A 115,343-nucleotide genomic window follows, 5' to 3' on the forward strand; every position below is an offset into this window, starting at 1 on the left:
TAAATACCCCACACACGCCTTTTCCTTGAATATGAACCTGTAACATCACCTGAATAGCAATTTCTTCACTCAGATGAAAAAAATGCTTCAGTACATCAACTACAAAATCCATAGGTGTATAATCATCATTGAGCAACACTACTTTGTACTTTCTAGGCACTCTGATTTCAGTACTCTGCTCCGGCTCAGCTACTTTAGGCCTTATAATTTCCTCTAGATTCTGCCCACTCATAACATACAACCTCTATATTATTTTTATAGACTCCCTACGCACTTTTGGCCAGTAAAATCAGCTAATTTTAATGAAAAAATTAGCCTTTGAAATAATCAAAAACATATTGATTAGATAGCATTCATTCACGATAGAAATCATAAATGGCCTAAATTACAACCTAACAGAAGCAATGTGACCTCGGAGAGACTGTATTTATCTCTCCCAATTTCACTCATTTCCCATAGGCTATATATTTATGCCATACGCTTTACATCTGCTTAATTACTTCTTCTCCAAAACCAGAGCTGCTCACCAAAGTTGCACCAATCATGCCACGCTCAAAATCATAAGTTACTGTTTTGGCTGCTATAGCACCTTGCATACCTTTGATAATTAAATCAGCCGCTTCAGTCCATCCCATATGACGTAACATCATTTCTGCAGAAAGGATAATCGATCCAGGATTTACCTTATTCTTGCCCGCATATTTTGGTGCAGTCCCATGAGTTGCTTCAAATACAGCAACTTTATCACTTAAATTTGCACCTGGAGCAATACCGATACCACCTACTTGGGCTGCCAAAGCATCAGAAATGTAGTCGCCATTTAAATTAAGTGTAGCAATGACGCTGTAATCTTCTGGTCTTAAAAGAATTTGTTGTAGAAATGCATCCGCAATTACATCATTAATGATGATTCGCTTGCCTGTTTTAGGATTCTTAATTTCCATCCAAGGGCCGCCTTCATATTCTTTGGCGTCAAAAAAATTACGTGCAACTTGATAACCCCAATCTTTAAATGCACCTTCGGTAAACTTCATAATATTACCCTTGTGAACCAAGGTTACTGTGTGCCGGTCATTATCAATTGCATATTGGATTGCTGCTCTGACTAAGCGCGTAGTTCCTTCTTTAGAAACCGGTTTAACCCCTATGCCACAGTGCTCAGGAAAACGGATTTTTTTAACCCCCATATCTTTCATCAAGAATTCAATCACTTTCTTGGCTTCGGGAGTATCAGCCTGCCATTCAATACCAGCATATATATCTTCAGAATTTTCCCTAAAAATAACCATATCCGTTTTCTCAGGCTCTTTAAGGGGGCTTGGAACACCAGTGAAATAACGAATTGGACGTAAGCAAGTATAAAGATCCAGCTCTTGACGAATTGCAACATTAAGTGAACGAATTCCCCCGCCGACAGGAGTCGTCAAGGGGCCTTTAATCGAAACAACATATTTTTTCAGCGCTTCTAAAGTTTCTTTAGGTAACCATTGATCAGACCCATACACTTTTGTTGCTTTTTCACCTGCATACACTTCCATCCAGGCAATTTTTCTCTTATCGCCATATGCTTTTGCAACCGCAGCATCAACAACTCGAATCATAGGAGGTGTTACATCTACACCAATGCCATCTCCTTCAATAAAAGGGATAATGGGATTATTGGGTACACGAAGTGATAGATCAGCAGTAACTGTAATAGCTTCACCATGAGAAGGCACTTTGATTTTATCGTATGTCATTGACAACTCCGTAAAATTAGAGAAAAGGCAATGATAGCATGTGATAACTTGGAATCCCAAGTACCATTTCTATTTAATTCTTCGTAGTTGGAAGCTTACTAAGCATGTTGCAACATTTTGATTTGTTCAATCAGTTGATCATATCCTGCTTCAACATTGATATACTCATTTTTTGCTAAATAAATAGATAATGATCCATCATCTGTTGCAGAAGGTTTTTGTAAAACACCATTATAACCTTGGCTTTTCAAGCGGAGAAAATCATTAATTTTGGTAACTAAATAAAAATTCCGAAAATAATTTTCAGGAACCATATGAATCGCCTGAGCATCACGTTCCAACGACTTTCCTGGTAAATAATCTTTAAGTGAATAAGATGAATTATTATGAACAGCAACTACTTTACCTTTTGGTAGTAACTGTTTAATTTTACTTGCCAACTTGTTTACTTCCTGATGTGCCCGAGGAGTGTATGGCCCAAACTGTGACAGCGTTTTTTTAATTCCTTTATCTGTAAAAATCCGGTTCGGATCAAACTCATAACGCTGATTATTTAAATGAAATACTATGTTGCGGCCACCGGAGTGTACTAAAGTAATAAGGCTCCCTCCGTCTTTCTGAATCACTGCCTGTGCTGCTTTTAAAGCTGTTTGTTCATTATGATGCACATGAACATAGGTCTTACCTTTGCCTAGTGTATGCTTAATCTCTACTTTTTCATCACCAACTATTACAATATGATTCATTGCATAGGCAAACTGACAAAAAAAAAGCGAAACTAAGAGTGCTGATTTCATAAAAATTTTCACCATAAAGTATAATTTTTGCGTTATTGTATAAGAATCAACCTATAAAAACAATGAATTGTATTGAGGATTTGCTCATCATGTAGAAAGCTCCTACTATAAGCACACTCAAACTCTTTTTTATATCATACTTAATGCCTGAAATTATACTTTTCAATAAACCTTATGGTGTCGTCAGTCAATTCTCTGGTGAGAATCATGAACACACATTAGCTGCTTTTATTAATAAACCCGATTTTTATGCAGCAGGACGATTGGATAAAAACAGTGAAGGCTTGTTATTATTAACCAATAATGGCGCTTTGCAACATCATCTAACTCATCCCAAATTCAATAAAAAGAAGTATTATTGGGTACAGGTAGAAGGAATACCTAGCGAAACCGATTTAGAACCCCTTAAAAAAGGTTTAGTTCTTAAAGATATTACCTTTTTGCCAGCAGAAGCCAAACTTATTAGTGAACCACAATTATGGCCGCGTAATCCACCAATTCGTTTCCGACAAAACATCCCGACCAGTTGGCTGGAAATTATTTTAAAAGAAGGGAAAAATCATCAGATTCGCAAAATGACTGCGGCAATTGGGTTCCCAACTTTAAGATTGGTACGCCATCAAATTGGGGACTGGAGCTTGGAGAATTTACAACCTGGTGAATATAGAGTAATCCATCACCCTTTCAAATCACCTAGAACTCAGGGGAAAAAAAGAGGAGCTGATGTAGTTTGAACTGACTCATAAATCTCGTAGATTGGCTCATTTTGACTATTCCCGGCTGCAGGCAGCTGTCTCCTGATCGCATCTCTACCTACGCCCCGTGGCTTGTCCGCGAGATCCAGTGTTTCAGCGCAGATCTCCTGGATCCCGCGGACAAGCCACGGGAAGTCGGGGTAGAGCTGAACTGGTTTTTCAACGATAAACCAAACGTTTCAGCAAAGTATCTTCACCCAGCAGGCGAATCCATGGCCAGATAAACATGCCGACTAAAGCGCTGGCTGCAGGGGTAAATAAGCTGTAATTGAATCCAAGCAGAGCAGCAATTAAAGAAATAATCGATTGATATAAAAGACAAAAGAATCCAATTAAAAAGATTTGCTGCATCATAGAAAAAAATTGAAATCGTCTTGATTTGCTGGAGGCAATCCAAGTTACCAAAAGTAAGGCAAATGAGTGTTCCCCAATTACTGTGGCAAGTAATACATCCAATAATAATCCCACAAACAGCAATGTAGTCAGTCTGAAGTTGCCTGGTAAAAAATATTCTATATAAAGCACAAGCAATAATATCCAGGGAGGACGGAATGCTGAGATTAATACAGGCATGGGTAATATAGATAAAAGAAGAGCTACAATAAAACCCAAGCACAAACGTACGCGAAGATTTCTTATCACATAGTCTCCTTGGCATTTAAACGTTCATTAATTTGCGCGTTCAACTGCTCTTGCTCAGCATCAGGCCATATGAGTAATACCAACCGGTTACGATTAAGCAGTGCAACTGGTTTCACTTTCACTTTAACAAAATCTTCACCAGGAATACTATTTACTTCTTCTACAAGACCTACGGGGTAACCTTCAGGATAGTGTCTGTCTAAACCTGAGGTTACTAATACATCGCCAGGATGAATGGATGAGGTTTTTGGTAAATTAATTAAGGATAATTGCTCTATATCGTTGGTTCCAACAAGAATTGCCCGTTCTCCAGTACGATTGTTACGTACGGGTACAGCGCTTTTGGAATCCGAGATAAGTAAAACCGTGCTGGTTATAGGGCCTATATCGACAATTTGCCCCATAACTCCTTTCGCATCCAAAACAGGTTGTCCCACATAAGCACCATCACGTTTTCCCTTATTTAAAACAACCACTTGGCGAGAATTGCTGGTATCCACAGCAAGAATTTGTGCAGCCATTGCGCTCATATTTGCTTGTGATGAGGTGAGGAGCAACTCTTTTAATTGTAGGTTTTCCTTTTGAATAACAATTAATTTTTGTAATTCTGCTTCCAACATGGTTTGCTGATAGCGCAATTGCATGTTTTCTGCAATTAAAGCTTTTTTTGCACTAACCAGTGACTGTATCCAGCCAATAACACGCACAGGATAATCTACTGCATATTGCAAAGGAGCAACCACTATGGAAAAGCCACTACGAACATTATCTAAATAACGATAATGATAATCAGAAAACATTAGAAAAACAGAAAAGACAAGAGCAAGCACAAATCCTATAGAACTGTACCCGCTCCTGCTAAATAATCTGTTATATTTATTATTCTGTTGAGAGGAAATCACCACCGCGTAAATCCATGGTTTCTAAAGCTTTACCACCACCACGTGCTACACAGGTCAGCGGATCTTCAGCAATTAATACAGGTAAGCCAGTTTCTTCCATGAGCAAAGTATCAATATTTTTCAATAAAGCACCGCCTCCAGTGAGAACCATACCACGCTCAGCAATATCAGCAGCCAGTTCAGGTGGAGCTAACTCCAACGCAGCTCTCACTGCGCCAACAATGCCTGATAAAGGTTCTTGAAGTGCTTCTAAAATTTCTGCACTCGTCAGAATGAAACTACGAGGAACACCTTCAGCAAGGTTTCTTCCGCGAACTTCGATTTCAAATAAATCACGACTAGGGAAAGCAGAACCAATTTCATGTTTAATACGTTCCGCAGTGGTTTCACCAATTAGCGTACCGTAATTGCGACGGACATAAGATACAATAGCATCATCGAACTTATCGCCGCCTATACGAACAGATTGATGGTAAACAATACCACTTAAGGAAATAATCGCGACTTCAGTAGTACCACCACCTATATCAACGACCATAGAGCCACTGGCTTCCTCTACTGGCATTCCAGATCCTAAAGCCGCTGCCATAGGTTCTTCAATAAGAAATACTTCACGAGCACCAGCACCCATTGCAGATTCGCGAATTGCACGACGTTCGACTTGCGTAGAACCACAAGGAACACAAACCAAAACACGCGGGCTTGGTCGTAAGAATTTATTTTCATGTACTTTATGTATGAAATGCTGCAGCATTTTCTCAGTAACAAAAAAGTCAGCAATCACTCCATCTTTCATTGGTCTGATGGCATTGATATTGCCTGGAGTTCGTCCCAACATCCGCTTCGCTTCGAGGCCTACGGCCGCAACACGTTTTTGTCCTGATTCATTACGTAAAGCAACTACGGAAGGTTCGTTTAGGACAATCCCCTTATCTCTTACATAAATCAATGTATTAGCTGTTCCCAAATCTATCGATAAATCATTGGAGAACACACCCCTTAATTTTCTGAACATATGCCGCACTATCCCATTCTTTTTTTGTGCGCTACTTTATCCTAAATTTGGATAAAAATCGACAGTTCTTACACAACAATTTAAAATTAAAGAGTGAATATTTATACATACAAAGAATTTTGAATTTTTGAACTGGAATCAAAAGCCCAAATAAAGTGTCTTATTTTTATTTACGAACATTTGCTAATTTAAATAATCAGATGAGCTTCTTAAATTAACCCAAGATTTTTATCATCGTATTCCATTGGAAAATATAATTTGTAGTCAATGTGATTATATTATATACTACGCGTCCTATTATCCTTTTGTTATTTTGAGGTTGTAATTATTATGCCCAGTTTAAAAGCAAATGAACTATCACAATGGACTGATGGGGATGCGGATCTCCTGTCAAAGCTTCTTTTGTATCTGTTTCTTTTTATGAAAACAGCAACTAATAAAGGAAAGGATACTAATTCCGCTTATAAAAGGGTAGAAGAAAATATTCGTAATTTTATAAGTGTACGCGGTGATGATCGACTTCATATTCCTGTATTAAACAGAGCATCCATTGATGCTTCCGCCTTGTTAGGGGCGTATTTACGTCAGGATATAGTATTAAAAGGCAAACCCATTGTTGAATTAAGTGAGGAACAAATCCAAGTAGTATATGATTTTGTAAAACCACTAATTCCAGAAGGATTTACACCAAAAAAATTTTTTGACAGTCTAGAGGGTTCTCCAGCCAAAAAACATGTAACCATATTAAAACTTCTAATATTTAAAGGCATTCCTACTGAAGATCAACAGGCTATGTTCAAGCCTAAGTATGCTAAAAAAGTAGATGATCTTCTGGATTCAATCCTTAATTTGGTTGAATTTATGCGAACTCCTTTTAACGTTTTAGACTTAGAAGAGATAGCCTCTAAAGCTGCGGCAAAACAATTAGGAAAAGAGCAAGCGTCAACCTCTGGAATAGACTTACAATGGGCATCATTGTATAACGCTATTAATCGATGTTTACAAGATATTATCACTTTAAAAAAGGGTAAAATAGGAAAAGCAGAAGAGTTTCTTGATCAAATAAAACAATTCCTAGGTACATGTCAAAAATGCTTTGGAGTAGCCAACGCCGGTTATAAAATAAAAAAAGAAGTGCTTGCAGAAGTCCAAAAACAAGAAACTGAGCAAAGTGAAGCCCTTAAAATACTCGGTTTTCCTGAAGGAAATCCAGCGAAAATCAATCACTATATTACTGCCTTTAGAGAAAGTCTTATCCAAAAAGAACCTGAAAAAGCTGAAGCAATAAATAACATGACGCTTACCCAACTTATCAATACTTATGCTGCTCAATGGCAAGCAGCTTTAGATAAGATAAAAAGAGAGTTATTATCTTCTAAAGAAGAACTACAAAAGACAAAGGATACCTTACAACAAAAAGAATCTGTTTTTGCTGAATCTGAGATACAACTACAAAGTATTAAGCAGCAACATGAAACACTTAAACTTCAATTGGATGAAGCAAATAGACAACTTAAACAACAACATTCAGAGCTTGAGCGATTACAGAAGGTTGAATCCACTTCTAAAGAAACCATTACGAAACTCAAGGAAGAAATAGAAAGAATTCGTATCGATATTCAACAAAAAAGTACCGCTTTAGTACAGTTGGAAGAACAATTTCAAGCTGTCAAAAAGGAAAATGAAGAGTTAAAAAGTAAACTAAGTGTCGCACAAAAACATGAACAAACTGTTCTTGAGCTTCAAAAGCAATTAGAATCTTTAAGACAAGAAAACGTTTTATTGCAACAACGACTACTTGAAGCAGAGAAACAACCCTCGAAATCGTCAAGTGAGGGCACATCTGAAGTGTCTGAGCTTAGATCCCGGTTGGAATCTTTGCAACAAGAAAATGAATTATTGCGCCAACCCCGTGACGTAGGAAAACAAGCTAAAGCATCATCAAGTGAGATTGCACCCGAAGTAGCTCAGCTTAGATCTCAGTTGGAATTTCTACAAAACGAAAATAGTCAACTTAAAGAAGCATTGCGTCAACAAACACAACCAATGCCCAAGGAGCAACCCGCGCCACTTGATTTAAGTGCTAAAAAAGCTGATTTATTACTCGCTCTTGGAGCATTGCGTTTAAATATGTCAGATATGATCAAGATAAAAGATAAAATAATGACAAGCAAAGAAGTCAAACAGTTATTAGAAGTAAACACTGAAATTAAATGTTTGCAGAAGATTAATGAGTTTATTGAAAATATCAATAAGGGAATTTTGGAGCGAGCTGGATTTTTCTCTTCTGATCCCCATAAGAAAACGAAAGCAATTGAAACCGCTTTCCAAGAATTGTCTGTTAGTGATAAATATAAAATAGCTACCTTGTCTGAGGAAAGCATCAATGAGGAATTAAGCAGGGATAGTGGAGAAGAAAGTGATATCGGAAAATTCCTTAAAGCCATTCATCATAAAAGAGGGTTTATCCCGATTCATCAAGCAACAAGCTTTACCTTCTTTAAGAGCAAAATTAGCGCTCTAGATCAGGAGTTACAGCAAATTAATTCGCCAATACAGGTACTCTAAATAATTTGATTTATTTTTAGTGTTCACGTAATAGCATCAACTTAAACGTAGCCTGGGCGTAGCGTAGCGAAACCCGGGTTTCGGTCTTTCAGACTTTCACCCAGGCTGAATAATAAACTGCTGACTCAGTATGGTTTATTATTCTATCTTGTTCACAACAAACACTTGATTTAATTTATCTCGATTCGCAGTCACAAAATGTTGCCCTAGGCCCTTCACTTCAGCAAGTTCTTCCAAAGATTTAAAACCATGGTGGCTTTTTCGATATGCAATAATTGCTTCCGCTCGTTTTTTTCCTATGCCTTTCACTGAACCAGTAAGCATGGATAAATCAGCAGTATTAAGATCAACTTTATGAATTACTACAGGAGGCTTTTTTTTAATCGAATTTTCTTTAGTATTGACTGCATGAGCAGATAGAGTAATTACAGATAATGACAATACAACAGCAATAAATTTTGCTTTCATAATTTTCTCCTAATTGTTGGACTATATGGCTCGTTCCAGAGCCGAGCAGAAGTATCCCAAGAATTGAGTTCCCTGTCGAGAAATTTTTAATTTTTTTATCTTATTTTAATAAGTAACAAAAAATTCAAGATTCATTGCATAACACGGTTGGCATAACAGTCATCCCTGTCTACACAGGGATGGCCCTCTTTTAGACATCACGATAGACTATAGAATATGTATTCAAGTATAAAGCGCGGTACATAGAGCGTTGTATCATTGAAAACATTAAGCTGCATGATAAAGTACATAAGCAACACTTGCAGTTAATTTTTTTACCATATCCAAATGCAAAAACTCATTAGGACCATGCGCATTGGAATGAGGTCCTAAAACGCCGGTAATCATAAATTGTGCATCAGGAAATTTCTTCCCTAACATACCCATAAAAGGAATAGTTCCACCTTCACCCAAATAAGCGGCGGGCTTACCATAATAGGCCATTGATGCGGCATCAGCAGCTTTTTCCAGCCAGGAAGCAAGCTTAGGAGCATTCCATCCTTGCGAGCCATCACCTATCTTAAAACTCACTTTGGCATGATAAGGAGTTTCTTCAGTTAATGTATTGTGCATCGCTGTTGCAGCAATCTCAGGATCTACCAAAGGCGGCAGCCGCATGGATAATTTTAATGCTGTTTGCGGCCGCAAAACATTTCCTGCATCCTCTATGGCAGGAAACCCATTGGCTCCAGTAACTGTCAATGCGGGTCTCCAGGTTCGATTCAGAATCAATTGCTTCCTATCTTTTGTTACCGGTTCAACCCCTTTATGGAGAGGAAACTCTGTATAAACAGAATCCCCTAACACCTGCGCACACTGTTCTGCCTGCATTATTCTTTCTTCAGGAATGTCACAATACAATTCAGGTAATTTCACCTCACCTGAAACTTCGTCTTCAATACGACTAATTAATTGTCGAGCAACTCGAAAACTGTCGGCCACGATACCACTCGCCGCCCCCGAATGAACGCCCTCACGAATCAGCTCAACTGATAACTCGCCCACTAAATTGCCACGCAAGGAAGTAGTCATCCATAATTGCTCGTAATTACCTGCGCCAGAATCAAGACAAATAACCAACTTGGGTTTGCCAATCCTGTCATTTAGCAATTCAATGTAATAAGGCAGATCATAACTACCGCTCTCTTCACATGCCTCAATAATCAAAACACAACGAGGAAAAGGTAACTCTTGCTTCTGTAATGCACAAATCGCGGTTAATGAAGCATAGGCGGCATAACCATCATCTGCAGCACCGCGACCGTACAAACGTCCATTTTTTAACACTGGTTTCCATGGATGCAAATCTTCATTCCACCCAGACATTTCCGGCTGCTTATCAAGATGCCCATATAACAAAACAGTTTCATCAATTTCGCCAGGAACTTCAATGAAAATTAATGGAGTACGCCCTTTCAGCCGCATAATTTCCAGCATCATCCCTGCAGGCGCATTCGTCTTACACCAATTAGCAATATGGGAAACTGCCTGCTCCATTAATCCATGCTCCTGCCATTTAGGATCAAAATGGGGCGATTTATTAGGAATTTTTATATAGTCACATAAACTAGGAATGATTTTCTCTTCCCATTGACGACAAACAAAGTCATACAGTGCTTGCGGATTGAACATGAACTTGCTCCTCAATAATAGATACAATGTGCTCCGTGGCGGACTTAATATCTAGTGCATCGATTTTATTTCTAATATCCTCTTTATTATTCTCCAGTTCATGTAACGTTTGCAGTAAAGTATCACCATTCAAAGATCGATCATCAATTACGAGACTAATGCCTAATTTTTGAAAATATCGAGCATTTTGGATTTGATCTCCTCGACTTACCTCTGCTGGTAAAGGAATTAAAATATGAGGTTTACCCAGAGCTAAGATTTCATATAGAGAATTAGCCCCAGCTCGTGAAACAACTACAGATGCCGCAGCAAACAGATGTGCTAACTCTTCATTAACATATTCAAATTGTTTGTATTCTGTTTGAGCAGCCAAGGAGGGTTCTAATTTTCCTTTTCCACATATGTGAATAACTTGGTATTCTTTTATTAACTGAGGTAAAGCCTCACGAATAATACGATTGATAGAGCCAGCCCCTAAGCTACCTCCTATCGCTAAAAGACAGGGTTTATCTGCATTAAATCCACACAATGCAAGTCCATGGTCACTGTTTCCAGTAAATAACTGCTCACGAATAGGAGTACCAGTTATCTCTATTTTGTCTTGTTTTTTAAAATGTTTTTTTCCCGCTTCAAAAGTCAAACATATTTTATTGACAAAAGGAAAACAGAGTCGATTGGCAAGACCGGGACTCATATCAGATTCATGAGCAACAACAGGAATCCGCTTTAACCAAGCACCCACTACTACTGGAAATGCAACAAAACCGCCTTTAGAAAAAATCACGTCGGGCTTTAATTTATTAAGAAGAAAGAAGGATTGCGCAATACCCAGAAGGATTTTAAAAGGATCCAATAAGTTTTTAAAACTCAAATAGCGACGTAACTTACCACTACTTACCCCGTAAAATGGGATTTTAAGTGGCTCTATCATCTGTTTTTCAATACCTTGAGCAGAACCAATATAGGCGATTTCCCAGCCTTTATGGCTAAACTCTTTAATCAACGCTATATTGGGCGCTACATGCCCAGCTGTACCTCCTCCTGTAAAAACAATCATTGGCATCATAAAATCTTCCTAATTAGTAAACTTAAGTCTATGGCTTGAATTGATTTGGTAATCGCACCAACAGAAATGAAATCAACGCCTAATTGGGCTATTGCAGCAATATTTTCCAGCGTAATTCCTCCAGACACCTCTAAAGTACAATATTTTGGTTGATTCATTCTAACCGCCTTTTCAAGCATGTCCTGACTAAAATTATCCAGCATGATTCTATCAGGGTGAGCACAAATTGCTTCACGCAACTCATCCAGAGTTTCGACTTCTACTTCAACTAAAATATTTTTTTGGTTCTTTCTTGCTAAAGCAACTGCCTTTGCTACTGAACCGCAAGCTGTAATATGATTTTCTTTAATTAAAACGGCATCATAAAGCCCCATGCGATGATTAAAGCCACCTCCACACGTAACCGCATATTTTTGTGCCACTCTTAAACCAGGAAGCGTTTTCCGCGTATCCAGTAATCGAGTTGGCGTGCCGCGAAGTTTTTCTACATAATGATGGGTTTGTGTTGCTGTAGCTGAAAGAGTTTGTAAAAAATTTAATGCAGTGCGCTCGCCTGTTAAAATATTTCTTGCTGAGCCATATAAAGTACACAAAGTAGATGGGGCTGATAACCATTCACCTTCAGCAACTTGCCACTCCACTTTGATTTGCTCATCAAGTTGATTGAATACCTCATTAACCCAAGGTTGACCACAGACTACCATAGGCTCACGAGAAATAATTTTTGCTTCAGCCTGAAGATGGGCAGATAACAAAGTTGCAGTCACATCACCATCACCCACATCCTCATGTAATGCACGTGTTACATCGGCCTCTATGTGTAAAGAAGTTTTATTCATATGTTATTTCTTATCCTTCTTCAGATAGCGTGCTTTTAATAAAAGAGGGGCCATAAACGTGGTAACCATAACCATTAAAACGATTGCAGAAAATAAATCATCTGACATAACCCCCAAAGTTCGACCAATAGAAGCGAAAACCAAACCTACTTCACCGCGAGGTAACATACCGATACCAATTACCCATCGATCATCAGAAGGGCGGGCTCCATAGCCACTAAGTAATTTGCCAATCACCGCGGCGATGATTAAACCACTTGCCAAAATAATTACATTCCAATGATAAAAAGTCTCTAACTTAACTTGAATGCCAATCACAATAAAAAACATAGGCGCCAAGATGGATTCCAATGGCGATAATAAATGATAAATACTGCGATTTTCTTGTTGGGTCAAAGGAACACCATCAAAATAGTCATCATGTAGAATAACCCCGGCGGTAAATGCACCGATAATTGTTGCCAGTTGAAGCACTGAAGCGAGCCAGGAAAGAGTCATGATAAATATAAAGGAAATAAATAATTTTGCCTCCCAAGGCTCAAGAAAACGAAAAAAATGAATCGCCTTACGTAAAACAATTGGACCCAGGAAAAGAGTGCCAGCAAAAAACAACAATGCACTCACAATAATACGCAAGACAACCATCATATCTACGGAGCCACTAATTACTAAAGAACTGACCACCGCTAATATGATTAGACCCAATACATCATCCAACATTGCCGCACCTAAAATGATTTTTGCTTCTCTAGTGCGTAATTTTTTCATTTCAGTCAACACGCGTGCGGTAATTCCTATACTGGTAGCGCTCAATGTAGCGGCAATAAATAAATCGGATTGGTAAGAGCCATTAGACATTAATAGATATGCCACCGCAAAACCCAGCAGCATGGGCGCAACAACACCAATCAAAGCAACAAAAAATGAATGACGGCCAGTATGTTTTATTTCTTCTATTGAACTTTCCAAACCCACCATAAAGAGAAGAAAAATAACCCCATATCGTGAAAAAATATCAACAATATAAGTAATTTTTAAGAAATCAGCACCATGAGGACCACTTAAAGCACTAATGACTTGCTGTGCATAATTTGCATTAGGAATAACTGAAGTAACTGCTTGATTTAAAGGTACCCCTTCAAGTATTTGTCTCACTGCATCAAAAATTGAAGATCCTTCCCGCAGCAAAATAGCTAATGGAAATCCATAATAATAGAATAAATTACCAATAAGAATCCCTATCAGCAATTCTCCAAGAACGCTGGGCTGATGTATGCGTCTCGCTGTATAACGACCAATAATTGCAAAAAAGAAAATTGTAGTTACACCAAGTAATACAAATGCAACCGGATCAGTATGATCCGGTTCAGTCGAAGCAAAAGCCAGAGCAGGACCTAATCCCGCAATAAAAAGCCACCATTTTAAACGCTGCATTACTCTTTTATACCCTCACTAAAAGGCGCACTTAATAGTTCTCGAACAGAATATCTCTTTCAGCAATTTATTTCGCCCCCCTGCTAGATTGAGTCAAAATGGCTTGTTTTCTGCACTCCCATTCCATACTGCTTGGGACTCGAAAATCAAGCCATTTTGGCCAAGATAGTGGAAATGGAAACAGTCTCTATTGTTTTGCCAAAAATAAGCATGTCTCCAAAACAGAGTCCGGATTAAGTGAAACGCTTTCTATGCCTTCTTTCATTAACCATTGAGCAAAGTCTTGATGATCTGAAGGCCCTTGACCACAGATTCCTATGTATTTATTGGCCTTTTTACAAGCAGAAATTGCCATATGTAATAAAACTTTCACTGCCTCATCTCGCTCATCAAATTGAGCCGCTATCAAACCAGAATCTCTGTCTAAACCCAGTGTTAATTGAGTTAAGTCATTAGAACCAATAGAAAAACCATCAAAATGCTCTAAAAATTCTTTGGCTAACAATGCATTGGAGGGTAATTCACACATCATAATCACGCGTAATCCATGCTTACCTCGCTCAAGTCCATGTTCCTTTAAAACTTGAATTACATTGCTTGCTTCAGTGACTGTTCTTACGAAGGGGATCATTATTTCTACGTTCATCAAACCCATTTCCTCACGAACTCGTCGTACTGCTTTACACTCTAAAGCAAAACACTCCGCAAACGATTCAGAAACATAACGTGATGCACCTCTAAAGCCCAGCATTGGATTTTCTTCATGCGGCTCATATAAATTACCGCCAATAAGATTTGCATATTCATTTGATTTAAAATCAGACAACCGTACAATTACGGGCTTAGGATAAAATGCGGCGGCTATTGTTGCAATCCCTTCTTTTAATCGCTCAATATAATATTCAACAGGCGACGCATAAGCTGCTGTTTTTTCAGTAATAAACTGTTTTAATTCCTTATCTTTCAAGCGTTCAAAATCAAGTAATGCGCGTGGATGAATACCAATAGTATTGGAAATTAAAAACTCAAGACGAGCCAACCCCACCCCTGAGTTAGGAATGGATTGAAATGTAAAAGCACGCTCCGGATTGCCCACATTCAACATCACTTTCATCGGCAATTCAGGCATGGTTTCTACGTCAAGATGAACTTGCTCGTAAGGTAGCAAGCCTGCATATACATAGCCGTTATCCCCTTCAGCGCAACTAACGGTTACTTCATCACCATCACGTATGGTTTTTGTAGCATCACCACATCCTACTACAGCGGGAATACCCAATTCACGAGCAATAATCGCCGCATGACACGTTCTGCCGCCACGATTAGTAACAATAGCTGAAGCACGTTTCATTACAGGTTCCCAATCAGGATCAGTCATATCAGAAATCAATACATCACCAGGTTGGACACGATCCATTTCACTTACATCTTTAATAATTCTTGCCTTACCTTGCCCTATACGTTGCCCTATACTGCGTCCTTCGGCCAATATCTCCCCTTTTTGTTGCAGGGTATAGCGTTCCAATATTTGTTTATTGGCGCGGCTTTTTACTGTTTCAGGACGTGCTTGTAAAATATATAATTGACCGTTTAGACCATCTTTTGCCCATTCTATATCCATTGGTCGGCCATAGTGCTTTTCGATAATTATGGCTTGCCTCGCCAAGCTTTCCACTTCACTCGGAGTTAAAGAAAAGAGCAGTCGATCTTTTGCATCAACCTCAACAGTTTTAACTCGTTGCTGCTTGCTAGGATCATCACAATAAACCATTTTCAAAGCTTTACTTCCCAGATTTCTGCGAATCACCGCAGGTCTACCTGCTTGAACCCCTGGCTTGTGCACATAATACTCATCTGGATTGACTGCGCCTTGAACAACCATCTCGCCCAAACCATAAGATGAAGTGATAAATACTACTTGGTCAAACCCCGACTCGGTATCCATAGTAAACATCACACCACTTACAGCCAAATCACTACGGACCATCTGTTGAATACCTGCAGATAAAGCGACTTCATGGTGGGCAAACTGATGATGGGTACGATAAGTGATTGCTCTATCATTGAACAATGATGCAAAAACATGCTTGATGGAGAGCAAAACCTCATCAATTCCTTTGACATTTAAAAAAGTTTCTTGTTGACCTGCAAATGAGGCATCGGGTAAATCTTCCGCTGTTGCTGAGGAACGCACCGCTACACTGAAATTATCGTGGCCTATAGAGTGGGACATCTGTTCATATGCAGCTCGTACTGCATGTTCAAACTCAGGAGTAAATGGCGTATTGACAATCATTTCTCTGATTTCTTTCCCAACAACGACCAACTGCTGCACATTATTTGGATCTAAGGCCGCTAATTTTTCATAGATTTTCTTATCTAAGTTATTTTGGGACAAAAACTCTCTGAATGAATCTGCTGTTGTTGCAAATCCGCCAGGAACAGATACCCCTGCAGAGGATAAATGACTGATCATCTCTCCAAGGGAAGCATTTTTCCCACCAACCTGTTCCAGATCGTGCATGCCAAGATGTGCTAAATCGATAATATGTGTTTTGACCGTCATAACTACCCCAAGTCCATAAAATGATAGTCATTTTACTGAAAATGTGAGGCTATGGGAATTAGAAACTTTATTTGTCAGCCAACATTTGTTTTCATCCCACAGGGACAAACGATCATTTTATCGAATCTATCCAGCGGATACCTAGCTAATAGGCATTGCATGCAACCAAAGCTTGTGAAAATTCCTTGTGGAAATTCTTCTCTCCTAGAAGTTTGATAATTCCTCCCTTACGTAGTTTTTCTTCTACTCGTGAGTTGGCTCCACTTAAAATCACTCTTACGTTACGCCCCTGTAAATCTTCAATAATTTCTTCCAAAGTTTGCAAGCCAGTAACATCCATAAATGGTACCCAACGCATTCTAATGATTAATGTTTTGGGATCGGTATGGGTTACTGCTAAAGCATGTTGAAAGGCTTCTGCTGCGCCAAAGAAAAAAGGCCCTTCCACAGCATAGACTAATACTCCATCCGGTAACGTTTCTATATTTTGTCGTGCCAATTCATGTGCCAGTTCTTCTTGAGTCATTTGTTGGACTTCAACACTGGAAGCCATACCTCGTATAAAATTCAGTATGGCGATAATTACACCTATATTTACTGCGACCACCAAATCAACAAACACGGTAAGGAAAAAAGTGACTAACAAAATTACAACATCAGCTTTTGGGGCACGTTGTACTAATTTAATGAAATGTTTTACTTCACTCATATTCCAAGCGACAACAAACAAAATTGCAGCAAGTACTGTAAGCGGTATATTCACCGCCAAAGGCGCTAGAAAAAGAATGATTAAAACTAAAGTAAGTACATGGATTACACCCGCTAACGGGCTATTTGCACCATTACGAATATTGGTTGCCGTACGTGCAATAGCTCCTGTTGCTGCAAACCCTCCAAACAATGGCGTAAAAATGTTAGCTATTCCCTGACCAATCAGCTCTTGATTGGAATTATGTTTTGTTCCTGCCATTCCATCCGCAACAACTGCTGATAAAAGTGATTCTATAGCACCGAGCATCGCGATCGTAAAAGCAGGACCTATCAATTCAATCACCTTATCTATGGTGAGATCAGGCAATTTAAAATCGGGTAAGCCTTGGGGTATCCCACCAAACAAGGAACCTATAGTTGCAACTCCGGAAAAATGAAAGATAGCTTGCAATCCTGTCACAACCATTAAAGCCACAAGCGGCCCTGGAACACGCTTTAATCCTGGCACTTTATTGGAAAAAATAACCAAAAACAGTGAGAAAAAACCTAAAACGGTTGTAGGTATATTGAGCTGTGGAAAAGAGTGCAGCAAGTACCATAATTTTTCATGAAAATGGCCACTTCCACCAGAGGGAAGACCAAAAAAGTAGTGCCATTGCCCTACCCAAATTACTACACCAATTCCTGCAGTAAAACCAATAATCACCGGGGCAGGGATAAATTTAATAATGCCCCCCAAACGAGCAAGGCCAAAAAATAAGAGTATGAACCCCGCAAGTAGCGTTGAAATTTGTAACCCGGAAACCCCGTATTTAGCTGTAATCCCTGAAAGCACTACAATAAAAGCACCGGTAGGACCTGCAATTTGTAAGCGGCTTCCGCCCATAACTGAAACAATCAAGCCAGCAATAATCGCGGTATAAATACCTTGTTCCGGTCGTACACCTGACGCAATAGCAAAAGCCATCGCCAAAGGCAAAGCAACAACGCCCACAATAATTCCTGAGATAATATTTTGTAACCAATATTTCTTATGGAAGAGGCCCGCTTGATATGATTCGATGATGGTTTTCATAAAAATTTTATAACACATTCTCAAAAATGAAATCATTATACACAATCGTATTAAAAAAATATCAATTTTCTGATAAAATTCCTCACTTTATTCACATCTGAACGCGCATCTAATATTATATGTGCTTTATTATTAAGGCTAGCTACTGTTATGACTCTTACTGCTTTAAATGCGATCTCTCCAATCGACGGGCGTTATATTAATAAAACAAGGGCTTTGAGTCCTTATTTTAGCGAGTTCGCTTTAATTTATTATCGCCTGACTGTAGAAATTCGTTGGCTCGAATCTTTAGCTGCCAATAATGCAATTTCTGAAGTCCCTCAATTAGATCAGAAAGCTAAGGACTTTCTTGATGATCTGCTTGCCAATTTTGATGAAGAGGAAGCCATCAAAATTAAAGAATTTGAGAGACAAACAAATCACGATGTTAAAGCAATAGAATATTACTTAAAAGATAAGTTCCAGCATAATGCCAGTTTGCAAGCAATTACTGCTTTTATTCATTTCGCGTGTACCTCAGAAGATATCAATAACTTAGCTTATGCTTTAATGGTCAAACAGGCAATTGCCCAGGTCATTCAACCCACGCTTGCTGAAATTATGGGAGGCATTACGCTACTTGGAAAACAGCATGCAGATGTACCTATGTTATCCAGAACACATGGCCAACCAGCAACACCTACAACTATGGGGAAAGAGTTAGTCAATTTTGTTGCCCGTCTTAAAAGGCCACAACAGCAATTATGTGAAGTATTGATCCCTGGTAAATTCAATGGTGCCGTTGGTAATTATAACGCTCACGTTGTAGCTTATCCCGAAGTTGATTGGCGCAAGCACTGTGCTAATTTTGTTACATCCCTGGGTTTATCTTTTAATGCCTATACCACACAAATCGAGCCGCATGATGGGTTAGCGGAAGTATCACAAATTATGGTACGCATTAACAATATCCTGCTCGATTATACTCAAGATATTTGGAGCTATATTTCTCTGGGTTACTTCAAACAAAAAACTGTAGCAGAAGAAGTGGGTTCATCCACTATGCCCCATAAAGTAAACCCCATTGATTTTGAAAATGCCGAGGGAAATTTAGGAATGGCAAATGCCCTCTTCATTCATTTTGCAAATAAACTGACTCAATCACGATTGCAGCGCGATTTATCTGATTCTACCGTATTGCGTAATATAGGTATGGCATTTTCTTACAGCCTTATTGCCTATCTGTCCCTGGCCAAAGGTAATGATAAATTACAGATCAATAAGCGTCCTTTACAAGAAGACTTAAAATCAAATTGGGAAGTATTAGCTGAAGCGGTACAAACCGTGATGCGTCGTTATAATGTGCCCAATGCCTATGAACAATTAAAAACTTTAACCCGTGGGCAAGGAATTGATGAGCAAAGCCTCAAACAATTCATTAAGGGGCTCTCAATACCTGAGGAAGCTAAAGAACAATTAATTAAACTCACGCCAGAAAACTATACAGGCTTGGCAACCCAGTTAGTAAAGGCCTTTTTATGAGTGAGACACTCTCGCAACAAGGACAGACCTTTGAGTTTGATGTCCTTGTTATGGGCACAGGACTGGCGGGATTGCAATATTGCTTGCAGTTGATTCAGCTGCAGCCTCGGTTAAAAATCGCGTTAATCAGCAAGGCAGAAGCTATTGAATGCAATAGCCGTTATGCCCAAGGCGGAATCGCGGCTGTTTTTTCAGCAGAAGATTCTCTGGAATCGCATATTTCGGATACCCTGATTGCTGGAGATGGACTGTGTTATTCGCCAGCCGTCGAATTTATTATTCGACAAGGCCCAGAGATGATAAAACAGCTGAATCAATATAATGTTCACTTTAAGCAAGATAGCAAAGGAAATTTTCACTTGGCTCAAGAAGGAGGACATTCCCATCGACGTATTTTTAATTGTGGTGATCAAACTGGCTTATCGATTACCCAAACAATGAATCAACTCGCGCAACAGCAGCATCAAATTCATTTTTTTGAGCATCATGTAGCGGTTAACCTAATTACTCATTACCACCCTCATCGTACCGATATTCAAGGAGAGGTTTTAGGCGCTTATATTTTGGATTGTACTGCAAATCGAATTCATACTTTTTTAGCAAACTGCGTGGTATTAGCTACTGGAGGCGCAGGTAAAACGTATCGATATACAACAAATCCTATGGTTGCCACCGGCGACGGGGTAGCCATGGCTTATCGTGCTGGAGCACGAGTTGGCAATATGGAGTTCTATCAATTCCACCCGACTCTGCTGCATCATCATTCTTTAAATAATTTTCTCATCTCAGAAGCTGTGCGTGGCGAAGGAGCTTTCCTCAAAAATGCCGAAACAGGCGAACGATTTATGAAACACTATGCCCCTGAGCAAATGGAGTTAGCAACACGTGATGTGGTTGCACGTGCTATTTTTAGTGAAATTGAACATAGCCAAATGGGATATGTTTATTTAGATATTACCCATCAATCCAAAGAATTCCTGAAAAAACGTTTCCCGCAGATTTATACGACTTTATTATCCATTGGCATTGATATGAGCCAAGATATGATCCCTGTGGTACCAGCAGCACATTATCAATGTGGGGGCGTACTTACGGATATTGATGGACGTACGGATTTAAAACGGCTCTATGCCATAGGAGAAGTTGCTTTTACCGGTTTACATGGTGCCAATCGCTTGGCAAGTAATTCATTGCTTGAAGCTTTAGTCATGGGTTCCAATGCAGCTCGATGTACTTTAAAAGATGTTTCTGCTCCGTGGAAATACACTGAACATATTCCTAACTGGAGTGCACCTAGCGAAGTTAATACCCGCCGCGCCAGTCAAATTAATGCTCAATGGCGTGGCTTAAGAGGAGAAATGACATCTTATGCAGGCATAGTACGAACTGAAGCAGGGCTTGAAGATCTACTACAATTAATAATGAAACGTAAAAAAATAATTGAAGAATATTATTGGAAGCATAGTATCACCCGAGATTTTATTGAATTAAGAAACATTATTCTTAATGCCGAACTTATTGTAAGGGCGGCTCTGGCAAGACGAGAATCACGTGGCGGTCACTTTCGTGAAGATTACCCAAATAAGAAAGCCGAGGCACAAGAAAGCATTGCCAAACTTGGATTGATGGATACTTCGCCAGAATAAATAATAAATGTAGCCTGGGTGCAGCGTAGCAGAACCCAGGATTGAGGAGCTTATTTATATCCAGAAAACCCGAGTTCCGCTACGCTGCACCCAGACTACAAGTACTGGTATAACCAAAGTAATACATTAAAATGATTTGAGGCAAAATTGATGTTTAAAAACTCCACTCTTTATAAACCTGAAACTACCTTAATGCATATCAGAAATGATATGAGTATTTGCCAAAGTGACTATCCGATCGACTGGTATCAAGAAGAATTCATTCCCTATGCTCAAGAGTACCAGGCCTTACCTGATCGTAAGCTTACAACAGTTTTAGGCTGGATGACTCCTTATCTTAAAAAAGCTCAAGATCATTTTGGTGAGCGATTATTGCTTTTGGCTCATTATTACATGGGTGGCGATATTGTCCGTTTAGTGGAACAATTTGGAGGACTTATCGGTGATTCCTACCAATTGGCCTTGATGGCAGCTGAACATCCTGAAAAATCCATTATTATTGAATCTGCCGTGCATTTTATGGCGGAATCTATTAGTATTTTAGCGAATGCAAACCAACAGGTTTATATTACTAATCCTAAATCGGGTTGTACCATGGAGATGCTTGCCAAGGACTTCATGGTTGAACCTGCTTTTCTTGATTTGAACGAACGTTATGGTGCTGAGAATATTTTGCCAGTTTGCTATATGAATACGTCCGGTCGAGTCAAAGCATTAACTGGTGCCCAAGGGGGGGCTGTTTGTACGAGTTCTAACGTAAAAAAAATATTTCAATGGGCGCTAAAACAAAATAAAAAGATCCTTTTTATTCCCGATCAACATATGGGAGAAAACGTAGCTTATTGGTTAGGAATAAAAAATCTTGCTTATTGGCCTGGTGGAACGGCAGGAGCACAATATTCACTTGCAGCTCAAGATTCGAAAACCCTGAAGCAGCTTGATGAAGCCCAATTAATATTATTTGCAAGCCAATGCGCCGTACATACACATTATCAACCTGAAATGTGTGATTATTGGAATAATCAAGGATACACTACTATCGTTCATCCAGAATGCCGTAACTCAGTCATTAAAATAGCACAACATTCAGGTTCCACAGCATTCATCTGGGATTATGTAGTCCATGATCGTGCTAAAACTAAACGTTATGCGATTGGTACGGAAAATCATATGGTAGAAAATCTAAAGCAATATTGTAACGGTTTAAATATAGAAGTAGTCAATTTGGCTGAAGCACCCAAAAAAGAAAATGAAAAAGGAATAGGCTGTGGATGCGCTACGATGTCGCGTAACGATCCTCCTCATCTAGTCGCGCTTGTTGATTTATTAAGGCAGGGAAAAACAATGTCTTATAATGAAGTTAAAGCAGGCGACGTAGTTAATGAATTCACTGGAAGTAGAAACAGGCTACCAGCAAAAGATCAACAATGGGTTATCGATAATGCTAAAAAATCTTTGCAAATGATGATAGATATCACCGAAGATCGCATTTGATGACCTAATTTCATAATAAAAATGGCCTGGATCATCCAGGCTATAAATAGCTTAATGACAAGCACAGTCAGGTGATTGCGTACCATCTTTACACTTTAGATGACCAGTAGATTTATCACATTGTGCTACCCCACCATGCTTTGCGCAACACCCTTTGGTACTGGAAGTTGTGCCCGTTGATTTTTTACAAGTACATGTAGGAGAAGCAGTGCCATCCTTACACATTTGATAACCCGTAGTTGTGTTACAAGAAGCAACGCCCCCATGCTTTGAACAACACGCTGCATTTGCTCCAATTAATGGGCTACTCAATAAAAAAAGAATGGCAATAAGCTGGCCTATCCATCTTGAAACTGAATGAATATTTTTCATTTGAAACTCCATTTTCATCAATGACATTAATTAATATAGACCATATTTATTCATGCCATAAATTTCAAAAGTTTCATGCGGTATAAAATTGGCACTGCTCCAATCCTTGAGTGCAAACAAAGCCACCTAATGTATCAATCCAATGGTAATCAAGACGTGAGGGAATTTTAGTAGGAACTTGCCACCAAATTGAATATTCACCTGCTGAGTTCTTGTAAGTGCACACCACTCCTTGCCCATAACCAGCAACCAAAATATTTGCCCGCACAAAACTGGTATTTTTATCCCCTTGCGGGCGATTAGGCGAATAAGGATTCACCACCCATGGATCTGGTGGAACGCCCCATTTTAAAGAAGTAGTTTGGGGATCAGGACAATTTGTTGCATGGCCCATTGCCGTAAATTGTGCAAGAAAAAAACTAAAAATAACAAAATGATATTTCCTCATAAACCCCTCTTAAGTAATAAACTATTTTTTAAATAATAATATACTAAAACCCATTGTGAGAATTTATTTCTTTGTTATAATGGCCGCTTAAATGCCTGGGTGGCGGAATTGGTAGACGCGCCGGATTCAAAATCCGGTGGTGGTGACACCGTGTGGGTTCGAGTCCCACCCTAGGTACCATTGAGACCATTTTTAACGGTTCTTAATGGTTCTAAACAGTACGTACCATCTCTTCTTCTCAAATCGTTGGGTCTTTCCCAATTACGGGGGCACTCACCAGTTAACAACACAGCACCCTAACACGGGTTCTATAATTTTCAAAGTTACGAAAGCCATAAGCTCTTCTTTGTATCAACTTCATCTTTCTATGAAACCCTTCTGTAATGCCATTAGACTTCCTAAAACGCCACATACGTACTATCTCTTCTTTCCATTGGCAGAATGTTTTTCCGAGAGCTGCCAAAGCCTTAAATGGACTACTTTTCAGGTCATCAAGCATATTTAAAAACTGCGGAATCATTTTTTTACACCAATCTTTATTCATGGACTTGTGTAGGAGTAAAGAATGAACTTGTTGCTGGAACTGATATATAGCGTTTATAGCTGGATTGTCTTCAAGAAATGCATCACGCTTAATCCTTCTTTGAGGAGTCAATCTATCAGGTCGTGTACGCAGTAAAGCTAATATACCCCGATTACTTTTTACTTCGCTCGATAGCTCGCGGTAAGTCATCATACATTGATGTTGAAGCAAGCGAATGACATGAAATCGATCTGCTACTATTTTTGCATTAGGAAAATGTTTTTTAACAATGGAGCGGTACGTACTACTTAAATCCATACAGACTACTTTGACTCGTTCTTTTCCGACCAAGGAAGCCAGGTAACTGGAAAGGTCTGTTTCACTTCGCCCTTTAACAATATCAAAAATTTTATGCTTTTTGAGGTCACAGAGCGTTGTTGCAAATCCCTGTTTTCGGCTAAAGAAATGTTCATCAATACCAAGCACCACTGGGCATGGTGTATTCATGAGTTCTCTTGCTTGCTCCTGATAATGGCGATGATACCAACGCTCAATGGTGGCTTTTCCTTTATTAAATTGCTGGGCAAGGTCTTTTTGAGAAATACCACGAGTATAATCATGAAACACAGCGGCTTGTAAACGCCATGTCGAACGCTGATGTTTATTAATACCCGGGAATTGTTGATTACCGTATCGTTTGCACATATTGCAATAGAGTTTATACGCTTTAAAACGCAATAAAGTGCGACGATTACCAATTAACTCATGAGCTACCGTGCGTATATATGAGGACTTCTTACGAACCATTTTACTATGGCAATGCGCACAACGAGGTAACCGATGATAAGAAATGTCCAATATAAGTGGTTGATAACCACTCACTTTTTCTATGGTAAAACCAGGTAAATTTAAGATAAGATTATGCTTGGGCACTTTAATCTCCAATTTGATCGCGAAATCAATTAGTTAGTCTAGACTAACTTGATTAAAGTGCCCCCTTATTTGGGGTAGAGCCAAAAAAGCGGTCGTCCGTCGAGTACAACCTCCTTTTTACGATTAATCTTGCCAATATTAAACTAAAAATCAGCCTATACTATAAGGAAGCACAATATGCGCTTTACGCAACTTAAGGAATTAAGATGTCGACTAAGTGGATAAAAAGTCATTTGACTTTGGTGGCTGGACTGTCATTGCCAATACTGCTCATGCTTGTTTTCGTTATTTCAAACATTCCTTTTTTTAAAACAGATCCTCCACGTTATAGTCTTTTATTTTCTATCTTGGACTCTTCTACTTCACCTTTTCCTGTGCAAGTTAACTTTATTGTTAAAAATAATCGGTTAGTAGCTCAATATTCAAAAGTTCAAAACAATTATTGGGGAGTTAAAAAGCTCTATTTTTTTGACGCAAAAAAGCAAAAGGTACAAGAAATTCCTATAGATTTTCCAAACCTTAACAACACTACAACTTTTAAAGAAGAAGTGGTGCAATCAACCAAACAATTTAAACTGGATACCTCACTGGAGTCTCCTGATGGTTATGTCCTATACACCAATAATGATAATTTAAACGCAGGCTTACTATCAGATCTTTTTCTAGGCAGTAACTATCGAAATAATACGATATGCCTCAAAAAGAACTCTACTTGCGTCAAATTATACAATTTAAACACACGCTATTTTACTTCGAATAATGTCCAATTTATTGGTTGGGTTAAACCATGAATAAAGAAGATGCGTTAGAAAAAATTGTTGAGCTAGCCAAACGCTACCAAATCGACATTAGAGAAATAGCATCGGCATTAAATCCCTCTCAGGCTATAAGCTCTGTAAATGATACAAATTGGTTAAATAAACTGTATAGCTATATAGGTGGGATACTTATCTTTGCAGGTATTAGTGCCTTGATTGCCATGAAATGGCAAGACTTTAATGTCTACGAGCGTGTTACTTTGACACTAGGTTTTGGCTTTTGCTCATTTATTTTGGCATTTGTATGTCTAAAATACCCTAATTACCAAAAAGCTTCGACACCTTTATTCTTGATTGCCCTATTCCTTGAACCCACAGGTCTTGTCATTTTATTGCAGGAATACGATTTAATGTTGCCAATATGGTGGATATTAATCATAGCTATTATCTATTTCACGCATCTGCGTTTCGCCATTTTATTGAATAAGCCTCTCATTCTTACAATCACGACAATTGTATTTGGATGGATCCTTTTTGCTTATACAGAAGATAATAGCCGTATTATTTTAAATTTGAGCTTTGGCTTTTTAATTTTCCTATTGGGTCTTTATTATCAAGAGAAGCAATATAAAATCACAGCTCCTTTATTTCTTGTTGCTGCGGTTCTTGAAGCCAGCGGATTACTTACTCTCTTATCGCAATACACTTCCATCTTAATGCCTACCTGGGGAGTACTCGTGGTAAGCTTCATTCTTTTTCTGCAGCATGGCATTGCATTTATAAGCACCAGGCTTACTGTATTGGCTTTTATTACCCTGATTTTTCTTTATTCTTTTTTCCTGGCAGCATTCGAATTACTCGGTGTGCCAGAGCGCTTAAAATGGTTTATTCTCAGTGCATCCTTATTAGCTGTCAGTTCATTTATAAATCACTCAAAATATCAAAGTATCGCAGGATTACTTTTTTTTATCTCATCACTGGCACTACTTTTAGTAGCCTTCGACATCGTTAAAAATAAACCTTATGAAATACTTTATTTGGGATTAGCTTGTGGCTTAATTTATATGGCCATTATAGAAAGCAGCCGAGTCTTACTCATAACTGCAAGCTTAGCGACACTGGGCTTCATTTTATATTTTTCAAGTCAGCATTTCCCTCACACTATAGGCTGGCCAATTACCTTAATTTTAATTGGATTACTCTTGGTTGGCGTCAGTGGTATTGTCATCAAATTAAATAAAAAATATATGTAGAAAAGTAGTAGGGGCTGTTTACAATTCGCTATCTTGCGTCTAAATGTTCGATTTTAGGACACAGAAATGGAGAAGCATGTGACTATTGGAACGCATAAAATCGCAGCTTTTTGCTTGATTACTGCACAGGATTCAATTCTCCCTCTTTCTCTACTTCATCTAAATCTTGTTGATTTTCTTTAGTTTGCTCTTTGATCACGATTAAAAAAGGGATAAACGCTAAAGCAAATATAACAGAGAGTTGGTACAAACCAACCCAGCCTATAGCCATTTGAATGCTTGCCGCGACAGGCCCAGAAATAATACGAGGTATTGTCGATAAAGCCACAAGCATCGAAAATTGAGTTCCTGTGTATTGTTTATTAACTAAACGCATGAATAAGGCGACCAATGCTGTAGACCCCATGCCTGCTGCAAAGTTGTCAAAAAAGACGGCCATTGCCAATAAGGTAACGTTCTTTCCTGCTATGGCCAAAGCAACAAATAAAACATTAGTTAATGCTTGCAGTAAGCCAAAAAAAAGCAATGAGCGATATAAAGAAAACCGCATCAATAAAAATCCTGCACACACCCCCCCAAGCAAGATGGACCCAACCCCTAACATTTTATTGATGTAACCAATAGTCTCTAAAGAAAAACCAAGCCCCTGAATTAAAAAAGGCATGACAATTCCGCTGGTAGTCGTTGTAAATGCTTCTCCTAACTTGTAACAAAATATAAAGAGTAAAAGAGGAATAACTCCTGGACGAAATATCAATTCCTTTATAGGAGCTACAAAAGATAAAACAAAATTATTCTTTTCTTTGATTTCAACACTAGGCTCTTGACTAAAGAACACCGCAAACATACCAGCAATCATCAGGAGGCCCATAAAACGATAAGTAAAATCCCAGCCTAATTTCTGAGCCAGAACCAAAGCCAAACCACCGGATAATAGTAAAGCAATCCGGTAGCCTAATACTGCTAAAGAAGCTCCTAAAGCATGTTCATTAGTTGGCAAATATTCTGCTCTATGAGCATCGATTGCTATATCTTGGGTAGCAGAAAAACAAGCTAAAATCAAAGCAAGAAAAGCCATTAATTTAGGATATTGTGCCGGAGTAAACCAAGCCATTAAGTTAAATCCGAGAAGCAATAAACATTGCATGCTTAAAATCCAACTTCGCCTTTTCCCCATGCTAAATAAGGAATAACGATCCAGAACAGGCCCCCAGAAAATACGATAAGCATAAGGCAAACTAATTAAACTTAATGTTCCAGTAGCGATAACTGACATCCCGCTGTATGCAAACCATGCTTGCAGGGTACTGCTGATTAGCGCCATTGGTAAGCCAGAGGAAAAACCTAAAATGAAAACAATAAATAGACGCTTGTTCATCTTGCGGAGCTCTCTAAGGCAGGATAACTTGTTCTCTAAAAGAAATCCCACTCTTGTTTTCAAGAGCGGGATACGATAAGGAGAGAAAATCCCTCCTTATGATTAGGCAGATTTTTTCACAGAGATCAAATGAATTTTGAAAATCAAAGTTTCATTTGGACCTATAGGACCACCTACACTACGTGGACCATAAGCTAAATCTGAAGGTACATAAATTTCCCAAGTAGAACCGGCAGGCATTAATTGTAATGCTTCAGTCCAACCAGGAATTACTTGTGATACTTGGAATGTAGCTGGCTTACCTGTTTTTTCAGTGCTATCAAATACAGTACCATCAATTAAAGTACCAGTGTATTCAACAGTTACTGTGTCCGATTTGCCGGGTTTATTTCCTGTGCCTGCTTCAATAACTTTATATTGCAAGCCGCTTGGCAATACAACTACGCCAGATTTTGATTTGTTAGTTGATAAAAAGGCTTCGCCTTTAGATTTGTTTTCTTCAGCTTTTTTATTAAACTCAGCGCTGCGTTTTGCCATCAACTCTTTTTGGAATTTATTCAGAACATCTTTCATTTGTTGTTCAGTCAAAATCAATTGGGCACCAGACATTCCGTCTTGCATTCCTTTAGCTAATGCGTCCGGATTAATATCAATACCTTGATTTTTGAAGTTTTTCCCTAAATCAGCACCAATACTATAAGATAATTTATCTTTATCCGTAACAAGCGATGTAGCATCAGTAGCAGCAATTACAGTAGACATTGCCAGCCCCATGACGGCCGCAGTGACCAATTTCATCTTCATAAAGAATCCCCTTGTAGTCTTTCTATTGTGCATATCTTTCTAATTTTTTGCTAAAGAAAAATATTACATTTTAAAATGCAACATAATTCTGCCTAAATTCATAGAAAATTACCAGTATTTAGCGCGATTAATTGTAACTATATTATAAAGCTCCTTACATTAAGGATAATCTTAATGCATATCAATTTATAGACTAATCCAGGAAAGGATGCACGACAAATCATTAAAGAAAATAGTCCACTATAATTAAAATAGACAAATAATTAAGATTTCTCTACACTTTGCACTAATTGTAACAAGAGATTATCCCACATGAATATCAGTGTATTTGATTTATTTTCCATTGGAATTGGCCCATCAAGCTCGCATACTGTAGGGCCGATGCTTGCTGCTAATGCTTTCTTAAAATTACTGGAAGACAAACAACTCATGAATCAAGTTCACCGGGTTAAAACCGAACTTTATGGTTCGCTGGCTTTAACCGGAAAAGGTCATGGGACAGATAAAGCCATTTTAAATGGGCTGGAAAATAAGGCTCCCAAAACTGTTGTCCCCGAGTCTATGGTGCCTCGTATGCATGAAATCATCGACTCCCATACGTTAAACCTGGCAGGTAAGAAAAATATTAACTTTAACGAAGCAACTGATTTTCTTTTTTTACAAAAAGAACTTTTGCCAAAACATTCTAATGGAATGCGTTTTTCTGCTTTTGATAACCAGAACAATTTATTAATTGCACAGATTTATTACTCAATTGGCGGTGGCTTTATTACTACTGAAGAAGATTTTTCCAAAGCCACTGAAGATACAAACCCTCCTCCATACCCATTTTCAACAGCAGCCCAACTTCTAGAACTGTGTCAGAAAAATAATTTAACCATAGCGGAATTAATGTTAATTAATGAAAAAACCTGGCGTAGCACAGAAGATATCCATAAAGGTATTTTGGCAATTGCCAAGGTCATGGATGATTGTATTGCCAATGGATGTAAACACGATGGCATATTACCTGGAGGGCTTAATTTAAAAAGACGCGCTCCTGATTTATATAAAAAACTTATGAATGAAAAAGGAGTAAAAAGCGTTTTTGAGCAATCCGATATTATGAATTGGTTAAATCTTTATGCCATGGCAGTCAATGAAGAAAATGCAGCTGGTGGACGCATCGTTACCGCACCAACTAATGGTGCTGCAGGCATTATTCCAGCGGTACTAAAATATTGCCAGCATGCACACGATAAAATGAGTGATGAAGACATTTACACCTATTTCCTTACTGCCGCAGCTATAGGCATACTTTATAAAAAAGGAGCTTCCATTTCTGGGGCCGAAGTGGGATGCCAAGGCGAAGTTGGTGTTGCTTCCTCTATGGCTGCAGCAGGTCTTACAGCAGTTCTGGGAGGAACCGTTGCTCAAGTGGAAAATGCTGCAGAAATTGCCATGGAACATCATTTGGGTATGACCTGTGATCCAGTCTTGGGTTTAGTACAAATACCTTGTATTGAACGCAATGCTATGGGTGCAGTAAAAGCAGTGAATGCAACACGAATGGCACTCATTGGTGATGGTCAACACCAAATTTCTCTAGATAAAGTAATCAAGACCATGAAACAAACAGGAATGGACATGCAAAGTATTTATAAAGAAACCTCGATGGGGGGATTGGCTGTTAATTTACCTGAATGCTAAGAATAAGTATAACCGAATGTTTTAGCAGTTTTTCCTATCAATTTTTCTAAACTAAATAGTCGATGCCTGTGCACTGCTTCAAAGAACAATTGAATATCCTCCTCTGAATTTAATGTGGAGGATATTTCTTTTACATTTTCCCCCAATTTTTCCATCTTCTTGTTCACTCTCATATTCCGATACTTGTTATCTCCTGTACGATCTTTAACAAAAAATAAATTTTTACTAATGGATACCCACGCAGTCTCACCCTTACTGTTAACAATTTCGTCTCTATGTTCCGCAGAATTTTGAACTTCATTTTCTAAATCAGTTACAGAATGTTTTGTTCGTAAGAGCCTGGCAGGTAAATGACCAACCACTAAGTCAAAACTATATACATCATCAAGATCTTCTTCTACGAATGACGACATGGATTCACGAAAACTTTTTAATGTACTAATTGCTTTGTCCGTTTCATTCTCCTGTTGATGAGTATTCATATAATCATAAACTGGACAGTACTTATTTTGATTGGATAACATCGAGATACTGTCCGTCACAAAATAAGGACATGTACGACCCGCTGCTTGTAAAATATCTACGGGAATATAGATTTTTAGAGGGCATAATTTACTCAAAATACCAAACTTCATCATGTTGCTTAATAAATTAGCTAAAACGAGTGATTGCATAAAACCTAGTGGATCACAAATCAAAATATCTAAAGAAGGTGGATTTTGGGATCCTATAAAATTAAACTCCAAAAAGGACCAATGGTTTATTTGTTCGCTTCCGTCCCATTTTGCAATAGCAATCTGAAAACGCAAATCTTTTTCACTGTACCCAATCATGTGTTCAATAATCTCAGAAAACCATTCCATTTCGTCAGTGCTCATAGCGAATGCATTAAAATTATCTCCTGATTTTTCTAACCGTTTTATTTTTTTTAAATATAAAAAAAATGCCATGAGGTCTACAGGTACATTGCCTGGTTTCCCACTCAGTGCTAACAATTCTTGAATCGCTGAAATATTTTTCATGATATAACCAGGTTGATTTTTAATTATTTTATTTATATTAATTAAATCAAAATTAATAAAAAATAAAGCAGTTTTTGATAAAAGAATCAAAATATCAATTTGATCAAAATTTTTCTTTTTATATCTTTTCATATAAGCGCAATTTTCTAGCACATAATAAAACTTAAAACATAGGAATGAGGAGGATTTAATCTCATATAAAAAACTTAACGAGCATGAGTAAAAAAACTAACAGAAAAGACATTCTTTTAACGAATGGAGCACAAGTACTCAAATAATTAGAAATAACATAAGATTAAAAGGAGCAATTAACAAAAATCCAAGCCTCAGAACATTCTTTGATAAAAAACAAATCACTCATTGCATAACCGACTACTGCCGCTAGTTTATCATTAAAATAAATTAGAGGAATTCGCTCTCTTAACCAAGGAGGAACCCCCCACTCTTGGAATAACTTTTTTAAACGCTTAGTCTGTCCATGCAAAGAAAACTCTTCGCCACCTTGTCTAAATCGAACAAATACTTTTGTATCAGTAGGAATAACCAAACCCTGCTTGGCTTTTTTTGCCAATAAATTAATGCTTGCATCGGGTATCACTAAAGGTAAAGGAAATGCAGACCACTCAATGAACCCCTTTCGAAATTCTATTGTAGAGCAGGCCTGCTTCGTCGATACGGCGCTCGAATCTTCAAGTGACTTCTTCATGTAGGCTTCGGTGCTGCGTTTCGAGTCTTCTCGCATTTCTTGCGTTGCAGCGCGTTTCGAAAGAGTTCTGATACAGGAGGATAAATTATTTGCATTTTTTTTATCTAAATATAAATGCTTTTGATAACGGCGCACAGTTACTTCGCCCCAACTCACTACTGGAGTCGCATCTGGACTAGCAAAGATCACTTCATCAATCAAACGCCAAAAAGTCACAGTTGAAGGCAATTGGATTTGATTGTTTTTCAACCATACTCGAAGCACATTTGCTATTCGATCTCGGCCGAGTGCTTTTAATGGTGTAATCAATAAAGAGTTGCTTGTTAATTTTTCGAGGTTTTCTTGCAACGTCATATCTTGAGTTGCCAACATATCCAGATTTCTTTTAGCCTGCTGGCAATGAAGTGCTGTTCTTGCAATATTACCTACAACTCCAGGCCATTTTCTTTGCAACAAAGGCATAATTTGTTGACGTAAGTAATTTCGAGAATAGCTGGTATCCTCATTGCTCTCATCTTCTATCCAGCTCAATTGATGAAAGGCAGCATAATGTTCCAATTGTTCTCGGGAATGAGTTAAAAAAGGCCTGGCAATTTTTCCCAGTTCCAATTGCCCAAAATCAGGCATAGCAGCCAAACCATCCACTCCGGAACCTCGAAACAGTTGCAAAAGAACTGTTTCTGCTTGATCGTTTAAATGATGTCCTAAAATTAAGCAATCATCTTCTGCAAGCAAAGAAGAAAAAACTGCATACCGAGCAATGCGTGCCCCCTCTTCTACATTGGCTGAGCGATCAAATTGCACAGACTGAGTAATTAAAGGGATACCTAAATTCTGGCAAAACTGTTGGCAATGTAATTGCCAACAGGGGGCATGCTCACTAATACCATGATTTACATGTACCGCGATTAATTTAGCAAGCAAGGCCGGGTGGGAAGCAAGAACATGCAAAAGCACTGTTGAGTCAAGCCCACCACTAAAACCTATAATTAATTTATTAAAATGACTTAGGCGAGAAAACCACTCGGTGCTCAATAAAGGTTTAATCACTTGCTCCCATAGCCATAAATTTTTTATACCTCTCTTCGACCAACTGTTCCAAAGATAATTTCTTTAAGACACTCAATTCGCTAACTAAAATTTCCTTCAAACGTGCGGCCATTTCATCGACATTACGATGAGCCCCTCCTAACGGTTCAGGAATAACCATATCAATTAACTTATTTTCCAAAATCTTATCCGCGGTAATCCTCATTGCGCGAGCAGCTTCACTTGCTTTAGACGCATCTTTCCATAGAATCGAAGCACAACCCTCAGGAGAAATTACTGAATAAATACTGAATTGGAGCATTAACACACGATCACCAACACCAATTGCTAACGCACCACCTGATCCTGCTTCTCCTGTTACCACACAAATAATTGGCGTTTTAAGACGTGACATCACGAAAAGATTGCGAGCAATTGCTTCAGATTGGTTACGCTCTTCAGCACCAATTCCAGGATATGCGCCGGCTGTATCAATAAAAGTAAAAATAGGTAATTTGAATTTCTCAGCCATATTCATCAAACGTAAGGCTTTTCGATACTCTTCCGGACGCGCCATACCAAAATTACGATATACCTTTTCTTTAGTCCGTTTACCTTTTTGATGACCAAGTACCATAACTGGCTCACCATTCAAACGCGCCAAACCACCAATAATTGCAGGAGCTGACGAACAACTTCGGTCACCATGCAGTTCCTGAAAATCAGTAAAAATACGTTCAATATAATCTGTAGTCTGTGGTCTAAGCGGATGTCTTGCCATTTGTGCGATTTGCCAAGGCTCCAAGTTTGAAAAAACTTGAGAGGTTAACTCAGAACATTTGGCTTGAAGTCGTGCTATTTCATCACTTAAATTCACTTCGTTATCATGACCTACCATGCGAAGTGCTTCAATTTTCTGATTCAACTCTTCGATGGGTTGCTCAAAATCCAAAAATTGTCGGCTCATTGAATACTCTTTGGTGAATTAAATATCATGGTATATGATAACCCTAACCGACAATTGATGCCAGATTCAAACAAGCATATGATCATTACCGAATTCAACCCTTTAAATACAGAAAACTGCATCTTAAATGAAGCTCGAATTGATCTTTGGCAATTTTCTTTAGCACATGAAATAGAAAATGCATATGAACTACTAAGTTCTGAAGAGCAAACCCGTGCGGAACGATTTTATTTCAGTAGGCACAAACGCCGTTTCTCTACTGCCCGAGCAACTATGAGAATCATTTTAGCAAGCTATCTCAATATGCCAGCAAAACAACTGGAATTTGCTTATAATAACCACGGCAAACCTGAAGTCATTAATGCAGCAAAGTTGCAATTTAATATAAGTCATACGGGTGACTTGGCGCTTCTTGCAGTGGGAAAAAACTTTCCCATGGGTGTGGATATAGAAAAGTATTCTGCTCGACCTTATGAAGGAATTGCAAAAAGTTTATTTTCTGGTCAAGAATATGAAGAATTTATTAAAGTTCCTCTTGCCCTCAAACCAGCCATTTTCTTTCATGTTTGGGCCCAAAAAGAAGCCTTTATCAAAGCCTGCGGTTTAGGCCTTTCTTATCCAACCAAAAATTTTAGTGTCCCTATATCTATGCCAACCAAGCAATTAGTAAATGACCCATTACATAATATGACATGGCAATTGCGTTCTTTTATGCCAGAAGTGGCTTGCAGTGGTGCTTTATGCCATCACCCTACTGTGAGGGAAATTAGACATGGATTTATTAATCTGCAGCAAAATACTCAATTGATTTTTTAGGTTTATATCAATGCACTTCACACAGGCACAACTCACATTATTACAATTACTTGGCGATGGCAACTGCCATAGTGGTTCTGAATTAGGGGCAAATTTGGGTATCACTCGCTCGGCCATTTGGAAACAAATCAATCATTTAATCGCATCAGGAATCCCTATAAAACGAATAAGGCATCAGGGTTACCAACTTCCCAATCAGTTGATTCTATTAAATAAACAACAAATTATGGAACATCTTGCCCTACAAAAACAATCGAACCCTTTCAATTTACATCTATTCACTTCCATTGATTCAACAAATCGCTATCTTAAGGATTTACCTCCCTCAAATACCGTTGATATTTGTTGTACCGAAATTCAAACCCAAGGCAGAGGTCGATTTGGCAGACACTGGCACTCACCCTTCGGTGAAAATCTTTATTGTTCCAGTCGCTGGAATCTTAACTATGATCTTACCAAACTTTCGGGATTAAGTTTGGTAAGCAGCTTGGCTGTTCTGGCAACTTTAAATGAATTTGACATCTCATCTCATATCAAAATTAAATGGCCCAATGATATTCTATGGACCCACAAAAAACTATGCGGTAGCCTGATTGAAATATTGGCTGAATCCAATGGCAATGTTCAAGTTATCATCGGTATTGGTTTAAACGTGAATACTGATACAGAGAATCATCCCCTTCCAGATAAACCTTGGTGTTCCTTATATGAAATAACTAAAAAGCATTTTGATCGGAATGTCCTTATTGCAAGATTGATTACCAATTTGGAACACTATGTAAGCAAATTTATTCACCATGATCTTAACTCCTTTATGGATGAATGGAATAAATCGGATTATCTTTTTGGAAAAAGCATCAAAGTGACTCAGTCTTTAAATACTTTATCTGGGATTGCTTGCGGCATTAATCAGTTTGGGCAATTAATACTGCAAGATGAATCAGGTACACAGCACTTTCTCTCATCAGGAGATACATCACTTCATGAAAAACTGTAGAGGATTACAAATTAAAGATGGGAACAAAGAAAAATTAAGTTTGTCCCGAGCATTTTTAAGTGCCCGGAACTGGATGACTGCGAGGAAATCGATTTTATACTGCTTCTTCAGATTCGTCTGATTGTTTTTCTTGTTGTATGCGCAAATAAATTTCTTCACGATGGACAGATACATCTTTAGGTGCATTAATACCTAGGCGAACTTGATTACCTTTTACACCTAACACGGTAATATTAACATCATCACCAATGATTAAGGTTTCACCGATACGCCGAGTCAAAATTAACATATAAATCTCCCTAACAAAGCAGCTACCTATTCCTCCACAGAACGCTATCCATGGTGTTCTTGATAGCCAAAAAACGGTCTAAAAACAAACTAATATTTGTTATACGAGTTTAATTTTACACTCTGATTATTAACAGAGTATTAAGAAAACTAGGAAATATGCCTCTTTTTACCTGTTTTGGCCAAAAAATTGTGAATTATTTCATTTCTAAAATCAATTAGCCTCTCTAATTGAGAGTTAACGAGGCTATATTTTAGATGACCTCGAGCGAATAACCCTATTTATTATCAAATACTTTAATTGACTTTTTTAGGCTAATGTACATACGAATAGGATTCATAAAACCAGATATTAACTAGGTATTAGAAAGTCAATAAAAAGGAATTAAATAATTTTTCCTTAATCAGCAGTCGCAAATCTCCTCCATTTAGAGATATACTTACCAAACCTTTTTAAACAGGAAATTTTGCATGTCCTTGAAGGCCATGTACAACGACATCACTGAAAACTATACTATGGCCAATCGTTTTGGTGCGATTAGTCAAAGCCATCAAGTAGCAATTGAACAAATGAAGCACTTTTATTTGGGAATGAAACCACATTATAAAGTTCTTGATTTGGGCGTTGGTGATGGTGCATTTCTAAAAAAACTGCAACAAATTATGCCAAAAGCAGAATTTACTGGAATTGATGTTTCTTCAGAAATGTTGAAACACGCCCGTGAAACGTTACCTCTGATCACGATAGAAGGCAGCGCCGCAAAAGCAAGTAAGTTCTTACCGCCTCACAGCCAAGATTTAATTCTGGCACACTTTATTAATGCTTATATTCCAATTAAGGTTTTATTTCATGAGGCCAAATTACTGACTCGTGCAAATGGTCATTTTTCAATGATTACCACAACTTATGATTCCTTTCCCGTAGCGCAACAACGTTTAGCTGAATTTATTACAGAAGATTCAATTTTAAGTAGTATGGTTGGCCATTATTACAAATCCATTGTAAAAAATACTACAGTTGCTGCAAATAACAATGAATTGATGCAGGCATTTAAACAAAATCAATTTGAAGTCATCGCACATCAACGTTTGGAAATACCCATTACCCTAAATACTATTGATGAATTGGCACTTTTTGGTATTGAAGGAACCTGGTTTCTCAATACTTTATCCATTAGGATGTTGCCAAAAATTTTTTTGCTCCAAAGGATTAAGCGTCTTTTTAGCAAAATCTTCACATTCCCCTACCATGATACTCATATAATTGATGTCGTTCTTGCCAGAAAATGATAACCTGATAATTATCTTTAGGTGGCGAGGTAAGAAAAATGATTTCACAAGAAGTGAAAAATTATTTGCCTGAATTAGCTCTGCGACAAAAACAAGCCAACAACATCATATTTATTACTTTTTGGAGCCAATTCTCAGTATATGCACTCAATACCATATTGGTTTTATTTTTAACTCGTCCCGTATGGTCTCAAGGTTTGGGTTATAGCCAAGCCAAAGCATACGCTTTTATTGGAGTAGCTCATGCAATGGGTTATCTAATGCCTATGCTCGGTGGCTACATGGCTGATACCGTAGTAGGAATTAGGCGATCCATTCTTCTTGGGAGTATTCTATTAGCTTGCGCTTATTTGCTCCTTATGATCAGTGGATACACAGTAAACTCCCTGGGAGATACATTTTTCATTGCCGCTTATGCATTTATACCTGCCACCAACTCCCTTTTAATGGGAACTTCTTCAAGTATGGTATCACATATTTATTCAGATGATGCCGTCAAAGCGAAATCAGCTATGACCTATTATTATATAGCAATAAATGTCGGCGCATTATTAGCCACCTTAATTGCCCCGTTGCTTTTTGAAAGCCGTTATGGTCCGCTTTCTATTCTTACTTTGACATTTGTAGGTAAATCAATCGCGGCTTTAAATTTTGCGAAACGCTACTCCATTTATGAAAATGTCATTTGGGGTAAAGATCAATCTAAATTTTCTCAATCAGGTGTACTTCGTTTAATTGCCTATATAATTACTATTTATATGCTGACTTTATTTGCTTATTCCCATGTTTACGTTGCCAGCACCATCATCGCCTCAGGTTGCGGCATAGGAATAATATGGTTTTTAAGAAAAACTCTAACGCTTAAAGGTATTGTACGGGACAAACAAATAATTGCTTTATTGCTCATTGTTGAAGCAGTAGTATTTTTTGTTATCTACAACCAAATGAATAGCACATTAATTTTATTTGCCGAAAATAATTCAGACCATAATTTATTTGGTTTAACTGTTTCACCAGCTCATTACCAAATATTGAATCCCTTACTCATCTTAGCCATTGGCAGCCAACTGCCTCGTTTTTATAAATTATTTCCACGTTTCACTATCCCCTATCAATTTGCTGCAGGCACTGCGCTTGCAGGTATTGCTCTTTTGGTAATGGCATTCGCTGCTACCACTACTGTTAATGGAATAATTAATGGCAATTACATTGCTTTAACCTACATTCTCATTTCTATTGCAGAATTATGGGTCAGTGCCATTGGCTTAAGCATGGTAGGTTTATATTGTGACAAAAATTCGCTTGCCTTTGCTATGGGGGTATGGTACCTTGCCAGTTCTCTGGCACATGCCATATCTGGAAGAATTGCTGCATGGGTTGCAATTCCTAACACAATTCACTCTCCCATAGATAGTCTCCCTTATTATGAAAACTATTATTTAGCTTTAGGAGTAAGCGCCATAGTATTGGGTATACTTATGTATTTTCTCGCTTATATTTTGCAAAAAATAATGAGAAAAAAAGGAGAAATCTTAAGTTAAATGCATACGTTCTATCGCGACAAACTGCACTTTATGCTTCAGAGAGCCTCACAAAATTGAAACAGGAAAATATGCAGTCTACAACGATGCCTAAAAAGCTGCATCCCTGCGTAGGCAGGGATTCAGTCATAATGTGATACATCTAAACTGGGTAAAGCTATTGAGGATCGCATAGGCTTTATACGCGATATCCAGAAATCGAATTTTATAAACCTAAATTGTCTTGTTTAAATATTCGGTCAGCGCGATAACTTGAACGCACTAAAGGACCAGAAGCGACTTCAAAAAAGCCCTTCTTTAATCCGATCTGTCTTAATTCGGCAAAAGTCTCTGGGGTCACATAACGCTCAATGGGTAAATGGTTCTTTGTCGGTTGTAAGTACTGTCCCAGAGTAAGAATATCTACTTTATGCCGACGTAAATCATCCATTGTTTGAATAATTTCTTCATCTGTTTCGCCTAACCCCAACATCAAACTGGTTTTAGTAAGTACATCGGGTCTATAGCGTTTTGCAAATGCGAGAACGTTCAATGTTTGTGTATAACCTGCCCTATTGTCACGTACCGGATGGGTCAAACGCTCTACTGTTTCTACATTTTGCGCAAAAACATCAACACCGCTATCCAGTAATACTGCTATATCTCGTTCTACGCCTTGAAAATCAGGCGTTAGCGCTTCCACTTTGGTTTTGGGAGAACATTGTTTAATCGCACGGATGGTTTGTGCGTAATGACTTGCTCCACCATCGGGTAAATCATCTCTGTTTACCGAAGTGAGCACAACATAGTCCAGATTCATTAATGCTACTGTATTTGCTGTATTTTCTGGTTCTTGCAGATCCAACCAGCCATGGGGATTTCCGGTATCTACCGCACAAAAACGACATGCACGCGTACATACTGCGCCCATTAACATAATTGTTGCTGTACCGTGTGACCAACATTCAGAAATATTAGGGCATTTTGCTTCTTCACAAACAGTAGCCAAGCGGTGCTTTTGGACTTGTTCTTTTACTTGGTGATACTCGGGGGTCGTATGATTTATCACCCGCAACCATTTAGGTTTAGGTAAGCGCTCATAAACTTGCCCCGTTGGTTTTACTCCATCCTTAATTGCTGTTACGCCATGAGATGTTTTATATTTTTTGCCGCTCTCTACAACAACAGGAATATTAATGGGCTTGCTCATGTTATCACCTAAAAAACAAAGGTAAGCGCTCAGCCCTATCAGGAAACAGCTGTATGTAGCACATCTTGCAAGAAAAATGTCCTAATTACTTCTTACAAACTGCGCCTAAATTCAACCATTCGAGTACGTATTAACATCGAGAGTCTGAGCTATTACAAACAAAAAAAGATGATAATCCCAAATCATCAAAATAAGATCAAGTCAAATTTAAAAAGCAGCCGATAACCGTCAAGATAAATAAAAGTACTAGCGATATTCCAAAGTAAGATAATAGGAATGGATAGACGATTAAAATGACAGCAATGGCGAGTAGGAACAATAAACCAATAGTGGCTAATTTTGTCTGCAATGCAGCAAAACGCTCAAACTTAAGTAAAACAAAATAAACAAGCAAAATCAAAAGCAATGGAAGTATGTACACTCCCTGATACAGCAATTGATACAAACTTTCTTGCTGTCTGGATAAATGCTGGTCATTTAACCATTGCTCAAAAATTGTAGACCAATTCATCACACAGGTTTGTTGATAAATTGTAGTGATCAATCCTAATAAAAAAGCCAGTGAAAAATACAAAGCTATAGGAGGCTGTTTTTTATAATATTGCATCACAAAATAAATAGTCGTTAAACCTAACAATACAGCCGGAATACGCATCCAAGGCAACAACTCAAAAAAGGTACTGGTATAAGCCTGTTGAAAATAATGCACAATCACTACAGAAAGAATAAATAAAAGGCTGGCAATAAGTTGTTTTTTCTTTTGCGTTTCAATTAAAAGAAAAGCAAGGAATCCCGCAAAACAAAAGAACGCACAAGGACTAAAGGAGTCCATAAATGCTATAGTGGTTGTAAAATGTAACTTCGAAGGTTTTTCTACCAATCCAGTAATAAATCGATTCGCATTTGCCAAATGGCGCAATGCATTCACTGTTTCTTGAGTTAATTTACCTTTATTTTCAATTTGTTTCTTACAATAATTAATTGCTTGCAATAAATCCTTTCCAGTGGTTTCTGCTGAAGTAAATCCAACCCAACGCGAATTACAAATATAAATTGATGGAACTGCAAAATCATCCATTTGCTGAGCACTCAATAGTTGGTAAAAATGACTCAATGCATCTTTGTTCTGATTAATATAATACCGTTGAACATTAAGATCAGGATTTTTTGCTTCTACTTCCTGAAAAAATACATCCGCTTTTTGACAATGCGAGCACGTAGATGACAGAAACATTTCTATATTGAGGACTACTTTGTTATCTTTCTTGGAATACCATGTGGGCGATGATTCAGCAGCCCACACGGGAGCATGAACTATTAAGAGAATTAGAAGCAATCTGAAGACTGTTTTCATATAAGTTATAAGGTGCATGAAATAAAGATACTATATCATCCCTAAAAGCTCTATTAATAGGTATGAATGTAATTTTCTAATTGCTCTATAACACGTGATTTGTCTTCCAATATGTGATAAAGCAAATCACCTATAGATAAAATGGCCACAAATTCATTATTTTCATCACGAATTAATACATGTCTTCTTTTGGTTGTGGTCATAGCTTGCATTGCTTTTTCTACAGTATCATTAGGACTAAGAATAGTAACATCCTTATGCACCACATCTGAAACCTTTCCTGTTTCCAGGTTAATGCACTTATGTAAGCAAGAGCGCACTATATCCCGTTCACTTACTATCCCTACTAATTGATTGTCATTATCTACTACGACTAATGCACCTATATCATATTCCGTCATCATATCAATGCTTTTTTTCACAGAATCATCAGGATGAATATAAATAATTTTTCGTTTAGACGTTGGCAAGGCATTATGAATTAGGTCAGCCATGTTTATTCTCCATTTGAATAATACTTAACCTCCTTTATAAATATAGTACAAATGGAGAATATTAAACTCTATTGTCGGATAATTATATGATTTTCTACAGAGCGCACACCAGGAACCTGACGCGCTATTTGTTCTGCAGTATCACTAAGCCGAATTTTTTTCACATATCCTGTAAGAATCACAACATCTTGTCTTGTTTGAACATGGACTTGTGACACAGCAAGATCATCATTACGCATTAAAGCCTCTTGCACTGTTTGCGCCAAATTGACACTCGGAGTAGCCAAAGGTGTAAAAGAACTAAATAAGCCGGAACTCGCCTTATTCGACTGACAACCCACTAATAAAAATAGAAAAAAAACAACAAGAGTATTAAGTAAGTACTTTTGCATAAAGGTCTCCGATATAAATTCCAACAATCCTGCCATACTTTGGGTAGTTGTTCTTATTATTTTTCATTCTACGTCCTAAGAAAGGCAAGAAACTGCAGCTAAAATAGTAAGTGCTCAGCCCCAACTGAGGAACAGCCCTATTTGGCACATCTTGCCAGAAAATCCAACCGTTCTAGTAAATATTCACCGGGTCTGAGTTATTAGCTAAATGAGCTAAGCCCAAAGGGGCATAGTATGTACTTTAACTGATTAATATACAAATAAATATCCAAGAGACTATACTATTTCATAATAATAACTGTGATAAGACTGAAACCATGAAAAAAATGGCCAAAGTTGTCCTAAAAGAAAAGAAGCTATCACAAAAAATAAAAGCATCAAGTGGGCAACAACCAAACCCCAAAGAAAATAATCCATCGACTCAGTATGATCTCTTTAATTTAATCGATAAATATTATCAGGCTAACCTGGGAAAATTTACCGCAAGCATTAGCCCAGCCTCAGTAGCAACCTCATTTTTTTCATGGGGAGCACAACTATTACAAGCTCCAGGTACATTCTTAAAATTAAATTTTTATCCTTTACTGCATTGTTCTGATTTTATTGAACGGCTCCTAAACCAAGAAAAGCCTGGGAATGGTGAAGATGTGCGTTTTCATACGGATAAATGGGCGCTCTATCCATGGCGTTTGTGGGCAGAGCACTTTTTACAAATTGAAGATTGGTATTTAAAAGCAGCAAATGAAATTCCTGGATTAAATGAATCCAACCGTCGCATTGTATCATTCACTATAAAACAACTCCTTGATGCAATCTCTCCTTCCAACTTTGTTTTGACTAATCCTGATTTATTACAGGAAACATTAAATTCATCAGGAGAAAATCTAATCCGGGGAACACAATTGGGTTGGCAAGACTTCATTGAAAAATTGACTGGTACTCCTCCAGCGGGAGTTGAAAACTTTATCCCAGGAAAACAAGTTGCCTTAACTAAGGGTAAAGTGGTTTTTAAAAATCACTTAATTGAGCTCATTCAATATGAAGCACAAACCTCAAAAGTATATAAAGAACCTTTACTCATTATTCCGGCCTGGATTATGAAGTATTATATTCTTGATCTTCTCCCTGAAAACTCCTTAGTGAATTGGTTGGTTCAACAAGGTCATACAGTATTTATAGTATCCTGGCTCAACCCTTCATCTGAAGACAGAAATTTGGCAATTGATGATTATTACCGTCAAGGCTCTATGGCTGCAATCGATAAAATATCAACCCTAATTCCCAACACAAAAATTCACTTAGCAGGATATTGCATTGGTGGGACTTTAGCCATGATTACCGCAGCAACGATGGCCAAAGACAATGACAATCGCCTGAAAAGTCTTTCTCTGCTCGCAGCTCAAGGAGATTTTACCGAAGCTGGTGAACTATTACTTTTTATTAATAATAGCCAGGTATCTTTTTTGGAAAACATCATGTGGGAACAAGGCTATTTAGATACCAAACTCATGGCTGGAAGTTTTCAAATGCTTCGCTCATACGATCTAATTTGGTCAAAAATGGTTCAAGATTACATGCATGGAACACAAAGAGGAATGATCGCTTTACTTGCCTGGAACGCAGATACAACACGTATGCCTTATAAAATGCACAGCGAATATCTTGAAAAATTGTTCCTTAAAAACGAGTTCTCCGAAGGACAGTATACGATTGAAGGAAAACATATAGCACCTGAGAATATTAGGTTACCTGCCTTTGTAGTCAGCACAGAAAAAGACCATGTCAGCCCATGGAAGTCCGTGTATAAAACTCATTTGCTGATCAAACAAGAAGATATTATTTTTGTTCTGACGAATGGAGGTCATAATGCCGGTATAGTTAGTGAACCAGGACATCCAGGACGAAGTTATTTGATTCGAGAACAAAAAAAAGAAGAAACCTATATTTCTCCCAAACATTGGTTAGAAATTGCTGAAACTAAAAAAGGATCGTGGTGGATCGCTTGGCATGATTGGCTAGTGAAACAATCAACAAATGGTATGAATTTACCGCCTAAAATTAATAAGAATTTACCTGATGCACCAGGAAAATATGTGTTACAAAAATAGGGGCTGTTCCTAAACCTTGTGCAAGAAGTCTAATAAAAATGATCTTTCAATTGAGTATAAAAATATGGATAAAGACTATTACAAAATAATGGGAGTAAGCGAGAATGCCTCTGATAAAGACATTAAGATGGCATATCGAAAACTGGCACGGAAGTACCATCCTGATATAAGTAAAGAACCCAATGCAGAAGAGCACTTCAAAGAAATGGGGGAAGCTTATGAAGTTTTAAGAGATCCGATCAAACGAGCAGAATACGACAATTATCGGAAAAATAAGGCATTTAATCAAAAAGAAACTCATGCTCATTGGAGTGGACCAGAACAATATGAACATTTTTATGGCAGTCAATTTAATGAGGATTTATTTGAAACACTATTTGGTCATTCCCGCTATCGTCAGCAACCCACAGCCGGGCAAGACTACCATGGAAAAATTAATATTAGTCTGGAAGAAGCATTTACAGGAACAGTGAAAAACATCCAGGTTCCAATCGAACAAGAGTCAAAAGTCACTATGCAAACCTTGAAAGTGAAAATACCAGCTGGCGTAAAATCGGGCCAACAAATTCGCCTTGCCGGACAAGGAGCTCCTGGAGTACATGGAGGACCCCGCGGTGATATTTATTTAACGGTACATGTTGATAAACACCCTCTTTTTGATGTAATGGATAATGATATCTACCTCACGCTGCCTATTACTCCATGGGAAGCTGCTTTAGGTGCAACAATAGTAGTCCCCACTCTAGGAGGAAAAATTGACTTAAAAATTCCACCCGGCTCTCAAGGAGGGCAAAAATTAAGGCTTAAAAATCGTGGTTTGCCTGGAACAACCCCTGGACACCAATATGTGCTTTTAAAAATGATTACCCCCCCACCAACAACTGAAGCAGCAGTAGAGCTCTACAAAAAAATGGCGCAAGTAATGCCTTTTAATCCACGTGACAAAATAGGAGTATAAGCATGAAGCAAGACAATACACTAATCGGCGTGCTTATTGAAGAAACAACAACAATCTCATTCAGTGAAGTATGTCAAAAATATCATATATCTAAAGAATTATTACTGGAAATGGCAGAGCATGGTTTATTTTCTTGCAAAACAATGAAAGCAGAGCATATAAAATTAAATCAGAACGATTTACGTAAAATGGAATCTGCCTTCCGCTTACACCGAGATTTGGGAATTAATCTTCCAGGAGTAGCACTTGCATTAGAATTATTAGAAAAAATAGATCAATTAAATAAAGAACTTAATATTTTGCGCAAACATTTTTGAGCAGAACTTAAGAGTAAACGCATTTAATCGCAGGCCTACTTCCGCACTTTATGCCTGAGTGTTCCTCATATTCTATCATCCCTGCGAAGACAGGGGATGATAGGATAGATACGACAGAGCGCTCCCACTTGACTGAAATTTTACAATTTATAGGGATCACTCGAGCTTTATGCATGGAATTCAGCCCGGGCTTCATGCAAAATAATGTAAAAAATTACTCAAGCAGATATTGCTACATATTGTAATATGGTAATAAAATGGTTACAGGATACCTTTAAATTAAACAAAACCTATGCGCCCAGTGTTTATAATTTTGATAGTCTCCTTGGTTGTTTTACAACATAAGCTATGGCTGGGCGATGGAAATTTGATTCAGTGGCATAATCTTGAAAAAAAATTAGCCGTTCACGAACAAGAAAATAATAAGCTGGCAACACGTAATCGAGCACTTGAAGCAGATATTAAAGAGTTAAAAAATGGTGATCAGGCTCTGGAAGAACAAGCACGCTATGAGCTCGGGATGGTCAAAGGAACTGAAGTCTATTACCAATTTATAGACTAGAAGCAATAGATCACGAAGGGAATATTCAATTTTAGGCGAACGAACATAGTTGAGCGCAATTTTCGTTTAAGATACGCCAAATATGACCGATTCTTGATAGAGTGATCTCCGATTAGAACAATTCCCTATCACGCGTTCAATAATTCAAGATGCTCAGGAGGTTGCTTGTCCCAAAGACTCAGTACAAATCCGCCTCCTCCGGAGCCGGTAGGTTTTACAGCCAAGGCACCATTAGCAGTTAATCGATGCATATGTTGTTGCAAGCTCTCGCTAACCAGTTTCCATTGATAAAAACAATCAGCAGCTTTATTAATTGCTCGCGCCAAAAAGGAAATTGCATCAACCCCTCCCTTCTCTAAAGCATTTCGAGCTTCTTCAACAGCCATAACCATTTGCTTATCAATTTGCTCCGCCAATGCAGGATTTTCAGCCCATAAACTTTGGACCTGGTGAATACAATGAGAAGTAATTCCAATTTGTTTACATGAAGATAAAAAAAACTGAGGATGAATTTTTTGTTGTAATGGAATACTTGTTCCTTCTTTAAAATAAAGCCCGACTTCCGTAGCAACACCTGCAACATCGAGCCCGCTACTTTTTCCGTGAAATAAGTGTTCTAATTCCTTTGCAAAATCATTGCATTGACTTGGATCTACCATTTTCTGTGCACCGAACCAACGACTCATTGCCACACAAAGTGCTGCTGAAGCGCCCATCCCTGCTCCCACAGGGATTGTGCTATGTAAATGAAAATAACCACCTAATTGATTTAAAGAACGTCCCAGTAATTGCATGCCATGCTCGAGCACACTCCAAAATAAAAGCTGCATATCAGCGCCGCTACTTCCCGTATAATCCGCACCCAAAGAAGGCGCGTCAGCAGAATAACTTAAAATTAATTTTTTTTCTTTAATTGGAAATACCAAAGCTGGATGCCCTCGTACTACAGCATGTTCACCTGCTAAAATCCATTTGCCAAAGGTTGTGGTTTCAAAATCAAAGAACATCATAATTGCCCAATAAATAATCGCGTTTGAATTCACGTGCCAATTCTGTTTGGTCGGAACGATATAACAAATGGATGTTTGGTCCAGCATCCATAGTCACAATAGGGCCATCATTCTTTTTATTCCAAAAACTTTCTAGATTGTGTAATAGATCAATACAGCTTTCTGTCATGTATGAAAAAGGCTGCTCACTGGTACTAAACAAGCGATGCATATCTTGAAATTCGCGCCAACAGATTTGATAAGCTACAGTCCAATCCTTGTCCATAAGTGCGTCTAAGAGAAGTTTTAAGTTCTCCTTTGCCCTTTGGCTACGAGTTCCATAAAAGGGACTGCTTTTTACTCGTTGGTGTGCTTCACTTGAAGGAACCTCTTTCTTTTTATTGCTAATCACGACCCCTTGATAGATTAAATCCTTGTAGGGTAAATCTACCTCTTTAACTTCATTTTCATCCCATAAAGCCCAGGGAGAATAAAAAGATCTGCAAGATGATCCTGATCCCAAACGGCTTAACTGAGCCTGTTCTTCAACAGAAGGCATGGGTTTATTTGTTAATTCACTGAGAGCAATTACGGCACATCGAGTTAACGCAGCGAAACTTGAAGCAGAACTTGCCATCCCGCTACTGTGAGGGAAATTATTACAGGACTGCACTAAAAAGCCACCCTCATATCCAAAATATGCTTTTACTCGAGCGAGATGATCAAGGAATCTTTTTTGTGCTTCTGTGGAAAGAACAAAATTTTCGATTCCAGCGGGTACAATAAGCGGTTCCCAAATATCTTTTTTTGAACTCATTTTTTCCAGTCTTACTGTACTTTTAAGCTCGTTTAAAGTATAGGATAACGATGGGTTATCAGGACTATTTGAGTTATCATCCTTTTTTCCCATATATTTGATCAAAGCAATATTAGCTGGGGCATGGGCTAGCCAATACATAATTTCTCCTTGGGGATCCATAAGTTTATTTCAATGTAGTCTGGTTAAAACGAAACCAGGGTTTCCCAGTTTATGTTTTCTCCGGAGCTACGTATAAAAATTTATTAATGATTATATTGTACGTAATTTTGAATTAGCCAATTGAGCTGTAGGCGTACCAGGATAAGCTCTCACTACTTGTTGCAGGAATTTCTTGGCCTCCTGCTTGTCACCTTGTGCAGCATAAGCATAGCCAATCTTTAACATACTTGCAGCAGATTTACTTGAGGTGGGGAATTGTTGTAAAACCACATTAAAATGCTCTATAGATTTTGGAAAATCTTTTTTAACTAAATAAAGCTCGCCTAGCCAATATTGTGCATTAGCAGTATAACCGCCCCTAGGATATTTTTGAACAAATACATTCATCGCATTTAAAGCATCATCATACCGTTTGTTCTTTACTAATTCATAAGCTGCTAAATAGCTAATTTGCTCGTCTGCAGGATTTATTCTAGAGGTAGTCACTGTGGATACTGATGCTGGTGTAGGAACAGCCGATTTGCTTGCCTGAACATTAGATGCAGGTGCAGTTGCTTTAGGTGTAGTTTCCTTCGAACCAGCAGAAAGATCCAAGGTGGGTTGTTTACTTGAAGAAGATTTAGCAGAACTACTTCCACTTAAGCGTGCATCTAAATCTTTGTAAAAAGCAACTTGTTGCTGCTGTAATAACTTTAAGTCATGAGCTTGTACTTCTAGTTGACCACGCAGTTCTTGTATTTCTTGTTGCAAACTTTGGATTTTGTCGATTAGCTTCGCATTATCGGTAATATTAGTATTTGAACTACTTGCTTGATCATCTTTAGCAAGCGCAGGCTCATCATCGGTTTGGGAATTATCTATTGTATAACTCTCGTTTCGAGCCACATCAAACTGACCATTTTCGATTTGTGCTTCATCGTACTTGGGGCCATAAGCAGGCGCTTCATACGCCTGTTGGCCCTCAATAATTGCAAAATTATCACTATCATCAACAACAGGTGCTTCTGACCAACAGGCCAAAGGAAGCATCAATATAAAACCTGTAGCGATAATGTGTTTTTTGCAATTTATCATCTTGTTGCCTCATAAGTAAATTCTACACGTCGATTTTGTGCATGCGACGCTTCATCATGTCCTAAATTAATTGGACGCTCTTTACCATAGCTCACAACACGAACTTGTTGTCTGTTAACACCAGCCATACGTAAAATGTCAGCTACAGTATTTGCACGACGCTCGCCAAGGGCTACGTTATATTCACGGCTACCACGCTCATCTGTATGTCCAGCTACTAACACACGCGCACCAGGGTGTGTCTTTAAGTATTCTGCCTGAGCATTAATTGATGGTAAATATTTGGGAGCCAAATTACTGTCATCATAAGAGAACAAATACAATTGATTATGAGGTGCCTTAGTTGTATAAGATTCACCTGGTTCTTGACCAGCAAAATGAGTAAATTGTCCTAGACCTTGAGCCTCAGCCTCGCTCACGCCTACTCCTCCTTCCGCACTACCTGGTGCTTTAGAACAAGCAACAACGAAAACAGCACTCGCCACAAGCAGGCCTAATTTACCTAATGATCCGGCTTTCATCCTCAATCTCCTTCGTTCTTTTTATTATTAATACACTTCGAAATACCCTTACAGGGTTCATGGGGGCACATTGTACAATTCTTTTTATTTTTTGGCTACAGTAATACTACCCATTCAATATCATTGATCGTAGCCTGGGTGAAGCGCAGCGGAACCCGGGATCGAGAAACTCATTAAGCTCAGAAACCCGGGTTCCGCTGCGCTTCACCCAGGCTACGATCGAAAATTCATACTCTAGTGTTCCATGTGAGATGCCACAAAATGAGTCAGGGCCGCGGTAAACTGTTGGGTTGCTTTATTTGCTGCGATCACTCCCCCATAGGGTGTATCGCTGGGACACAGAATCCGTAAATTAATAATTTTTGAAGCTAAGACGTTATTATCACTAACATGAGTTAAAACAACTTTGGCTGAAAACTCAAGAACGCTTGGTTTTTTAAGAAAGTTTTGTTGCAGAGAAAGTAATTGAGTATCTAATCGATAAGTTGCACCTAAAGTATACGCATTGGAAGTAACCGCTTCAAAAAGATTTGTCCGTTGTAAGCTTTGCAGAATTAAAGGGTAAAGCATATCCGCAGGTGGATTTACCCATGCATTTTTTACAAAAGGTTCCAGTGCATAGGGTTTTTTAACATAAAGCATCTGCTCTGTTTGATACCCGGCAGCAGCATCAGGCGTAGTAACCAACAAAGTAATAGGCATGGGTTTTTTAGCCAACTGTTTTGTACTGTATGCACTTAGTTGATATTGATTCTTTACAGAGATTTTAACTGGCGAGCACGCACTAAGTACTACTGCGCTTAAGCCCACAAGAAATACAGTCAGCTTTTTCATTTTTATTCTCCAGGCCCAGGTTTTGGTGGCTTAGTTCCACGAATAACCACAGCAGGGTTTTGACGCATTTCACTACTCACTTTTTCCAAATTTGCAGAAATTGTGTTCAATCGTCGTAATAAGATTACAGCAGGCGGCAGCGCTTCCTCAGAAATTTTATCTATGGCATTTTTCCCTGTGCCCATTGTTTTTGATACACTATTCCCAGCTTGACTCAAGCTTTCCGCCATAGTATTAAATTTAGATATTCCCACTCTTAATTCGGTAAGCATGTGCGGAAAATCACGGCTTGTTTTGGCAAGATTATCCATTAAAGCATTAAGATTTTTGCCATTACGTGAAAGATCTTTAGAAAAATGATCAACATTAGTTAAGATATGACGTATATGTTTTGCATTTTCTTCATTAAATATTCGTTTTGCTTCATCACTTACAGTGCCTACATCTTCAGAAACCTTTTTTAAAATGCTATCCAATTGAGTGAATACAGAAGGTTTTGAAGGAATAACTGGGAATGGTTCACCAGGCATTTGATGAATTGGTGTCAGATCAGAAGTACTTGCGCTCAAACCAATATAAGTGACGCCGGTAATTCCTTGTGAATTTAATGTAGCATAAGTACTGGTCGTAACGGGCGTCCCCTCTTCGATATTTAACAAAATTTCAACTTGCCTCGGATCACTTTGATTCAATTTTATTTCTTTTACATAACCAACTTGCACTCCATTAAATTTTACTGGGGCATCTTTGGTCAGGCCAGAAGCTGCCTCATGCATATAAACGGTGTAGGTAGAATATTTTTTTTGATTAAAACCAACAGATAACCACAACATTGTAGCCACCAGCCCTACCAGTAATATAAGTACGACTACACCTACTATGGTGTAATTGGTTTTAGCTTCCAAGAATTCTGTCTCCAGTTACATTTTACTAAAATAACCTGCAATTATTTTATTCTTATTCTTTATCAAATCATTAATCGGCTCAACACTTAAGATTCTTCCATCGCCGATAAAGGCTACTCGATCTGTAGTTCGTTTTAAAGATTCTATATCATGACTCACCATAACTATAGTGAGCTTTAAAGAATCTCTTAAAAAAACAATCAACTCATCAAAAAGTCTTGCGCTCAAGGGATCTAAGCCTGTAGTCGGTTCATCTAAAAACAACAACTCCGGATCCATTGCAATGGCACGTGCTGCAGCGGCTCTTCTTTGCATTCCGCCACTCAATTCTGATGGTAATTTACCTGCAGCTTCTTTGGGTAAGCCTACTAAAGCGACTTTTAGCAAAGCCAGTTCATACATAAACTCATAATCCAGATTAGTAAATTCTCGCATAGGAAACATAACATTTTCCAACACATTCATTGATGAAAATAATGCGCTATGCTGAAAAAGCATTCCCCATCGCCGACGAAGCAAAAACGATTGTTCTGCATCCAGATTACTAATATCTTGTCCAAATATTTTAATACGACCAGCCGTAGGCTTCAGTAACATCAGTAAGCTACGTAATATCGTTGTTTTTCCACTCCCTGAACCGCCAATAATAGCTAAGATTTCCCCTTTTTCTACAGTCAAGTTCACATCGCTATGGACCCATTGACCTCCGAGACAATTCTTTAGTCCTTTAATTTCGATAATGGGCTCGCTCATCTATAAATGCATCCGACTATAAATAACTGAATAAATTGCATCAGCAATAATAATTAGAAATAGTGCTTGTACTACACTTCTGGTAGTTTGGCTCCCAATATTTTTTTCCGTACCGGCTTCTACTCTAAACCCTTGATAACAACCGACTAAGCTTATTAACAATGCAAATGCGGGGGCTTTATAAAGACCTAAATTCAACTGCGAAAGTCCAACAGAGTCTCTTAATCGTTGTAAGAAATCAACAAAACTGATGCCCAACATATTATTGGACATGATCATCGCACCTAAAATACTAAAAACATCAGACCAAAAAATCAATAAAGGGAACGCGATCAACAACCCCAGAACTTTAGGGAGCACTAATAATTCAGTGGGGGAAAGTCCCATCGTTAATAGTGCATCTACTTCTTCATTTAGTTTCATACTGCCAATTTGTGCTGTAAATGCGGAACTGGTGCGTCCAGCAACAATAATTGCCGTCATTAACGGTGCAAATTCACGAAAAATAGCCATACCTGATAAATAGGCAATAAAGCTGTTGGCCCCATATGTTTGCAATTGCAATCCCATTTGATATGCCAAAACCACACCAATTAGAAAAGAAAGCAAAGCAAGGATAGGTAAAGCAGTCACGCCTGTAGCGTGAATATTTGCAATGATACTGGGTAATTGAAAACGGCGCCAATTGCCAAATGCATTAAACATTTTAGTAGTCAAATCACCAACTAAAGCGAGAAGGCCATCTATTTGACGAAATTTGCTTTCTGATTCTTTCCCCAATTGATAAAATACATTTTCTTTAGGCGGAGAAGGTATTTGATAACCTAATACGTCTTTTTTTGATTTAATTAAATCGACAAGTTGCTGTTGTGTTTCGGTAAAATCTGTCAGTTCAACCTGATTTTTTCGTTGTTCCAGCGTGCCAATGCATTTAATAAGGGCCAAGGCGCCTGCACTATCAAAATAGCTGATACCTTCACCGCTAATAGTCACTTTTTGAGTTTTAGGCAGCTCATCTACATTAAATCGAGCTAATAAATTTTCAATTTTTAAAACAGACCAGGCACCCGTACAGTGAAATCTGGCAAGTTCCTTATCGTAAGTGATTTGCGCGCTGTTTTGTACCATAGTCTTTTGTGTTGAAAAATAACCTCAAAGAATAATATGAATATTCTAGAAGAACAAAAACAATAGAACATGGTAACACAATAACAAGATATTCGGGTAGGGCAAAAAATATAGTCTGAGTGCGAAACAAACCTCAGACTACTTATTTCTTATAAACGATTAAAAGGTTGCTTTTACGGAACTAATTGCATTACCTAGGTCGTTAATTTTGTGTCCCCCATCGGTTGTTGCGGGTTTAAACATCGATAATTCATGCACACGGATCGAAGAACCTATGCGAGCAAACCCGGAATTTATAAGTTCAACCAAATCATCTAAGAACTTTTCCCACCAGCCACGGTATGCCCGCAATGTTTTCACATCATTATTCTTCTCATCGCCTAGGATTTTTTGGCTATTTAATTTAAAAGAGTCTAAATCCCCATCCCGAATGTACTGATTAACTAATTTCGCTATCTGCTCATGAATGCTTCCGGCAGCTTTTGCAGCGTCTCGATATTTCGCCTCTCTTTGTGGATCATTCTTCCTACGATACTCTTTAGCTTTCGTGTCATATTTTGTTTGCTTTGCATAAAGTGTTCTTAGTTTTTCTTTAACCTCATTAAGCTGAGCATTTCTATGCCTCCTGGCTTTCTGATCAACTTGCTTTTCGTGACGCTGTTTTTCCTGCTCCTGCATTTCCTGAAGCTGCTTTTCATTCCAAGTGATGTGCCTGAATTTTGGTTTTACATCAACAGGAGCCACAAATGCTCCACTTTTCTTTGTTACTGACCGAGTTAAACTCTCCCCCTCTTCTTCTTTAAGAAGTTCTTCAGTAGTTTTAGTTTGTATAAGAGGAGTGCCCTTCGCTTTTTCTGTAACAACTTTGGCTTGTGTGCCTAAATCCTGCTCGTTAATAGGAGGAAGTTCATCTGAAACATGCTCTTCTGGCAATAAATCGGTAACATCTTTTTTTACTGATTCATGAACACTTGGTGAGGGTTCAATAAGTGTTATTGGAAAAAATCGTGCATTTAATTTTTCCGTTAGACTTCGGATCTCATCATCCATTCTACTAATAACTTCGCTATGATACGGAGTTAAATTAGCAGGCTTGGGATTTTTCCTCTTTTTCTCTTCATATTTGCTTGAAAAAGTCTCAAATTGCGCAGCAGATTTGCATTTCTGCAATTGCTCAATGTATATCGTTCTCATACTCGAAGCGGATTCAAAAGCCTTTTTTTCCTTAGCATCTTTCCCCATGATATCTCCAACAAATAACAATCCAAATTAAAATGCTCTCAATTTACACTCCATGCTAAAAAAACACCAGAAAATTTAAATTAAAAAACAATCGCCTGGTACAAAAAAGCACCACTAGATTATCGAATAATCATAAAAAACAAAAACAGCACATACTAGCGTAACACATGTTATGGCTTTATCCGCATACAACAATTGATAAATTTATAAATAAAGCAGATAAAAAATACAGATTACGATGAGCATTTACTGGATTGAATAGGCATTTGTAGAAAACCTTTGCACTTTATACATAGAGACGACTTGTAAATAAAACAAAATCATATAATACCGATGATTTCAGGTAGTTTGCATCTCTGTTTTATGATAAAATTGCTTTTATTTTTTTCAAGAAACTAAAATCAGGTATGCAAGAAAATTACAGCCAATTTGAACAACGCAAACATGGCATTACAAAACTTGCGTCAATGCCGGCTACTCAAAGGAGAAAGCATGCCTTTATCTTCTAATACTGATGAGCTATTTCGCGGATTTTCCAAACTCTCTCGAGAAGAACGCTTCAAGCGCTTGTTAGCACTAGGAGCCATAACTTCTGAAGATATTTCTTTTCTTAAAAGCGGTGGTATAAAAGATCTGAATTTAGCAGATAAACTGATTGAAAATGTAATCGGTTATTTTCAGCTTCCTTTGGGAGTAGCAACTAATTTCAATATCAATGGCCAAGACTATGTTATTCCAATGGCTGTTGAAGAAACATCCATCATTGCAGCCTTATCCAAATCTGCTAAATGGATTAGACAATGTGGCGAAATAAAAACCTGGGTTCAAGGCGAATGCATTTTGGGTCAAATTCAATTGGCAAAGGTTAAAGATTTCTCTAAATTTTCCCAGATTTTTCATGAAAATCGAACCTATCTGATTAATAGAGCAAACAAAGATGTGGCCGATAACATGGTAAAACGTGGCGGTGGTGTCATGGACTTGCAATTACGCCAGCTAAAAAGAGAAGATAATCAAGACATGGCCGTAATTCATTTGACTATGAATAGCTGTGATGCCATGGGAGCCAATATTATTAATCAAGTTCTTGAATACTTAAAAACACCTATAGAACAGTTAACTGGTGAAGAAGTCACCATGTGTATTTTATCAAACCTAAATGATCAAAAGTTAACAACCGCTCAAGTTACGATACATACTATCGATAATGAACTTGGCCAAAAGCTGCAAGAAGCATCGCTCTTTGCCGAAATGGATCCTTATCGAGCAGCTACCCATAACAAAGGGGTAATGAACGGTATTGATCCTGTTTTAATCGCAACTGGAAATGACTGGCGCGCAGTTGAAGCAGGAGTACATGCCTATGCCGCCCGCAATGGACAATATCAAGCAATTACACGTTGGCGCTATCACAATGGAATACTCACAGGACAACTTACCGCTCCGATTATTGTTGGAACCATAGGCGGCGTTACCTCATTGCACCCTACCGCAAAAATGTGTTTACGAATGATGAATATTTCTTCGGCGAATCAATTAGCTCAAGTCATTGCAGCAGTGGGTTTGGTACAAAATTTGGGAGCAATTAAAGCATTATGTACCGAAGGTATTATTCAAGGCCATATGAAATTACACATTGATAATCTGCTTTTGGCAGCAGGCGCCAATGAAAGTGAAATGCCAGTGCTTAAAGAACATTTGCAAAAATGGTTGGATTTACATAAAAGAATTAGTCTTAATAATGCTCATGATTTACTAGCTAAAATCAGACAAACACCGATTGCTGTATGAAATGGTCAATACCCGCAAAAACCTTTTTACTGGGTGAATATGCTGCTTTAGCTGAAGCCTCTGCACTTCTTCTAATGACCGCCCCCTGTTTTGAACTTACATTAACTGCGCAAGAAAAGTTAGTTGGAATTCACCCAGAATCTCCAGCTGGACTTTGGTGGCTGCAACAAAACTCAGGACAAGGTCTTTTGTGGCATGACCCTTATGCAAGTCGAGGGGGCTTAGGCGCCTCCAGTGCACAATTTTTGGCAAGCTATTTAGCGGCTTGTTTTGTAAATAGCACTGAACCTGATTTAAATAAAATGCTAGGTGCTTATTATAAATCATCATGGTTCGGAAAAGGCTTAAAGCCTAGTGGATATGATGTAATAGCACAGTCACAACAAGGATGTGTATACATTAATAAACAACAAAGAATAATAAAGTCTTATAACTGGCCTTTTCAAGATTTGTCGTTTTTTCTCATCCATACCGGGATGAAACTTGCCACTCATCATCATTTACAAGACTCTACCCTTCCTGGTCCGATCGATTATTTATCTTTTTTGGTAGATGAAGCAAAACAAGCATTCGAACAGATTGATTCCAAAAAATTGATTTCAGCCATAAACAACTATCATCAAAAATTAACCGAGCTCAATTTGGTAGCAGAACACAGTTTAAAATTTATTAGTGAGTTTAAAAAATGCCCAGAAATATTGGCAACTAAGGGTTGTGGCGCTTTAGGTGCGGATGTTTTACTGCTCATTACTTCAGCAGACGAGGCTCAGATCCTTGCTGATAAACTAAAAATACAAAACTGGACTATACTGGCTACCGAAAAAAATATTTATTTTCAACCCCAATTAACTCAGGAATTTTCTTTTTTATAGAGCATCAATTTTGTATAAAAAAAATATTTGTACCCTTAAAAATAACAAAAATAATAGAAACATCATAAAAAGACTTGAAATTCTGTGCTAATCCGGTATTATTCCAGCCTCTTTAGGGCCGTTAGCTCAGGTGGTAGAGCAGGAGGCTTTTAACCTCTGTGTCATAGGTTCGAATCCTATACGGCCCACCAGTTTTAGAGTACCATTTTAAAAAATATTTTGTCCTGCGGGCCGTTAGCTCAGGTGGTAGAGCAGGAGGCTTTTAACCTCTGTGTCATAGGTTCGAATCCTATACGGCCCACCATTCTGGTAACTAATTTTCAATATCAACCAGAAGCAAGTGGCAAAATATTAAATCCATACCCCATTGCGCTCGTAGCTCAGCTGGATAGAGTACTTGGCTTCGAACCAAGGTGTCGGGGGTTCGAGTCCCTCCGAGCGCGCCATTTAAAATCGGCTCTTTCCCATTTACGGGGGCACTCACATGGCTCATCCCCATTTCCGGGGGCTCTTTCCCATTTAAGGGGGCAGCTTCAATCACCCGCAGAGCACCTTAACACGCACTCTATAATTTTCAAAATTCCTAAAACCATAAGCTCTTCGCTGAATGAGTTTCATTTTGCGATGAAACCCTTCGGTTATTCCATTAGATTTACTAAACCGCCACATTCTGGCGACCTCATCTTTCCAAGCACTAAGAGTTTTTCCTAGCGAAGCTAACGCTTTAAACGCGCTCTGCTTCAATTCAACAAGCATATCCAAGAATGTAGGAATTACTTTACGGCAGGCACGTTGAGTTAAAGCTCTTTTCATTAACAGAGAATGAAGTTCTTGCTGAAATTGATAGATGGCTTCAATAGCAGGATTTTGAGTTAAAAATACATCTCTTTTTTACTTTCATCTCTTCACTGAGGTTATCAGACCTGATTCTCAATAGGGCCAGGATGCCCCTATTCCTTAATACCCAATACTATCGGACAGGGTTTATTGATTAATTCTCTATGTTGCTCTTCATAATGGCGTTGATACCAACGTTCTATTGTGGCTTTGCCTTGCTTATAACGTTCTGATAAGTCTTTTTGAGATACACCACGACTATGCTCATGAAAAACAGCAGCTTGCGCTCGCCAAGTAGCTCGTTGATGTTTGTTTATACCGGGAAACTGCTGATTACCATAACGGTAACAAGTGTGACAATACAACTTATACGCTTTAAACCTCAATATACTTCGACGATGTCCGATTAACTCATGATGAACTCTTCGTATATACGATGATTTCTTGCGTACTCTCTTACTCTGACAATGGCTGCAACGGGCTAATCGATTATAGGTTACTTCTAATATTAATGGTTGATATCCCCTCACTTTTACTATGGAAAATCCAGGTAAATTTAGGATAAGATGGTACTTCGGCACTTTAATCTCCTTTTGATCGTCAAATCAAGGACTTAGTTTAGAATAATTTGATTAAAGTGCCCCCTTAATTGGTGGAGAGCCGGAAAACTTTATTAACAGTTAAGCAATGTTCTACAGTGCTGGTATCGTTATTGGATAAAGCAGTTAAATAAATTTCACGTACAGATTTAGTAGCATACACAGCGGTATTCTCCTTAAGAATTGAATTACTGAGGTAGAGTTTCTGTTCTCCACCTCAAGGAGTTAGTTTCTATTTTTAATTGCCATTAGCAAAAAATATTTGGTTATCATTGTCAGATGATGCTCCATCTTGAGGCAACGCTTCATGAGGGGTACGCCCTTTGAATAATGAGTCAACCTTTCTCCTGAAAAAAACCACCTTGTTAACAAAACGCTGATAATTCTGACTAATATCCACCATGTATTCAGCCATGCGAATGGTATTTGCCACTTGGGATTTGACTTTGTGATGGATGGCTTCACTGGCATTAACCTGTTTTAACACATCCATTAGTTCTTCAGTCGATAATTCTTTTTGGAAGTCTCGTAATGCCAAAAGTCCTTTACGTACTCGCATTAAATAGCTGGTTGGTTCACCTGCTTTAAGCGCCTTTCGAATATGCTCTGTTAACAGCAGATCAAAGTTGGTATTAAACAATCTATTTTTTATTGCCGCTTTGGGAACATCGGACAGAACTTTCGCTAATTGCTCTAACTCCACTTCATTGGGAGGTTGCAAAGACATTTCGCCAAAATCATACAATCCCAGCTGATGGTTCTGATGGCGCAATTGATTACCATGTCGGTCAGAATCAAAATAACCACCCTGAAGAATGTTAATGAGTTCCACCGTGATGATTGCTTTAGCAATGGCTCGGCGAATTTCCTTGTCTTCCGGAGTTTTGTTAGGAAGTTCATTAAATTCGGTTCCATAAATACGTTCAATGAATCGATAGCCTTCGCCACTTTTAATCAAATGAGCTGGATTCATGATAAAAGTATGTGATTTATCATCAACTTTTACTGTGATGGAACGGGCGTATAGCTTGGCCGCGATCTGGTTTTGCTGCTCACTTAACTTCCTGTCCATTTCAATTTTCGACAGTTCTTTGGCTTCACTGATAATCGATAAAATACTCTCCCGAATGGGTTTCATATCGATGTGCGAGCAAGAGTCAATGGTCTTTTGCAAATGCATAAAACCTTCTTGCGCATTTTTTGCTGCATTTTCACGCAACATCAATAGCACTACGTCGTGACCATTTTCTAACTCTACTTCCAGAGCTAAATTATAAGAGGCCGAGCCTAAAAGAGCTCCGACACGTTTAATCATTTTGCGATCGTCACGAGAAACCACTTCGCGCAAAAGCCGCCATAATTGCCAACGATGAGGTGGGTTCGCTCGTCCCTTCAAATGATCCAGATCGCGGCGAATATGCTCAGGCGTATTCGGATGACTATGAACTGCCTGAGCAAGTTTGACATAGGCAGGCCCCATGTGCTCACATAACATGGCTAATTTTTTACCCGCGCCAGGTGATTGCCCCGCTCCATTCGCCTGATTGGTGGCTACTAACATGCCTGCTAACAAATGGCTGCGAATGTATTTATCCGCCGTGTCCAGATAAGCTTTCAACAAGGCGTAAGCAAAATTTTCCTCTTTATCTGTTTCGGCATGCGGAAATAATTTATGAGCAACGTAGGAAAAGGCTTCCTCGTAGGCATCTTCCATCTCATCTGCGGTTTTTACTTTATTAACAGGAATAAGCAAGTGATCCACAATAACCGCTCGCTCTTCCAGACTCACATCCCAGAACTGCGCGTAAAAAGTTCTTAACATTAACGCAATAGTTCCCGGCTTTTCTTTTTCAATTTCTGCCAAATTATCACTGTAGCCTAACAGTTTTGCCAGGGCGTTTATTTTATTATGGCTAAATAAATAACTGGCAAATTTATCCGTTGTTTGACGGCTGATAGGAGAAGAGATAAATTCCAGAAACTCCTTAACATCATTCTTGTCTTCACTCAGCTTACGAGATGCTGCAGCCAGGTTACTAATAGAAAAATCAATTGTTTCCTGCTGATTAATCGGTAAATATTTATCCGGTTCTAACAAAATGCCTAAATGTTCAGTCACTTCCCACTGGGATTCGATGACATTGGCCAGTCGCGAAAGTATTAATGTGACATCTCGTTTTGCCATGTTTTTATATAGACGATCAATTACGGCAATCATCTGCTCTTTGTATTTCAGAGATTGGTCATCTTGACCATATTTATCTCCCAAGTCTTTGACCAACTGGTCAATGGCCTCATTACGCAGAGGAATATAGCCAATCGGAAGACTGATTGCATTCTCTACGGAGAGAAGCTCTTCCAATGCCTTGATCCGCTCATCACGATCTGAAATCCCTTTGATCCGTTCGATAACCAGTCTAGAAAAATGCTCTTGTACCTCAGTGGAAGGGAATGTCAGTTGTGCATCAAACGTACGATAGATAAGGATTAAATCATCCGGTGTTAAATGGTTTGTTCCACTAGCCTCCTGAGGTAAATTCCACAGGAGTGGTTTAAATATGTTTGCACGATCTACGGGATTATCCACGAACTGAATGGCAAGTTTCAGTAAGGCCATCGTCTCTTTGGTTAATACCTCATAATTTCCATGTTGTTTGATATGTTCCTGAAAAAAACTGGGAGCAATAGAGCTAGCCCATTCAGAATCTTTTAGAGCTAAAGGAAGTAACTGTTCCAGACAAGCAAGACTGAGTGATTCAAAGGGCAAGCGAAAAATCTGAATAAACTCCTGAGGTGGAATTTCAGAAAAATACATCGAAATAGTCTTAAATAATTTAAGTTGTTCTTCCGTGGTAAATAAATCAAATTTTTTGTCTTGAAATTGTTGATTAACAAAAAATTGAACACAATGACTTTTATAATGCAACATGGATGTCGATTCATAAGAAATTTGTTGCAAGTGCGCCAGATCTCTTTGATCCTCTCGTCCAAGGAAAAAGCTTTTCACGACGGCTTTCTCTTCTGGAGTCCCATTCATGGCTATATTGGTAAATTCAGTCAGCAAAAATTGAATGGCTACGTTGTCAATATTGCGAGCATCACATTCCGAAGGTTTGATTAATACAGACCAGTTCAAATCATAAAATTGCTTAAATTTGTCCTGAAAACTGCCCTCACTAAAAAACATCTCGAAGTTGACGTTAAATTTCTGAATCACATTATCAGATAAAAAGGCCAATATCGCTTCATAATAATTATCACCGCCATAAAACGCATATTCTCGAGGCAATTTGGTAATCGGTTTGTGTTCAGCATAATTAATGATGAAAGACAATAATTTTTTTTCAGGAAATAAAAGCCACAAGTTCTGGTCGGTAGTCACTCCAAGGTTCCATAATGTCTCAGCTATAATAGAACTTTCATCTTTCTGTACCCATTCAAGATGACTCGACCAAGGCACCCCCGTTGCATTATCCTGCGGTGAAAAAGTAATCCATTCAATGTGCTTGCCAATGATTGAACCAAAAAATCGCTCGTTTCCAACAGGCATGCGCTGATGCACTTGCTCAAATTGATAGGTATGAACTCTTGCCCGACCATTCGAGTGGTTAAGATGACCTATGTATTTTTCTTGTAACGCTTTTAGTGACTCCGCTGCTTCTTTCGCTTCCTCAAAGCTTTTTGCTTTAACAAACGCATCAAATGCATTGTTTATGACCTTAAAAAGTCCAAGTGCAGGTACCCGGACCCTATCATCCAAATAATTTTGACTAGTGAAATGTTGATGAACAAGAGCCAGATAAATAACTTCAAAGGCTGGGATTCGCAACTCATAAGCCCGCTCAATCAATTCTTCCGCTGCTTTTTTCACTTCCGCATTGGCCAAATTAATGTCCATCGCATACAAAATCCTACAGAAATCTCTGACCTTAATTCCAATACTATGGGTTACTTCATAAGGTAATAATTCAACCGTTAGCTCTGCTAATTTGGACTCTAAAAATTTGAGTTTCGCTACAGTATTCCCACATACATCACATTCATTTTTAAAGAAAATTTCTCGGTGAATCGGAGCAACAGCTTTTAAGATAGTATTTGGTAAAGACGTTTGTTGTTTTTCATCACGTTCATTTTCTTTGATAGCCAACCAGGTTAACAAATTTTTTATACGTTGATGATAATCTGCTAATGCCCCTTGTCGATAATCATGAACCAAATAAGATTGATGGACATGACTAACATCCCATTTATGTTGCTCTTGAAAGTTAATGCTTTTTCTTAAGTAACTAATACCTGCTTGTATATTATGGCATTGTTCAATCGTTAATTTATCGAGTTTGAATTGTTCATTGGCTGAAATCTCATGATAAATTCCAACACCTTCGTGTTTAATGTAAAGTAACTCATTGGCTAAAGCGAACTCTAATTCTTCAACCGTATAAACGCCATCTTGCATTTGCTTAAGAAAATCGCTGTGAATGACAATCACAGGTTTAGGAAATCCGGCCAGCGAATTAACCAATTTATCGCCTGTCGTTGTAATAAAAATTTCGATGGATTCTTTGAAATTATGGGGGCGTAATTTATTAATCAGTTCAGCAAGAAATGACTTGGTATCTTCTAATCCTACTTCATCCAACGAATGCAACTGATGTTCTTCCATCAGCAGTGGTCTTCGTTTTTCTATGTCGCCGTTCCCTGTCATCTGATAATATTTGTTCGCATCTCGGATCGTAGAGCGTAGATTATAATCAGCATCCGTAAATTGGATGGATTCCCATGTTGTCCCTTGCGGATAGGAAATATAAAAATAAGGTAAGGAATGATAATCCTCTGTAAGACAGGCTATCCCATTCCATGGGTCTAAAAGGATCCCCCCCCATTGGCTGATGTCATTGAGAGGGCTATCGGGATTACGGTCAATGACCAAAAACGTGTGACCATCTGCCGGGTTACCATCATCATCAAAGTAGTCAATATTAATTTTCTCAACGATGGTATCACTATCAATTAAATATTCATCATATAATCTTTTAAGGGCAATGACGGTATGTTCCTCACAAAAACCCGTACTGATTTCTGGTTTATCAAAATATTCTGCGCTTGCAAATATTTTTGATTTTTGGGCTGTTTCAATTACCTTTTTATCAAACCCATTTTGTAAAAGCAGAGCATTTTCTCGGTTAAATTGCTTTTGAAAAGCATCTCGATATTCAGCCAATTCAAGATTTTTTTTAAACCGATAAGCTAATTCTTTATCGGTAATCGTTAATTCTTCTCCTTGGCCTAAAATGTGGATGAAATAATCGGCATTTTTTTCAAGATAGTCATCCATTTCAGTGACGTTAATATCGCTGCTTCCTCTTCCCAGCAGTTTTTGTGCTCTTGCAATTTTTTCACATAAAATCGAAGATTGTTTGAGGATAATTTGCCTGAAACTTTGCTTCTGATTATTGTTTAGATTGTGCGGCGATTTCACCTGCTTATCGAGACAAAATTCCTTAAAACTCTCATTAATGGACTCAAAAATATAGTACTCGATTTGCTTTTGTTTTACATAGATTTCATACGCTTCATACTTCTTATCATGAGCATCAAGATATTCCATTTCGTATATGCATGATTCTAATTGCTCCTCTTCAGGAGTATTTGCCCTTCTGGCCAGTTCATACGCTTTTATTTTGATGCGCTCAATCTGTTCAAACTCTTCATATCGATTCGCTGCCAAAGGAATTTTTTGATTAATTGAATCTTTAATCTCAATACATTTTTGTAATAATTTGTTTCGCTGCTCTTTATCTTTCATATGAATCTCACTAATAGTTAGTTTACAAACAAGTAATTTGTTAAAATTTTGATTATTTTGTATATAAACAAGGACTATTAATCGAATATTAAGAAAATATTAAGACCCATATAAAGGTACCGTTCGCCTTTTACACTACATTGCATTTTCATCTTATCAACTTAACTTACTGTATGTTTAAATTTTATTGCTACGAAATGGATACAGTTGTTATTTTTATCTTCAATAATGAGAGAACGTTACACGCTATATGAAAAATTGACTTTGCAGAAACAGCGACCTCTTTAAAAAGACCACTAGCTATGCTGTCTTAGGTAATGTACGTGACTCTCAACAGAATATATTCCAGTTGAGACCTAGCTAATCTCAGACTAGAGAAAAGACTTGAAAGTGTGGGGGTCGGGAGGAGTTGTAGCTATTCTAACAATATCAATAACTTTCAAAGATGGAAATCGAAATAAATGTCTTCCTCGAGAAGAAAGAGCAATGCTGTTATCTATGTTTCGCTCATACATTTTTCTATTTGGAGCTTCAATTTGTAGCTTCTTACTAATAACTAGCTCAGGATTAGTGGTACTAACTCCTAAGTTGTTGGAAGCTGGATTTAAAGCCTGGAAAAATATAATATTCATGTAGAAAAACATATTTGCGAACACTTTGTTGAATTATTGCACAATTAGAATAATTTAACAATATGAAAAAGAATTTTTTTTAAATTCACTAATAAATTCAACACAGATGATGTTTTTTGTTCATGGATCTCATCAATTAAATAAAACTATGTCCGCTTTGAGCGTTCCAGAGTGTGTTATAAAAACCACCAGCCTCGATTAGCTGCTTATGGTTACCCACTTCGATAATTTTACCATTGTCCATAACTAGAACATTATCCATACATAAAATGGTCGATAATCTATGGGCTATCACGATAACCGTTCGGTTACTCATTGCAATGTGTAATGATTCTTGGATTAGCTTTTCGGTTAAAGAATCTAGTGAACTGGTGGCTTCATCTAAGATCAAAATAGGAGCGCACCTTTTAAAATAGCTCTTGCAATCGCAATTCTTTGACATTGTCCGCCGGATAATTTAATCCATCTTTCTCCAATAGGAGTGTCATATCCTTGCGGTAAGTTGACAATAAATTCATGCGCATGAGCTTTTTAGAAGCATTAATAACCTCTTCATAACTGGCACCAATTCTGCCATACAGTATGTTTTCATAAACAGTTCGATGAAACAAACTGGGGTGTTGAGGTATAAATGCTATGTTGTCGCATAAACTATGTTTGTTTATTATGCTAATATCCTGCTCGTCTATTAATATTTTTCCATTTTGGACATCATAAAGGCGCATGATGAGTTGAACCAAGGTACTTTTTCCAGCTCCGCTGTATCCAACTAAACCGACTTTCAAGCCTCCCGGTATATGAGTGCTTAAGTCTTTAATAATATTATCAGATTTATATCCAAAACGAACATGATCAATGATAATTTCACCATGAGTTATATTACGGGAAAATCAAGGGGCTCATCCCCATTTCCGGGGACATTTTATTTATTAACCATTACGTCACAGTCAATTAGATGTTATAATCTTTGATTGGTGTATTTTAATTATACCCTCTATTATCTTCTTATTGCCTATTTAGGGAAATTCATTTTTATCCTGCAATTTCTTTACATTACCTCATAGTCATTAGGAGCAATTAGCTATTTATAAGGATATCTATGAGCTACCAAACGTGCCATTATTGTTTAGAAACTAAAAATTATTTTTCCTTAAGAGGTAAATCTCGAGCTAAAAATGGAAAATTCCTTTGCTATCATCTCTGTTCCTCATGCACCCAAAAATTAATTGGCATTAACAGTTTCGCTGATAAAGAAGGTCGTAAATTTTTTATAAACACCGTAAAAGAAAACGCTCAAAAAATTCCCATATACGTTGATGAATAATTTCTTTACCGTTCAAGAATTGATACTTAGATAATCCACACATATAACAGAAGATCATGTAAAAACAAAAAGCATAACCGAATAAATTAAAAGAGCTGCACATTAATAAGAACTGGTTCGAAATTTCTTTTCAATCAGATACGTTTTGTTATTAGTAATTTGACCATTGTGATTACCAAATTTCCCCTCTTGTTGGGTTAGCATCCAAATAAAAAGAGAGTCTAAATTATTTCCAGAGGATTGTTTCATTTCAATATCATCAATATATTTTGCGGTATAAATAAACATTTTTCTCTCAATATGAAAGTGTATAAGTACACCATAAGTATGAGCTAAGAAGGTTATAATATGATTAAAAAAAGAAATAGCATAAATAGGGTAATTGAGAGGTTTAAATAATACATGCTAAAATAAAATTGACTTTTAACCTTAAAGAGTAGTATTCTTGCCTCAGCTAGAAAATGTCTATTTTATACTCTCCAAATCGTCGTTTTATTCATTTAATCCCTCGTTCGGTAGTTTTTAATTCTTGATCGGTTTCCGGCTAAATTCGCCTATACAGGCATTATAATAAATACTTAAGGATACTTATGTCTAAAACAGTAAATGGAGTCGTTAAATGGTTTAACGAATCTAAAGGATTTGGTTTTATTGAACAAGAAGCCGGGCCGGATGTATTTGCTCATTTTAAAGAAATTATAAGTTCTGGCTTCAAAACCCTCACAGAAGGTCAGCGAGTACAATTCATTGTGACGCAAGGGGCAAAAGGTCTTCAAGCACAAAATATAATAGCTCTTTAATTTAGTAGCTAATATTATTTTACCACTATATCTTACTGTAGTTATAGTGGTTACTTTTGAGGAAACAACAGTGAGACAAAATAAAATTTATGTAGGCAATTTACCCTTTGGAATTACTGAAGAGACATTACAAGCAGAATTTTCTAAATATGGTAAGGTAGATGAGCTTCTTTTAATCAAAGATCGCTTTACTGGCTACATCAAAGGTTTTGGTTTTATAACCTTTAGTTCCCAACAAGAAGCTCAATCCTCTTTAGATATGAATGGTAAACTTTTGGAAGGACGTCCATTAAAAGTAACTATGGCCCAAGAAAACTACTCCTCACGCGGGCGCTCTCGATAATTTATACTCTATACTCTATAGATTATCCTTAATCCTGACTAAAACCTGACTAAAATATGAAAATTAAATTTATCCAGCAAGCTGATAAAAAACAAATGTTGGGATTTGCTATAACAGGTATATTAAGCACATTAATTATGTTTGGCCTCTATGTTATGTTATATCAATTTATAAATTATCAATATGCGTACTTAATAGCGTATACAATTTCAGTAGTTGCTCTCTACTTTATGAACAAATCTGTTTTTAAAGGGATCATGTCATTAGAGACTATTTTAGAATTTCCCTTAATCTACTTATTGCAATATGTATTAGGTGCCCTTTCATTAGAATTTATAGTATGGCTAGGATTTTCAGTCACTTACGCACCTCTTATAATCGTCATTATTCTCTTGCCAGTTACTTTTATTTTAAATCGAATAGTATTTTCAAAACATAAGAGGTCCTTGTAGTTGTGCCTCGTTTTTAGATGCTAACTTTATTGCCAACTGTAAGGCTTCTATTTCATCTTTATTCCATGGCTAACGAATAAAATATTATGAAATCGTTGCATTACTTATTCCTCCTTGAAACGATTTATTTCAGAAGCAATGGTTCAGCGTCATGTTGAACCACTATAAACTATAAGAAATAAGGATTAAGCCTTATTTTCGATTGGAGAGTATATCTCCAATGAACTAATACAAAATACCAAAGTATTTAATTATTAAATTCCGCCAGTATTCTTATTTGGAGGCGAAGGAGCTTCTACGGGTATATTAGATTTTTGAGTTTTATTAGATAAAGAAGAGTAATGTGAATAGTAATAAACCAGAATAATGGCTAAAATGACAATGATGATAATTGAAACAATCCCTCTGTATTCATTTTCACGGTCTTTCCTTTTCATAATTGTCCTCAGAGCATCTCAATACTACTTAATTATAGTATTGATTTGAGATAAGGCCATGCTGAACTCACGTTGCACTCAAGACAGTTGTTATTACACTACAAAATACTTACTCAATAGGATTTAATAAATTCAAATATCATAGCGATGCTATAATGAATAAATGAATTAAGGAGTTAGGTTAATGGACATGGAAGTGTATCAAAAGCTTATGAAAATTCCTCTTCTACAACGTGCTATAGGCTTGACGTATCATCCAGAACAGAACTATTTAGTGAGAGCTAACTCTTTCTTCCTCTAATGGATAAGGAATTATCATGTTTTATAAAAAGATAATGTTAGCAATTGATGGTAGTGATACATCTATTTCTGCTACAGAAGAAGTCATCAAATTAATAAAAAATCAAGAGGTCCAATTGAAGGTTATCCATGTCGTTGATGGATCTTTAGTTTATTACGGTGGTCCGAGGTTTGATTATGCTTCATATTTTGCTCTATTAAAAAAGGAAGGACAAGATATTTTAAACAAGGCCACACAATTAATCGAAAATCAGGTACCTATTAAAGTTGAAACAACCCTTCTTGAATTAAGGCAATTGCAAGGTAGAGTTTCTGAAGTAATTGTAGAGGCTACGAAAGAATGGCCTGCAGATTTATTGGTTCTAGGTACTCATGGCAGAAAAGGATTTAGTCGTTTCTTTTTGGGTAGCGTGGCAGAGCATGTGATGCGCATTGCTACTACCCCTGTACTTCTTATCCGTGCTTCTAGCTAAGCAATGGATGTATAAGCAATTGACAGCTGGTTATTAATGTTGATGGTGGGTGTGGCATTCAGGCTAAGTAATGAACTCTTAACCTGTGGTTTTCAAAATTTCTAAACCCATAGGCACGACGCTGAATCAGCCTCATCTTTCGATGGAACTCTTTCGTAATGCCGTTGCTTTTAGTAAACCGCCACATTCTAACCACTTCCTTCACGCCATTGATATAACGTTTACCTAAAGTCTTTCGTGACTCAAAAGAGCTTTCTTTCAGAGGGGTATTAAACGCATACACTGCTTTGCAGTGCGATGTTTTCGCATGAGTAATCGATGTAATCGCTGTTTAAAGTAATAGAATAAGCTCCAAAAAAGTTTCTCGCTATGACTTTTGGTGAAAATTTAACCTGCTAACCCTATGAATATAGGTAATACTATGGAATAATTATTAGCCAATTTCAATAATATTAGTCTACTTATATGAAAATGAAAGCTATTTTTTTAATGATCTCTATTTTTTTTCCTGCCACTTTATTCGCTAGTACTGCAACTTGTCCTTTATCAAACGGAATTAATGTACACACCACAAAGCAAATTTTAAATATTTGTAAACACGGTACTGTAATTAAGAGTTTTAAAGTAGCTCTCGGATATAAAGGCGTTGGTAAAAAACATGCGGGTGATAATAAAACTCCAATTGGTTTATATGGATTAGCTCATCCAAGAAAATCCAATCAATTTAAAGTTTTTATTCCCATTCTCTATCCGACTAGAAAACAATTAGCTGCAGGATATACAGGCAGAGATGTAGGGATCCATGGACCATCTCAGTCATCGAGAGTGTTTAGTTGGTTAAACAACTTACCCTACTCAACGCGTGGATGCATTGCTGTTGGCAAAAATAACTATATCGAGTATGTGGCTAATTGGGTAAAAGCCAATCCTGGGACTAAGGTTTTAATTATTTAAATTTATACGAAATTTGATGTCGCATATTCTTTGTACAAAAAGCGATCTCATCAGGCGAGTAGGGTGCGTTCGCAAGGGTGTAAACAGTGTAGTAATTAGGCTGAATGTAGATCTTCATTACCTTGTACTTTAGGATTTAAAATTACCTAAAATTACAGCGATGGTGAATTGTATTGCTGCTCATTTTATACTTTAAATTCTGGTGTAAGCTCCTCATTAGTGTCGGTGCTTTTTAACTTTTGTAGCGTTTCTTTAGCAGATACGCTGGGTAAAACAGGCTCCTGTTCCTTGCGAAGTACACTCTTATTTGGAATATTTTTCATCACTTCTTTAAAATGACTATCATCAAAAATATGGCCTTCTTTTAATTTTTTCAAAGACTCTAATGTATCTTTTGCAGCAGAATGATTTTCTACTACTAATAAAAAATTATCTTTATCTAAAAGATCGTATTTTTCAAGCAAGGAAATAATCTTACTTAACTCTTCTAAAGAGGAAACGCAAGGCTTTAGTAAATTGAAATTGTCATTATCTAATAAATCAACTTCGTCTAATTTTGCAAAAATTTTCCCTAAATATTGAGCGCTATTATGATGTTCCAAAATAAATTGAGCTTTCTCTCTATCTAATATGCCTCGCTCTTTAAGTGGATCTAAAGCATCGTAAATCTCCTCAGCAAAGAGGGTATATTGCATTAATTGCTTAAAATTCTCTTCATCTAATATATTTTGTTCGCTCAATAATAAGATGACATCAGAAATGAAAGGACTATCTTTTGCATGATTGATTAACGATTGAAAAATAGAGTCATCAAGAATATTTATTGCCGCTAGTTCAGGAATTATCTTATTAAGTTCGGATATGTAAGGAGCATTTTCTATAATATTTTTATATACACCGTTATCGAGCACATTCAATTTATATTCTTTTGCCATAGCAAACAGAGTTAGGATTTCAGGTGCATATTTTTCATTATCTAGCAGCTTTTTAAATGTAAGACCATCTAAGGTAACATCAAAGTTTGTTTTTAAAGTAATTACCATAGTGAGGATCTCTTCCCTGAAATTTTTTCTCGATTTTTCAGCAAGTAAATAGGCATTTGCTAAAGCTTCAAAGCCATCGTTATCTAAATGAATATTAGCGCGAGAAAGTCGAATAACACTTCGAGATATATTCGCTAAAACGTTATCTTTATTTAGAACTTGATCCTGACTTATCTTGATGATGATTGCAAAATTTTTATGCTCTAATAGATGCGCGTTATCTAAGGCAATGATTGCTTCGCAAACACTTCTAGCCAGCCATTTATCTGCAGTAATTTGTCGAAATGAGTCATTATTGAGTAAAGCAGCTTCCTCTAACAAAAACAATGCCTTCCAAGTAATCACGCCCCCACTATCATCCAGCCCAACACATGAATAAACGGTAGACAGTATGTCTTCTGAGTGCCAATCCAAACTAGTGGAATTTAGTAACAAGCTCCCTATCCACTTATTTTGTTTTTGAGAATAAATTGTTCCTATTAAACTCTGTAACGTTCTTGTATTATCAAACTCAGCATTCTCAATCAGCTGGAAAAGTAGCTCGCTTTTAATATCCTCGATTTTTTCAGTATCTACAGCAATGAGAGTTTGACTTTTAGAGTCGTTATATTGTGTTCCTTCCTCCATTATTTCTGCATACTTCAAGGCAGGACCCTTACTAAATGCAGATGGAGTTCGTGGACTATTTCTGCCCGTAGCCACTTGTACTATACTTCCTTTACTTTGGGAAATAACCATTTGGCTAAATTTTTTAAGCATTGCCACGGCAACTTCATCATCTTTCTGCCGTGCATTTTCCCAGGAGTCAATGGTAAGATTTCCACTCATAGTAAGCCAAGCATATCCTTGACCAACGATTTCAAAGTTATCATAATCAATGGTGTTATCGTGCAATAATGGCGAGACCTCCTTTTTGGGGTCTTTCTTTTTGAGCATCACATAAAATCCATCATGCTCCGAACTAATTCCATCGAGTACGCAAGGTTCTCCTTTGCTCCCAATAGACTGGCAATCATTGGTAATATACCCAAGAATTAAAGAACGAGGATCCTTGATCGGTAATTTAACTAAATAATATCCGGATTGGTTTATCTCACGATCTGAACCATTAACAATAATGTCCGGTAAATTATCTTTTGTTTTCCATATTTTTTTTAAATCTAAGTCAAGACATCTATTGAATACAGTTTCTGGAACATTATATTGCTCACAGACTTTAGCAAGCTCAGGATCCTCACTGTAGCGTTTATAATCAGCTTGAGCCAATGCATCAAATGCTTCCGCGAGTGTCGCAGGAACTCTCTTTAATTTATCCTCTATATCTTGTGCCCTTTTAAAAAATTTTAATGCTTTAATGCCATGTTTTTGGATAAATTGAGTCCATTCTTCATAATGAATGCCATTTTTTTTACCTATTTGTAGATCCATAAGGGAAGGTAAGGATTTATTTGCTGCTTGACTTGCTTGTTTTGTGAGAAGAAATTTTTCTATACTTTCTAACATGGTTAAATCGGTTTGGTTCTTTAAGTTGCCAAAACATACTAAAGCTTTATAGGCACACTCATAAAGTTCTTCTGGTTTACTATTATCACAATTTATATAGGTTGATGCTAGTTGTAGCAATTTATAAATAGCAGAAAAGCGCTGGAATGCTTGCAAATCATTAGGAGCAAAATATCCGTATAAATCATTTTTTTCTTTAAATACTTCTCGCAGTTTGTCATCTGTAGGAATCACAGCGTTTTCCACAGAGCTGGGTGCTTGAAGTTCCTTAGGATCAAACAAAATTTTTGCTAAGCTCAAGGAATTAGGCGTATTGAGTTGTAGGAGCATCGTACGAAAGTGATGTGAAAGATTTTCATCTTTTAAAATAAATTCAAATTCTTTCTTAATCTCTTTTGATCTTTTTTCAATCCTTAACTGTACTAACTTTGTTTTTTCAGCATTTTCAGGAATATTACTTACGTCTATAATTCCCCTATCTGCAAAAACATATTGGAAAAGAGTAACAAGCTTCATATTGGCATTCTCAAGTGTTTCTCTAAATTATAGGCTAAATTAGACGCTTATTACGGCTCGGGATAATAGAACACGAGTATTTAACTTGGTGCCTATTGCTCCATTCCGGAGAGGCTGACACTCTTCTTGTGCTAAAATTAACAATCAAGACATTAACTAAAGATAAGAGTGCATCAAGGATAATATGTAGTATATATGCGCAATTCATTACCTATCACTATGGAGCTTATGCATGACCTCATCATCAATGGATATGAGTTTGGAGGAACAATATAAAATCTTAGAAGAATGGAATCAAACTGACTCTAAATATCCTTATGATAAAATCATACCCGAATTGTTTGAAGAACAAATTGCAAAGGTATTAGATAACATAGCGTTGATCTATAAATCGAAGACACTTACCTACAAAGCTCTTAATGATCAAGCCAATCAATTAGCACATCATTTAAGAGAAATAGGAATTAAACAAAATACCTTAGTCGCAATCTGCATGGAGCCTTGTTTTGAATTATTAATCGGTATCTTGGGAATTTTAAAATCAGGAGGTGCTTATATCCCATTAGATCCAAACAACCCTGTTCGACGTCAAAAAGATATATTATCAGATTCACGTGCAAAAATTCTAATTACTCACTCTCAACTGGCGAATCAATTTGAGGAAATGACAACATTTCAAATGATCTATTGGGACGCAATTGAATCAAAGTTGGCCACATACCCTACTACCAATCCGAAGCATATTAATAAAACGAACGATTTAGCTTATGTAATCTACACTTCCGGCTCGACTGGAAAACCTAAAGGCGTCATGATAACACATCGTAATGTAAATCATTTCGTGCATTGGTTTGGTAAAAGCATTTCAATTTCCTCGGAAGATACTTTTGATTTTTCATCTTCCATTTCATTCGATTTTTCAGTGACATGTACTTTGTTTCCCTTGTTAAAAGGAATAAAAATAGCCATTTGTGCTGAAACTGATAGAAGGGATCCCTATTTATATTTAAAGCATTTGCAGGATGCCCATGTTTCTATCATTAAAATCACACCAAGTCATTTCAGACAAATCAATGGCATTGTATTAAACGAGAAAAAGATGCTGGATTTAAAATACATCATCTTTGGTGGTGAGACTTTGTTAGCAAAAGATATCAAAGATTGGTTAAAAAAATTTCCAAAACATAAACTATTTTGTGAATATGGTCCTACGGAAGCCACTGTTGCATCATCATGGATTATCATTGATGAACATAATATTGATCACTATGAGCATCGAATTCCCATTGGAAAGCCTGCATTAAATACGAAGTTGTTTATATTGGATAAAAATATGCAACCAGTATCTGTGGGTGCTTTGGGGGAATTATATATAGGGGGAGATGGTATTGCTAAGGGATACTTAAATAAAAAAAAACTAACTGAGAAGAAATTTGTTAAAAATCCTTTTAACTCAGGTAGATTGTATAAAACAGGTGATTTATGTTGCTATTTAAAAGATGGAACTATTGAGTTTGTTGAAAGAAAAGATCATCAAATTAAAATTAGAGGATTCCGAGTTGAAATTGGTGAAATTGAAAAATGTTTGGCATCATATACGGGTATCCAAGATGTTGTTATTTTAGCAAGATCAGAGCGTGAAGAGTTTGAAGAAAAACAATTGGTTGCCTATTGCATTCCCAAAAAGTCCGCAAAATTAAATACAAATGATTTGCGTGATTATCTAAAAAATCAATTGCCTGATTATATGGTACCCGCATTTTTTGTAATTTTAGATGAGTTTCCATTGTCCGCAAGTGGTAAATTAGATATCCATAAATTACCTGAACCTGGAGCTAATGAATCGAACCAAATTATAAAACCACGAAATGAAATTGAAATCATGCTTAAAAAAATTTGGTTAGAAACATTAAATTTAAAGCATATAAGTATCGATGATAATTTTTTTGATTTAGGTGGCAATTCATTATCAGCAGCCCGATTGATTACAAAGATTCGAAAAATCACTCATAAAAATATTTTATTACAGGATTTGTATAATACAGGAACGATTGCTCATCTTGCTGGTGCCCTCAATAATGCAGCAGATATTTCCGATGATGAAAATGGAAATCACCGTCCGCCACCTTTAAAGGCAATGCCATTAAGTGAATTACAATTTTTATTCTGGTTAATGAGATTATTTTACCCCAAGTCGAACATATCCAATATCGTGACCAGAAAACGGATAGCTGGGAATTTGGATAAAAAGAAATTAGATAGTGTTTTTGAATTATTATGTAAAAATCATCCAATTCTATGCTATCGCATAGCAAGATATTCCCCTTTGCAATACCCACAGAAAAATATTCTTCAGCTTAAAGTCATTGAAAAGGACATTAGCGGCTTGAAATTAGAAGAACAAGAACACGAGTTACATGTATCGTTAGATGAATTAGAAAATCGAAGGTGGAAGAATAGATTGCCATTAATCCTATTTAAATTATTCCAACTCGGAAATAATTCTTGTGAAATACAAATTGCGTTATCTCATTTTATCAGCGATGAAATATCAGCGGAAATTGTGTTGCATGAGATGTCTCACACATATATTGAGCATAAGAAAGAATCTGAGACAGTCGGGAAACAAGAATTAGCTTTTTACGATTATATTCTACGTGAACAACGAGATTTTAGTAAAAACTTATCAAAAAATATCGACTTCTGGGATAATTATTTAAAAAATATTCCCTTACTGGTTTTTCCACGAAATCAAATTTTAAGTAGGATGAATTCATCGTGCACTACTTATTTTGAGATACCAAAAAATACCTTGCAAGGCTTACATCGTTTTTGCAAAAAAAACCGAGTCGGTATTGGAGATACCTTAACAGCAGCAACTGGTGCTATTTTGGCTCCCTATGTACATGGTAAAAATAAAATAGCAGTCATTAATTTTGTTAAATCAATTCGTGAAAGTGATACCTATGATAATGCGGTAGGACTTTTTGTTCGAAATGATGTGATTAAAATTGACTTAAATCAATCGACAACCTTGCTCAAATTGGCAAAGCAAGTACAGAATTCGCGAATTGAAAATTATTATTACCAATCATGCCCCGCTATAATAAAAATTGCTTTTCTTTTGCAAAAAGATTGGAAAAATAAAAAACTCAGTAATTTTTTTATAAAACTTTTCGCAAAAATATATACGCGTATTTTTTATAGATATAAATTAAATTATGAAATTTTATTGATGTTTGGTCGAGTTTTTTTGGCACGTAAAAAACATAGTTTTTTTGTTAATATCAATATCATGAATCATTTTATTTATGATAACTCGGAAACAAAATTTTTTGGGTTTAAGCAAAAGCCATTTAAGGCGTATCATGGTGATAAGTTAGTTGAAAAAAATGTATTAAATATTTGGTTTGAGCGCGATGAATATGGTAAATCATATCTCATAATATCAGGTAATTTAAGATCTGAATTTCGCAATGTTATTGGTTTCAATTTATTAGAATTAATTGACTCGTGCTCATTAGAGTGAGTTTAAATAGTTAAAGCAGTTAAAATATGTCGTGCTTCCAAACAGCTTTGCAATCCATTAGCTCCTATGTAATTTTACCGCGCATTGTTTGAAATAATCTATGTACTTAAATAACGTGCTCCAACATTCTAGACGAATATTCGGATCACTTGCATTAACGGTAAAAACTGTATCTAAGTCAGTAACTTTTTCATGAGTCACATAGTAACATTTATTATCTTTCAATGATGAAATAACCCGCACTAAATTAAAATTCTCAAAATGGAGCATACAATCATCTGGCACAGCAAAACCTGATGGTAATAGCCCTTGTTTCACAGCAAAAATGTAAGCATCCATGCGTTCTAGATATTCATTATTACTATAAACGCAAAGCGATTTTTTTTTCGAATTAGCATGCGGACAAAAGCTTTCTTTAAACCAACCTAAGCAAGGCAATGCTTTATATTGCCCAGGTGTAGCATCGCTTAATCCCGAATGAAAAGGATACATTCCACCAGCACTTACGCCTGCTAAAATGGGTAACCGTTTTTCGGATTTCAATTTATTCAGGACAAAAATAAATCCCGATTTTTCCCATATTTCCAACATTTTTTCTGTATTGCCGCCCCCAATAAAAAGTATATCTTGTTGAATAAGATGGGTTTCAAGTTGCTCCTTTGTTAACTGTGACTTTGTCAAGACTAACTCTGACGTAATGGCACTTTTTCCAAATTTTGCACGAACAAATCGAGTAAAGAAAGCACGCTCGATCAACTTATCGTTACCGGCTGTGCCGATATAACAAAAACGAATGCTCGACTTTTTAATTAAATCAAAAGAATACTCCATGAATCGATTAAGCGTACGATTTAATTTCATGAAATTACTATCATCAAAGCTCATTAACAACATATGACTCATTGGTTCGACCCACTATTAAAAAAGAAGGAATTAGTAAGAATACATCGTGCGTATATGTCTCATGATAATTATAGCATGTGACAATAACTTTATTTGTCACCCCCCTCTCACACATAATTAGCGTATTAATGCCATTGTAAAGAAATACATCATTGCTCGTAGCAGCTATACAAACGGCGCGTCGTTCATAATATATCGAACATTAGGGAGAAGAAGGATTCATAATGATGCACGCAACCCATCGTAGGTCGGTGAAGGTTCGGTATCTCATATTAGCACTGAACCTGATTATCGAGCTATGTCTGATATCAGGCACCGCAACGACTCATCTTGTCAGGAATTAGGAATAGAAGCAAACGTTCTGGATTGACGGTATTTTACATAATGCACAAGGGCATAAACAGCGGCAGCAGCCAGCAAATGCTTCAAAGTATGTCCGCTTATTGCTTTAGATGTTACATGATAAATCATTTTATCTAAGCTCTCAGTGAGTTTGGCTAAACCAAATAAAATAAGACCCATTGTAATAGAGTAATTGCGCGTATACGGTGAAGGGAAAAATAATAAAATGAATACGAGCATGATTAAAGGATAACCCTGTGACCAAATATATAAGCGCATATCTCCTTGCCCCCATCGCTCGCTAAGTTCCCACTGCAAGGTACAGAGAGTTGCTATAGCAATAAGTGGTAATAATAAATAAAAACCAATCGAGCGATGGACTCGTTCTATAAAGATTGCGGCAAAAAAAGACATTAAGAGAATTCCCATAGGAACTCGATCCCAAAACAGTGTAACGTTATCTGGATGTAAATGGTAATAGGCTGAACCAAAGCCTGTTAAGATGGTGCCGATAAACCCAAGAAAATAGGCCCATTTTGTTTCTGGAATGAGTTCGCATTGAGTCTTGGAAGGCCGGTAAATGGTTTTGAGGCCTAAGTAGCCCACAATAATAAAGACTAGATTAGACATCACATCAGAAAAATTATTAATAAAAAATAGAGTGTGCTTATCTGCGAAATCATGATAGGTCAAAGGCTGTGCAATTGGAGGAATTAAACTTAAGATAAGCGTCGTAACTACTGTAAAAATCAGAAGAAAGGCAATAATTTTATCTTGAAAATTATTCTTACTCACTGCTTCTTAACCTGAAATTTTAAAGTGAACTCAATCAATTTAACCCATTTACTACTTGTTATCAAGGCACTCAGGGAATACATAACCTTATAAAAATGAAATTCTATGCGGATTTATCTTTAGTAGAGTTTGATGTATTTGTTTATTTAGGTGATTTGCGCACGATTTATGCGCTATAGTATAAACAACATGACATAATAGAGTGTGCTATGACGAACGTGATAAATCTTAATAAAAAAAGAAAAACTAAAAATCGTTTAGAAGATGAAAAAAAAGCTTCTGAAAATCGCATTAAATTCGGAAGGACAAAAAAAGAAAAGCAAATAGAAAAACAAGAAAATGAACGCCATGAACGACATCTAGATGGCCACAAGTTAGAAAAGAAAGAGGAAAAATAAAGGACAGTTTTTATCTGAAAACCGAAACTAATGATTGCTTTCATTGTCAAGGTAAATACATCTAAATTTGTCCAGTAACTTAGATAAGCACGCGCAAAACCTGGTTGCGAACAACTCAGGCTACGCATACTAAGAGCACTGCCCTTCTATTTTGAGTTATTGTTTCACTCCATGAGTATTTATTAATTATAATAAAATGACTCTCACAAAAATACATCACTTAATATGGCCTGAGAAGGCACACCAGCAAGAAAAATTTGTTTTTTCAATTTATTAGTTGTCTCTTTAGGGCCGCAGACATAAACCCGTGTAGCTTTCGGATGATTTAGATGAATCAATGCACGCTTCTCTACAGAAGCTTCAGGATAATGTCCCTGACTTTGAAGCACACAAGGGTCATAAACAAAAGAAGGAAATGCCGTTGCTAGCATTTCCAATTCTTCTCGGTAATAAATATCCTCTTCGGTAAGACCACCATGAACCAAGGAAAGTTGTCCCTGGTGATTCTGGCTTAGAGCACTTTTGATAATGGCAATAAGTGGCGCAAGCCCTGTGCCTGTTCCCGCTAACAGCATATCAAAGGCTAATTGCTCTGGATTATGATAAAAACAACGGCCAAAAGGACCTCTAAGTTTTACTTCCGTGTATTTTGTCGTCCCTTTCATCAGCCATTGTCCCATACTCCCGCCTGGATAAATTTTAACATGTAATTCAATAAATCCTTCTTGCATCGGGATATTGGCAATTGAATAACTTCGTATCGTGCCTTCAGGATTAATCAAGCTAAGATATTGGCCAGGGATCCAGGATTGCAGATTATCTACCCCAAGTTTAATTTGCATCACATTATAGTTAAGCAGTTTAAGATCTATTATTTTTGCACTTACTTCACATTCAGCGCTATCCGGCGCAACTACATGAAGCGCTGTTTCTGGTTGTGCTCGGCAAGCTAGAAAATAACCTTGAGTTTTCAGAGTTTCGGGTAGTCCCTCCTGCCAAGATGAATGAACCACACCATCTTTGGCTTTAATTAGGCAAGACTGGCAAATCCCTGCATGACAGGAATTAGGATAATCCACGCCATGGCGTAAAAGGCAATCTAACACATTTTCCTGTGGGGCTAAGCGATACGATTGATTATTAAAATCGATGGTACTCATAAGCGCCCCAATACTTCAGCTCGAACACCATTGGCAATAGCAGCTACTCCTTCAATATCTTCTGCTGTAACCCCTAATTCATTAAGAGTTGCACCTAAATGTTCAATTACAATATCTACGTGTACGTCATTTAATCCGCGCTGGAGCAAATGGGCATGCCCTTCACGCATGCTTTTTCCACTGTATTTATTGGGACCTCCAAATACCATCGTTAAAAAACCTTTTTGTTTTAAGATTTGTTGCTCCATATCAATGTCATCAAAAAAATGACTCACGCGCTCATCCATTAACATTTTTCGATAGAAGATATCCACTGCGGCATTGACTGCTTCTTGACCTCCAAGACGATCAAATAATGATACAGACATGGTGACTCCTTAAAGATGTATTTGCAATGCATCTTATAAAAAGAAATAATGCAAGTCAACCAATATTAGGAGTTATTGATGCAACTCACGCAATTCACTGATTACTCATTACGCGCTTTGATTTATATCGCCCTTCGTAAGGAATCATGTACCATTCAAGACATTACTAATGCCTATATCATTTCAACCAACCATATGGTTAAAATCATTCATAATTTAGCTAAACTTGGGCTCATTAAAACCAGCCGTGGTAAGGGTGGCGGCATCTTAATGGCGGTACCACCCGAAACGATTAATTTAGGCCAACTCATTGTTCAACTAGAACCTCATTTTGATTTAGTGCCTTGCTTTAATAAAGAAAAAGCCAACTGCTGTATTGCTCCTGTCTGTAAATTAAAGGGTATTTTACATGAAGCCCAGACTGCATTTATGGAGGTTTTAAAACGCTACACTTTGGCCGATATTTTGCATAATCCAAATGATTTGTCTGCTTTATTGAACATCAAACAAGAAACAAAGTTTAGTTAAGAGAGGTCCAGTGGGTTTGGCCCTGAGCAAATTACTTTGCTGGATAATGGTTGCATGATGTGTTTTTAGTTGTATAAAACAAGATTACAGAAGTCATTAGAAAGGAGCCCTAAGTTTGTTATATAGATATAGATTATATTATTTTTTGCGCAAGTAAGAGACCAAAAAGACCTGAAATCTGTCGTCCCAATTCATCCTGTTTATGTAGATGCCCCACCGCTTCTTTATATTCGAGTAGAGACCATCCGCTGTCTTGATAGAAATGATAGAGTTCTTCCTTTTGCGGCACATAGGTGAAGAAGTCAGGCAATGAATAAAGTTCTGATTGAATAGGAACTACTAAAAAATGATATCCTCCCTTCTTGGTCATCCCTTGAAGCTCCATAAGCAAATCTGGAATACGTTGCGGATTTAAAAATTGCAGTGTAACCGTTGATAACACTAAATCATAGCGTTCTGATTCAAGTGTAATAGGTTGATTTAAATCACATAATTGCGTATAAACCTTTGATAGCTGTTCTTTTTGAGCTATCTCTTGAATCGTATTTAATGCTGCTTGATTATGATCAATGCCTCTAACAAGATGCCCCATCTTTGCCAAATACAGCAAATTTCTACCTGAACCACAGCCTACATCTAAAATCGAAGAGCACTGTAGGTGGTATAAATAAGTTTGATAAATAGAAACCAGATCACTATGTACCGAACCTAATCCGTATTTCTTATTGAAATAACGTTGGGGCATGCAATAAAACTCAAGAGTTGCATTAAATGAGTCACTAACAGGAATGATCTTATGCCATGCTGCCGGGTGGATCAGCAATTGAGGGTGTTTTTGATCGATCCGTGTACGTGATAATTCATGTCCTTGACCATTTAAAAATACAAAATCAATTGCTCCTTCTCGGAGTGAAAGCTTACCCCAAGTGCCTTCTTTCGTACTGTGCTTTTCAAGAAAAAATTTCAGTTTCCCATGAGTGTCAATTTCGATTTGTTTGTAGCACACCAATTCATTATATTCTGGCATCGTAACCCACCTTTTAATTCTGATTATGAGTGATATTCGTTTTATCGTTAGTCAATTCAGGTTCCAATCTAGTTAGAAGGGTGCGCTCGCTTGCTAGTTTATCAGCCAATTGATGATTGACATCCCGATGTTCTGCCTCATCATCCCGAACTGCCAACAGCACATCACGTAATCGCGCATCACAAGCCAAGCTCCAATAATTTTTAGCAATATCAGGAGCAGGACCATTTTCAATTCGCCCTTCATCCAATTCTTGCAAATAATGGGTATAGCTGACAACAGCCTCTTCCTCAAGATACCCTACAAAGCGATGTGCTGTTTTTGAAGAAAGGACGTACATTAATAAATATAAAATTACGAAAATAGCCTGAGCTACAAAAATAATGAATCGTTCAAACCAATTAGGTTTAGCAATATACATAAACGTGATTAAATGCATCCGTTCATTTTCCGCCTCATCCAATAGAGTTTTAATCCAACCCTCATCGTTTTTGATTTTTCTTAAGCAACGCAGATGTAACAGCGCAGCCCCCACATACCAGGTACTGCAGCAACCGTTTCAAGTACTATAGCTCTATTTCCATAGCGTTTTTGAAAAAAAGTATCTGCAAAAAAACGGAAAAACTTCACTAGACCAAAGGCAATTTTATCACTGAAGGTTTTAGCAGGCTTATGAATTGCTGACATGAAATACTCCTTTGAGAGAGAGTTATTTAACATGATTATAATATAAGATGTATTTTAAATACAACTTAAAGATATTTATCTGTTAGTAACACTGACTTAGGAACCAATTTTCATTTTTATTCACCCAAAGCCCACAACCGTTTATTACGCCCCTCCTTATTTAATAGAGCATTAGAATACTTTCACATAATATAATAATGTTGATATCTCACAGGCAGTTGTAGTTACTTTTACAAACCCATCTCTTAAGAATGTTGAAAATAACGCAGTTACAATATGGCATCTGACCCAGCTGTTGGATTTAAAACACCGGCTGATAAAGTTTATAGTCAATAGACAAGATTCTTGAAGAAAAATTCTTTGAACTTCAATTTAAAAATGGTGCTAAATTGCCTCATGAAATTAATACGCCCCTTCATCTACTATCGGGAGATTTTAAATTATGTTAGCATGCTAATCATTAGTTTATTAATTGGTTTGCATATGTGGCATTACACTCGGTTATTGCATAAAAAATCCCCCGTTTGTTGTTTTTTACTCCGATTGGTGAACTATATGAAACCCACTTATCAAACATTGATTGGGTTCATAGGGACGATAGCCTTATGTTCATGCACTGTTGGCCCTGACTTTGTAAGTCCTTCGCCAATAATAAAACAAACCTACACTTCCAAATCGACCTCTCAATTTGGGAGTCAACACATAGAGTTGAATAAAAAAACATCACTAACTTGGTGGAAGGAATTTCATTCAGCAACACTCAATGGTCTTATGGAGCAAGGCATCAAGCGTAATTATTCGCTCACTGCCATGCGAGAATCTTTAGCGCAAGCCAAGGAGTTGGTTTCAGCCTCCCAAGGACAATTATGGCCACAAGCGGGGGTCAATGCGGGCATTGGAAGGCAACAATATGGTCCTGCAACATTCGGACCGGTTAATCTCAGGATCGAACCTTTTTCCTATTATCAAATAGGCCCTAACGCTTCATATACGCTCGATGTCTTTGGTGGAATACGTCGAACGATTGAAAAACGAAAAGCCTTGGCTTTATATCAACAACATGAGCTGGATGCAGCATTTTTGACCTTGACAGGTAACATCGCAACAACATCTTTAACCATTGCTACAATAAAGGCACGAATCGATGTACTTAAGGACATCATCCAAGATGACGAGAAAAATTTACAGCTTATTCAAAAATCATTTACTGTGGGCTCGTCTTCTCGAAGTGATGTTTTAAGTGCGCAAAGCCAGCTAACCAATGATGAAACTTTATTGCCCTCCCTCTATCAACAATTACATGTTGCACAAAACGAGCTTAATGTTCTTTTAGGCACAATACCAACCCATTCACACTCTTTAATTTTTCATTTAAAAGATTTTACATTGCCTAAAAAATTGCCATTAGAACTGCCATCAGAGCTTGCCCATAAAAGACCAGATATTCTCGCTGCTGAAGCCAGTCTGCATGCTGCCAGTGCCGATATTGGAATCGCTACAGCGCATCTTTATCCCAATATTACCCTCTCTGCCACACTCTTACAGGAAGGAGTAATTCCCGGAGCACCATTAAGTATTTCTCCTAATGCATGGAGTCTTTTAGGTAATTTGACAACACCCATTTTTTCTGGAGGCACACTGCGAGCACAACGACGTGCCTCAATCCATGCATACCAATCAGCTTTTGCACAATACCAAGAAATTGTACTTAAAGCATTTTATCAAGTGAGTAACTTATTGTATGCCTTAAAACACGATGCAGAAGAACTCGCATTACAAAAGAAAGCCATGTTAACCGCTAAAGAGTCTCTTCGTATAGCAAGGTTAAGCTTTACTGCAGGCGTAGTTGGCGTTTTAGAAGTTCTTGATGCAGAACGATTGTATGCGCAATCGCGTTTGGGTTATGTCAATGCTCAAGCACAAAGATATCAAGATACGATTCAATTGTATCTTGCATTAGGCGGGGGACTCCACCCTTGAAAAACGAATAATTATTTATCATGAAGAAATAGGGTCTGTTTCCAATTCCCTAGAGAAGGATAAAAATAAACTCAGTAATGAACAGGTTATGAACTATGAAAAATTTCCCTATGGTATTATATGAAACCGCAGCAGCTTGGCGAAATTTACTTGATAAGCGTTTAAAACCGTTAGGGCTCAGCCAGGCAAAGTGGCGCGCTTTGCTTCTTCTCTCAATTACAAACGCTCCCCTAACCCAAATTCAGCTTGCCAAAAAATTAGGTCTTGAAGCACCGACTGTTGTCGGTTTAATTGACCGCTTGACTAAAGAGGGATGGGTAATTCGCCAGGATGCAACCCACGATCGCCGCGTCAAAGTAATCTGTCTTACTGAAAAAGCGACATTGACTATTGGCCAGATACAAAATACCGCAGATGAACTCTCTCAGGAATTACTCGCCCCTTTATCTAAAGCAGAATTAGAAGTATGTATTGCCACACTACAAAAAATTAAGAAAACCGCCGAGGAATCTTATGAATAATTCAACAAGCATCAAAAAATCGATAATCCCTAAGTTGCGCCACGGAATGCTTCAATGGAAACGTTTTCTAATCGCAGGTAGTGTCACATTGATGGCGTTGGCCGCTTTATACTTTTGGTTGCTTTCTCAACACTATGTCAGCACAGAAGATGCCTATATTAATGGCAACATCGTACAAATTGCACCACGAGTAACCGGCCAGGTAAAACATCTCTATGTAGATAACAATCAATTTGTTGAAAAAGGTCAAATACTGTTTGAGTTAGATCGGACTCCTTTTGAAGTAGCAGTAGAGCAAGCTAAGGCGCAATATCTAATTGACAAGACCAATCTACAACATGCCAAAGCCACATCGATTCGCACCAGAGAGTTAGTCAGGAACGAGGTGATGTCTCTTCAAAGAGGAGATGATGTTAAAGCAAAGCTTAAAAGCGCTAAAGCAGCCCTAAAACTTTCAGAAGCAAAACTCAAAGAAGCCAAACTGAGGCTATCTTATACCCGTGTGGTTGCACCAACAAGTGGTTTGGTTAGCAACCTGTCTCTTAGGGTGGGAAATATAGTTTCAGAAAACCAACCCCTGTTTGCGATGATTGATAATGCCACATTTTGGGTCGATGCTAATTTTAAAGAAACAGAACTTGAACACATCCAAAAAAACCAACGGGTAATGATTAAAATTGATATGTACCCTCATAAAAAATTTACTGGGGTTGTGAACAGCATTAGCGGTGGAAGCGGAACTGCGTTTTCATTAATGCCGCCACAGAATGCTACTGGAAACTGGGTTAAAGTGACACAGCGCGTCCCTGTCCGCATTCAAATTATGAAACCAGATTCCCAATATCCTTTACGCTTGGGAACTTCAGCCAAAGTAACCATCGATTTACAGTCCGAGCAGGAGACTCAAGTGAGCAAAACCTCATGAATCATCCATCGGATACTTTACCAGCCTCACGACGCTGGATAATCACCATCGCTATCATGGCCGCTACTTTGATGCAAGTATTAGACACGACCATTGTCAATGTCGCACTGCCCCATATGCAGGGTTCATTAGGAACAAGCCCTGATGAAATAACTTGGACTTTAACCAGTTATTTGGTAGCTTCAGCCATTTTCATGCCTTTAACCGGTTATTTTACGGATAGGTTTGGCAGAAAACCCTACCTTCTTTTATCCATTATAGGGTTTACCGTCACTTCTGCTTTATGTGGTGCGGCAACCTCTATCGTGCAAATGGTCGTATTCAGATTGCTTCAAGGAATTTTTGGTGCTGGATTAGTTCCTTTATCCCAAGCCATATTGGCCGATATTTTTCCGGATAACGAACGTGGTAAGGCTATGGCCATTTGGGGTATGGGGGTCATGGTCGGCCCTATTTTAGGACCGTCGCTTGGTGGGTATCTTACAGACATCGCCAGTTGGCGATGGACATTTTATGTCAATATCCCATTCGGGATTGCTGCAGCGCTGATGGTATTCCATTTTGTCCCTGATACACTTAAAAAAGAACGCAAAATGGATTGGGTTGGCATGATACTCATTGCTTTGGCGGTAGGTTCCATTCAATATGTTCTTGATCGTGGTAATCAGATGGATTGGTTTGCGGCTTTGGATATTCGCACCGCTACATTTTTAGGTCTCATCAGTTTGTGTGGATTCATAACATACAGTTTAAAAAATAAATCCAATACTCTCTTTGATCTTTCTATTTTTCAAGATCGTAATTTTGTTCTTTCGAGTATATTACTTGCCGTTTTAGGGCTAGGTATGTATGGAACGATGGTTATCCAACCCCAAATGTTACAAGGCTTACTGAATTATCCCGTTTTAATCGCGGGATTAATCATGGCACCCCGCGGGATTGCCAGTATGTTCAGTATGATGATAGTTGGTAAATTCATTAATCAAATTCAACCTCGATGGTTAATTTCTATAGGAGTGTTACTGAGTGCAGCAGGTGTTTATATTACCACTCATTATTCCCAAGACATTAGCCTAGCCTGGCTCATTTGGCCATTAATGCTCCAAGGATTTGGATTAGGCTTGATTTTCGTTCCATTATCCTCTGTCGCATTTTCAACCTTACCTGTTTCTTCTCGTGCTGAAGCAGCCGGGCTGTACAGTCTATTGCGCACCATAGGTTCTTCTGTTGGCATTTCTATTACCATTACGTTCTTAAGCCGCCATACTCAAATGGCATGGAATCAAATTGGTAGTTCCATTCAACCCTATAATCCAGCATTAATGGAATATCTACGCCCCTGGCACCTTAAAGCCACGGATCCGCAAGCTGCTGCCTTATTGTTGAATGAGCTGGGTAAACAATCCCTAATGCTCTCATACATCAATACATTCGCGTTTATCATGTGGAGTTTTCTTCTCATGTTACCCTTTGTGTTGTTATTGAAACAAAATAATTCCTCATCTACTTCTATCATCAGTGAATAAGAACGCTAAAAAAAGGAAAGGATTGGGCTCAACACACAGCTTGTCTTGTCTGCAAGATCCAGTTTTATTACAAAATTTCTGGATCCAGCGGATAAGCCGCGGAACAGAGGAAGAAAGGATAATGACAAAGGACCACCTCGACTCATTTTCCGCCTTCAGGAAAGCTTGCTCAATTCATTTCTTTGATGACTGATTCAATAGCCTATATAATCCTTGTTATCAATTCAAATCAATGGTTGGGCAAAAGCTCAATTATAGCTAGGCTAAGGATACCAATGTTTCAATCTGCTTTAATAATTGCCCTAATGACTTTTAGCATGATCGCTCAAGCAGTCCTCCCCGCTGATCCAATTCAGCGCTGTTTAGATATTAGAAGGCTCGTAGACTTTACCACAAGACAGAAAATGGCTGCCAAAGAACCAGGTGTATTGCGCTTTAAATTTCATAAAATTTCAGCATCAGAGCTGCCATTAGATAACCCCGTAGGCAATATGGAGGAAGTAATTAAAGCATTAAATAACCAGATTGAAAACTGCAATAAAAACCAGGGTGAATTCCAGGCAGTAACTATTGCTGGTCGTAAATTCAAGCGCCAAGAATGGTGCCTACATACCAACAAAAAAATGCTCGCTCTTGCAAAAGCCGCCCAAGGCAATTTTCAAAAATATTTATCGAGTATCAAAAGTGAATTTGACTGGTATAAAAGCGATGGCTGGCCTGAAAATCATGCTGGATTTAAACGGGGAGAATTTCAATTTACTGCTTATTACGCGCCAGCCCCTATTGAGGCTCGCACCAAACGAGGTGGCGCATTTTTATATCCTCTGTATAGTAATCCCGGTGTTGTCAGCGCCACTTCAGAATCCAAAAAATTTAATTTGAAAGCCCCTCTTTGTGGCGTTGATCCCCTTACCAAAATGGTGCGAGGATATTGTCTGAAAAATGCCAATGGCACATATTCTGTAGTGCCAGACCGACATGAAATTGAGCATGGAGCGTTATCTCCAAAATATATCATTGGCTATGTTAAAGACCCAAATGATCTTGCTTTTTTAATGGTTCAAGGCTCTGGTTCATTAATTCTTGATGGCAAAAAATTTCGCATCAATTATGAAAGCTCCAATGGCAGGCCACGCACCATGCTTGGTCGTATAGTCCAATGCGCACAAGACCCAACCTGTGGTGGCAACCTTGATACAATGGAGCGTTGTGCTAAAGATCCTAAATGTCATGATGAAGCAAAGTTACGCTGTAACGTATCTAAAAAAATTAGACAAAGTGGCGCATCAGAAAAGCTAATTCGCCAATATCTAGATAATCCACTTAACCGCGATAAAGCCGACGACTTACGACATCGCGATCAAAGCTATGTATTCTTTGCTAAAGAAGATGGCGGCCCTTATGGCTCAGAAAATATTCCTCTAACGCCACATGCATCATGTGCAACAGATCACAAAGTAATTCCTATTGGCATGAATTTTATCTATAAATGCAAAAAATCCACTTCCTGGTGTGTGGCTCAAGACAGAGGTGGCGCCATTATGGGGGCTCACGTTGACGTCTATAAGGGTGAGGGGAAGCAAGCGGGTTTGGAAGCAAATGCGCTAAATCACTCAGGTTCCTTATTTGTAGCCCTGCCAAAACGTGACTAAAACTTAGATTACCACATCTAATATAGGGCTACTAAAAAATAGCGGCATCATATGTGTGATGCCGTTTTCTTTCATGATATTAACGTTCACTTTGTTTTTATAGAAAAACATTGGAGCATGATGAAACACTAAACTAATTTCCAAAATTCACAGAGATCCCCGCCTTTTAAAGCTAAATTTTCCTCATCCCTACGTCCCGCGGCTTATCCCTGAGCGTTGAAGGATACAAATTCAAAAGGTGAGGCTACCTCAGGATTCTGGACCCACCGAACACCCTATTTTTCTCATTTGAGGGTACAAGGTCCTTGTCCGTTCGCAGACCAGGCCGCTGACACTGTCTTAAGCTGATTGCATGATGCGTCTTTACATAATAAATTTGCAGGTTTGACTAAACATGCTCCTAAAGTGTCGTTAAAATTAAACCCAATAGATTTTAGAGTTTTGGGGTCCGGTATTTTTCCTTTGTAATTTTGCTTACCCGGATTAGGGATTGTTACTGCACTGTGCCAACCAGAACTATCCTCATAATTAATAGAGATATTTGTAAGTGGCAGTTTCAGATTTCCAACATCAAAAGATAATTCATGTGTTCCTTGTGAATCTCCTCCTGCTTTTGGAAGTTGCTCAGGGTCAAGTTGAAACGAATCCATGCCAGGAAACTTCGATGGATCACAAGTAATTTTCTGTAGGTTGACACCTTCCCCAAGCATAAGAGGTGTTTTTTCATTGTATTCTGTAATTAAATTGTTTAATCCACCATTAGGTGTTGGAGTTTGTAAACTGTTATCTTCATAAAGACCAAATTGATCCTCCCCTTTTTTTTGAACAAGGCGAAAAACCATACCTCCATTGATGAGATTAGCGCCTTCTTGAAACATCCAATCGACTTGTGCGAATAATCTGGGTGTATCTGGACGTCCAAACTCAGTGAGGATTACGGGAACATTAATATCCTTAAAACCATTCATCATTTTATCGCCATCCCCATCTCCACCATCGGATATGGAAAGCACAGGGCGATACTTCGCATAGGGGTTGAGTAATCGAGGATAATTTCCTGGCTCTGTACCTTGTCCCCATCTATAGACGTTATAACCAATGAAATCAGCTGAGGTATCTTCTTTTTCATTTTGTAAATGGCAAGCATAATAGTAAGCTAATGGAATGGTTACATCAGGAACATCGCGTAATGCAACGCCTACTGGTTTATTGTAATTTTTTTTCTTAATGTAAGCCTTCATATCGCGAATCAACGCCTTCATTGTGGCTGACGGCATTAAATAGTTATCATCTATTTTGTGCGGCATCATCCATACTTCGTTACCGACAGAAAATCCAAATACATTCCTGTACTTACTGAATGCATCAATTTTTTTAGTAAAACAATCATAAAGTGTTTGTGGATAATTGCCCGTGCTTCGATCAACGGTACATTGAGTACCATTTTTATAATCCGCGAGCTCTACAAAAACTTGAATATTATTGTCTTGTAATGCTTTCATGACTTGATCATGAGAAGCACAGTTACCACCAGGACATACCTGATAAACACGAATAATGTTAACCCCTATGGTTTTTAAAGCTGGAATAAGAGTTTGGGTAATGGTATCGATTTTATCATCACTGAGTGGATCGACGTTTTCTTCAGGTTGATAACAAACTCCTTTAGCCATGAACCGTTCACTGCCTTGATCGCAAGAGGTTAAACCAATCTGATTTCCACACATTTTAACTTGGGCAAAAGTAGGACTACAAAGAAGAATAGTGGCTAGAAAAAAACTGTTTGATAATTTCATGCTGAACTCCAAGATGAAGACTTACACAAAAACCAGAAATTATTTATTCGAACATTAAATTAAGTATAGGAAAATTTTTGAACATAAGATATCACTGGATAAGTTCTCCAGGTAGATTTTTATAGAAAACACACATTGGAAAATGATGGATCACTTAACTAATCTCTAATTCCACAAGGAGTTAAACAGACTATAAACAGGCTTATCCACAGAAAATGTGAATAACTCCAATAGCAAAATTAAGACTTAAAAATGAAATAAAGCAGGCACAGCAAGAACTTATATAAGCTGCTAAGTGTTAATTCACGATTGGGTTGAAATTAATATCCACAAAACTGGGATACTTAAAAAAAGAACTAAGACGTAGCTATCTTATACAAATAAAAAATAAAAAAACAGTCTTGACTCGAACTATTTTTCTTCATTATTTTTGCTCGGAAATGAGAAAAACCTTATTCGTTAACTAAAAGATCTAAGATTTAGGTATAAATAAATGGAGCCATACTTGTTAAAAAACAACATCTTATTTACAATATGTGCCCTATTTAAACATAGAAATTTTTATTATCGGGATTCATGATGATTAAACGTGAACAAGAAATGCTGGAACAGTTAGCAAAAGCATTTACAGACGAATTATCTAAAACAGCCCGTATCGATTTAGTGTTTTCCTCCCTTTTTGAACTGGATAAAATTCAAAAAGGTCAAACAGCTGAACTGTCTAAGGCTCAGCTTATAGAAATAAATAGTGACGTTGTGACGCAAATAGTATTGAAGCAAATTGCAGCTGCAGCAGAAACAGATAATGCGGATATAAAAGCGATTAGAAGCATACTGACACAAATAATAAGAGGACCTGAATCCTTTGGTTTAAGTGGAAAAATGCGTTCTTTTTTTCTTCCCTTTATTGAAACGTTCATTGCTTCTAAAAACGAAGTGATGGATCATGAAACCGATCTCGTACTGTTATACCAACGCGATTGGATGACAAGAAAAGTACTTTCCATCCAAGATTTAGGTGCAAATGCAGAAGACGCACAAATATTTGTTGATGCACTAAGAATAGGAAATTACGCGATTACCTCAAAATTTGCCCGTTGGGTAACCCAAAAATACAGTGATGTGACATTAAATCCCGAACGAAATTTTATTGGTGCAGAAGATATTTTTCCTCTTGTTGCCTATGAGTTGGCACAAACTGATATTTGTGCTGCAGATATAGCTGCCATTATGTACATGTATGATCATACTACAGAAGATAATCAATATACTGCCTCCCTTATGTTTTCAGGGGTACAGACTTCGCTTAATCGACAATCAGCACTTCAAAGAGCACATAAGGAAGACAGCCCATCACAAATTTTGATGAGAATGCGCACGGAACATAATGTGTTCTTAAAAAAAGAAAATCCTGTGCGAAGTTTGATTAAAGAGGGGCTATCCTATGATCCCGAAATAGATTCAGTTGATCTAAGAGAATATTATAAACAGAATCAAATCACAGCTTTTGCAAAAAGAAACAGGGATTCTATTACGACTAATTTAATTGTATTAAATATCAAAAGAGCCAGTCCCGAAGAAGTTAATACCTTATTAGCCATCAAAAAGCATATCATTCAATACATGAACTACACAGAAGCCAATCCACCAGAGAAGCCGCAACAAACCTACATAAACCGCTTAAAAGCGGCAGAGGGGATGCTGGAGATACTTCAAAAAGGCGGTACAATAAAAGACGACATCATTCCAGGAATAAAAGCCCAAGCAAGTATCATTGCAAATAATAAGCCAGGCTTAAGGGAATTGGGTTTTTTAGGTTGGTTGCATAGTTTGACAGATCACCATAAACCCCAAACATGTATAGAAACCTCCGAGACCCTAAAAGCCATTAATTCAATTGTAGCGTCCAATGTGGGTGAATTGCCTAAAGAAAACCTAATCAAGCAAATGAACCATAATCCCCCTCCTAGTGACAAGCTTAGTAATACACATACAATTCAATATCGCTAATGTCAGAATTATTACTGCCTCTCTGTTATCCATGCATGACCAGTCTAGGCCATGGCGCATTGAAAAATACGTTATGATTCATATGAATTCTTTTGATTATGAAAACCGCATGCAAAAGGAGCTAATTCGGAAAAGCACGCTCGAAAGATTCGTCGGGCCAAGGCCCGACATACATTATGGTGTGAATTTCGAGGTATTCTCTTGAACCACTTGTGCAGCATCATCGATGTCTTTGAGAAATTTAGCTTTATTTTGTACAACCATAATTTCATCGGGTTTTACGGAGTACACTTCATAATCTTTCGCAGCTAACTCTTCTTTTAATTTTGCCAGTTTTTCAACATCATTTTCTTTTGAAGTAATTACACCGATTCTATCACCATTTTTTTCCATTAATCGAACTCGGTATGCAGTACTGTATGCTCGGGAAAAAGATTGAAAAAAAGTAGGGCTTTTTGATACAAATAATCTCGTCATCATAATTATGGATACTCACTTAAATTAATAAAATGCTAACCTTAAAGAATAAAACATTCTAACAAAATTTAACCATATTATCAAATTTACACTCACCAGACTATTCTATCTTCATGATATTTAAATAATTTTTGAGAATATAAAGCTTATACTTCCTAAATTTCTGACTCTCATTTTTTTCTGTATATCCGGAGTAATTGAATTTAACAAATAAAGTACTATTATTTTAATATGTGATCATTATGACTGGTATTTAATCATGACAAGAAAAAAAGGTATAGGACTTTTTATACAAGGTTTAACTGCAATAAGTAGAAAAAATTTTTCCGTTGATAGTTTTTTTTCCCTAACCTCCTCCATGTGGGGCGAAATACCCAGCGAAATACTCCAGAAAGGAGGAGACTATATCCCCATTTCTTATGGAGGAAGCGTCCTTACAGTAGAGAATGCCCTCCCCAAAATAAAAACGCTGGGTACGAGCAGGTTTCTCGCTCGAACGATGAGCATGGAGCAGTTTAAAGAAAGCCCGTCGCTTAAGATTGGCGAGACAGAGGTTCCGCTAGGTTTATATGGTGGCAGCCAGCTTGTTGAATACGATGATTCAGGTAAAATCGATAAGAAAGAAACCGCAAAAAATTTTGCAGGCCACCATAACCCGGAGAGCGCAGAAAAATATAAAGGACATGCGATATCGTGTTCGGATGAATATACAATTTATAGCATTATATCCATGGTGGCAGGAAGATCGAGCGTTGTTTTGATTGATCCAACAGCTCTTCCTAAAACACATAGATATGAACAGCTGCCGCCTGACCTGCAACCCTCATATGATCCCCATGGAACTCCCTCGCATTATGCCTATGAAAAGGAAACAACCATACAGGGAATACCTTCTATTTTTATCCCTGGTCGTTTAGATAGACAAGGTTTACGGGTAGTTTTAGCGACCAATCCCTATTTTATTGATATGCAAAGTAAATCCACTCCCCAATCCGTCAAAGATAAAGCACACATAGCATGTTCTGCTTATTTAAACTTTATGACTGAAGTAAGAACCGGTAAACCAATTCCTGGGATGGATAGCGTTTCAAAAAAAGAAGTTCGAGCTTTACAAATGGCTGCCATTTTAGAAAATATGCAAGCAAATCTTGAAATATTGCCTATGAGTAGCAAAGATAAAGATATTTATTTCATAATTTATCAAGATTTAAAAAGTAAAGCACCTCCACCGAGTAAAAAAACGTACAAGGCAATAGAGGTAGTAGAGGAGGTTGAAGAAATGGAAAAAGAAACAGATAAATTAAAATCAGAAACTGAAGGGCGGGAAAGAGATATGGATGAAGAGGAAGGAAGCTCTTTCAAGCATAAATGATTTAACAAATAATTAAATAATCATTCTCCCAATCAGAAATAATCGCTTTTTTAGGATTATGGCATGGGAGAAGCACTATGAGCTTTTCAACTTCCAGGCTCTTTTAATCTGAACACTATTGCAAGAAGCACCACCACTGGAATGAAATGCAAAACCTAATCTTAAAAACCGTTAGAATCAATACATTCACCTAATGGTGTCATGCAAACAGAATTGCCGTGAAAAATAATTTGATTTGTCGGGCCAAGGCCCGACTCATGTTTTATATAAATAAATACTATTTCATAAAATCAACCGGTTGTGGAAAGCTTAGGTAATTCTTAGTCAATTGCTTTTCTTTTTGTTGGTTTGGATTAGCATTTTGACACCACTCGTTTGATTTAGGATGTTTCTCGCCATTGCTCCTGGTTACAATGCAAGATTGCTTATTGACAATGGCCGCTTTATTCGTCGGACATTGTGAAGGATCCATGCCATCCGGACACAGCGCAAACTGAGTATTGACGACAAAGGTATACACATTATCATTTAAATCAGTAAAACGTACCTTGATAGGATATGAATCGACCGTACCCACTCTGAATCCAGCGATTTGACTGTTTTCAGGCATAATAACGTTTTGTTTGACTTGCTGACAATTCGAATCATTAGCGTCCTGATTAAATACACATACCCCATATTTTTTAAGCAAGGGTTTATTCACCTGCTCAACCATAGGTTGAGGCACACCAATCGCCACAGAAAAGCCATCTGCATAGTTGAACTGTTGTTGATTTTCAAGACCATTAGCCCCGCCAACAGTAAAAATCAATCCATCTCCTAGCTCGCTCATGAAGCCAACCGCATCATCAACAGAGAATCCATAAGCATCCATAGAAAGATAGTCTTTATCATGAATCAGTTGAACATAGGGGTTGAACAATAATTCAGGGGTAATATTGGTTCCTTTGTAATTATACTGTAAATCATGAATGTACATCGATTGTATCTTAGCATGATCCCACCCTGGAATTTTAGTTTCAGCCAATGGGTTAGCTCCAGCACCACACCCCTCGTTGAAAGGAACCCAACCATAGATGTGTTTAATTGCCTCCCAGTAGTTAAAGGGAGCAGGATCCACGCCAGGTGTTAAGTTACACCTTTTATCAGTATACATTTGCAAGTACTGCTGATGATTTTGTTTGAAAAACTGCTGTAACGCCCCAAGTTTTTCTTTTAAATCGTGTGGGCAATTTATCTTTTGGGTGACGTATTTACTGACATCTTCATTCCAGTTGACGCAAGAGCCCCATAAATTTTGCATACGCTGCACCGACTCACCATAGTGAAGTGATTTTTTTTGCTCCTCACTACATTCTCCTTGAATACAGGACAACACAGTCAATACAGGCGGAAAACCATCTTTTGGCTTGACCGGCACATCATCCTCAGGAGGCAAAGTACCAGAACGCTGCGCAAAAATATTATAACCTCCCGGCAATTTCAATTCATTCAAATTATAAACTGGCCAGCCTTGTCCTATAGTAGTTTTCAGAAATGAATCAAGATGGTTTCTAAATGCAGTCAAAGACTGTGCTGATCCGCTATAGCCAATATAGGGATTATTTTTGGGGCCTATAGCAACCGGCATGTAAACATGGTCCACATACGAAATGTTATAACCCACATTCTCTGGTTTTAATATCCGTACTGATTGCCTGGGCGGTATAATCGAATCACCAAAAGTATACTCTGATAACTGTGCGTATATATTTTCCGGAAATTGGACATCGCTGGAATAAGTACTCAATTTGCATTCAGTGTTTTGTCCCTGACACGTAACACCAGCAGGGGGAGTCGTCAAAGCTGTATCTTTTCCATGACGCAGCCTGTCGTTTTTATCGGCCAACACAACACGCCCACCATTCCACCAGGTAATGTAACGATCCTTCGCTAACTCACTATATAATGGTAATGTAATCGTTACCGATGAGCCGGGGGCTATTCCCGTATCTTCGTTGACGTACAATTTATAAACATATTTAGTTGGATAAGGTTCCGCAGTACGAAAACATCCCTGAATCCACTCATTTACCTCATTTTTACTGGTTGCCAAAACTGGGTAAATTGTCGTATTTTCGGAATTGTTATAAATAGTTATCGTCTTTGGTTTGACCGTCATTGAGTTTCCATTATAATCTTTGCACACAATGCTCTCAGCAACAGAAATTTCCGCCCCCAATGACAAAACAACAGCCCCTGAAGCAACAATCAGAGTTTTCAACATAAATGGTATTCCTTTAATTACTTGGAGAGAATATAACACGCGCTGTATTTTTACAGAGTCACAAATGTGAATTTAACAGTTCTTTAACAAAAACACGGATCGGGTATAAAAAAATTCTATTATGAAATACTGCATCTTCTTCTGTATCCAAATTTCAAAGCAGTATATTGAGAAAATACGAGTTTCTATGCATACTTGTACTTCTTTTATCATTCAACTATTATTATGATGCTGTTTCCTTGGCTGTTTAATGAGCTGTTTTTAATATATGGAGATTGAAAATGGATAAAAAACGAAGCTTAATTATTGCCGCTACAGCTGCCGCGTTGTTTACTTCAGGCATTTATGCCTCTTCCGCCCTCGACAGTAATGGGGCTAATGCTAACTCACCTACCAATCTAGCAAAAAACAATTGTAATGGTAAGAACAATTGCGGTGGCAAAAACGGCTGCAAGGGTAAAAATTGCTGCAAAGGTAAAAATGGCTGCAAAGGCAAAAATGGCTGCAAAGGTAAAAATAGCTGCAAAGGCAAAAATGGTTGCAAAGGCAAAAATGGTTGCAAAGGCAAAAATGGCTGCAAAGGTAAAAATAGCTGTAAGTCATAATGTGTCACCGTGAATTGATGTCCCAAACAAGACATCAATTCACCTCTAACAATAGATTTTCCCGTCTCTAGGAAAAAAACAGATGGAAAAAACCACACAGACCCGATCTAAAAAATATTTGCCCCTAGGAATGGGATTAGGTTTGCGAGCGGAGCATTACAGTTATATTTTAGAGCACACTCCGAAAGTAGAGTGGTTTGAAATTCTCACCGAAAATTACTTGGTGGATGGGGGAAACCCTCTTTACTACTTAGATAAAGTGCGTGAAAATTATCCTCTTGTAATGCATGGCGTATCACTATCAATTGGCAGCCCAGATCCTCTGAACCTTGAATATCTTAAGAGGGTAAAACAATTGGCAGACAGGATTCAACCCAAATGGATTTCTGATCACTTATGCTGGACTGGTGTCCATCAACGCAACATGCACGATTTATTACCTCTACCTTACACAGAAAAAATCATTACTCATATTGTTGAACGAGTTAAATACGTACAGGATTTTTACCAACAACAAATATTGCTTGAAAATGTATCCAGTTATATCACTTACAAAGAATCTGCAATGACTGAATGGGAGTTTCTCTCGGAAATAGCCAATCGCGCAGATTGTTTCATTTTATTAGATCTAAATAATATTTATGTAAGTTCATATAATCATGGCTTTAATCCTGAAACCTATTTGCAAAACATTCCGGTTGAACGCGTACAACAATTTCATTTAGCTGGACATCAAAATTGTGGGGATTACATTATTGATACACATGATCATCCAGTCATAACAGAAGTGTGGGACCTGTACGCGCAAGCGATTAAACGATTTGGTGAGGTATCAACGATGATTGAGCGTGATGATCGTATTCCACCCTTTGAAGAATTATGGCAAGAATTAGAATATGCAAAAGCAATCAAGCTAAGTTGTTTATTGAATGAAAAAACGGATTTAGCATATGAAACTTACTGAATTACATACCTTATTACAAGACTCTATTCTGACCTCTGAACCGCTCATTAATCCTTATCTTGATTCTCCACCTAAAGGATCTATTGCAGACAGAGTAGCTATCTATGCCGATGGCTTTTATGCACGATTAGAAGAGGCTTTAATGAGTGACTATAGTACATTAGCCGCGATAATGGGTGAAAATAAATTTAGTCAAATGAGTCAAAGCTATACTCATGCATATCCATCGTACAACTATTCACTTAATAATTTTGGAGAAAATCTCAGTCAATTTTTAACTGAAACTCTACCCTATAAGAAAAAACCCCATTTAGCTGAAATTGCGGTATTTGAATGGGCTGAATATCAAGCCATTGTAGCTCGTGATGCACATTTATTATCTGCAGCTGATTTGCAATCTGTGCCATTAAGTCAATGGCCAGAAATGAAATTCCATCTGCATCCATCCTGTAAAATACTTACCATGCATTGGAATAGTCTTTCTCTTATTAAAGCATCACGTAGCAATAAATCCATTCCTGCTCCCAGGAAACTCAAAAACCCACAATTCATAATGATCTGGCGTCGTCAACTTGAAGTACGATACCGTAAGCTAGAATATCCAGAACGAACCATGCTCAATGCAATAATACAGGAAGCATCGTTTATGGATATTTGTGAGATGCTAAGCCATCAGCTGCCTGAAGATGAAGTTGCACGTTATCTTGTAAGGGAATTGCATGCATGGATTCAGGAAAATTGTCTTATAAGTGACTGTTAACAAAAAACAGAGGCTCCCTTATCCTAGCCCCAGGCGCCTCTATCTAACTCATTCATTTTGATTCTAAAATGAACTCAAGGATAACCCATGAAATGACATATTTGGTCTATAATGTACTATTAGAATCGTCCTTCAGTTAAGAGTTTGTATGACTTTTTGAAGGGTTTGGTGGTTGTACTACTGGAAAATAAATTTCATAACGCAGCACATTTGATATTGTATCTATTCGTATTTCATAAGGAAGGAAATAATGAAAAAATCAAAAATGGTAAATGAATTTGCTATGCCAGCACCACGATGGATAAGAACCTACCCTTGTGGACCCTATCGATTTATCAATCGTGAATTTTTAATCATCACTTACGAAACTAATCCTGAATTGCTTGAAGATATATTACCGCCTGGACTGGAACTACTTGAACCTCATGTGAAATTTGAATTCATTAGGATGCCAGATTCAACAGGATTTGGTGATTATACAGAATCTGGACAGGTAATTCCGGTTCGGCATAAAGGGGAAGAAGGCGGTTTTACTATCTCGATGTTTCTTGATTGTCATGCGCCTATTGCTGGCGGTCGAGAAATTTGGGGGTTTCCAAAAAAACTGGCCAAACCAAAATTATTTGTTGAGGAAGATGTATTAATCGGCTTGCTTGATTATGGCAGCTTACGAATTGCCACTGCGACTATGGGCTATAAACATCATGAAGTGGATCCCAAAGCAATATTAAATTCCATGAAAAAGCCTACTTTCCTTTTAAAGAATATACCAGGCGTTGATGGCACTCCTCAAATTAACCAGCTCACTAAAACCTATCTAGAGGATGTAACAGTAAAAGGAGCGTGGACTGGACCTGGTAGTTTGGAACTACACCCCCACGCGTTAGCACCAATTGCTGCGTTGCCCGTTAAAAAAATTGTATCGGTAGTGCATTTTATTACTGATTTAACCTTACCTTATGGGACTGTAGCTGAGGATTATTTGAGTTAGATTGTCACGCATCAGTAAAAACTTTGCTATGTCGATAGGGAGATAGAAATGTCGAAAAGAAAAAAAATAAATCTAGCCCTGCAGGGTGGCGGCGCTCATGGAGCGTTTACCTGGGGTTTATTAGATAAACTTCTTGAAACAAAGTTATTTACTATTGAAGGCATTTCCGCAACCAGTGCCGGCAGTATGAATGCAGCCGCTCTTGCATATGGTTATCTTCATGGAAAAGAGGAAGGAGCAAGAGAAGCATTGTATGATTTTTGGCTTGCAATGAGTGATTATGGAAAATTATTCGGCATCACGGCGAGAACACCCATCGATTATTTCATGGCGCCTTTCTCAAAAACACCATTTAGTTTTTCTCTATTTAGCTCAATTATTAGCCTTTTATCTCCCTATCAATTCAATCCTTTTAATTTCCATCCTATTCGAGATGTTTTGGAAAGAATAATTGATATAGAGCAAATCAAAACTAAAAGTAATATTAAACTTTTTATCTGTGCCACTAATGCTCGAACCGGTAAAATCCGTATTTTTGATAATAATGAGTTATCTATAAACACTCTTTTAGCCTCTGCCTGTTTGCCCAAATTATTTCAATCAATTGAAATCGATGGAGAGTTTTATTGGGATGGAGGATATTTGGGGAATCCTGCTATTTTCCCTCTGATTTACCAAACAAGCTGTAGAGATATCTTAATTTTTCATACAGTACCTATTGTACGTAACGAAATTCCAGTAACTGCGGCAGAAATAGATTCGCGTTTAAGAGAAGTCTCCTTTAATTCTTCTTTGATGCGTGAAATGCGAGCCATTGGCTTTGTCAGCAATTTGATTTCAAAAGGACAGTTAAAAAAAGAATTCGAAAAGAATTATAAAAAACTGTTTATGCATTGCATTCGTGCTGACGAAGATTTGCGTGATTTCCCTCTTTCAACTGTATACTCTCCTGATTGGGAGTTTTTAATCACCTTGCGTGATTTGGGGAGACAGGAAGCAAGCCATTGGATTGAAAAAAATTATGACAATATTGGAAAAAAATCCACTATTGATTTTGCTGAATGGTTATAGAGGACATCATGTAATAAGCAAATAAGAAGAACCATGCCCACTTAAACGGTGAATATGAAGTGAGTATTGTTCTTCTAGAGTGAATAACTTGCTTATAACTTCCGTAAAGACAAAAAAATAGAATTAATTTTTAACGAAGCGTTTTATCCATGTTCAATAACAACCATTTATGATAAAATTACAGCAAAAAATTTATTACATACCCAGATTAAGGAAAATGCGGCAAGAGAAATCAGAGTTATATTATGCCATCAACCCGATCTTTTTTTTCCCATCATGCCTCTTCCGCTAAGTCATTAAGTGAACGAAGGAATAGATTCCTTAAGGATAAAGAACATGCTGCCTACCAGTTAATAGTTGAAGATTATCAGCCAATTATTCAACATTACATCAATAAATACGGATTTGAAAATCTTGTTGTTTTAATTAATGGTACCACCGAATTTGGTCAAAAAATTATATCTGAGAATATCGCGGATCTTCAAAGAGATGTCGATTTATTTGAAAACGAAGACATACAATATGCCATTTTGGTTAGAAATTATTGGGTTCGGCCTTCGTCTTCAGTCCCCGCACCATTTTACTTAAATAAAGTAGATAATAAAAATACAGATTTCTCACCTAACTACGAAGAATTATATCATGCGATTAAGGAAGAATTTTTAGACGAAAATGACAGAATAAAAGATCTAAGCAGGGAAGAGCTTAAACGATTAAATCAAATATGCTTCAATTTAGGCTGTCAAAAAAAATTAGAAGAATACAGAGCGAAAATACTCGAAGATTTAAATCTTCGAAAGAAAAAAGTGTGTTTAACCAAGGAACAAGCTTTAGAGGAAATAAAAAAAATCCAAGCCAATTTAAAAGAAGGTGAGTGTGTTATTTATTTCTTTACTAATAATGTACGGGTTGGACCTGCACACTTTGAATTTGTTCAAATTAAAAAAGACGAAATAATCAAACCGGTTCATTGGTTTTTACATAATAGTAATATTATAAATAGAAATGATCTGGAAAATATCTTTATCTCAGATATTTCTGATTTTATATCGCCTTACCTCAAACCTCAATATTTACAACCCCAAGTCGATGAGGTGAGTTGCGGCACACTGGGAATTTTATATTTAAAAGAGCTCTTAAAAAATAAAGGGCAGCAATCAGACGACTTTACATTAAGGGTCACTTTATACAAGATGCATAATCGTGAAATAGGTAAAGGTAATTTATTTTTTCCTTCACCGCATGTTCTACGCTATTCGCAATCCAGTTTTTACAACGATGTAATTTTAGCTATGCTCAAAAATGATCATGAGGTTTCCATTAAATTTAAAGGCATTAAATATAAAATAAAACCATTAAAAGTGATTTTAGAAGACTCAATTAAATTCGCTAAAAGTCAGGGAGATTTGACCGTAGCAGAAGAAAACAAAAAAATACTTAAGAACCTTCCTGCATTTCGTAAAAAATGGTTAATGGAATATGAAACTGCAATACAAAAAAGAAACGCGATGCAAGGAGATAGGTACAATTTGTATTTAGCCTATTCCAGTAGAAGAATGCAAGCATTGGCCAATCATCCCGAAGGATTACAAAAAGAGCAAGCGGACACTCCTGGACTCGAGTGTGAAAAGACAGTAAAGCGCCCTTCTCTTTTAGAGCGGATTAAAAAAAACTTACAACAAACAAAAGAGAAAAAACTTCCTAAATCCTCTTTATTTCATCCTTTAGATGCAATCACTAAAGTGGTTGATAATCCACTCTATGAAGGAAGAAATACTCGAGAAAATCCGCTTTATGAACCTCAACTGCACACTTTATAAAATAAATGTTACGAAGGCAGTATTTGATGAGAGTCAAAAAGACATCTGATACGAATTACAAAAAGTACAGCGGATCATAAAAAATAACCCTACTCCAAAAGATAATTTATTTAAAATACAGTATCATCATTTTATAGATGTAGATGGTGTTCGGCTGTTCATGATTTCAAAATGTATCTCGCCACTACAACTCACTGGAAATGGATTAAAAATACTTAGAATATATCTTCCGAGGAAAAAAGATGGATCCGGTTACACATGCAGTCTTAGGGGCTGCCTGTTCTCAAGCAATTTTATACAAACAGGATAAGCAAAATGCGTGGCTTGTCGGCGGCTTAGCCGCAATGGCTCCTGATTTGGACATATTCATTCGCTCCTCACACAACCCGATGCTTTTTTTCCTCTATCACCGCCACTTCACCCACTCTCTAATTTTTATTCCAATAGGTGCGTTAATCGTAACTTTCGCTTTCCTCATTTTTAAACGCTTTCGAGCCAATTGGAAACTTACTTTCTTCGCAGCTTTGATAGGCTATGCGACCCATGGGCTACTTGATGCCTGTACTACTTATGGAACAGTTTTATTTTGGCCATTCTCTGATACCAGAGTAAGCTGGGATATTGTTTCTATTATTGATCCCTTTGTCACTGTACCTTTATGTTTGGGGGTAGCCTCTACTCTTGTCTTTAATAAAAGAAAGCCCGTGATTATTGCTTTAATACTCGTAAGTTCATTTATGCTATTTAATATAGCTCAACATTATCGGGCAATGACGGCCGTTCATGACAGACTTGTCAGACTTCAGTTAAATGTAAAAAAAGTTGGCGTGTTTCCTAAATTCTTGAGTTCAACACTATGGAGGGGAATTGCATTAGCGAATAATCGCTTGTATGTCATTGATGCTTCAACCCCGCTTTTTAAAAAATCAAGTAGCCAGTTTATGAGAAGTTTTCCTCATTTTTCCTCCCAAGAATTACCCGATTATGTTAAAGATTCACCTTCGTTATTGCGCGATTTTATTATCTTTAATTGGTTTACCGATAACTACCTCATTTTTGTTCATAATAAACCCCTTCTGCTCGCTGATGGACGGTTTTTAATAGACGCCGATGCCACGATAGCACTTTGGGGCATCCTGTTTTTACCTGCCAAACCGCATGTGAAAGAACTGAACTCTATACCTCTAGAGAGAGATAAAAATGAGGCAGACTGACATCCGAATGTTCCGAACATTGGACTACATTCTCCGATTAATTAGGGATAAACAGCACTGTGGGTGTGACTATAATCCTTTATGGAGCTTTGTTTAAAACTGATAATTAGAGATATAATTAAAAAACGTTCTGCACTATTTCAGAATGAAAGTAAAACTATAACTATTTTATTATTCGATACAACTTATGTTTCATATTGCTCTCTACCAACCTGAAATTCCTCCAAATACGGGAAACATTATTCGCTTATGTGCCAATACTGGAGCAAAATTGCATTTAATCCACCCTCTTGGTTTTTCATTACAAGAAAAAGCTTTAAGACGCGCTGGCCTGGATTATCACGAATGGGCCTCCATTGCTCAATATGAAAATTGGGGAACATTCATTCAGCAACATCATCAAAAAAAGATTTATACATTCAGCGCTAGAGCTAAGAAATGTTACTCAAGAGTTCAATATACAGCAGAAGATATGTTTTTATTTGGACCAGAATCCAACGGATTACCTAAAGAAATCTTACAAGAATATACTTCACTCTACATTCCTATGCGCGAGAATAATCGCAGCCTAAATCTTTCGAATGCTGTGGCTGTTGTTTTATATGAAGCATGGAGGCAATTGGATTTTGCTTACGTGTAACAATCAAAATCTATTGACATCATACTACTTCCACGCGTTAAAAGATCAGTTCCTAGATCGCCTACACTGACCACATATTCTATAAAATGAAATTGTATTCATTCTTATTGACAAGGAACACCCAAATCATTTATATTCAATCAATGAATAATTAGTGAATATAAATTCAATATGAATCATTTTTTAAAACTATTAATACTAACAACATTTATCTTTATGTCTGCATGTGGAAAAAAAGATGAAAGATCGCTGCATTTCGCCACTGCAGCAGAATATCCACCTTTTGAATACAGCGATCATGGAGAGATAAAGGGTTTTGATATTGATTTAGCAAAACTCATTGCTAAGGAACTTGGAAAAAACGCTGTTTTTGACAATATGCAATTCAGTACGGTCCTTCCTGCAATAAGCTCCGGACAAGATGATATTGCTATAGCTACAATCTCGGTTACTGATGCTAGAAAAGTCAATTTTGATTTCTCTGAACCCTATTATTTTGAAGGCATGGCCTCTGTGTATCACTCGGATCAACCCGTCACAACACCCAGCCAACTTAAAGGAAAAAAAGTAGCAGTACAACTTGGAAGTATTATGGAAATTTGGTTGAGAGAAAATTATCCGCAGATTGAAATTACTACACTGGATAATAACAATCAGGCTGTTGAAGCATTAATTGCCGGCCATGTTAATGTCGTTTTAATGGATGGAGCTCAAGGAAAGATCTTTAGTAAAAAAGACGCAAAACTTTCTTATTCTGTAATTGCTAAAGCAGATCATGGATACGCATTAGCTGTTAAAAAAGGCTCTCCGTTGACAATAAAAATTAATAAGGCGTTACAAAAACTTAAGGCAAATGGAGAAATTCAAAAGCTGGAGAATATCTGGTTAAGGGATTCATTATGAATAAATTAATTCGAGGACTTTTCTTCATTTGCAAAAGAATAGTCTTACTTTTGTTACACACAAAGTTACAAAGTAGCTGCCTGAATTGCACTGCGATATCACATCGCTCTCTGAGCAACAAAAGCCAAATACTGTTTATTTACTGCTTTACCAAGGAGGCTAAATATGTCCCATTCTCCAGTTAAGAATACTTTAGTTAAAAGTGATCATTCCAAACCTATTAGTGAAGTAACAACCAATACGTTTGTGATTAATCTACAACAAGCTATATTTGATCTTGAAACAGGAACCCATCATGCTGAAGCGCTGACCACCAAACCATCAGAAATGAGCAAAATATTACCTGCGAAAAAAATAAAACACTTTCTCACAGGAACTGAATTAACTACTGAAGAATTGAAACATGTTTTGGAAAAAGCTAAAGCGCTGAAACAAACACCTTCCTTTTACAGCCAATCGCTACTCAATAAAAGCCTTGCCATGATTTTTGAAAAACCTTCTTTTCGAACTCGCTTAAGTTTTGCTATGGCCATTCAAAGCATGGGGGGAATAGCCATCGAAAGCGTGGGCAACACGCGAAAACAGGAAACTCCGTCAGATATGGCTCGAGTTTTAAACGGTTATGCTGATTTTATTATGGTGAGAACTCATGCGGATGAGATGTTATCGGAAATGGCTGCTTATGCAAAAGTGCCCGTAATTAATGGTCTTTCGGCGTTACATCATCCATGCCAAATTCTTGCCGATTTACTCAGTCTATGGGAACAATTCGGCTCACTTGACGGGCTTACTGTTGCTTATATTGGTGATGGGAATAATATTCTTCATAGTTTGATGCTGCTTGCACCTCAATTAGGAATAACGATTAATTACTGCTGCCCTAAATCCCGTCAGCCTCATGATTCGCTTATCAAACAAGCACAAGGCATTAAAAAGGATATGATTTATAATTTTTCTAAACCTGAAGAAGCAGTTAAAAATGCGGATGCAGTTTATACTGACGTTTGGACCAGTATGGGCTTTGAAGATCAGGAAAATGAGCAAGCCTTCCAAGGATTCCAGGTGAATGAAAAGTTGATGTCTTATGCGAAACCTGAAGCAGTATTTATGCATTGCATGCCTATGGAACGAGGAAAAGAAGTATCTGAAACTTTGCCGGACAGTCCTGCTTCCATTATCTTTACACAAAGTGAAAATAGGATGCATGTGCAAAAAGCATTAATGTTATTTCTAAACTTATAATCTATTTTTAACAGGAGCTTTATTCAATATAAATAAAAAATTTGTAATTACATTAAAGATAAATGAATTTATAATGATGAGTTTGCTGATAACTTCAGAAAATTCACCAATGTAACGGGTGATTATCAAAAATATGGATAGACATAAAAATGATGGTATCTTTACAAAAGGAATCACCTGAAATAGAACAATTCTTCCTAGGTATTATCGACACAGCAATTGCCATATCAGAGGCAGATTTTGGGAATATTCAATTAATTAATCTTGCAACTCAGAAATTAAAAATTGTCGCCCAATGCGGATTTCCGCAATACTGGCTGGATTATTGGGAAAATGTTTCTAAGGGGCAGTCTTCCTGTGGAAAAACACTGGAATATAGGGAAAGAATCATCGTTGAAGATATTTGCCAAAGTCCCTTCTTTGAAGGTAAAGATTTAGAGATTCAATTAAAAGCAAGTATTAGGGCGGTGCAATCTACTCCATTAATCAATCGTGCAGGTAAGATAATTGGCGTTTTTTCTACCCATTATAAAAGACCTTTCAAACCGGATATACGTATACTTCGCTTACTTGACTTGCTTGCTCGACAAGTAGCAGATTCAATTGAGCAAATAGAATTACAGCAGAAACTTAAGAAGCGAGAAGAAGAACTAAAACGAGCTGTTTCGATTAGAGAAGAATTTATTTCCATGATTAGCCATGAATTAAAAACTCCTTTAACCGGCCTTAAAATTGCCACCCAATTAGGCCAAAGGATCATGGAGCAAGGAAAGCTGACTGAAAGTAAGCTCAGCAAATTATTCGATACATGGTTGGAAGAATTAGGAACATTTGAAAATTTGATTGGCACAATGTTGGATGTGACCATTATTTCACAGGGACGATTGAGTTTTAATTGTCGAGAATTGGATTTAAACGATGTAATCATGAAAATCGCAGAACGATTCTATAACCAAGTCTCTTATCAAGGTATGTCGCTTATTGGATATTGGGATCCTTATCGGATCGAACAGATAGTGACTAACTTAGTGGCTAATGGAATAAAATATGGAAGAGAAAAACCAATCGAGGTAGAACTTTTTGCCGTGGATGCGGAAAATTTTAAATTAATTGTAAAAGATTATGGTTTTGGTATTGCGCCAGAAGATAAAGAAAGAATTTTTAATAAATTTGAGCGAATTAATAACACTGATGCAGTAAGTGGAACGGGACTAGGTCTCTACATAGTCAAACAAATTGTAACCGCACAAAACGGAAAAATTGATTTAGAGAGTAAAATAGGCTCAGGTTCAACTTTTACTATTACTTTGCCGTTACACGCTTCCCAGGAAAGTAATAAATGAATAAAAAATATATCCTGCTTATTGAAGATAATGAATCCATTCGAAAGTCTTTAGTGTGGGCGCTTGAAGAAGAAGGTTATCCGATTATTACGGCATCTAATGGCAAACATGCTTTAAATTCATTAGAAAAAGAACCCTTGCCTTCGTTAATTATTCTAGATTTAATGATGCCAGAGATGGATGGTTGGACATTTCGTGAGCAACAAAAAAAGAATCCGCAAACTCGTGAGATTCCTACCATAATTACATCGGCGAGAAATCGTTTAGATGAAATTTTGCACCCTTTTCCTAATGAATTATTGTTCCCTAAACCCTTTGACATAAACAATTTACTAGAGGTAATCGAGCAAAAAATTTCTTTTTAATTTAGTCTATTAAGCAAGCCTGGCTGCTTGCAGCTGAATCCTCTACTCATCGCTGAAAAACCAGTCCAGGTCTATTTCAACATTCTGCTCCCACAACTTGTTCCTGAGCGGTCTACGTGAAATTTAAATGTAACTTTATATTTTTAAATGAACTATACTCAATGTTCTACGTATTGCGCTTTATGCGCGGTATCCAGCACAATGGCCCATCCTAATCAGAACCTTTTGTGACTCAATAAACATCCTCTGGATACCACGCATAAAGCGCAGTATGTAGGGGGTTAAATTTCACACTCAAGAACAAATCGTGTGAGCGGAAGTAGACAGAGATGTGCTCAAGAGACAACTGCTTGCAGCCAGGATCCGTCGGAAATATATTAAAAAAATCCTGGTTACGAACCACATTCTATAAATTACGTCGCTACTTATTTCTTATGAAACAAGATAAGATAAGGATACTACTCTAATATCCTTATAAACTTAAAAGGAAAAGTTCACATGGTAGTTATCTATTACCAAACTGACTCGCGCATACAATCCCAAGCGCTTAATGATGAGAATAAGCATCTACTTCAAGATGCACTATGGATCGATTTACTCGATCCAACAAAAGAAGAAGAAAAAATAGTAGAAACTCAATTAAAAATTGAGATTCCTACTAAAGAAGAGGTTGAAGAAATTGAACCATCCAGTCGATTGTATGTTGAAAATAATATCTTATATATGACCGCAACAATGGTCGCCCTATCCGATTTACCTGAAGTTAAAACAGAAGTAGTCGCGTTTATACTCACTAAAAAATGCTTAATTACCTTACGTTATATTGAACTTCATCCGTTTAAATTATTTACAAAAAAATTATTACGTTCTAAAGCAAAAGATTACAATGCAAAAGCTCTATTAATCGGTTTGTTAGACGCTGCTGTAGATAGACTTGCGGATATCTTAGAAAAAATAGGCGGAAAGTTTGATGAAATATCAAAAATTATTTTTCATGCCAAAGATAATAAGCACACAACAGCTGAAACCAACTATAAGCATATATTGCAATACATAGGAGCAAATGGTGACCTTGGTACTAAAGCCAGTGAAAGTTTAATATCTTTCACTCGTTTAATATCTTATTTTGAGCAAAATAACACAGATATTCCCAAAGAATTAATGACTTATCTCACCATTATCCAAAAAGATATTAATGCTCTTCGAGAACATGCAAGCTTCCTTTCTACTAAATTCAGTTTTTTATTGGATGCCACTCTGGGTATGATTAATATAGAGCAAAATAATATAATTAAAATTTTCTCAGTTGCAGCAGTTATTTTCCTGCCGCCAACGCTTATAGCAAGCATCTATGGGATGAATTTTACTTATATGCCTGAGATACGCTGGTATATAGGTTATCCTCTTGCAATACTCATGATGTTTATTTCCGCATTATTGCCATTTAGTTATTTCAAAAAGAAAAAGTGGCTATAAATTTTGACTCGAGGTCAAAAAATTATCTGTATTTTTGCAATGCTTCAATTCGTTTTTCAAGTGGAGGATGGCTTGAAAAAAGAGCAAACCAGCCATCATGACTTGATATTTTCATGGCTTTAAATGCCGGTGCACGATTATCCTCTGGTGTTTTATCCATAAGTTGCTGCAAACGTTGTAAGGCTTTTATCATTTTGTCTTTACCGACGTATTGTGCAGAACCTCTATCTGCTCGAAATTCGCGATAGCGCGAAAACCACATCACAATTATGGAAGCAAGAATTCCAAACAGTAATTCAAAGATAAGGGCGACACCATAATAAACGAAACCACCTTGTACCCCTTCATCATTGTCCCTTCGGAAAAACTGCATCACAAAAAATGCAGCAATACGGGCAAAAAAGATTACAAAGGTATTTACTACACCTTGAATTAAAGTGAGAGTTACCATATCACCATTAGCAACATGAGAAATCTCATGTCCTAAAACACCTTGTACTTCTTCTTCATTCATTGCATTGAGCAATCCCGTTGAAACGGCAACAAGGGCCTTGTTTTTATTCCATCCTGTAGCAAAAGCATTGGGCTCTGGACTATCGTAGATACCAACATCAGGCATTCCAATATTTCTTTTTTGGGCTAAAGATCTTACTTCATTCATTAACCACAACTCTGATTCAGTTGTTGGTTTCTCAATGAGTTGAACATTAAAAGCATGGATTGCCATCCATTTAGAAATAAAAAGTGAAATAAATGATCCTGTGAAGCCAATAATTGCGGCAAAAATTAATAAGGCTTGATAATTTAAACCATATTGCGTCAAGTATGGGCTAACGTTGAATACACTTAGTATAAAAGAAATGACTAAGATTATAGCCAGGTTTGTAACAAGAAATAAAACGATTCTTTTAAACATAACATTATTCCTCTTTTCTTAAACCTCTAATTGTTATTCCTCTTCCTTATCTTAATTATAGATTGTTCTATGATTTTGGTAGGTTTATTTTTTGTCACTTCAATATTAGAGCTCTTTTCAACCTCCTGTCTCTTGAGCACATTTCTGCCTACGCCCCGGATCCCGCGAACAAGCCCTGAGAGAACCACACGAAATTTGAATGTTTTAAATGAACTATACTCAACGTTCTCAACGTACTACGCTTTATGCGCGATACGTTGAGGAGTAAATTTCGCGTGGATCGCTCAGGAACAAGTCGTGGGGCAGAACGTCAGAATAAAGTTGAACTGGTTTTCAGTGATGTACAGAAGATTCAGTTTCAAACTCACAGGGAAAATGAAGTGCCGCGCTTATTGGAATACAACGATAAGTACTATTTTTAAAATTAGGATACATCTGTGTTGGCATCATAAATTTGGAATAATAGAACTAAATGTGCCATATTAATAATCTGTTGTATTTTCATAAATTAAAAGGAGTTTTTTATGAATTATGTGGATGGATTTGTTGCTGCAGTACCGAAAGCTAATAAAGCACAATACATTGAACATGCAACAAAAGCTGCTGTAGTCTTTAAAGAACATGGTGCCTTACAATTGGTTGAATGCTGGGGGGATGATGTTCCAGAAGGCAAAATTACTTCTTTTCCAATGGCAGTGAAGTGCAAAGAAGATGAAATAGTCGTTTTTTCATGGATTCTTTGGCCATCGAAACAAGTTCGTGATGAGGGAATGAAAAAAGTCATGGAAGATCCCCGCTTAAAACCAGATAGTAATCCCATGCCTTTTGATGGCAAGCGTTTGATTTATGGAGGATTTAATATGGTTGTTAAGGTCTAACAGGATGCAAGAGTCCTAATGAAAATTGCACAGAAACATTAGCTTTTGCTAAGCCTGTTTTGATAACCGATTTTACTCCTACCTAATACATTATTGGATAAGAAAACTTACTAACATAGTTCTAGGCAATTTTAAGCTTTTTTTAAGAGTTTTCAGTTTTTGAAAATATTAGAAACAAGGATCTTATAATGTTACCCCCTAAGCTTTAGACAAGACGCCGGTGAACGAGGCGAAGAAATGTATAGCCGAGTGAGCTTGCAACGCAGTATCAAGTTTAATGGGGGAGGTTATATATTAATCATTCATTTTTATCCGGAGAATTTAAATGCCTGGTCCCTACAATACACATGTAATAGTGAATGTACTCCGCTCCATTGTGAAATTAACCGCCCAAAATCCAGAGTTATTAAATACTCCTGGAGTTTTTCGAGTCGCAGGAGCAAAAGAAGAGTCACAAAGATTACTTGATCAGCTTATCCGTGAACAATTTGATGTGGATATTCTAAGCCATTATGTGATTAAAAAAAATAAAATAGATAGTTTGCATCTCCATAATATTTTAGGAATGATACCTGCTGTTTTTAAAGGCAGCCCAATATTAGATCCTGCAGATAGCGAGCTGGTCATCTTCTCTAAAAAATTAAAGTCTTTATTGAAGGTTCAAAAAGAAGAAGATCTTATAAAAGCAGGTGAATTATTCGATGAGTTTATTCGTGCTCTATTACGTTCGAAAAGAATAGATCATCAACGCGCAGGAGAAATTCTTGATCATTACTGCTATTTAATGCATCAAGCAGGTACGTTCCAAGATACCAATCTCATGACGTACAATAATCTTGCCATTATTATGGCTCCCCGTTTGACCGAAGTTTTAAATCTCTTCCTTGAAACAGATTTTTTGGGACTCAGTGGATTTATAAGCCAGTTAACTCCTGTATTAGAAAATTACATTACAGATAAAAAATGGAACTATGATTTTAAAAAGCGTCATACTGATAAATTGGAGCATTTAGCAAGCACTAGAGATTCTATACGTGAACAATTAGAACATATGAAAGAAGCTTCCAAAGAAGCAGTAACGGTTCCCATGAAAAGTTTGATGCTGCAAACATCAACACTCAAAATCCAGATGGAGGCTATAGAAAAACAATTACTCGATCATTCCATTAAAAGAAAAGCAAAGAAAGAATTAAGTAAACAATTAAAGCCATTAAAAGAAGAAATGAATGAACTCAACCTCAGGATTGCTGAATTAATTCCTCAAATTTCATTGATTAATCGTGGATGTCAAAAAATACAAGAAGAAATCAATCTTATATCTCTTTCTGGGGATGGAGTAAGAACAGTAAGAGGTAAATCCAGTGATTCAAATCTCACCCAATTCAGCATTTTTGAGTCTGGCAGCAGCACGATCCCATCTACTCTTTTATTTCCTATTCCAGAAGAAGATGAAGTGGTTGAGGACGAAGAAACTGATTATGAGGATCAGCATACTGTTAGTTTAGGAAACCCGAAGTAACATGTATTTTTTCTCTCAAGCCAATATAATGGCAAAGGCTTGAGAGAACTTTGCAGCTAATAAACGAAAAAACTCCTATTATTTAAGGAGCGCCGCCACGTAACAGCAATACAATAATCAAAATAACAAGGATTAAACCTATACCACCACTAGGATAATATCCCCAACCG

Annotated in this window: 100 protein-coding genes, 4 tRNA genes and 4 pseudogenes (2 of these 108 running past the window's edge); 52 read left to right on the top strand and 56 right to left on the bottom strand. The window is 37.4% G+C overall.

The window, feature by feature from the left end:
* From clpS to DY223_RS10875, 3 genes are all read right to left on the bottom strand, one after another.
* Window positions 1-232: the 5' portion of an ATP-dependent Clp protease adapter ClpS gene (clpS, locus tag DY223_RS10865; protein WP_019235066.1), read on the bottom strand. The gene continues 92 nt to the left of window position 1, outside the view; 232 of the gene's 324 nt are visible here — the first part of the coding sequence; it begins with the start codon at window positions 230-232; its stop codon lies beyond the left edge, outside the window.
* A 250-nt stretch (window positions 233-482) separates the two neighbouring features.
* Window positions 483-1,739, bottom strand: coding sequence for an NADP-dependent isocitrate dehydrogenase (gene icd / locus DY223_RS10870; RefSeq protein WP_058458178.1), 1,257 nt, complete (start codon window positions 1,737-1,739; stop codon window positions 483-485).
* A gap of 98 nt (window positions 1,740-1,837) precedes the next feature.
* Window positions 1,838-2,536 (bottom strand): protein tyrosine phosphatase, encoded by a 699-nt coding sequence (locus DY223_RS10875; RefSeq protein ID WP_174223912.1) that lies wholly within the window; start codon window positions 2,534-2,536, stop codon window positions 1,838-1,840.
* Between the two features lie 143 nt (window positions 2,537-2,679).
* Here DY223_RS10875 and DY223_RS10880 point away from each other — a divergent pair, with 143 nt between their 5' ends.
* Window positions 2,680-3,270, top strand: coding sequence for a pseudouridine synthase (locus tag DY223_RS10880; protein WP_058458179.1), 591 nt, complete (start codon window positions 2,680-2,682; stop codon window positions 3,268-3,270).
* A 180-nt stretch (window positions 3,271-3,450) separates the two neighbouring features.
* Here the strand turns inward: DY223_RS10880 and mreD are convergent, their stop codons facing one another.
* The 3 genes from mreD to DY223_RS10895 are packed head-to-tail and all read right to left on the bottom strand — an operon-like array spanning window position 3,451 to window position 5,850.
* Entirely contained in the window at window positions 3,451-3,930 is a 480-nt protein-coding gene (mreD, locus tag DY223_RS10885) for a rod shape-determining protein MreD (protein WP_058459976.1), read from the bottom strand.
* A complete protein-coding gene (gene mreC, locus DY223_RS10890) occupies window positions 3,930-4,835 on the bottom strand; it encodes a rod shape-determining protein MreC (protein WP_058459975.1) in 906 nt (301 codons plus the stop codon). The genes mreD and mreC overlap by 1 nt, the downstream gene beginning before the upstream one ends.
* Window positions 4,813-5,850 carry a rod shape-determining protein gene (locus tag DY223_RS10895; RefSeq protein ID WP_003636696.1) on the bottom strand — a complete coding sequence of 346 codons (1,038 nt, stop codon included), beginning with the start codon at window positions 5,848-5,850 and terminating at the stop codon, window positions 4,813-4,815. The genes mreC and DY223_RS10895 overlap by 23 nt, the downstream gene beginning before the upstream one ends.
* Before the next feature lie 330 nt (window positions 5,851-6,180).
* On the opposite strand from DY223_RS10895, the gene DY223_RS10900 reads away from it, so the two are divergent.
* Complete coding sequence (locus DY223_RS10900; protein WP_058459665.1) at window positions 6,181-8,418, top strand: coiled-coil domain-containing protein; 2,238 nt, start codon at window positions 6,181-6,183, stop codon at window positions 8,416-8,418.
* A 138-nt stretch (window positions 8,419-8,556) separates the two neighbouring features.
* Here DY223_RS10900 and DY223_RS10905 read toward each other — a convergent pair whose 3' ends face one another.
* The 7 genes from DY223_RS10905 to DY223_RS10935 all read right to left on the bottom strand — a co-directional run bounded on the left by DY223_RS10905 (window position 8,557) and on the right by DY223_RS10935 (window position 18,248).
* On the bottom strand, window positions 8,557-8,886 hold the full coding sequence (locus tag DY223_RS10905) for a ComEA family DNA-binding protein (RefSeq protein ID WP_058459664.1): 330 nt from the start codon (window positions 8,884-8,886) through the stop codon (window positions 8,557-8,559).
* Window positions 8,887-9,153: 267 nt separating this feature from the next.
* Window positions 9,154-10,557: a M20 family metallopeptidase gene (locus tag DY223_RS10910; protein ID WP_058459663.1), complete on the bottom strand. Its 1,404-nt coding sequence runs from the start codon at window positions 10,555-10,557 to the stop codon at window positions 9,154-9,156.
* Complete coding sequence (locus tag DY223_RS10915; RefSeq protein ID WP_058459662.1) at window positions 10,532-11,623, bottom strand: undecaprenyldiphospho-muramoylpentapeptide beta-N-acetylglucosaminyltransferase; 1,092 nt, start codon at window positions 11,621-11,623, stop codon at window positions 10,532-10,534. The genes DY223_RS10910 and DY223_RS10915 overlap by 26 nt, the downstream gene beginning before the upstream one ends.
* Window positions 11,620-12,462 carry a carboxylating nicotinate-nucleotide diphosphorylase gene (gene nadC, locus DY223_RS10920; RefSeq protein WP_058459661.1) on the bottom strand — a complete coding sequence of 281 codons (843 nt, stop codon included), beginning with the start codon at window positions 12,460-12,462 and terminating at the stop codon, window positions 11,620-11,622. Before nadC ends, DY223_RS10915 begins: the two co-directional genes overlap by 4 nt.
* A gap of 3 nt (window positions 12,463-12,465) precedes the next feature.
* Entirely contained in the window at window positions 12,466-13,896 is a 1,431-nt protein-coding gene (locus tag DY223_RS10925) for a cation:proton antiporter (RefSeq protein WP_058459660.1), read from the bottom strand.
* A gap of 187 nt (window positions 13,897-14,083) precedes the next feature.
* On the bottom strand, window positions 14,084-16,462 hold the full coding sequence (gene ppsA / locus DY223_RS10930; protein ID WP_058459659.1) for a phosphoenolpyruvate synthase: 2,379 nt from the start codon (window positions 16,460-16,462) through the stop codon (window positions 14,084-14,086).
* Window positions 16,463-16,607: 145 nt separating this feature from the next.
* On the bottom strand, window positions 16,608-18,248 hold the full coding sequence (locus DY223_RS10935) for a SulP family inorganic anion transporter (protein ID WP_058459974.1): 1,641 nt from the start codon (window positions 18,246-18,248) through the stop codon (window positions 16,608-16,610).
* A gap of 150 nt (window positions 18,249-18,398) precedes the next feature.
* Here DY223_RS10935 and purB point away from each other — a divergent pair, with 150 nt between their 5' ends.
* The 3 genes from purB to nadA all read left to right on the top strand — a co-directional run bounded on the left by purB (window position 18,399) and on the right by nadA (window position 22,909).
* A complete protein-coding gene (gene purB / locus DY223_RS10940) occupies window positions 18,399-19,769 on the top strand; it encodes an adenylosuccinate lyase (RefSeq protein WP_058459658.1) in 1,371 nt (456 codons plus the stop codon).
* Window positions 19,766-21,415, top strand: a complete 1,650-nt coding sequence (nadB, locus tag DY223_RS10945) for an L-aspartate oxidase (RefSeq protein ID WP_058459657.1) — start codon at window positions 19,766-19,768, stop codon at window positions 21,413-21,415. The genes purB and nadB overlap by 4 nt, the downstream gene beginning before the upstream one ends.
* 150 nt (window positions 21,416-21,565) lie before the next feature.
* Window positions 21,566-22,909: a quinolinate synthase NadA gene (gene nadA / locus DY223_RS10950; RefSeq protein ID WP_058459656.1), complete on the top strand. Its 1,344-nt coding sequence runs from the start codon at window positions 21,566-21,568 to the stop codon at window positions 22,907-22,909.
* Window positions 22,910-22,960: 51 nt separating this feature from the next.
* Here the strand turns inward: nadA and DY223_RS10955 are convergent, their stop codons facing one another.
* Both DY223_RS10955 and DY223_RS10960 read right to left on the bottom strand, forming a co-directional pair.
* Entirely contained in the window at window positions 22,961-23,281 is a 321-nt protein-coding gene (locus DY223_RS10955; protein ID WP_058459655.1) for a hypothetical protein, read from the bottom strand.
* A 73-nt stretch (window positions 23,282-23,354) separates the two neighbouring features.
* Window positions 23,355-23,675 (bottom strand): DUF3757 domain-containing protein, encoded by a 321-nt coding sequence (locus DY223_RS10960; RefSeq protein WP_374930664.1) that lies wholly within the window; start codon window positions 23,673-23,675, stop codon window positions 23,355-23,357.
* Window positions 23,676-23,822: 147 nt separating this feature from the next.
* Here DY223_RS10960 and DY223_RS10965 point away from each other — a divergent pair.
* Window positions 23,823-23,909: transfer RNA gene (locus tag DY223_RS10965), tRNA-Leu, on the top strand.
* 100 nt (window positions 23,910-24,009) lie between these two features.
* Here DY223_RS10965 and DY223_RS10970 read toward each other — a convergent pair.
* On the bottom strand, window positions 24,010-25,185 hold the full coding sequence (locus DY223_RS10970; RefSeq protein ID WP_115684314.1) for an ISL3 family transposase: 1,176 nt from the start codon (window positions 25,183-25,185) through the stop codon (window positions 24,010-24,012).
* Window positions 25,186-25,391: 206 nt separating this feature from the next.
* Here DY223_RS10970 and DY223_RS10975 point away from each other — a divergent pair, with 206 nt between their 5' ends.
* Both DY223_RS10975 and DY223_RS10980 read left to right on the top strand, forming a co-directional pair.
* Window positions 25,392-25,976 (top strand): hypothetical protein, encoded by a 585-nt coding sequence (locus DY223_RS10975; RefSeq protein WP_058459400.1) that lies wholly within the window; start codon window positions 25,392-25,394, stop codon window positions 25,974-25,976.
* Window positions 25,973-27,196, top strand: coding sequence for a hypothetical protein (locus tag DY223_RS10980; protein WP_058459401.1), 1,224 nt, complete (start codon window positions 25,973-25,975; stop codon window positions 27,194-27,196). The genes DY223_RS10975 and DY223_RS10980 overlap by 4 nt, the downstream gene beginning before the upstream one ends.
* A 118-nt stretch (window positions 27,197-27,314) precedes the next feature.
* Here DY223_RS10980 and DY223_RS10985 read toward each other — a convergent pair whose 3' ends face one another.
* Both DY223_RS10985 and DY223_RS10990 read right to left on the bottom strand, forming a co-directional pair.
* The gene (locus DY223_RS10985; RefSeq protein ID WP_058459402.1) at window positions 27,315-28,574 is read right to left on the bottom strand and encodes an AmpG family muropeptide MFS transporter; all 1,260 of its coding nucleotides are present in this window, start codon (window positions 28,572-28,574) and stop codon (window positions 27,315-27,317) included.
* A gap of 102 nt (window positions 28,575-28,676) precedes the next feature.
* The gene (locus DY223_RS10990; protein ID WP_058459403.1) at window positions 28,677-29,378 is read right to left on the bottom strand and encodes a BamJ family beta-barrel-assembly machinery protein; all 702 of its coding nucleotides are present in this window, start codon (window positions 29,376-29,378) and stop codon (window positions 28,677-28,679) included.
* 312 nt (window positions 29,379-29,690) lie between these two features.
* On the opposite strand from DY223_RS10990, the gene DY223_RS10995 reads away from it, so the two are divergent.
* Window positions 29,691-31,067 carry an L-serine ammonia-lyase gene (locus DY223_RS10995; RefSeq protein ID WP_058459404.1) on the top strand — a complete coding sequence of 459 codons (1,377 nt, stop codon included), beginning with the start codon at window positions 29,691-29,693 and terminating at the stop codon, window positions 31,065-31,067.
* Here the strand turns inward: DY223_RS10995 and DY223_RS11000 are convergent.
* The 3 genes from DY223_RS11000 to DY223_RS11015 all read right to left on the bottom strand — a co-directional run bounded on the left by DY223_RS11000 (window position 31,064) and on the right by DY223_RS11015 (window position 34,791).
* Entirely contained in the window at window positions 31,064-32,221 is a 1,158-nt protein-coding gene (locus DY223_RS11000; RefSeq protein ID WP_235810513.1) for a hypothetical protein, read from the bottom strand. The two genes, DY223_RS10995 and DY223_RS11000, sit on opposite strands and share 4 nt — an antisense overlap.
* A 163-nt stretch (window positions 32,222-32,384) precedes the next feature.
* Window positions 32,385-33,845: a tRNA lysidine(34) synthetase TilS gene (tilS, locus tag DY223_RS11010; RefSeq protein WP_058459405.1), complete on the bottom strand. Its 1,461-nt coding sequence runs from the start codon at window positions 33,843-33,845 to the stop codon at window positions 32,385-32,387.
* Window positions 33,838-34,791: an acetyl-CoA carboxylase carboxyltransferase subunit alpha gene (locus DY223_RS11015; protein WP_058459406.1), complete on the bottom strand. Its 954-nt coding sequence runs from the start codon at window positions 34,789-34,791 to the stop codon at window positions 33,838-33,840. The genes tilS and DY223_RS11015 overlap by 8 nt, the downstream gene beginning before the upstream one ends.
* A gap of 78 nt (window positions 34,792-34,869) precedes the next feature.
* On the opposite strand from DY223_RS11015, the gene DY223_RS11020 reads away from it, so the two are divergent.
* Both DY223_RS11020 and DY223_RS11025 read left to right on the top strand, forming a co-directional pair.
* The gene (locus tag DY223_RS11020) at window positions 34,870-35,607 is read left to right on the top strand and encodes a 4'-phosphopantetheinyl transferase family protein (protein WP_058459964.1); all 738 of its coding nucleotides are present in this window, start codon (window positions 34,870-34,872) and stop codon (window positions 35,605-35,607) included.
* A 10-nt stretch (window positions 35,608-35,617) separates the two neighbouring features.
* A complete protein-coding gene (locus tag DY223_RS11025; protein ID WP_058459407.1) occupies window positions 35,618-36,604 on the top strand; it encodes a biotin--[acetyl-CoA-carboxylase] ligase in 987 nt (328 codons plus the stop codon).
* Window positions 36,605-36,698: 94 nt separating this feature from the next.
* On the opposite strand, the gene csrA is transcribed toward DY223_RS11025, so the two are convergent.
* The gene (gene csrA, locus DY223_RS11030) at window positions 36,699-36,893 is read right to left on the bottom strand and encodes a carbon storage regulator CsrA (protein ID WP_010654169.1); all 195 of its coding nucleotides are present in this window, start codon (window positions 36,891-36,893) and stop codon (window positions 36,699-36,701) included.
* Between the two features lie 470 nt (window positions 36,894-37,363).
* On the opposite strand from csrA, the gene DY223_RS11035 reads away from it, so the two are divergent.
* Both DY223_RS11035 and DY223_RS11040 read left to right on the top strand, forming a co-directional pair.
* On the top strand, window positions 37,364-38,182 hold the full coding sequence (locus tag DY223_RS11035; protein ID WP_058459408.1) for a class I SAM-dependent methyltransferase: 819 nt from the start codon (window positions 37,364-37,366) through the stop codon (window positions 38,180-38,182).
* Window positions 38,183-38,220: 38 nt separating this feature from the next.
* Window positions 38,221-39,723, top strand: coding sequence for a peptide MFS transporter (locus tag DY223_RS11040; protein WP_058459409.1), 1,503 nt, complete (start codon window positions 38,221-38,223; stop codon window positions 39,721-39,723).
* 205 nt (window positions 39,724-39,928) lie between these two features.
* On the opposite strand, the gene lipA is transcribed toward DY223_RS11040, so the two are convergent.
* From lipA to DY223_RS11060, 4 genes are all read right to left on the bottom strand, one after another.
* Window positions 39,929-40,912 carry a lipoyl synthase gene (gene lipA / locus DY223_RS11045; protein ID WP_058459410.1) on the bottom strand — a complete coding sequence of 328 codons (984 nt, stop codon included), beginning with the start codon at window positions 40,910-40,912 and terminating at the stop codon, window positions 39,929-39,931.
* A gap of 196 nt (window positions 40,913-41,108) precedes the next feature.
* Window positions 41,109-42,266 carry a thioredoxin domain-containing protein gene (locus tag DY223_RS11050; protein ID WP_115684363.1) on the bottom strand — a complete coding sequence of 386 codons (1,158 nt, stop codon included), beginning with the start codon at window positions 42,264-42,266 and terminating at the stop codon, window positions 41,109-41,111.
* Between the two features lie 53 nt (window positions 42,267-42,319).
* The gene (locus DY223_RS11055; protein ID WP_058459412.1) at window positions 42,320-42,760 is read right to left on the bottom strand and encodes a CBS domain-containing protein; all 441 of its coding nucleotides are present in this window, start codon (window positions 42,758-42,760) and stop codon (window positions 42,320-42,322) included.
* 68 nt (window positions 42,761-42,828) lie between these two features.
* Window positions 42,829-43,152, bottom strand: coding sequence for a BON domain-containing protein (locus tag DY223_RS11060; RefSeq protein WP_058459413.1), 324 nt, complete (start codon window positions 43,150-43,152; stop codon window positions 42,829-42,831).
* Between the two features lie 317 nt (window positions 43,153-43,469).
* Between DY223_RS11060 and DY223_RS11065 the strand changes: the two genes are divergently transcribed.
* The 4 genes from DY223_RS11065 to ftsB all read left to right on the top strand — a co-directional run bounded on the left by DY223_RS11065 (window position 43,470) and on the right by ftsB (window position 47,097).
* Entirely contained in the window at window positions 43,470-45,260 is a 1,791-nt protein-coding gene (locus DY223_RS11065; RefSeq protein ID WP_058459414.1) for a PHA/PHB synthase family protein, read from the top strand.
* A gap of 64 nt (window positions 45,261-45,324) precedes the next feature.
* The gene (locus DY223_RS11070) at window positions 45,325-46,218 is read left to right on the top strand and encodes a DnaJ C-terminal domain-containing protein (RefSeq protein ID WP_058459415.1); all 894 of its coding nucleotides are present in this window, start codon (window positions 45,325-45,327) and stop codon (window positions 46,216-46,218) included.
* A 2-nt stretch (window positions 46,219-46,220) separates the two neighbouring features.
* Window positions 46,221-46,535: a chaperone modulator CbpM gene (locus DY223_RS11075; RefSeq protein ID WP_058459416.1), complete on the top strand. Its 315-nt coding sequence runs from the start codon at window positions 46,221-46,223 to the stop codon at window positions 46,533-46,535.
* Window positions 46,536-46,827: 292 nt separating this feature from the next.
* Window positions 46,828-47,097: a cell division protein FtsB gene (gene ftsB / locus DY223_RS11080; RefSeq protein WP_058459417.1), complete on the top strand. Its 270-nt coding sequence runs from the start codon at window positions 46,828-46,830 to the stop codon at window positions 47,095-47,097.
* 128 nt (window positions 47,098-47,225) lie between these two features.
* Here the strand turns inward: ftsB and DY223_RS11085 are convergent, their stop codons facing one another.
* The 9 genes from DY223_RS11085 to DY223_RS11125 all read right to left on the bottom strand — a co-directional run bounded on the left by DY223_RS11085 (window position 47,226) and on the right by DY223_RS11125 (window position 55,522).
* Window positions 47,226-48,104, bottom strand: coding sequence for a mevalonate kinase family protein (locus DY223_RS11085; protein ID WP_058459418.1), 879 nt, complete (start codon window positions 48,102-48,104; stop codon window positions 47,226-47,228).
* Window positions 48,094-49,044 carry a diphosphomevalonate decarboxylase gene (locus DY223_RS11090; RefSeq protein ID WP_058459419.1) on the bottom strand — a complete coding sequence of 317 codons (951 nt, stop codon included), beginning with the start codon at window positions 49,042-49,044 and terminating at the stop codon, window positions 48,094-48,096. The genes DY223_RS11085 and DY223_RS11090 overlap by 11 nt, the downstream gene beginning before the upstream one ends.
* Window positions 49,045-49,155: 111 nt before the next feature.
* Entirely contained in the window at window positions 49,156-50,139 is a 984-nt protein-coding gene (gene ybgF / locus DY223_RS11095) for a tol-pal system protein YbgF (RefSeq protein WP_058459420.1), read from the bottom strand.
* Window positions 50,136-50,660, bottom strand: a complete 525-nt coding sequence (pal, locus tag DY223_RS11100; protein WP_058459421.1) for a peptidoglycan-associated lipoprotein Pal — start codon at window positions 50,658-50,660, stop codon at window positions 50,136-50,138. The genes ybgF and pal overlap by 4 nt, the downstream gene beginning before the upstream one ends.
* A gap of 234 nt (window positions 50,661-50,894) precedes the next feature.
* Entirely contained in the window at window positions 50,895-51,494 is a 600-nt protein-coding gene (locus DY223_RS11105; protein WP_058459422.1) for an ABC-type transport auxiliary lipoprotein family protein, read from the bottom strand.
* A 2-nt stretch (window positions 51,495-51,496) separates the two neighbouring features.
* Window positions 51,497-52,399: an MlaD family protein gene (locus DY223_RS11110; RefSeq protein ID WP_174223913.1), complete on the bottom strand. Its 903-nt coding sequence runs from the start codon at window positions 52,397-52,399 to the stop codon at window positions 51,497-51,499.
* Window positions 52,400-52,414: 15 nt separating this feature from the next.
* On the bottom strand, window positions 52,415-53,152 hold the full coding sequence (locus DY223_RS11115) for an ABC transporter ATP-binding protein (protein WP_058459423.1): 738 nt from the start codon (window positions 53,150-53,152) through the stop codon (window positions 52,415-52,417).
* On the bottom strand, window positions 53,153-54,280 hold the full coding sequence (locus DY223_RS11120) for an MlaE family ABC transporter permease (RefSeq protein WP_058459424.1): 1,128 nt from the start codon (window positions 54,278-54,280) through the stop codon (window positions 53,153-53,155).
* A gap of 159 nt (window positions 54,281-54,439) precedes the next feature.
* The gene (locus tag DY223_RS11125) at window positions 54,440-55,522 is read right to left on the bottom strand and encodes a hypothetical protein (RefSeq protein ID WP_058459425.1); all 1,083 of its coding nucleotides are present in this window, start codon (window positions 55,520-55,522) and stop codon (window positions 54,440-54,442) included.
* Window positions 55,523-56,014: 492 nt separating this feature from the next.
* Between DY223_RS11125 and DY223_RS11130 the strand changes: the two genes are divergently transcribed.
* The 5 genes from DY223_RS11130 to DY223_RS11150 all read left to right on the top strand — a co-directional run bounded on the left by DY223_RS11130 (window position 56,015) and on the right by DY223_RS11150 (window position 58,631).
* A complete protein-coding gene (locus DY223_RS11130) occupies window positions 56,015-57,313 on the top strand; it encodes a hydroxymethylglutaryl-CoA reductase, degradative (protein WP_058459426.1) in 1,299 nt (432 codons plus the stop codon).
* Window positions 57,310-58,185: a hypothetical protein gene (locus DY223_RS11135; protein WP_058459427.1), complete on the top strand. Its 876-nt coding sequence runs from the start codon at window positions 57,310-57,312 to the stop codon at window positions 58,183-58,185. Before DY223_RS11130 ends, DY223_RS11135 begins: the two co-directional genes overlap by 4 nt.
* A 115-nt stretch (window positions 58,186-58,300) precedes the next feature.
* Window positions 58,301-58,376: transfer RNA gene (locus tag DY223_RS11140), tRNA-Lys, on the top strand.
* A gap of 37 nt (window positions 58,377-58,413) precedes the next feature.
* A tRNA-Lys gene (locus DY223_RS11145) sits at window positions 58,414-58,489 on the top strand.
* Between the two features lie 65 nt (window positions 58,490-58,554).
* A tRNA-Arg gene (locus DY223_RS11150) sits at window positions 58,555-58,631 on the top strand.
* Window positions 58,632-58,722: 91 nt separating this feature from the next.
* Here the strand turns inward: DY223_RS11150 and DY223_RS19865 are convergent.
* The 7 genes and pseudogenes from DY223_RS19865 to DY223_RS11180 all read right to left on the bottom strand — a co-directional run.
* Window positions 58,723-59,137, bottom strand: a pseudogene (locus tag DY223_RS19865) (ISL3 family transposase); the annotation flags it as partial.
* Complete coding sequence (locus DY223_RS19870; RefSeq protein ID WP_259293067.1) at window positions 59,136-59,603, bottom strand: helix-turn-helix domain-containing protein; 468 nt, start codon at window positions 59,601-59,603, stop codon at window positions 59,136-59,138. The pseudogene DY223_RS19865 and the gene DY223_RS19870, both read right to left, overlap by 2 nt.
* A 256-nt stretch (window positions 59,604-59,859) precedes the next feature.
* The gene (locus DY223_RS11160; RefSeq protein WP_058459485.1) at window positions 59,860-65,427 is read right to left on the bottom strand and encodes a hypothetical protein; all 5,568 of its coding nucleotides are present in this window, start codon (window positions 65,425-65,427) and stop codon (window positions 59,860-59,862) included.
* A gap of 768 nt (window positions 65,428-66,195) precedes the next feature.
* Window positions 66,196-66,375, bottom strand: a complete 180-nt coding sequence (locus DY223_RS19705; protein ID WP_338067150.1) for a hypothetical protein — start codon at window positions 66,373-66,375, stop codon at window positions 66,196-66,198.
* Window positions 66,376-66,446: 71 nt separating this feature from the next.
* Window positions 66,447-66,569: an ATP-binding cassette domain-containing protein gene (locus DY223_RS19710; RefSeq protein ID WP_328585583.1), complete on the bottom strand. Its 123-nt coding sequence runs from the start codon at window positions 66,567-66,569 to the stop codon at window positions 66,447-66,449.
* 62 nt (window positions 66,570-66,631) lie between these two features.
* Window positions 66,632-66,844: pseudogene (locus tag DY223_RS19715) on the bottom strand (ATP-binding cassette domain-containing protein); the annotation flags it as partial.
* Window positions 66,845-67,485: 641 nt separating this feature from the next.
* Window positions 67,486-67,671 (bottom strand): hypothetical protein, encoded by a 186-nt coding sequence (locus tag DY223_RS11180; protein WP_058459490.1) that lies wholly within the window; start codon window positions 67,669-67,671, stop codon window positions 67,486-67,488.
* 302 nt (window positions 67,672-67,973) lie between these two features.
* On the opposite strand from DY223_RS11180, the gene DY223_RS11185 reads away from it, so the two are divergent.
* The 3 genes from DY223_RS11185 (at window position 67,974) to DY223_RS19820 (ending at window position 68,978) form a co-directional block, all read left to right on the top strand.
* On the top strand, window positions 67,974-68,183 hold the full coding sequence (locus DY223_RS11185; RefSeq protein ID WP_058459491.1) for a cold-shock protein: 210 nt from the start codon (window positions 67,974-67,976) through the stop codon (window positions 68,181-68,183).
* 70 nt (window positions 68,184-68,253) lie between these two features.
* On the top strand, window positions 68,254-68,526 hold the full coding sequence (locus tag DY223_RS11190; protein ID WP_058459492.1) for an RNA recognition motif domain-containing protein: 273 nt from the start codon (window positions 68,254-68,256) through the stop codon (window positions 68,524-68,526).
* 95 nt (window positions 68,527-68,621) lie between these two features.
* The gene (locus DY223_RS19820) at window positions 68,622-68,978 is read left to right on the top strand and encodes a GtrA family protein (RefSeq protein ID WP_412778573.1); all 357 of its coding nucleotides are present in this window, start codon (window positions 68,622-68,624) and stop codon (window positions 68,976-68,978) included.
* Window positions 68,979-69,232: 254 nt separating this feature from the next.
* Here DY223_RS19820 and DY223_RS11205 read toward each other — a convergent pair whose 3' ends face one another.
* Window positions 69,233-69,415, bottom strand: coding sequence for a hypothetical protein (locus tag DY223_RS11205; protein WP_058459494.1), 183 nt, complete (start codon window positions 69,413-69,415; stop codon window positions 69,233-69,235).
* 317 nt (window positions 69,416-69,732) lie between these two features.
* Between DY223_RS11205 and DY223_RS11210 the strand changes: the two genes are divergently transcribed.
* The gene (locus DY223_RS11210; RefSeq protein WP_058459495.1) at window positions 69,733-70,188 is read left to right on the top strand and encodes a universal stress protein; all 456 of its coding nucleotides are present in this window, start codon (window positions 69,733-69,735) and stop codon (window positions 70,186-70,188) included.
* A gap of 58 nt (window positions 70,189-70,246) precedes the next feature.
* Here DY223_RS11210 and DY223_RS11215 read toward each other — a convergent pair.
* Window positions 70,247-70,530: pseudogene (locus DY223_RS11215) on the bottom strand (transposase); the annotation flags it as partial.
* Window positions 70,531-70,653: 123 nt separating this feature from the next.
* Here DY223_RS11215 and DY223_RS11220 point away from each other — a divergent pair.
* Window positions 70,654-71,142, top strand: a complete 489-nt coding sequence (locus DY223_RS11220) for a L,D-transpeptidase family protein (protein ID WP_058459496.1) — start codon at window positions 70,654-70,656, stop codon at window positions 71,140-71,142.
* A gap of 185 nt (window positions 71,143-71,327) precedes the next feature.
* Here the strand turns inward: DY223_RS11220 and DY223_RS11225 are convergent, their stop codons facing one another.
* On the bottom strand, window positions 71,328-74,204 hold the full coding sequence (locus DY223_RS11225) for a hypothetical protein (protein WP_058459497.1): 2,877 nt from the start codon (window positions 74,202-74,204) through the stop codon (window positions 71,328-71,330).
* 232 nt (window positions 74,205-74,436) lie between these two features.
* Here DY223_RS11225 and DY223_RS11230 point away from each other — a divergent pair, with 232 nt between their 5' ends.
* Window positions 74,437-77,733, top strand: coding sequence for an amino acid adenylation domain-containing protein (locus tag DY223_RS11230; protein WP_058459498.1), 3,297 nt, complete (start codon window positions 74,437-74,439; stop codon window positions 77,731-77,733).
* 57 nt (window positions 77,734-77,790) lie between these two features.
* Here the strand turns inward: DY223_RS11230 and DY223_RS11235 are convergent, their stop codons facing one another.
* Both DY223_RS11235 and DY223_RS11245 read right to left on the bottom strand, forming a co-directional pair.
* Window positions 77,791-78,594 carry a Type 1 glutamine amidotransferase-like domain-containing protein gene (locus DY223_RS11235; RefSeq protein WP_160116286.1) on the bottom strand — a complete coding sequence of 268 codons (804 nt, stop codon included), beginning with the start codon at window positions 78,592-78,594 and terminating at the stop codon, window positions 77,791-77,793.
* A 375-nt stretch (window positions 78,595-78,969) separates the two neighbouring features.
* Window positions 78,970-79,773: a hypothetical protein gene (locus DY223_RS11245; protein WP_058459500.1), complete on the bottom strand. Its 804-nt coding sequence runs from the start codon at window positions 79,771-79,773 to the stop codon at window positions 78,970-78,972.
* Between the two features lie 209 nt (window positions 79,774-79,982).
* On the opposite strand from DY223_RS11245, the gene DY223_RS11250 reads away from it, so the two are divergent.
* A complete protein-coding gene (locus DY223_RS11250; protein WP_058459501.1) occupies window positions 79,983-80,171 on the top strand; it encodes a DUF4169 family protein in 189 nt (62 codons plus the stop codon).
* A 203-nt stretch (window positions 80,172-80,374) separates the two neighbouring features.
* Here the strand turns inward: DY223_RS11250 and DY223_RS11255 are convergent, their stop codons facing one another.
* Window positions 80,375-81,331, bottom strand: a complete 957-nt coding sequence (locus DY223_RS11255; RefSeq protein ID WP_058459502.1) for an FAD-binding oxidoreductase — start codon at window positions 81,329-81,331, stop codon at window positions 80,375-80,377.
* Window positions 81,328-81,699, bottom strand: a complete 372-nt coding sequence (locus tag DY223_RS11260; RefSeq protein ID WP_058459503.1) for a group I truncated hemoglobin — start codon at window positions 81,697-81,699, stop codon at window positions 81,328-81,330. The genes DY223_RS11255 and DY223_RS11260 overlap by 4 nt, the downstream gene beginning before the upstream one ends.
* A 78-nt stretch (window positions 81,700-81,777) precedes the next feature.
* Between DY223_RS11260 and DY223_RS11265 the strand changes: the two genes are divergently transcribed.
* Window positions 81,778-82,227, top strand: a complete 450-nt coding sequence (locus DY223_RS11265) for an Rrf2 family transcriptional regulator (RefSeq protein ID WP_058459504.1) — start codon at window positions 81,778-81,780, stop codon at window positions 82,225-82,227.
* Window positions 82,228-82,360: 133 nt separating this feature from the next.
* Here the strand turns inward: DY223_RS11265 and tehB are convergent, their stop codons facing one another.
* Together tehB and DY223_RS11275 are read right to left on the bottom strand one after the other, a co-directional pair.
* Window positions 82,361-83,254, bottom strand: coding sequence for an SAM-dependent methyltransferase TehB (tehB, locus tag DY223_RS11270; protein ID WP_058459505.1), 894 nt, complete (start codon window positions 83,252-83,254; stop codon window positions 82,361-82,363).
* 13 nt (window positions 83,255-83,267) lie between these two features.
* Window positions 83,268-83,974 (bottom strand): annotated as a pseudogene (locus DY223_RS11275) (alternative oxidase).
* Between the two features lie 522 nt (window positions 83,975-84,496).
* Between DY223_RS11275 and DY223_RS11280 the strand changes: the two are divergent.
* The 5 genes from DY223_RS11280 (at window position 84,497) to DY223_RS11300 (ending at window position 90,545) form a co-directional block, all read left to right on the top strand.
* The gene (locus DY223_RS11280) at window positions 84,497-85,921 is read left to right on the top strand and encodes an efflux transporter outer membrane subunit (protein ID WP_058459506.1); all 1,425 of its coding nucleotides are present in this window, start codon (window positions 84,497-84,499) and stop codon (window positions 85,919-85,921) included.
* 95 nt (window positions 85,922-86,016) lie between these two features.
* A complete protein-coding gene (locus DY223_RS11285) occupies window positions 86,017-86,442 on the top strand; it encodes a MarR family winged helix-turn-helix transcriptional regulator (protein WP_058459507.1) in 426 nt (141 codons plus the stop codon).
* Window positions 86,435-87,367, top strand: coding sequence for an HlyD family secretion protein (locus DY223_RS11290; RefSeq protein WP_058459508.1), 933 nt, complete (start codon window positions 86,435-86,437; stop codon window positions 87,365-87,367). Before DY223_RS11285 ends, DY223_RS11290 begins: the two co-directional genes overlap by 8 nt.
* Entirely contained in the window at window positions 87,364-88,893 is a 1,530-nt protein-coding gene (locus DY223_RS11295; protein ID WP_058459509.1) for a DHA2 family efflux MFS transporter permease subunit, read from the top strand. The genes DY223_RS11290 and DY223_RS11295 overlap by 4 nt, the downstream gene beginning before the upstream one ends.
* A 275-nt stretch (window positions 88,894-89,168) precedes the next feature.
* Entirely contained in the window at window positions 89,169-90,545 is a 1,377-nt protein-coding gene (locus DY223_RS11300) for an MltA domain-containing protein (protein ID WP_058459510.1), read from the top strand.
* Window positions 90,546-90,829: 284 nt separating this feature from the next.
* On the opposite strand, the gene DY223_RS11305 is transcribed toward DY223_RS11300, so the two are convergent.
* The gene (locus tag DY223_RS11305) at window positions 90,830-92,341 is read right to left on the bottom strand and encodes a glycoside hydrolase family protein (protein ID WP_058459511.1); all 1,512 of its coding nucleotides are present in this window, start codon (window positions 92,339-92,341) and stop codon (window positions 90,830-90,832) included.
* A 576-nt stretch (window positions 92,342-92,917) separates the two neighbouring features.
* Here DY223_RS11305 and DY223_RS11310 point away from each other — a divergent pair.
* Window positions 92,918-94,351, top strand: coding sequence for a hypothetical protein (locus DY223_RS11310; RefSeq protein ID WP_131744472.1), 1,434 nt, complete (start codon window positions 92,918-92,920; stop codon window positions 94,349-94,351).
* Between the two features lie 174 nt (window positions 94,352-94,525).
* On the opposite strand, the gene DY223_RS11315 is transcribed toward DY223_RS11310, so the two are convergent.
* Window positions 94,526-94,831 carry a hypothetical protein gene (locus DY223_RS11315; protein ID WP_058459513.1) on the bottom strand — a complete coding sequence of 102 codons (306 nt, stop codon included), beginning with the start codon at window positions 94,829-94,831 and terminating at the stop codon, window positions 94,526-94,528.
* Between the two features lie 256 nt (window positions 94,832-95,087).
* Between DY223_RS11315 and DY223_RS11320 the strand changes: the two genes are divergently transcribed.
* Entirely contained in the window at window positions 95,088-96,200 is a 1,113-nt protein-coding gene (locus tag DY223_RS11320; RefSeq protein WP_058459514.1) for a hypothetical protein, read from the top strand.
* A gap of 277 nt (window positions 96,201-96,477) precedes the next feature.
* Here DY223_RS11320 and DY223_RS11325 read toward each other — a convergent pair whose 3' ends face one another.
* Complete coding sequence (locus DY223_RS11325; RefSeq protein WP_058459515.1) at window positions 96,478-98,466, bottom strand: hypothetical protein; 1,989 nt, start codon at window positions 98,464-98,466, stop codon at window positions 96,478-96,480.
* A gap of 281 nt (window positions 98,467-98,747) precedes the next feature.
* Between DY223_RS11325 and DY223_RS11330 the strand changes: the two genes are divergently transcribed.
* The 13 genes from DY223_RS11330 to corA all read left to right on the top strand — a co-directional run bounded on the left by DY223_RS11330 (window position 98,748) and on the right by corA (window position 111,860).
* The gene (locus DY223_RS11330) at window positions 98,748-99,071 is read left to right on the top strand and encodes a hypothetical protein (RefSeq protein WP_058459516.1); all 324 of its coding nucleotides are present in this window, start codon (window positions 98,748-98,750) and stop codon (window positions 99,069-99,071) included.
* 82 nt (window positions 99,072-99,153) lie between these two features.
* Window positions 99,154-100,035, top strand: a complete 882-nt coding sequence (gene bufB, locus DY223_RS11335) for an MNIO family bufferin maturase (protein ID WP_058459517.1) — start codon at window positions 99,154-99,156, stop codon at window positions 100,033-100,035.
* Window positions 100,022-100,795, top strand: coding sequence for an HvfC/BufC N-terminal domain-containing protein (locus DY223_RS11340; RefSeq protein WP_058459518.1), 774 nt, complete (start codon window positions 100,022-100,024; stop codon window positions 100,793-100,795). Before bufB ends, DY223_RS11340 begins: the two co-directional genes overlap by 14 nt.
* A 250-nt stretch (window positions 100,796-101,045) precedes the next feature.
* On the top strand, window positions 101,046-101,786 hold the full coding sequence (locus tag DY223_RS11345) for an acetoacetate decarboxylase (RefSeq protein WP_058459519.1): 741 nt from the start codon (window positions 101,046-101,048) through the stop codon (window positions 101,784-101,786).
* Between the two features lie 48 nt (window positions 101,787-101,834).
* On the top strand, window positions 101,835-102,857 hold the full coding sequence (locus DY223_RS11350; RefSeq protein ID WP_058459520.1) for a patatin-like phospholipase family protein: 1,023 nt from the start codon (window positions 101,835-101,837) through the stop codon (window positions 102,855-102,857).
* A gap of 245 nt (window positions 102,858-103,102) precedes the next feature.
* Window positions 103,103-104,677, top strand: a complete 1,575-nt coding sequence (locus tag DY223_RS11355; protein ID WP_058459521.1) for a hypothetical protein — start codon at window positions 103,103-103,105, stop codon at window positions 104,675-104,677.
* Window positions 104,678-104,919: 242 nt separating this feature from the next.
* Entirely contained in the window at window positions 104,920-105,891 is a 972-nt protein-coding gene (locus DY223_RS11360) for a metal-dependent hydrolase (protein WP_058459522.1), read from the top strand.
* A 187-nt stretch (window positions 105,892-106,078) separates the two neighbouring features.
* Window positions 106,079-106,531, top strand: a complete 453-nt coding sequence (locus DY223_RS11365) for a tRNA (cytidine(34)-2'-O)-methyltransferase (RefSeq protein WP_058459523.1) — start codon at window positions 106,079-106,081, stop codon at window positions 106,529-106,531.
* A 171-nt stretch (window positions 106,532-106,702) separates the two neighbouring features.
* The gene (locus DY223_RS11370; protein WP_058459524.1) at window positions 106,703-107,434 is read left to right on the top strand and encodes a substrate-binding periplasmic protein; all 732 of its coding nucleotides are present in this window, start codon (window positions 106,703-106,705) and stop codon (window positions 107,432-107,434) included.
* Between the two features lie 165 nt (window positions 107,435-107,599).
* On the top strand, window positions 107,600-108,676 hold the full coding sequence (gene argF, locus DY223_RS11375; protein ID WP_058459525.1) for an ornithine carbamoyltransferase: 1,077 nt from the start codon (window positions 107,600-107,602) through the stop codon (window positions 108,674-108,676).
* A gap of 149 nt (window positions 108,677-108,825) precedes the next feature.
* Window positions 108,826-110,019 carry a GAF domain-containing sensor histidine kinase gene (locus DY223_RS11380; RefSeq protein WP_058459526.1) on the top strand — a complete coding sequence of 398 codons (1,194 nt, stop codon included), beginning with the start codon at window positions 108,826-108,828 and terminating at the stop codon, window positions 110,017-110,019.
* Window positions 110,016-110,384 (top strand): response regulator, encoded by a 369-nt coding sequence (locus tag DY223_RS11385; RefSeq protein ID WP_058459527.1) that lies wholly within the window; start codon window positions 110,016-110,018, stop codon window positions 110,382-110,384. Before DY223_RS11380 ends, DY223_RS11385 begins: the two co-directional genes overlap by 4 nt.
* Before the next feature lie 498 nt (window positions 110,385-110,882).
* Complete coding sequence (gene corA / locus DY223_RS11390) at window positions 110,883-111,860, top strand: magnesium/cobalt transporter CorA (protein ID WP_058459528.1); 978 nt, start codon at window positions 110,883-110,885, stop codon at window positions 111,858-111,860.
* 22 nt (window positions 111,861-111,882) lie between these two features.
* Here corA and htpX read toward each other — a convergent pair whose 3' ends face one another.
* The gene (htpX, locus tag DY223_RS11395; protein ID WP_058459529.1) at window positions 111,883-112,776 is read right to left on the bottom strand and encodes a protease HtpX; all 894 of its coding nucleotides are present in this window, start codon (window positions 112,774-112,776) and stop codon (window positions 111,883-111,885) included.
* Between the two features lie 524 nt (window positions 112,777-113,300).
* On the opposite strand from htpX, the gene DY223_RS11400 reads away from it, so the two are divergent.
* Both DY223_RS11400 and DY223_RS11405 read left to right on the top strand, forming a co-directional pair.
* Entirely contained in the window at window positions 113,301-113,654 is a 354-nt protein-coding gene (locus DY223_RS11400) for a DUF1428 domain-containing protein (RefSeq protein WP_058459530.1), read from the top strand.
* A 325-nt stretch (window positions 113,655-113,979) separates the two neighbouring features.
* Window positions 113,980-115,173 (top strand): hypothetical protein, encoded by a 1,194-nt coding sequence (locus DY223_RS11405; protein ID WP_058459531.1) that lies wholly within the window; start codon window positions 113,980-113,982, stop codon window positions 115,171-115,173.
* Window positions 115,174-115,255: 82 nt separating this feature from the next.
* On the opposite strand, the gene DY223_RS11410 is transcribed toward DY223_RS11405, so the two are convergent.
* A protein-coding gene (locus DY223_RS11410; RefSeq protein WP_082642445.1) for a DUF3309 family protein crosses the window boundary here: on the bottom strand, window positions 115,256-115,343 show its 3' portion. 71 nt of this gene lie beyond the right edge of the window; the window shows 88 of its 159 coding nt (coding positions 72-159); the start codon falls outside the window, past its right edge; the stop codon is at window positions 115,256-115,258.

The sequence above is a fragment of the Legionella bozemanae genome (assembly GCF_900450575.1).
GTDB classification, from domain to species: domain Bacteria; phylum Pseudomonadota; class Gammaproteobacteria; order Legionellales; family Legionellaceae; genus Legionella; species Legionella bozemanae.

Bases quoted from the DNA above. Each gene is read 5' to 3' on its own strand.
- icd (WP_058458178.1), bottom strand. From the start codon at position 1,739: ATGACATACGATAAAATCAAAGTGCCTTCTCATGGTGAAGCTATTACA.
- DY223_RS10875 (WP_174223912.1), bottom strand. From the start codon at position 2,536: ATGAAATCAGCACTCTTAGTTTCGCTTTTTTTTTGTCAGTTTGCCTAT.
- DY223_RS10880 (WP_058458179.1), top strand. From the start codon at position 2,680: ATGCCTGAAATTATACTTTTCAATAAACCTTATGGTGTCGTCAGTCAA.
- DY223_RS10895 (WP_003636696.1), bottom strand. From the start codon at position 5,850: ATGTTCAGAAAATTAAGGGGTGTGTTCTCCAATGATTTATCGATAGAT.
- DY223_RS10900 (WP_058459665.1), top strand. From the start codon at position 6,181: ATGCCCAGTTTAAAAGCAAATGAACTATCACAATGGACTGATGGGGAT.
- DY223_RS10905 (WP_058459664.1), bottom strand. From the start codon at position 8,886: ATGAAAGCAAAATTTATTGCTGTTGTATTGTCATTATCTGTAATTACT.
- DY223_RS10910 (WP_058459663.1), bottom strand. From the start codon at position 10,557: ATGTTCAATCCGCAAGCACTGTATGACTTTGTTTGTCGTCAATGGGAA.
- DY223_RS10915 (WP_058459662.1), bottom strand. From the start codon at position 11,623: ATGATGCCAATGATTGTTTTTACAGGAGGAGGTACAGCTGGGCATGTA.
- nadC (WP_058459661.1), bottom strand. From the start codon at position 12,462: ATGAATAAAACTTCTTTACACATAGAGGCCGATGTAACACGTGCATTA.
- DY223_RS10925 (WP_058459660.1), bottom strand. From the start codon at position 13,896: ATGCAGCGTTTAAAATGGTGGCTTTTTATTGCGGGATTAGGTCCTGCT.
- ppsA (WP_058459659.1), bottom strand. From the start codon at position 16,462: ATGACGGTCAAAACACATATTATCGATTTAGCACATCTTGGCATGCAC.
- DY223_RS10935 (WP_058459974.1), bottom strand. From the start codon at position 18,248: ATGAAAACCATCATCGAATCATATCAAGCGGGCCTCTTCCATAAGAAA.
- purB (WP_058459658.1), top strand. From the start codon at position 18,399: ATGACTCTTACTGCTTTAAATGCGATCTCTCCAATCGACGGGCGTTAT.
- nadB (WP_058459657.1), top strand. From the start codon at position 19,766: ATGAGTGAGACACTCTCGCAACAAGGACAGACCTTTGAGTTTGATGTC.
- nadA (WP_058459656.1), top strand. From the start codon at position 21,566: ATGTTTAAAAACTCCACTCTTTATAAACCTGAAACTACCTTAATGCAT.
- DY223_RS10955 (WP_058459655.1), bottom strand. From the start codon at position 23,281: ATGAAAAATATTCATTCAGTTTCAAGATGGATAGGCCAGCTTATTGCC.
- DY223_RS10960 (WP_374930664.1), bottom strand. From the start codon at position 23,675: ATGGGCCATGCAACAAATTGTCCTGATCCCCAAACTACTTCTTTAAAA.
- DY223_RS10975 (WP_058459400.1), top strand. From the start codon at position 25,392: ATGTCGACTAAGTGGATAAAAAGTCATTTGACTTTGGTGGCTGGACTG.
- DY223_RS10980 (WP_058459401.1), top strand. From the start codon at position 25,973: ATGAATAAAGAAGATGCGTTAGAAAAAATTGTTGAGCTAGCCAAACGC.
- DY223_RS10985 (WP_058459402.1), bottom strand. From the start codon at position 28,574: ATGAACAAGCGTCTATTTATTGTTTTCATTTTAGGTTTTTCCTCTGGC.
- DY223_RS10990 (WP_058459403.1), bottom strand. From the start codon at position 29,378: ATGAAGATGAAATTGGTCACTGCGGCCGTCATGGGGCTGGCAATGTCT.
- DY223_RS10995 (WP_058459404.1), top strand. From the start codon at position 29,691: ATGAATATCAGTGTATTTGATTTATTTTCCATTGGAATTGGCCCATCA.
- DY223_RS11000 (WP_235810513.1), bottom strand. From the start codon at position 32,221: ATGAAAAGATATAAAAAGAAAAATTTTGATCAAATTGATATTTTGATT.
- DY223_RS11015 (WP_058459406.1), bottom strand. From the start codon at position 34,791: ATGAGCCGACAATTTTTGGATTTTGAGCAACCCATCGAAGAGTTGAAT.
- DY223_RS11020 (WP_058459964.1), top strand. From the start codon at position 34,870: ATGATCATTACCGAATTCAACCCTTTAAATACAGAAAACTGCATCTTA.
- DY223_RS11025 (WP_058459407.1), top strand. From the start codon at position 35,618: ATGCACTTCACACAGGCACAACTCACATTATTACAATTACTTGGCGAT.
- csrA (WP_010654169.1), bottom strand. From the start codon at position 36,893: ATGTTAATTTTGACTCGGCGTATCGGTGAAACCTTAATCATTGGTGAT.
- DY223_RS11035 (WP_058459408.1), top strand. From the start codon at position 37,364: ATGTCCTTGAAGGCCATGTACAACGACATCACTGAAAACTATACTATG.
- DY223_RS11040 (WP_058459409.1), top strand. From the start codon at position 38,221: ATGATTTCACAAGAAGTGAAAAATTATTTGCCTGAATTAGCTCTGCGA.
- lipA (WP_058459410.1), bottom strand. From the start codon at position 40,912: ATGAGCAAGCCCATTAATATTCCTGTTGTTGTAGAGAGCGGCAAAAAA.
- DY223_RS11050 (WP_115684363.1), bottom strand. From the start codon at position 42,266: ATGAAAACAGTCTTCAGATTGCTTCTAATTCTCTTAATAGTTCATGCT.
- DY223_RS11055 (WP_058459412.1), bottom strand. From the start codon at position 42,760: ATGGCTGACCTAATTCATAATGCCTTGCCAACGTCTAAACGAAAAATT.
- DY223_RS11060 (WP_058459413.1), bottom strand. From the start codon at position 43,152: ATGCAAAAGTACTTACTTAATACTCTTGTTGTTTTTTTTCTATTTTTA.
- DY223_RS11065 (WP_058459414.1), top strand. From the start codon at position 43,470: ATGAAAAAAATGGCCAAAGTTGTCCTAAAAGAAAAGAAGCTATCACAA.
- DY223_RS11070 (WP_058459415.1), top strand. From the start codon at position 45,325: ATGGATAAAGACTATTACAAAATAATGGGAGTAAGCGAGAATGCCTCT.
- DY223_RS11075 (WP_058459416.1), top strand. From the start codon at position 46,221: ATGAAGCAAGACAATACACTAATCGGCGTGCTTATTGAAGAAACAACA.
- ftsB (WP_058459417.1), top strand. From the start codon at position 46,828: ATGCGCCCAGTGTTTATAATTTTGATAGTCTCCTTGGTTGTTTTACAA.
- DY223_RS11085 (WP_058459418.1), bottom strand. From the start codon at position 48,104: ATGTTCTTTGATTTTGAAACCACAACCTTTGGCAAATGGATTTTAGCA.
- DY223_RS11090 (WP_058459419.1), bottom strand. From the start codon at position 49,044: ATGTATTGGCTAGCCCATGCCCCAGCTAATATTGCTTTGATCAAATAT.
- ybgF (WP_058459420.1), bottom strand. From the start codon at position 50,139: ATGATAAATTGCAAAAAACACATTATCGCTACAGGTTTTATATTGATG.
- pal (WP_058459421.1), bottom strand. From the start codon at position 50,660: ATGAAAGCCGGATCATTAGGTAAATTAGGCCTGCTTGTGGCGAGTGCT.
- DY223_RS11105 (WP_058459422.1), bottom strand. From the start codon at position 51,494: ATGAAAAAGCTGACTGTATTTCTTGTGGGCTTAAGCGCAGTAGTACTT.
- DY223_RS11115 (WP_058459423.1), bottom strand. From the start codon at position 53,152: ATGAGCGAGCCCATTATCGAAATTAAAGGACTAAAGAATTGTCTCGGA.
- DY223_RS11120 (WP_058459424.1), bottom strand. From the start codon at position 54,280: ATGGTACAAAACAGCGCGCAAATCACTTACGATAAGGAACTTGCCAGA.
- DY223_RS11125 (WP_058459425.1), bottom strand. From the start codon at position 55,522: ATGGGGAAAGATGCTAAGGAAAAAAAGGCTTTTGAATCCGCTTCGAGT.
- DY223_RS11130 (WP_058459426.1), top strand. From the start codon at position 56,015: ATGCCTTTATCTTCTAATACTGATGAGCTATTTCGCGGATTTTCCAAA.
- DY223_RS11135 (WP_058459427.1), top strand. From the start codon at position 57,310: ATGAAATGGTCAATACCCGCAAAAACCTTTTTACTGGGTGAATATGCT.
- DY223_RS11160 (WP_058459485.1), bottom strand. From the start codon at position 65,427: ATGAAAGATAAAGAGCAGCGAAACAAATTATTACAAAAATGTATTGAG.
- DY223_RS19705 (WP_338067150.1), bottom strand. From the start codon at position 66,375: ATGAGTAACCGAACGGTTATCGTGATAGCCCATAGATTATCGACCATT.
- DY223_RS11180 (WP_058459490.1), bottom strand. From the start codon at position 67,671: ATGTTTATTTATACCGCAAAATATATTGATGATATTGAAATGAAACAA.
- DY223_RS11185 (WP_058459491.1), top strand. From the start codon at position 67,974: ATGTCTAAAACAGTAAATGGAGTCGTTAAATGGTTTAACGAATCTAAA.
- DY223_RS19820 (WP_412778573.1), top strand. From the start codon at position 68,622: ATGTTGGGATTTGCTATAACAGGTATATTAAGCACATTAATTATGTTT.
- DY223_RS11205 (WP_058459494.1), bottom strand. From the start codon at position 69,415: ATGAAAAGGAAAGACCGTGAAAATGAATACAGAGGGATTGTTTCAATT.
- DY223_RS11210 (WP_058459495.1), top strand. From the start codon at position 69,733: ATGTTTTATAAAAAGATAATGTTAGCAATTGATGGTAGTGATACATCT.
- DY223_RS11220 (WP_058459496.1), top strand. From the start codon at position 70,654: ATGAAAATGAAAGCTATTTTTTTAATGATCTCTATTTTTTTTCCTGCC.
- DY223_RS11225 (WP_058459497.1), bottom strand. From the start codon at position 74,204: ATGAAGCTTGTTACTCTTTTCCAATATGTTTTTGCAGATAGGGGAATT.
- DY223_RS11230 (WP_058459498.1), top strand. From the start codon at position 74,437: ATGACCTCATCATCAATGGATATGAGTTTGGAGGAACAATATAAAATC.
- DY223_RS11235 (WP_160116286.1), bottom strand. From the start codon at position 78,594: ATGAAATTAAATCGTACGCTTAATCGATTCATGGAGTATTCTTTTGAT.
- DY223_RS11250 (WP_058459501.1), top strand. From the start codon at position 79,983: ATGACGAACGTGATAAATCTTAATAAAAAAAGAAAAACTAAAAATCGT.
- DY223_RS11255 (WP_058459502.1), bottom strand. From the start codon at position 81,331: ATGAGTACCATCGATTTTAATAATCAATCGTATCGCTTAGCCCCACAG.
- DY223_RS11260 (WP_058459503.1), bottom strand. From the start codon at position 81,699: ATGTCTGTATCATTATTTGATCGTCTTGGAGGTCAAGAAGCAGTCAAT.
- DY223_RS11265 (WP_058459504.1), top strand. From the start codon at position 81,778: ATGCAACTCACGCAATTCACTGATTACTCATTACGCGCTTTGATTTAT.
- tehB (WP_058459505.1), bottom strand. From the start codon at position 83,254: ATGCCAGAATATAATGAATTGGTGTGCTACAAACAAATCGAAATTGAC.
- DY223_RS11280 (WP_058459506.1), top strand. From the start codon at position 84,497: ATGAAACCCACTTATCAAACATTGATTGGGTTCATAGGGACGATAGCC.
- DY223_RS11285 (WP_058459507.1), top strand. From the start codon at position 86,017: ATGAAAAATTTCCCTATGGTATTATATGAAACCGCAGCAGCTTGGCGA.
- DY223_RS11290 (WP_058459508.1), top strand. From the start codon at position 86,435: ATGAATAATTCAACAAGCATCAAAAAATCGATAATCCCTAAGTTGCGC.
- DY223_RS11295 (WP_058459509.1), top strand. From the start codon at position 87,364: ATGAATCATCCATCGGATACTTTACCAGCCTCACGACGCTGGATAATC.
- DY223_RS11300 (WP_058459510.1), top strand. From the start codon at position 89,169: ATGTTTCAATCTGCTTTAATAATTGCCCTAATGACTTTTAGCATGATC.
- DY223_RS11305 (WP_058459511.1), bottom strand. From the start codon at position 92,341: ATGAAATTATCAAACAGTTTTTTTCTAGCCACTATTCTTCTTTGTAGT.
- DY223_RS11310 (WP_131744472.1), top strand. From the start codon at position 92,918: ATGATGATTAAACGTGAACAAGAAATGCTGGAACAGTTAGCAAAAGCA.
- DY223_RS11315 (WP_058459513.1), bottom strand. From the start codon at position 94,831: ATGATGACGAGATTATTTGTATCAAAAAGCCCTACTTTTTTTCAATCT.
- DY223_RS11320 (WP_058459514.1), top strand. From the start codon at position 95,088: ATGACAAGAAAAAAAGGTATAGGACTTTTTATACAAGGTTTAACTGCA.
- DY223_RS11325 (WP_058459515.1), bottom strand. From the start codon at position 98,466: ATGTTGAAAACTCTGATTGTTGCTTCAGGGGCTGTTGTTTTGTCATTG.
- DY223_RS11330 (WP_058459516.1), top strand. From the start codon at position 98,748: ATGGATAAAAAACGAAGCTTAATTATTGCCGCTACAGCTGCCGCGTTG.
- bufB (WP_058459517.1), top strand. From the start codon at position 99,154: ATGGAAAAAACCACACAGACCCGATCTAAAAAATATTTGCCCCTAGGA.
- DY223_RS11340 (WP_058459518.1), top strand. From the start codon at position 100,022: ATGAAACTTACTGAATTACATACCTTATTACAAGACTCTATTCTGACC.
- DY223_RS11345 (WP_058459519.1), top strand. From the start codon at position 101,046: ATGAAAAAATCAAAAATGGTAAATGAATTTGCTATGCCAGCACCACGA.
- DY223_RS11350 (WP_058459520.1), top strand. From the start codon at position 101,835: ATGTCGAAAAGAAAAAAAATAAATCTAGCCCTGCAGGGTGGCGGCGCT.
- DY223_RS11355 (WP_058459521.1), top strand. From the start codon at position 103,103: ATGCCATCAACCCGATCTTTTTTTTCCCATCATGCCTCTTCCGCTAAG.
- DY223_RS11360 (WP_058459522.1), top strand. From the start codon at position 104,920: ATGGATCCGGTTACACATGCAGTCTTAGGGGCTGCCTGTTCTCAAGCA.
- DY223_RS11365 (WP_058459523.1), top strand. From the start codon at position 106,079: ATGTTTCATATTGCTCTCTACCAACCTGAAATTCCTCCAAATACGGGA.
- DY223_RS11370 (WP_058459524.1), top strand. From the start codon at position 106,703: ATGAATCATTTTTTAAAACTATTAATACTAACAACATTTATCTTTATG.
- argF (WP_058459525.1), top strand. From the start codon at position 107,600: ATGTCCCATTCTCCAGTTAAGAATACTTTAGTTAAAAGTGATCATTCC.
- DY223_RS11380 (WP_058459526.1), top strand. From the start codon at position 108,826: ATGATGGTATCTTTACAAAAGGAATCACCTGAAATAGAACAATTCTTC.
- DY223_RS11385 (WP_058459527.1), top strand. From the start codon at position 110,016: ATGAATAAAAAATATATCCTGCTTATTGAAGATAATGAATCCATTCGA.
- corA (WP_058459528.1), top strand. From the start codon at position 110,883: ATGGTAGTTATCTATTACCAAACTGACTCGCGCATACAATCCCAAGCG.
- htpX (WP_058459529.1), bottom strand. From the start codon at position 112,776: ATGTTTAAAAGAATCGTTTTATTTCTTGTTACAAACCTGGCTATAATC.
- DY223_RS11400 (WP_058459530.1), top strand. From the start codon at position 113,301: ATGAATTATGTGGATGGATTTGTTGCTGCAGTACCGAAAGCTAATAAA.
- DY223_RS11405 (WP_058459531.1), top strand. From the start codon at position 113,980: ATGCCTGGTCCCTACAATACACATGTAATAGTGAATGTACTCCGCTCC.